The organism is Hoeflea sp. BAL378 (assembly GCF_000759435.1).
In the GTDB taxonomy this organism is placed as follows: Bacteria; Pseudomonadota; Alphaproteobacteria; order Rhizobiales; family Rhizobiaceae; genus Hoeflea.
In genome coordinates, this window is record NZ_JRJG01000003.1 from 1 (window position 1) to 113172 (window position 113172).

Sequence of the window (113172 nt, forward strand, 5' to 3'; positions counted from 1 at the left end):
GCGGGATACACAATATCACACGCGGCGGAATTCAAGTTACAAGGTGAAGAGGCGCTGCCTGGAGAGCTTCTCGATCGCGGCGAATTCCCTGCTTCTGGCCGATGCCTCGATGAGCGATCCCGAGAACGAGCCCGACATGATCGCATCATAGTTTGCCTTGAAGGCCGCGACACAGGCATCAATGGCCGAGCCGATCGCGCGAGCTCGGGCATAGGCGATGATCTCGTCGGTCGTTCGGTCGGCCAGGTCGACGTTGGGAATGCCGGCGAGCGACTGAAGATGCTTCAGGACGACGTCCTCGGTGAAGTCGCCGGACGCGTAGGCGTCCTCGAGATCGAGGATGTTGTAGCAGATGTCGTCGGCGGCCTCGACGAGGAAGACAAGCGGGTGACGGCGCCACCAGCGATCCGCGCCGATGGTTTCCACGGGCAGCCCCACCGCTTCGGCGACCTGGGCGAACAGCTCGGCATCGCTCTCAAACACGCCGAATTTCTTGAGCCCGCGATACGGTTGCGTTGCGCTGGCGCGGACTCTGGCGGTCACCGGATACTTCGCGAAGGCGCCGAGCACGCCCATCGAGAGGCGCATGCCGCCCTCGTTCCGGTACATCTCGAGCCTGCTGATGATCCTGAAGCCCTGCGCGTTCCCCTCGAAATCCTGGAATTCCAATCGAAGCGGCGCCTCGATCGCGCCGAACAGTTCGGACGGACCGCGGAAGCGCTCCGCGAACCAGCTTCCGATCGCCGCCTCCCCCGAGTGCCCAAAGGGCGGGTTCCCTATGTCGTGGGCAAGGCACGCTGCCTGGGTCATCCCGGCGACGACGTGTTTTTCGCCTGCGTCGAGTCCGTGCTCTCTTTCGAGCCAATCGCCAACGGCAATGCCTAGGGAGCGGCCCACGCTCGCCGTCTCGACGCTGTGGATAAGTCGATGATGCAGGTGATCGTTTTCGTATAAGGGATGGACTTGCGTCTTGTTGGCCAGACGACGAAAGGGAGCCGAGAACGTAATTCGATCGGCGTCCTGAATGAAGGTCGGGCGGTCGGGCTTCTCAATGTAATTTGTGTCGCACAAACGCCTGCGGTCGAGGAGGTTTTGCCAATCCACGGGATTTCTCCAACTATCTGTGCGCCACAACTATCACGTCAGTGGCAGCCAAGGACAGCGGTGTAAACCGCAGATACAGGAATTAGGCCGGGGTGTATCGAACACCCGCTGTCGGTCGCGGATATCGCCAGTGGCTCACGCGGGCTCCAGGGCGAAGGGCAGCCGGGCTGGATCTGCAGCCGCGAGGTCCCTGTCGAAATCGGCGCGGGCGTAATCCCTCGGATAGTAGCTGAAGCTCTTGAGGTCGAAATAGGAACTGGTATCCATAAATCGGCGAGAGAGCGAAAGGCTTGCCGCCTCGGCCTCGTCAGCGTCGAAGTGCTTGCTGAGGTGCATCACCGTGATGCCGGTTGCTTCGGCGCTCGCCGGATCGACCGGCCTGGCCCCGCGGGCGATCCAATCACTCAGCAACGGATCAGCCGTCTTAGGCGGCCCGTAGGCGATGACCGGGCCGACGGACACGCCTGCAATCGCCGAAGCGTGGTTGTCAAGCCATGCCGTAGTTTCGTCGAGGGTCTTCTGTGTTTCGCCGGCATAGAGCAACACATTCGCTTTGACCCGCACGCCGTGTTTGCGGCAAGCCTCAACGAGGTCAGCCGCGCGCCTGAGGTACCTGTCGGGATCACGGGACTTCCCCATGGCCAGGATTTGTGCCGGAGAGGCTGTCTCCAGCCCAAGGTCGATGACTTTTAACCCTCCCTGCGCCAAGGCAGCGACCGATTCCGGTGTCATGGAGTCCACCCGGGTCTCCGTCCGCCAGCCGATTCGGAGTCCCAAGTGCTCGATCGCTGAAGCGAATCGCTCGCTCCACTGGCGACCGGGCGCGAACATCGACGCCTGAAGGTAGGGGTGAATCTCAGCTCCGCGATACTGCTCCTGGACGAGAGCCATCGACGCCGCAAGGTCGTCGGGATCACGCAGCTTCTCGAGCGGGATATCGCGCTCCTCGCAGAAGACGCATTTCATGCCGCAACCGCGAGAGGCCTCCACGCTCGGCTGATACCGCTCGTAGCCGTCCACGAGAAGGTGGTTCAATGTGAACCCGGGTGTCGGTGCCGAGAGCCTGCGAAGGTCGGGGTTCCCGCTCAAAAGGCTTTCTACGATGGGCTCGCCAAGCCCCTCGACGAGAATGTCGGCTTCCGGCAGCTTGGTCCGCAACCACGCGACATCAGGCCCGACCACCCACCTGCCTCCGACAACGATGCGACAGTCGGGGTCCGCCCTCTTTGCGAGGGCGCAAAAGGCCTTGGCCCAGTCGAGGGCGTAGAAGCTCGGGATGGATACCATGAGTGGAAAGGTTGAAGGCAGCGCCCCCATCGCCACAAGGCGCTCCAATGCCACCTCCGGCGTGTCATGATCCCCATGAAGTAGAAAAGTTTCGTAGCCCTTGAGTTGCAACATCGTTGTCAACGACAAGGCGCCATAGTTGAGGTACAGTTGTCTGCGGGCGAGGGAATGGTCGCGCTTTTTCGGGGCGGACATACCGGCGGAAACAAAGACAACAACATTCGATCGAGCCATGAGCTGCCTTTCTGCGGGGCCGGCTAATGATATAGGAGTTCAACTTGTCGTTTGTAAGCATTGAGGGAATCGACGGCAGCGGAAAATCGGTGCAGGTGAAACGTCTTGTTGAACACCTGCGTGCGGAAGGCAGGAATGTCGTGCAAACGAAGGAGCCTGACGGCGGCCGGCTCGGAAAGGAAATCCGCGCCATCTTGACCCAAGGCGACCGGCAGCTTGAGCGTGTGGAGGAACTGCTATTGGTCAACGCAGCACGGTACGACCACGTCAGGAGCGTGATTAGCCCGGCCTTGGCCCGCGGAGACTGGGTTGTGTCGGATCGCTACTTCGATTCCACCTACGCACTGCAGGTCTTTGGCGCGGCCGCGGACCTCAGCCCTCTCCTCGACGCCGTTCTTAGCGCTGTTGTGGGGGACGCCCGCCCGCATGCAACCATCATACTCGACTTGCCACACGACAGGGCGGCGGGGCGCAGGAAAATCCGGGAAGACGGTGCCGGCGATCCCGCCGAAGACAGGCGGAATTTCGCACAAATTGCAGACGGCTTCCGTTCGGCCGCAACGAACGACCCCGCGCGCTGTCATCTAGTGAATGCTGACCGCACCGAGGAGGAGGTGGCAGCCGACATTTGGCTGAAAATTTCCACCCTGCTGTAGATCCGGAACGAAGGCCGCGTCCGTCCACTTCGACAGTGAAACCGGAGGGCGGGCTTTGAAATCCATGATAAAGCCATGGACAACCAGCTTCTCCACCTACTTATTCAAAGACTGATCGACGCGATAACGGTCATGGGACCCGGTGCGATCTTCGAACGGTTTGGCACGACCCTGTCGTTCGCTACTGCCGAGACGTCCGTTTAGCCAAGCTGTGCAGGCGTGATTACCACCGAGCCATCGGCCGCCGATGGCCAGATGAAGCGCCCGCGTTCAAGCTTCTTGGTGAACAGGCAGGCTCCCTGTCCGTCATGCCAGATGACCTTGATCAGGCCACCACCACGCCCGCGGAATACGAACAGGTGTCCGCACATCGGATCGCGCTTCAGCGTCTCCTGCACCATCAGCGACAGGCCGGGAAAGCCTTTGCGCATGTCGGTATGGCCTGTCGCAAGCCAGACCTTCACACCAACAGGAACCGGGATCATCGCCGACCCAGCACACAATCGAGAATGCGGCCCAGGGCATCCGTGTCGATGTCACTGTCCACGCGGACACGCCGGCCCCGACCCAGTTCAATCGTCACATCGCTGCGCTTTCGGCGGGAGTGTGATGGACCAGACGCTTCTGAGGAAATCGGTTGGGCTACTGACGCTGCTTCGGACACGATCACAGGCACCAGCGTGCTCGCCGCTTGTGTCCTCGGCTCCGCTATCTGGCAAAGCTCCTTGCGCCAACGGAAGAGCTGACTGACATGGATGCCGGCCGCCCGCGCAATCTCGGAAAGCACGGCTCCAGGCTCAAGGCAGGCCGCAACAAGCCGTTCCTTCTCTTCACGGGACCAGCGCCGACGGCGCTCCACAGAGGTTATGATTTCAATCGGACGCTTCGTCATAGGACTACTCCTAGTGTTTGCACTAGGACTTCCGATGTTCGCCTCAACCTCGCAAGACGGCCCTCACCGGGGGGGTACCTGTTGTCGCTTGGTAGTTATTTGTAAGAATGCGCCGAATTGGCCCAAGTTTGCCATTTAATTGTGCGAATTTCGATTGTCGGGTTCTCAAATTAAGTGCATGTGTGTCAACGGCGGAGATTGTCGAGGTGAACAACAGCATGAGGCCGGTTAGCATTGTGGCCATTATGACCAAGGGAAAAAGCACGTGTAACCCGGACTGTCGTCTCCGAAGGAAGAAAATTTTCTATTAGCGTCAAATCACCGAAGCACCTCCTGCAGCCAGTCAAACGATTGAAGCCAAACTTCTCGATGATCAGAATGTTTCGGAGCAGGCGGAGGCGCCGCTGAATCAAATTCTGCCGCGGGCCGGTACGCGTTGGGAGTCTGGTGGTGCGACAATGGAATCGGTGGGAACAGAGAACGCCTGGATTGTCGAGCGGATCCTCGATCGCGGCGCCATGTCGGGTCTATCGACTTACGGAGATTTGCGCCGCGTACCACGCGGAGACGGCTTGTATCTGTTCTTGCGTCATGTTCTCGGCGATCTCTGCCATGACGTGCGAATATTGAGTGCCCCCGCGCGTTCCTTCCTTCCAGAGATGAAGGTGCTCCGAGAGGTACCATTCCGGCTGACCGGAGAGATAGGGATAATACGGGTTTCGGGCGCGGCCGGCTGCGCTGTGGCAGCTCTGACAGGCTGGAAGCTTGCGGGAGGCGATGCCCTCCAGTGCGATGCCCCGCCCGAGCTCCAGAAGTTCATCCCGGCTGGCCGGAGGCCCCGCAGCCGCTGCCATCGGCACCGCGCTTCCCCCGGCATCGCCTTCGCCCTCGAGCACCCCCGCCTCGTCCTGCCGGCTTTGGGCGGGGATGACCAGCGTTTCGACCGCATCCGGTGGGGCGGATGCGGGCGCGTCGTCGCTGGTGTCGAAACCTGCCGGTCCGAGAGCAGCCACGCCTTCGTCTCCGGAACCAGGGGGCGCTGGTTGCGCTGCAAAGTAGCGCGCGAGTTCGGCGAGCACCTCGGTCTCGTAGCGGGTCGCGGGCGGTTCCATGTAACCGCTCTGGCGGTCGCCGCGCGCAAAGGCGAGCAGGGTGGCGTAGAGATAGGGCGCGGGTTGGCCGGCGATCACCGGAAAGGCGTGGCGGGCTTCGCCCTCTCCGCGGCCCAGCCCGTCGCGACCGTGGCAGCGGGCGCAATCGGTGAGTGCGCTGTCGATGATGCCGTCGAGTGCGGGCATCGTTTCACCGCCCGCTTCGAGTTCTTCGTCAGCCAATCCGCTGCCCAGCGCGAGGTCCGCATATTCGGCCCGGGACATGTCGGGAAGGGCCCGAAGAAAGGCCACCTGCGCCCAGACCTCGTCCTTGCGGTCCTGCGCCGGCCAGGCCGGCATCCCCGAATACTTGATGCCGTTCCTGACGATCCAGAACAGCTCCTCGTCGCTCCATTCCGCAACCTTCTCCTCGAGGCGCGGCGGCGAGGGCACCATCTCCTCGACCACCGGTGATTGCGGCACGCCGGGGGCGCCGTGGCAGGACGCGCAGCCGGTCGCGTAATGCCCGGCCGCGCGACGCACCAGCATCGGGTCGTCGAGGTCGATCACCTCGGGCTTCGAGATCAGCATCGATTGTGTTCTGACAGCATTCTCCATCGTCCAGCCAAGGAACCATTGTGTCACCGACCAATGCCCGGCCGAGGCAGCGATCGAAACCAGGCCTATCCAGCCGACCATCAGCGCGCCCGTCACGCCAAGCACGGCGAGGCCGGCGAGCCTCTTCCAGGTGATGACGACGTTCAGATGCATGGTACCCTCCCGGGCGGTCGCGCGCGCATTACCGGCAGTCCCAGAAAACGAGGACCGGCAGCGTCTCGAAGACCACCGCGGCGAACGAGAGCGCGGCGAGAAGCAGCGTCGAGAATTCCAGGAAGCGCTCGCGCGCCTCAGGCGTGTCCTGGTTGTTGCTGTAGCCGCCGCCGTCGGCGCGCCATTCGCGCCAGGCGCGGCGGGCTATCAGCAGGATCAGCAGCAGGCAGACCGCGGTGACTCCGGCGATCGCCGCGCGCGTGCCGCCGATGGTGTTGAAAATATCATCATTCGGCGCACACCGGTAAGCCGCCAGGAAATAGCTGAACAGGAAATGGAAGCCCCAGATGGTCGGCGCGGCGACCAGGGTCCAGAGGTTGTCTTGCGTCTTGCCGAATACCTGCATGTATCGCCCTCACATCAGAACGGGGAGATAGGCGAGCGTCCCCACTGTGACGATCACCGTGAGCCCGACGAAGTGCCAGTAAAGTGCGACATTGAAGATATCGATGTCGTGTGCTGGCGTCATCCGCCCCGCCAGCGAGCGGGCGAGGCAGTATCCAAGCATGAGACTTCCCGCGACGCCGTGCGCGGCGGTCCAGATGGTGATCACCCAGACCGTCGCCGGATAGACGTGTGCCGTGGGGCGGAGACCCGTGACATATGGTCCCCAGAGGAGCGCCGCACTGGCGGCGAGGGCAACGAGCGCGCCTGCCGCCATGAGCACCCGGGCGCGTCCGATGCGGCCTGCCTGGTTCGAAAGCCGTGCGCCGAAGGCCGTCGCCCAGGCGACCGCGAAAAGGCCGAAAGCGACGGTGGGCCAGAGCACGCCGGGGCCGACCGTTGACGGCGGCGGGAAATCCGCGTGGATAGTGAAGAAGTAGTAATAGCCGAAGACCAGTCCGAGGAATGCGGTTGCGTCGCCCATCATCATGATGAACATGGCCCACCAGCCGACGGAATGCGGCCCGGACTTGTAGAGCGGCAGCTTCAGGCCGAGGCCAACGTCCTTCTCCGGCTTCTCCGGGATCACGGCGGTGCCGCGCCAGAGCCAGACCATGATCGAGATCGTCGACAGCCCCATCGCGACGATCGTCGCAGCCCACCAGTGGAAGGTCGCGAAGATGAACATCGCTCCGGTGAAGACCGCGGCGATCATCGGCATGAAGCTTGGTCCCGGCACGCGCAGGCATTGCAGCGGCTTGCCGTCGAGGACCGAGGTGATGATCGTCTCGCGCTTCATCTCCGCGGCGTCGGAAAGGTAGAACCTGCCGTTGTCGACGTCATCGATGAAGTTCGGCTGCTCCCAGATCGGATAGCGCGAGGTGACGGCCGGAATGGAGCGGACGCCCCAGCTCTCGCCGGGCATCTCGACCAGCCATTCCAGCGTGCCAGCGTTCCAGGGATTGCGTTTCGCGTAGGGCTCGTTGCCGCGCGGGCGCAGCACGTCCCAGACGATGATCAGGATCCCGGCGGCAAAGACAAAGGCGCCGACGCTCGAGATCATGTTGGCGGTGCCGACGCCGAGACTTTCCGGATAGGTCCAGACGCGCCGGGGCATGCCGGCAAGGCCGGAGTAGTGCATCGGCAGGAAAGCGAGGTTGAAGCCGGCGAACATCATCCAGAAGGCGATGCGCCCGAGCCTGTCGGAAAGCTTCCGGCCGCTGACCAGTGGCCAGTAGTAATAGACGCCTGCGGCGACCGGAAACAGCATGCCGCCGATCAGGACGTAGTGCAGGTGCGCCACGACGAAATAAGTGTCGTGCGCCTGCCAGTCGAACGGCGCGAGCGCCACCATGACGCCGGTAAGCCCGCCGATCACGAAGTTGGCGAGCGCCCCGGACACGAACAGCATCGGCACCGAGTGGATCACCCGACCGGTCAGAAGCGTCGCGATGAAGACGAAGATCTGCACGCCCGTCGGGATCGCCACCGCTTCGGACGCAGCCGAGAAGAAGCCGAGCGAGATCGAGGGCAGTCCCGTGGTGTACATGTGATGCACCCACAGGCCGAACGAGATGAAGCCGGTGCCGACTGCGGCGAGCACGATCCAGGAATAGCCGAGGATCGGCCTTTGCGCAAAGGTCGGCACGATCATGGCGACAAGCGCGATCGCCGGCAGGAATACGATGTAGACCTCCGGATGGCCAAAGATCCAGAACAGGTGCTGCCACAGGACTGGATCGCCGCCGCGACTGGGGTCGAAGAACGGCCAGTCGAACAACCGTTCGAGTTCGAACAGGATGTCGCCGGCGATCAGGGGCGGAAAGGCGAACAGGATCATGCCCGCGACGACCAGCACATACCAGGCGTAAAGCGGCATCAGGTTGAGCCGCATTCCCGGCGGCCGGCATTTCAGAGTTCCGACGATCAGTTCGACCGCCGCGGCGAGGGAGGCGACCTCGATGAACGACAGGCCGAGCAGCCAGATGTCGGGTCCGTAGCCAGGTGTGAATTCCTCCTCCGTTGTCAGCGGCGGATACATGAACCAGCCCGAACTCGGCGCCTGGCCGAAGAAGATCGAGCCCATGACGAAAACGCCGCCGATTAGGAAGCACCAGAACCCGAAAGCCGAAAGCCGCGGGAATGGCAGGTCGCGTGCGCCGAGCAACTGCGGCAGCAGGATGATCGCAACCGCCTCGAAGATCGGCACTGCGAAGAGAAACATCATCGCCGTGCCATGCAGCGTGAACGCCTGGTTGTAGAAGTCGGGCGTGACGAGGTCGTTCTCCGGCACCGCCAGTTGCGCCCGTACGATGAGCGCCAGCACGCCCGCAGACAGCATGAAGATGAAGGACAGCGCGGTGTACCAGATGCCGACTTCGGTATTGTTGACGGCCGACCAGTAGCGCCAGCCTTTCGGCGCCGCCCAGACCTCGCGCAGCCGGGCCTCCTGCGCGCGACGGACCGCTTCGTCATCCTGATCGGGTCCAGTCGGTGTTCGGTCCGTGGTGTCGGTCATTCGAGCTTCCCCAGCCATTGCGCGATTGCGGTGATCTCCTCCTCGGGGAGTATTCCGAAGGCCGGCATCTCCACGCCCGGCTTGATGTGCTCGGCCGAGCGGATGAACGCCGCGAAATTTTCCACGGTTGTAGGAAGCAGGCCCGCGGCGATTGTGCGCCGGCTCGCCACATGGGTCAGGTCGGGTCCGACGTCACCGTCCGCGGCGGTGCCGCGCACGGTATGGCAGGCGGCGCAGCCGTTCTGCACGAACAGTCTGGCGCCGGAGCCGTCGGTTGTCGCGGCGGGGAGCGCCTGCGACGCGACATAGGCTTCGAACTCCGCCTCGGGCACCACGACGACGCGGAATCCCATATAGGTGTGAGCCGTTCCGCAGTACTCGGCGCAGGCGCCATTGAAGACGCCGGGTCTGGTGGGCTCCAGCACCAGACGGTTCACCCGGCCGGGTATGGCATCCATCTTCCCAGCCAGCGGCGGCACCCAGAAGGAGTGGATGACGTCGGGGCTGCTCAACAGGATCTCGGTGCGCTTGCCGAGCGGAATCCAGATCTCGTTCGCGCTCGGGACGCCGCCACGCGGCAGGTTGCGGATAACGCCGGGCTCGCCCTCGACGGCATAGGCCACCCGCCACCAGAACCGTTCTGCGGAGACGGCGATGGTGGGTCCGTCAGCTGCGCGCCGCAGTTCCGGCATCATCGTCAGACCCCACCAGAGCAGCCCCGCCAGGACCACGGCCGGAAAGACGCAGCCGCCCCAGACGATCAGCCGAATGCCGGATCTGTCCGAATAGGGCCCCGACTTCCCCCTGGCGGCATAGTAGCTGACGCCGATCACGACGATCCAGATGGCGGTGCCGCCGGCCAGCATGATCCAGAACAGGGTGAGCACGCGCTCCGCCTCGACTCCCGCCGGATCGAAGGCGGACTGCGCGCCCTGGCAGCCGGTAAGCACGGCACCCGAAAGTCCTGCCGCAATGGTCCCGGGTCGCGTCATCGGGGGAGGCCCTCACACTGCGGCATCAAGCTGGTGGCGACGCGCCTTTCCGGGGAGCGGAGCAGAACAGCTACCCGGATGACCAGGGCCAGCAGATACATCATTGACTGGACAACCATCATCAGGACGCCCGCAAGTTGCTGATCTTCCAAAAGAGTGACGCCCCAGGGGAGGCCGCGATCCAGGTAGCTTTCGTAAAAGGCACGTGAGGAGAAGGCAAGCAGTGCACCCAGGACGAGCGAGAACTTGAAGTTCACAAACAGAGCCAGGATCGCCGATCCGAACTCGTCGCTTCGCATGCGCAGAATGGCCGTCCAGAACAGAAGTCCTGCGGCGAGCATCGAGCCGTGCATCAGCCAGTGCACGAAATCATTTTCGAGCGACAGCGCGATCGCCGCCGGAATGTGCCACAAAGTGAATACGAGCAGTTGCAGAATGGTTGCGACATCAATGCGGGTCACGAATTCCCAGAACCTGCGCCACGGCTGCCAGCGGACCGCAAGCGCCAGCCCGCGTTGCCATTCTCTCGGCAGGGACCGGATCATTGTCGGCATCGGAAGACCCAGCACGAGGAGTGGTGCGGCCATCCCCATCAGCACGATGCGCTGCGCCATGTGGGCGGAAAAGAGGCTTTCGCCAATGGCGTCGAGCGGCCAGACGAGACCTGCCCAGAGTGTGGTCAGCCCGAGCGCAAAAAGCCCCGCCCGCCACGCCGCCGTGCCGCGGCCGAAACCGGCGCGGCTCCAGGCGAGGCGCAGACCACGTCCGTAGAGCAACGCCGCGATCGCGATGGGCACCACGACGCTCGGCTGCAGCGACCATGCGGTCCAGAAGTCGTGTGGCGATATCGGTGTACCCTCGGTATGGGCGCCAGCGCTGGAGGCGACCATGGCCGCAACGCAGAAGCCGACAGTGAGCCAAGCTCCCGGCACATGCCCGCGTGCACAAAGTCGCGAGGCTGCGTCTGCCCCGGACAGGAGACGGATTGCCGCACGGCCTGCGCGGTCACGCAAACCGCGGGCAGGGCAGGGGGGTGGCGATCCGGTCACACCCCGCCCGCCCATTCCGCAGCCGCGTCCAGCGCGCTTGCTTCGAACCAGCGCATCTCGGCATGGGTCAAGGCCTTAGCGAGGGTGGTTCCCCAGTGCTGCCACGCCGCCTCGCCGACAACGGCGATGCGGGAGAAATCGTTTCGATGGGCGGTGTCCATCTTGAAGTCTTCTCGCATTGCAGCGAGGCCCGTGTACCCTTGGAAATTCGTCAGATCGACCACGAGGCCGGGCTCTTCTACAGATGCAAGTCGCTCGTGCAGCAACGCGTGCATCTGCTCAAGCTCGCTTTCGCTGAGCTTGCCCTCGCAGGCGATTCCGATGACGTCGTCACGATTTATCCGGGTCTCGGTGAACATGGTCTTCCTCCTGTTCTTCGGGATTGCCGTGACCATAGAGGTCAGCATTTTCGTGCGCTCGGTTCTCATGCTTGAATTCAAGGGTGGAATGCGCGATGCCGAACCGATCGTTCAGCCTGTCCTTGATCTCATTCTTGATGGCCTCGAGCCGCGACCAATCGTCGGCAGTCACGACGACATGGCAGTCGAGTGCCGCCTCATGCTCCTGCATCTGCCAGAGATGCACATGGTGGACATCTCCGACGCCCTCGACGCCGCGCAGGGTTCTGACGACATCGCCGCCGTCGATCTCCGGCGGGCTGCCGAGCATCAGCGTCCGGATCGGAGTGCCGATCTCTGTTATGGCAAGATAGAGGATATAAAGTGCGATGCCGATGGTGATCGCCGGGTCGACCCAGCGCATGTCATAGAGGATGATGAGGGCGCCGCCGATGATGACCGCGACGGAAGCCAGCGCATCCGAGAGATTGTGCAGGAAAAGCGCGCGAATGTTCACGCTGCCCTTCTGCATCGAATAGGTGAGCATCGCTGTCAGCGTGTCGACCGCGAGTGCGACAGCGCCCAGTATGACGACAGTCCAGCCCTGGACCTGGGGTGGGTCGATCATCCGCATTCCGCCCTCATAGATCAGGTAGAAGCCGACAAGAACAAGCGTGGTGTAGTTGATCAGCGCCGCGACGATCTCGATGCGGCCATAGCCAAACGTCATGCGCTCGTCCGGGGGCCGTCGAGAAATCTTGCGTGCGGCAAAGGCAATGAGCAGCGACGCCATGTCGGAGAAGTTGTGCAGTGCGTCTGCGATCAGGGCAAGGCTGCCAGACAGAATACCTCCCGCTATCTGTGCGACGGTCAGAACTCCGTTCGCCCAGATAGCGATGGAGACCCGCCGGTCGCCCGATTGCGGGTCGATATGGCCATGGCTATGGTCATGAGGCATTTGCATATGTCCTGCTTTGCTCGATCCCTGAACTGCTCTGGCCGGTCGATCCGCCACCGCGGGCCATGACTGTCTCCAGACCGGCGGAAACCAGGGTAAAGAGAACGAAGCCGCCGACGAAGACCAGTGCCGAGAGGCGGTTGTCGGTCGCGGCCTCGTGTGCCTCCTCGAGCATGTCCTCGACTGCTGCGACCGACAGGAGCCCGGCGACGAAGCTCAGCGCGGCGTATTTCGCTGCATCCGGCGCGCTTCGCAGCAGCAACCATGCAAGTACAGCCGTCCCGAGGCAATAGAGAGGGAATGACAACGAGACCGCGATCCGCCGCTTGCGCGACACGCCGTTTTCTTTGAGGTTTGCCACGACCGAGTATCCCTCCGGAAAGTCGGCCAGTACCTGCCCCGCTGCCAACACAACGGCGAGCGAGGCACCAACCGCAGTGCCGGAGCCTATCATCAAGCCATCACCGGAGAGGTCGACAGCTACGGCAACATAAATCATCCACATACCGGTGCTGCCGCCGCTCTTCTCCGACGGCTTCATCTTCCCGATCAGCGTCTCGGCGCTGATATAGGCCGCTCCCCCTGCTGCAAACGCCAGGGCAATCCACCAGCCGGCGAGATTTTCAAGTGCCTCGGGCATCAGCTCGATGGCCACCACGCCGATGACGATGCCCGACGCCGCATGCAGCGCCAAGTTAAGAAGTCGTGGCGATGTCCGGACGAATTCGGCAACCATTGCGCCGGCGAAATTGCCGAGCCCAGGCAGAAGCGCGAGGCCAATGACCAGCCACAGGTTATTCACCACCGCTCCTTCACAATGCTGCCGTTCGCATTTGCTCCGTCCCGCACACCCGCTTCGCGCGCATCACACACTGAAGCCGTCCTTGGGAGGCAAACTTAGCGGGACATGATTTGTTCCACCGTGTTGGTAAAAGGAACATGCCCGACTGCCGGCGCAGGTGCTGCAGTGACCACATATCGAATCCCGGAACCCTTGAGTTTCGCCGAGCCACCGGAGTGCAAGACGGGTTCCGCGGTCACTGTACCGTCCGCTGAGATAACCCTGCTCCCGGCACCGGACAGTTTTGCATCAAACATCGACGTAGGATCGACATCAACCAAAAAAAGATGATGCCGCTTAGCAACGTCCGTAACATGGGGAGAGTGTAGAATGCCCGTATTCATCACAAAAAATTAATCAGCGGTCATATAGACAAACCGCGCCAATGAAGTGACAAAGGCCTGATGACTCGCGTGTTGACCTTTGTTGCAGCATTGTTGTTGGCGCTTCCAGCGCTGGCGCACCCGGCCAACGCTGTGGATGTGTTGCCTATCTGCCAAATCGCCGGTGACACGGTCGGGTGCAATTCAACCGACAGTGAAGGTGCGCTTGGTTCAGGCGAGATCCCACTGGGTGAGAAAAGCGGAAACAAAGTTTCCGCGCACTGTCAGATGCACTTTGCGATATTTGCTGTCTCGAATGTTTCGCCAATCACGCATGAGGCGCAGGAGTATGACGCCAGCTTCAAAGCCTTGCTTCTCTTCGACATAGGATACGTGGTCCCGCGACCGCCAGACGCTCACGCTTGAATATCAAACGCGCATTCTGCGCCATCGGAAAATTCAACGACGTGAGTGTGAAACATGATTTCGAGAAGAGGACTGCTGTTTGGCATTGGCGCTGGCCTTGCCACCTCCTGTGGGCTTCCCGCCTACGCCCACGACGACAAGTTCAAGCTGGACGAGAAATTCGAACCACAAAGTACCAGCTTCAGCGGTTACGAGCCCGGTACGATAATTATCGACCCGAAAAACCACTTCCTATATTTGCAACTCGAGACAGGCATGGCGCGCCGTTACGGGGTGGGCGTTGGGCGGTCCGGCCTGGCTTTCCGCGGACAAGCGGAGGTGGGACGAAAAGCCAAGTGGCCATCGTGGACTCCTACAGCAAACATGATCAGACGCAATCCGAAGAAGTACGGACGTTTCGCCAAGGGTGTGCCCGGTGGCCCGAAGAACCCGCTGGGCTCGCGAGCCCTTTACCTATATCGGGATGGGCGCGATACGCTTTACCGGATCCACGGCACGACAGAGCCATCGTCGATCGGGCGTTCAGTTTCGAATGGCTGCATCCGCATGATCAACGAACATGTCGAAGATCTCTTTGAGCGGGTGCCGGTCGGCGCCCGGGTTGTGGTGCTGTAGCATCAAAACCGTTCTTCACATTCAAGAACTTGCGAGCCGCAGATCAGCCCCGGATTTGCGGCTCGTTTTCCCCGATGTTTTTTGAACGAGTCCACGATGAAAGAAACTATGAACCGCCGTCAATTCATTTGTGCAGCAGCGGGCTCTTCAGTGCTGGCTTTGTCCGGATGCACAACCGCAACCAAGACCGGACAGCTGGATGAGAAGCCTTCGCCGGATCCAAGGTTGAGCAATGTCCGGGTAATGTACGGACCGATGCCAGACGAACGGTTCCCCCTCCCCGCTATCAACATAGACAAGGTGCCATCAAAATTCTGGAGGCGTCAGGTGAATTTCAACAGCCCGTATCCGGTAGGCACAGTGATCGTCAACACAAAGACATATTTCCTTCATCTGATCCAGGAAAATGGAAAAGCCATGCGTTATGGCGTTGGCCTTGGCCGGCAGGGTTTCGAGTGGTCGGGTGAAGGCGTGATCCAATGGAAGCAGGCATGGCCGAAATGGACCCCGCCCGAAGAAATGATCGCGCGACAACCTGACTTGGCAAAATGGAGCGCGAGCAATGGCGGCATGCCGCCCGGGCTAAACAATCCTCTCGGCGCGCGAGCCCTCTACATCTTCCAGAATGGCGTGGACACGCTCTATCGCATCCATGGATCGCCGGAATACTGGACAATAGGTAAATCGGTGTCGAGCGGGTGTGTGCGCATGATCAATCAGGATGTTGTTGATCTCTATGGCCGGGTCACCAGCGGAGCCCGGCTGATAGTGATCTGACGCCAAAGGCAAGAAACGGAAATGATGCTGAAAATGATCGGGTCCAAGCGACGAATAAAACAAGGGTTTCGACCCAGCTTGATCGGTGTCCTTTTGGCGGGCGTGATAGTGTCTGGATGTGTGACGAAGACGCTTGAGCTTGATGACCGAGGCAATATTCCTATCCCCCAAAAGACAATTGCGCAAATGCGGGAGATGGGCATGAAGCCCGCAGATCCGGTGCTGGTTCGCATCTTCAAACAGGAGAGTGAACTGGAAGTTTGGAAGCGAAACGCGACCGGCAAGTATGCGCTGATGAAGACTTATCCGATGTGCCGATGGTCGGGCGTTTTGGGCCCAAAAAAACTCGAAGGTGACCGCCAGGCACCTGAAGGTTTCTACACTGTGGGTCTAGGTGGATTGAACCCGAAGTCGCAATACTACCTTTCCTTCGATCTCGGCTATCCGAACCGGCTGGAGCGCGCAAAGGGCTACACCGGTTCGGCCCTGATGGTTCACGGAGCATGTTCTTCCTCGGGTTGTTTTGCTATTTCTGACGAGCATGTTGCGGAAGTTTACGCCCTTGTCCGGGATGCCTTGCGTGGCGGGCAACAGGCTGTCCAGGTCCAGTCGTATCCGTTTCGGATGACGCCAGAAAACCTTGCCGCGCACCGCGAAAATCCCAATTTTGAATTCTGGATGGACCTAAAGACAGGTTATGATCGCTTTGAAGTGTTGCGCCAGCCTCCCCGTTTTCAATTCTGCGAGGGACGCTACAGGTTTGGCGAGCCCGTCAACGGCAATATGCCCGCCGATCCGCTTGGACAATGTCCGGCCTTTGAACCGGAGATCCAGCAAGTGGCAGAGAGGTCGGTGGGGGATCTTGAGAGAATGAAAGACCTGCTCAGCGCTGGCCAGAATGTCGGCCTTGCTTATTCGGATGGGGGAATGAATCCGATCTTCCGAAAAATTCTGGCCAAGAAGGGCCCGCAATATTTGTCGGAAATCACTTCATCGACTTCTGTACCCGTTAGTCGGCCGAAAGCAGCGCTTGCCGATCCTTTCGGTGCCGGATCGAAGGCCCGCTAAAACAGGCGCGACAGAGGAACGATGATCGCCAGCATCACGGGTTGGTGAAGCAGATAGATCGGCAGGCTGTGGCGGCCCAGCCAGCCGAGCCGTGCGAAGAAAGCGTTTTCCGCACCAGCACTGGCCATCCGGCTCTTATTGATGTTCACGACCTTGGCGAAGCTCATGCCAAGAAGTGTAATGCCTGCCCAAGGAAACACCGGAACGAAATCATTGCTGAGAGGTGGGTTGGCTGAAAGGCCGATCCAGGCTAGCCAGCGGGGATCGAAAGCAGACAGCGATAGGTACCAGGGAAGCGCCATTATCGCCAGGCCGGTAATCAGGCTGGCCGAAGCCGGGAGCCTGACAAACATCACCCCGAGGAGGCTTGCGACCGCGATCGAATGCAGGATTCCGAAGTACACAAATGCGTCGGGGAAAGTGAACCATGTTACAATGCTTATCGCCAAGGCCGCGACAACAATGATGGCCAACCGGCGGAAAAATGTCCGAGCTCTCAACTCTGTGCCATGCGCCAGAACCAGACTCACTCCTGCAAGGAACATGAAGCTCCCGGCCAGCAAACGCCCGAATGCGAGCCACAGCGGATGGAAAGCCACGCCCGATACAAATCCCGTGAATTCCAGATCCCAGACGAAATGGAAAAGAACCACGCCGGCAATTGCCGCCCCTCGTGCTGCGTCAACGGCTAGCAATCTGTTTTTTCTCATGCTGTTCACTCTCACCTTGTTCGCCGACCGTTAAGCGACGGATATTTCTGAACTCTCTCGCGCCCGCGGTGCATACATGCCAGCCCCAAGAACATTGTTTTCAGCGCCTTTCAGAACGGAGTGTCCAGCCGTTGTCCTGCCGCTGCCAGCGGCCACAGGACCCTCTCCCCCCAGCGCCATCGAAGCCCAGCAGGCAATAAGCCGTCCATTTCAACCAGCGGTGCCGCCGTATGGATGATAAACAGTCCAAACGGATCAATGATCCTTTTCGTCCTGCAAGTGACGGTGATCGGTCGCACAAAGCGAATGATCGCTCAACACCTCAATAACTCGGCAATCTGCGATCTTGCCACCTGCGCACTGCACGACCATGCGATTGAGTTCAACTTTCAGCGAGGCGAGACGTGCGAGGCGTTTCTCTATTTCTGCCAATTGAGCTTTGGCAATCGCATCGGCTGCTGCGCACGGCTGATCAGGATGGTCAGAGAGGCTGAGCAGATCGCGGATTGCGTCAAGCGTAAAACCAAGTTCACGCGCATGTCGGACGAAGGTTAGACGGTCAAGCGCCTTACGGTTGTATAGTCTCTGGTTTCCAGCGCTACGCTCAGCCTCCGGCAACAAGCCGATTTGCTCATAATAGCGGATGGTCGGCACCTTGACCCCCGCCGCCTGCCCAAGTTTTCCAATGGTCAGCATAACTTTTCTCTTGAAGCTACAGTAGCTAGAGACATTAAAAGGGGTGACTGAAGATATCAAGCCCGAGAAACTCCTGTTGAGCGAAGGAAAAAAAATGTCGGAAGCGGAAGCAAAAAAGGGAATCAGTTGCGACTGGACTGTATCTGGCATGGACTGCGGGTCTTGTGCGACGAAGGTCAAGGACGCCGTGGCACGCCTGCCGGGCGTTACCGGCGTCGAGGTCGGCATTATGTCCGAACGCCTGCGCCTGACGCTGGACGAAGGTGAGACCGGCCGGGACAAGATTGAAAAAACTGTTCGGGCGCTCGGTTACGGTATCGAGCCACGCGTGGCGACGGCGGCGCCGGACGAAGCTGTCGATCCAGGTGCAAGCCTCGCCGGCCACTCCCAGGCCGGCGGCAAGGCAAAAGATCATTCTGGTCATGGGGGTCCCGGCCACGTACACGACGATCCCGCAGATCGAGGCAAGCGGTGGTACCAGACGCCCAAGGGCAGGCTAGTGATCTTTACCGCACTGCTTCTGATGGCGGCCTGGGGAGTGGAACTGATTGTTCCGGAGGTGGGCAACTGGGCCTTTGTCGCCGCGTGTCTGATCGGAGTTGCTCCCGTCGCCCGCCGTGCGTTTGCCGCGTTGCGCATGGGGCAGCCTTTCACCATCGAAAGCCTGATGACGGTTGCCGCTATCGGCGCACTGTTCATCAATGCGGCGGAAGAGGCGGCGCTGGTTGTTTTCCTCTTTGCAGTGGGCGAAGTCCTGGAAGGCGTGGCGGCAGGCAAGGCGCGCGACGGGATACGGGCGCTTGCCAATCTCGTCCCAAAAACGGCGCTTCTGGAGCTGGACGGCGTCACGCGCGAAGTGCCGGCAGCAAGTCTTGCTATAGGACAGATCGTGCTCGTCCGTCCCGGCGATCGTATTCCGGCAGACGGCGAGATCACAGAAGGCACCTCCGGGGTGGACGACAGTCCGGTAACTGGTGAAAGTGTGCCGGTGAACAAAGGTCCGGGCGATCCTGTATTTGCAGGATCGATCAATACCGAAGCCGCCCTGCGGATTACCGTAACCAAAGCCGCCGAAGACAATACCATCTCACGCATCATTCGCCTCGTGGAAGAGGCCGAGGAGGCTCGCGCGCCGACCGAGCGGTTTATCGACCGCTTCAGCCGCTGGTACATGCCCGCGATCGTCACTGTCGCGGCGCTGGTCGTGCTCGTGCCGCCAATGGCTTTTGGCCAGCCTTGGGGTACCTGGGTTTACCGCGGGCTGGCGCTCTTGTTGATAGGTTGCCCCTGTGCCCTCGTGATCTCGGTTCCCGCCTCCATCGCTTCGGCACTTTCCACCGGTGCGCGGCGGGGCCTTCTCTTGAAAGGCGGCGCCGTGATTGAAGCGACTGCCAAGGTGAGCCGCGTGGCCTTCGACAAGACCGGGACGTTGACTCATGGGCGACCGGTGGTGACAGATGTCGTGACCTTGGGAAAAACAACCGAGGCCGAGCTTCTCTCTGTCGCGGCGGGCGTAGAAGGCGGCTCCAGCCATCCCTTGGCTGTCGCCATTTTGCGCAAGGCCGAGGAAGAAGGCATAGTGATCCCACCGGCACGCGATGCAAAGGCGCTGATGGGCAAGGGTGTGACCGCCACGGTAGGCGGCGCTTCCGCTTGGGTGACTTCCCCCGGATATGCCAGGGAGAACGCCGGGATTGACGAGTCCGACCTCGCCCAGACCACAACGTTTGAGGAAGAGGGCAAGACCGCTGTGGTGGTCTTCCGCGAGAAGACCCCGCTCGGCATTATCGCTGTGCGTGACGAACCGCGCTCCGATGCGCCCGAAGCGGTTCGCCAGCTGAAAGCCATCGGTATTACACCCATCATCCTGACCGGAGACAATCCGCGTACGGCAGCGGCAATAGCGCAAAACCTGGGCATGGAATATCAGGCCGACATGATGCCCGAAGACAAGCTTAAAGCCATTCGCGACATGAGCGAACATGGCGGCGTGATGATGATCGGAGACGGCATCAATGACGCCCCAGCCCTCAAGCAGGCAAGCGTTGGCGTAGCCATGGGATCGGGGACCGATGTCGCGCTCGAAACGGCCGATGCGGCCATCCTGCGTGACCGGGTGACCGACATTCCGGCGACCATCCGGCTTACCCGTGCCGCAATGGCCAACATTCGCCAGAACGTTACCATTGCGCTCGGTCTGAAAGCGGTCTTCCTCGTGACATCCGTTTTGGGGCTGACCGGTCTCTGGATCGCGATTATGGCCGATACCGGAGCGACGGTGCTCGTCACGCTGAACGCGTTGCGGCTGCTGCGTTTCAATCCAGAGCAGGAGGCCTGATATCATGATTTCCAGCTTTGGTTGGTCCGTGCTGGTCCTTCTTTTTGGCTACCTTTCCCTCTTCTTCTGGGGCAGCGCGATCGCAGCACGGGCAGCGGGAAAGCCGGTATGGCTGTTTGGCCGTGCCAGGGGACGTGACCGATGGGCCGCAATGGGGTTCCGTGCGGCCTTTGTTCTGGCTTCTGTTGCGCCGCTACTTTGGTTGGTGATGCCTGTCTTGCGCGAGATGGATCCGTTCTGGAGCCGAGGCTCTACAGCAGCGCTTGGTCTGATCGGCGTGTTCGTAGCAGGGATCGGCGCGATGCTTGCCTTCGCGGCGCAAATGTCGATGGGGAGTTCGTGGCGCGTTGGTGTAACCGAGGGAGCGACCGGCAACCTAGTCTCGGACGGACTCTATCGGTTCAGCCGCAATCCCACCTTTGTCGGTCAATTCATGCTTCTGGCCGGTATCAGTCTAGCGGTTCCAGCAATCCCGACGATTCTTGCCCCGCTGATCTTTTTCTGGTCAGCCTCGATACAGGTTCGTTCCGAGGAGGCTATACTTAGCCAAGCGTTGGGGCGGGATTATGAGCAGTATGCCGCAACTGTGCCGCGTTGGGTTAGCATGCGTCGCGGTATAAGGCCATGAACGCTCGGTGGATGTGGGCATTGATCGGAGCCACAACAACCGCTGATCAACTGACCAAGGCGGCGGCCTTGTCGCTGCTCTTGCAGGGTAATTCAGTGGCAGTTTTGCCCGGATTGGATCTGACGCTCGGCTTTAATGAAGGGGTGAGCTTTGGTCTGTTCTCTGACCTCATGGCTGGTAAACCGCTGGTCATGGCCGCGCTGACCGGCACCTTGACCGTGGTCCTCGCCATCATGGCATTTCGGGCGCGTCACCCGGTCGAACAGATCGGATTTTCTCTGATAGTGGGTGGCGCGCTTGGCAATGTGGTTGATCGGTTGCGACAGGGCGCAGTCACTGATTTCATAGATCTCTCTTTTCAGGGCTGGCGCTGGCCAACTTTTAACACAGCCGATATTGCGATTACGTTTGGTGCTCTGTTTATCGTGTTCGCCACATTCGCTTCACACCGATCCAAGGACACCGTCGTTGACCAATCCTGACCCTCAATCATTGTCCGGCGAGGATATGCCCTTGCTGGCGGCGTTCGTAATCGCTCTGGCCGCAACACTTGGCGCTCTCTTCATTGGGGAAGTGCTCGAACAGATGCCCTGTACTCTTTGCTGGTACCAACGCATTGCCATGTTTCCCCTGGTGCCCATCGTCGGCCTTTCGATCTGGCGCGCCGACGGCATGGCCCGACCCTACGGCCTGCCGTTGGCAGCGGCCGGCCTGATGTTGGCGGGTTGGCATTCCGGCCTTTACTCCGGCTGGATCCAAGAGGCTGTCACGCCTTGTGCAAAAGCCGGGCCGTCCTGCACCGATCAGGCCCAGACTATCCTTGGCCTGCCCATTCCCTATCTATCCCTGATCGCCTTTGGAGCGATCCTCAGTTGCCTTGTTCTATCGAAAGGAAGACGCGCATGAACAGACGCACTCTCTTGATCGGAGCTTCGGCTCTCGGGCTAGCCGCTTTCGGAGGCGGTGCCTTCTTCCTGACCCGGCGCCAACAATTGACCGAGGCCGAGGCAGTAACCCCGGCAGTTGATGAGGCGCAGTTGATTCGAGATTATTCGCCAAGCTTCGGCCCCGATGAGGCTCCGGTCACCCTTGTTGAATTTTTTGATCCCTCCTGCGAGGCCTGCAGGGCCTTTCATCCGGCAGTTCAGGCAATACGCGAAGAGTTCCCGGAGCAGGTGCGCGTAGTCATGCGCTACACTGTGTTCCATGAAGGATCGGACGAGGCGGTACGTATCCTGGAGACCGCACGAATGCAGGACAAGTTTGAACCTGTGCTCAATGCCATCCTGAAGCAGCAACCAGCATGGGCTGTGCACGGTGCACCGCGTATGGACTTGGCCTGGCAGATCGCGGCGGCTGCCGGTCTTGATCTGGAACGGGCCAAGAGCGACAGGTTGTTTCCCGGAATTACAGCAATTCTGAACCAGGATAAGGCAGATGTCGAAGCGGTGGGTATCCGTCAGACTCCCACCTTTTTTCTAAACGGGCGCGAACTGTCGGAACCCAGTTTGGACGGCCTCATAGCCGAAGTCCGCAGCGCGGTCGAGAATTCGTGAGGGTTCATCAAGGCCGATTGGCATAGGATTCGAAAAGGGCGAGTGTCTGCTCGCTGACATGATGTTCAATCCCCTCGGCATCACGCTCCGCCGTTTCGGGGTCAAGTCCGAGACGGATCAGGAACCGCAATACGATCTCGTGGCGACGGCGGCATTCTAGGGCAAGTGCGCTGCCTTCGCTGGTCAGGAAAACCGAGCGATACTTGGCGCGGGTGATCAGGCCCTCGCGGGCAAGCCGGTCGAGTGTCTTTGTCACCGTAGGCACCCGCACGCCCAACCGTGCGGCAATATCGACCGGTCGGGCCTCGCCTTGCTCCTGGATCAGGTCCGCAATCAGTTCGACATAGTCTTCGGCCAACTCGTTACGCCGCGCCTCGCGTACGCCCTGAAAGACCTCAGCCCTGGCATCTGCGGAGCGCTCATCGGTCACGTTGGGAGCTGCTGGTGATAGGTCATGCTTCATCATTCCGGCATGTTGCACAGCGTGGCTTGACAAGTAAATGCGCCGTGTGAAAAGTTAGCACAGACTAACTATGTGCGCCGAGACTTCACGCGCGACGCTCTCACCGGAAAGCCTTGACCCATGCCCAACAATGTACCCGACCATATGCGCGCCAAGGGGACCGCGTTGGAACTGTCGCGGCCGATCTCCTCAGCTGGGGAGACCGCATTTCCGATTGACCCGTCTCGTCGCGCTTTGCTTATCGGTGGCTTTGCCACTGCCAGCGGCGCCGCCATAATGGCAAGTGGCGCAAAGTCGCAGACCGTGCCCAACCCAATGGAAGGGCACGACATGTCGGCCATGCAAGCTGATCCCTATGCTGCGCCGATGCCGGGCATGGCCCACGGCAACATGACGATGGTTGGCTTGGTTGATCACGCCAAAAACGGCTTCGACCCGACCGCAATGCTGACAGACTGGGAGACGGGGCGGACTGAATTTCTACCCGATGGCCGGACGTTGCGCACTTTCGAAGTCGACGCCATCGATAGGGAAATAGAAATCGCCCCCGGGATTTTCTTCCCCGCGTGGACCTTCAATGGCCGCGTTCCGGGTCCAGCCCTGAGGGCAAAAGAAGGCGAACGGTTGCGAATCATTTTCCGCAACTTTGGCTCACATCCCCATTCCATGCATTTTCACGGCATCCATTCGGCGCGGATGGACGGGGTTCCCGGCGCCGGATTGATCGGGCCCGGCGAGGAATTCATCTACGAGTTCGACGCCAAGCCATTCGGTTGTCACCTCTATCATTGCCACGCGTTGCCACTGAAGCGGCACATGCACAAAGGCATGTATGGCCTGTTCGTCATCGATCCTGACCCGGCCTTGCACCCCGAGCATGCGGCAGTGGCCGCCTCTCGCCTGCTCGGAAGCCCCGAGAATGCCGAATGGCAGGAGATGGCGATGGTGATGAATGCCTTCGACACCAATTTTGACGGCGGCAACGAGGTCTATGCCTGCAATACCGTGGGCCAAGCCTATATGAACACGCCGATCCGCATCGACAAGTCGCGCCCGATCCGAATCTACCTCCTGAATGTAACGGAATTCGACCCGATCAACTCCTTCCATCTGCACGCGAATTTCTTTGACTATTACGACACAGGAACCACCCTGACGCCGGCCCAGCGCACAGTCGATGTGATCATGCAGTGCCAGGCGCAGCGTGGAATCCTGGAGTTCAGTTTCGCCGAGCACGAACCCGGCATGTACATGTTTCATGCACATCAGTCCGAGTTCACCGAACTGGGCTGGATCGGCATGTTCGACGTACAGGAGCCTGCAGCATGAGCGACCAAACCCATACGGGCCGATCCGCGCTGACCCGGCTCATGCTAGTTCTGGTGCCGCTTGCGGCCATGCTCGTCGCATTTGTCTGGATTGCCTCAATCGATCCCCTACGCGGTTTCAACAACGGCGCTCCGCCGGTCGAAGCGCCAACTGTGGAGCGGACCATTCTTGACGAGACCGGAATCGGGCTGAGGGTCCGCGCCGGAGGATCAGATCCCATGGTGATTGCCCAAGTGGCGGTGGACGACGCGTTCTGGTCCTTCACGCAGGACCCGGCCGGACCGATTGAGCGAGGCGACGCCGTCTGGGTCCGGATTCCCTATCCTTGGGTTCTTGGAGAGGCCCACCTGGTGAATCTGCTGTCGAGCACGGGAACGGGATTTGAGCACGAAATAGCGGTGGCCGTGCCGACGCCAAAGGCCACGGGCACCCAGTTGCGGACACAGGCGCTGATCGGGGCGATCGTCGGTCTTCTGCCGGTTGCGCTTGGTCTGATGTTCTATCCGGCCATGCGTGGTGTCGGGTCGACCGGGATGAATTTCCTGCTCGCGCTGACCGTGGGTCTGCTGGCGTTCCTGCTCGTCGACATGACCGCCGAGGCGCTCGAGTTGGCAGCCGGGGCCGCCGCATTATTCCAGGGGTCTGCCATGGTCTGGCTGGCGGGTTTGTCGAGTTTTCTGCTGTTAATGGCGATCGGACGCTGGCGGGGCCAGCCCGAGGGTCTTGCCTTGGCGTTTTTCATCGCTCTTGGCATCGGACTGCACAATTTTGGCGAGGGGCTGGCGATCGGCGGCGCCTTTGCCGCCGGGTCGGCGGGGCTTGGCACCTTCTTGGTCCTTGGCTTTGCCCTGCACAATGTGACCGAAGGGATCGGCATCGCGGCACCGATGCTGCGATTCCGTCCTCCGCTGTGGACCTTCCCCGCCCTGACGCTTCTGGCAGGCGGTCCGGCCGTGCTGGGGATGTGGGCGGGCAGCCTCGCCTATGCACCTCAATGGTCGGCATTGGCGCTGGCCGTTGGCGCCGGCGCGATCCTCCAGGTGATGATCGAAGTCGGTTCCTACCTGATGCGCCAGAACCGTGACCGCCAGGCCGTGCTGTTTTCCCCTGCTGTGATCGGAGGCTTTCTTGGCGGAATCGCGTTCATGTATGCCACTGCGGCACTGATCAAGGTTTAGAGTATTCGTACTGGCGGGAATCATTTGTACGCCGGGATTTGGTGATCTGGCATGAAGCGTGTGGCGTTGCGCCATGCGACATGGGACCTGACCAATGCGCTCCACGCAAACTCGCTGGTGTCCACTTCGGGCGACCGCACAGTGGCGTGATGGCACTTGAAGCTCTAGGGGCTTGAGGTTCTAAAGGTAGGGGAACGGAAGCAAACGAACCAGTGCAAATGACGGGTGTGCAGAAGATTCTCTGGGGGGTGGCTGGTGCGGCTTTGTTGGTCTTCGCCGGGCTCGTGCTTATGGCAAACCGTGCGACAGCACCCCCGGCTGATACTCCCTTCCGCCCAACTTTCGCGCTGCCCGATGCTGAAGGGCGGCTTCGGACCGCGGAAGAATTTTCGGGCAAGCATCTTCTGGTATTTTTCGGCTTCACCAACTGCCCTGATGTCTGTCCCAGGACGCTGATCGAGGTTGCGCAGGTGATGGATGGTCTTGGCGGTCAGGCTGACCTTGTGCAACCGCTGTTCATCTCCATCGACCCGACACGAGACCGCGGCCTGGAACTTGCTGAATATACTGCGGCTTTTCACCCCTCAATCCTCGGTCTGGCCGGCGAGGAGGCGCAGACCCGCGCGGCAGCCGGCAGTTTCCGGATTCTCTATGAGCGCGAGAACAATTCCGGCGCGCCGGACGGTTACACTATGGCACACAGCGCATCACTCTACCTGATCGGACCTGACGGAGACTGGCTGCGTCAGTTCAGCTATGGCACGCCAGCAAGTGAAAACCTGAACGACCTCAAGCAAAGATTGTGAATACGATGAAATATCTTCTGACCGCTCTCCTTCTCAGCCTATCCGCCACCCCGGTGCTGGCGTGTGAAACCGTTCAACTTGGCTCGCTCGAAATCTCGGAAGCCTGGTCGCGAGCTTCGATCGGAATGGCCCGGCCCGGCGCCTTCTACGTCACCATCCGCAACATCGGCGCGACGGACGATGCGCTTGCCGGCATCGCGACGCCGGTGTCCGGAAAGCCCATGCTGCACGAAACGGTGGTGAAGGATGGCGTGGCTTCGATGCCGCACGCGCCGGCGATCCCCGTGCCAGCAGATTCCACCGTGCAATTGGAGCCAGGCGGCTATCACGGCATGCTGATGGGTCTTACACAGGTGCTGAAGGAAGGCGAGACGTTCCCGGTTACACTGACGTTCCGCGATGCAGGCGACGTGACCGTTCCCGTGGCGATCCGGGGAATGGGTGCGAAAGATGCAGGCTGCGTGGACAAAAAAGATTGAGACGCCGTACGCTACTTGTTATCGGGGCGTCGGGCGTTGGCGCACTGGCCTTCACGCTCGGTCTGGGGTGGTGGCAGAACCGGGACAGCCTGCAACCGGGCTCCGCTCTGTTGCCATTGCCCATCGGCAAGATGTCCTTCACCCTGACGAACCACCGTGGCGTGACGGTGACGCCATCAGAGTGGATTGGCCGCCCGACAATGGTCTTTTTCGGCTTTACCTGGTGCCCCGATGTTTGTCCGACGACGCTGAGCGATATTTCGCTCTGGCTGCAAGATCTCGGCCCTGACGCAGACCGGATGAATATCTTTCTGGTTAGTGTCGACCCGGAGCGCGACACGCCACAGGTTCTTGCCGACTACCTGTCGAACTTCGATCCAAGAATCACCGGCCTGACGGGGTCACTTGCCGAGATCAAGCGCGCCGTGGAAGTATTCCGCGCAACATTCGAGAAAGTGCCGAGGGAGGATGACTATACCATAGACCATACCGCCGGCGTGTTCCTGTTTCGGGCGGACGGGCGATTTGGCGGGATTATCGATTATCACGAGGATCGGCGTGTGGCTCTGCCGAAGATCCAGAGGTTGTTGAAAGCGGCTAGCTGACCGGCTCTGTTGGCTTGGTGTTGTGGTCGCAAAACAAGCCGCCTTCACGACGAACTTCATGCGGTGCTCTTGAAGAGTTCCGACGTTGACCCGGCTTGCGGCGACAGGTTGCCTTTCGATCCTGTTGGACCCCACAAGCTCTGATGTTCAGCCTGCCGTTGGGAAATCGGATACTTCCTCACTCGTCGCTAAACTGTTGTGGGTGGAAGCACTTTCGCGACATCTGCAACCAATCAATGCGGCTGCGTTGCATGCCCCACCCCTGAGGAGACCTAAGCCCCCAATCACCTGTACGCTGGATGCGCTGACTTCAAGGCGCGCATGGCATAGATTGCGTCACTCACATCCCGTTCTTGGGTCTGACAAAAAGATGGCGCCACCGGGATAGCCATTCCCGTAATTCCATATAGACCTTCCCCGAAGCCAAAATGACAAACGAAAGAGTTCGATTGACCCTCCTGCGTGAAACCCTGGAGAACCGTCAGATCCCCATCTATTTTGGCGCTGTCGTCCTCGGCATGATTGTGGCGGTAACTCTCAACGGAATGACGGCGCTGGAAATCGGCATCAACCCCGCGCTGGCATTCATGTTATTCGTGACGTTCCTCCAGGTCCCCCTAGCCGAGTTGCGAGTGGCCTTCTCGCGCTTTCGCTTTCTTGGCGTCCTGCTGCTGACCAATTTCGTTGTGGTTCCTGTTCTGGTGGGAGCCCTTGTTCAGTTTCTGCCGCCCGATCCGATGATAAGGCTAGGCGTGCTGTTGGTGCTTCTCGCGCCATGCATCGACTATGTCGTAACCTTCTCGCATCTCGGTCGTGCCGATGCCCGTCTCCTGCTAGCTGCGACGCCCGCGCTTCTGGTCATCCAGATGATGATGCTTCCCGTCTACCTGGGTTTTTTCCTTGGCCCTGAGGCTGGGTCTCTTGTGACAGCGGGGCCATTTGTTCACGCATTCGCCTGGTTGATTGCGGTCCCGCTTGTCTTCTCCGCTCTCGTCCAGTTTTGGGCCATCAAAAGTGCCGCGGGGGCACGTGTAGCCTCGGTTCTTGGGCTGCTCCCAGTTCCCGCGACAGCGTTTGTATTATTCGTTGTCGTGGCCGCTGTGGTGCCGCAACTCGGCCCCGCACTTGATGACACGTTACGGGTCGTCCCGATTTACGTGGCATATGCGGTTATTGCACCCTTGGCGGGATGGGGCATGAGCAGGCTGTTTTGCCTTGATGCGCCAGCCGGGCGGGCCCTCGCGTTCAGTGCCGCAACGCGTAATTCTCTCGTCGTCCTTCCGCTGGCATTCGCTGTTCCCGGCGCGGTCCCACTCCTTCCTGCGATCATTGTCACGCAGACATTGATCGAACTTATAAGCGAGTTGGCGTATGTCCGTCTGGCGCCAATGTTTGGTTCCAAAACCGCTGCATGACGGATCCATCGACGGAGGCCGTGACACGAAACAACGGCAAAAATTCCTGTATGGTGCTGATGCTGCTGACTTGAGACGGAGGGGAGCATTTTTATCTCTGCGTTCGTTACTCTACCCGAGGGCTGCGCTTTTACTGCTCAGCCGTGCCTTCAGGAACCTATCTCCGATGAGATTGACGAAATACCTTGGGGACAAAGCATGCGGACGGCAGGATGCGATACCTGCAAGCTGATCCTGACGGCATGACGGCATGAAGAATCGCGGGTTGAGAGATTAAATTCAGCAGCATCCGCGCGGCGGACCAGTGATCCATCAGGATCATCCGCAGAGGCGGAAATGCCCAAGCACGAACGATGGGGCTCGCAAATAAATCGGATAAATTTTTAGAGAAATAAGTATAAATTCGTTAAACATGCCCATTTGCGGGATATTATACTCTTCATTGTAATCCTCTCCTCAGCGAAGGGGAGAATAATCAGATGCAAATTCAATATAAATCGAAAACATGTTCCAGTGTATCTGCATCCGCACTCGTGTTGCTCTGCGCTTCATTCGCACAGGCTTATGCCTACGAAACACTCGAAACAAATCCTGAAGTTCTTATGAGCTCCAGTGCCGCTGCTCCCCTCGTGCAGAACCGGAATGTCGCCTGGGGTTCAGCGTGGCTGACCACGGCATACCTCACCACGACCCTTGACCTGACCCAAGCCGGCCTCGCTCCCCTTGATCTTGATGTCGATCCTGTCTTTGACTTTGCTTCCACCAACGACCTCGCACTACCATCGGTGCTCACAAGACTTGCCGATAAGGGCCTGGCGGAGAATCCGGCTCTCAATGAAAAGACGATCGAACAGGCCCAGATCATCACCGCCTCGATTCCTGCGATGTCGGCCCCCGCTAGGGTGTCGATCAGCCAGACAATTCGTCAGGAAGCGCCTTTGTTCGGCGCCTACAGGATCCGCTTCGGCAAGATCAAGAGTGGTGCCCGCATATCCGGCCTGATCAAGAAGGCTGTCACTTCCGGCACACCCGACGACATTTGCACCGAAAAGTGCGCAGACCTTGCCGATCAACTTGCGTTGAGCGGATCAACTGTCAGCGAGCAACTCCGCCACGTCTCAGCATCAGTCAACAGAATTGTCGCCTACAAGGCAGACGACCAGAACCATGAACGGGTGGACTACTGGTCGACGCCCGGTGAAATTCTGGATCGCAGCAGTGGCGATTGCGAAGACTACGCCATCCTGAAAATGGCTTTGCTGGCCCGCCTCGATGTTCCTATGAGCGCCATGGAAATAGTCGTGCTCAAGGATACCAGCCGTAATCTATTTCACGCCGTTCTGTCTGTTGCATTTGAGAATCGTAGCCTGATCCTCGACAACGTGACCGATGCTGTTGAAGCTGACACGGCGAAGGAAAGCTATGAGCCTCTGTTTTCGATTTCTGGCACCGCAAACTACGTATTCGGCTACAAGGGTGGCAAGTCCAACCTTACGGCCTCACTCAAGGAGCTCGGAGCAATTGCGCCAGGTGCAGGCTTCTGAGCGCATAAGCCTGGCACAATTCTCCAATCGAACTTGCATTTCCGGATGAAGTGACATGCGAAAACGGGGTGGTTGAACGATCCGGTCGACGGATTTTGGGTCAATCGGATGCTCTGCCCGATCAGGGCAGATCACCCTTTCCATCGGCAACAGTGTGCGGGCGTGGCGGAAAAATCGGTTAGCTCAGCTTATCGGCCTCGTCGTTGTTGAGACGAAACGCGCGCCTAATCTCCTGCCCGTGGGTCAGGCTCTCATAGCGTTCCATCGACATGATGACGTAGCGCGGCTTGCGGTGCTTGGTGATCGCGACCGGCGAGATAGTCGCGGCTTCAAACAGATCGCCGGTCTTGCGGGTCAGGTCAGCGACGGCAAATTCTTTCATGGCTGCACCTCAGCTACAGTTAAGCAGAATATATATTTTTTCTGCAAACTTAAAGTGGTGGGAAGGGTTTTGAGCTTCCCCGCGTCTTCGCTGCAGCTGCTTGATGCGGGGGCAATGTGACGACCCGACCGTCCCTTTGAAATGGATCAGGTCCGCGGCCTGGCCCTGGACTCCTATGGCCGGGAATGGTGATTTGCGCCGGTGTCCTGCCGAGGGCGGTAGGCTCATGCGCGACCTGCAATCGACAGGACCGCGAAAATGGAGCCCTGCGCCAGCAATAGCCCGCTTCGATCAGCTGGTGCCATAGTTCCCGCAGGTATCTACGGCGCACGCGGTCTGCGCCAGCAGCGCGTCGCTAAGCAAAAACAGATCATTCAGACGTTGATCGCTCAGGCGATAATGGACAAAACGGCCGCGTTGTTCGCCGTAGACGAGGCCGCATTCGCTGAGACATCGCAGATGGTTCGAGGCATTTGACTGCGACAGACCCGTGATCGCGACGATCTCGCCGACGGACAACGGCCGCGTGCGCAGGGCATCAAGAATTGACAAACGCGAGGCATCGGCCAATCCCCGGAACAGTTTCGTACGCAGAGCAAAGGTTGTGTCTTTGATCCGCTCCAGCTCTTCGAAATTACTAGACATATCAGTCATGGATGATATATATTCTCTCTTGAGTAGGAAAGATAGCCATGACAATAACAGCATCAGCGAACGACGAGGAGACCGCGCGCTACCGCGTCACCGGCATGGATTGCCCCTCCTGCGCGGCCAAGATCGAGAAGGCAGTGCGCTCGGTTGGAGTGGACGAGGTAAAGGTTTCGACTGCTACGCAGATCATGACGTTGCACGTAAGCGACTCCGTGTCCTGCCTCCCGGAGGTCGAACGCGCTGTCAGCGGTATCGGTTACCGGCTTGACCGTCTAGATGAGCCCCAAGCCAACTCCGAGGGCGACATTGACGATCTGCCCAAGGACCTATCGCATATTACACCGGCCTACAAACGGGCGCTGTGGATGGTGGTCCTGCTCAATGTCGGCTACGGAATCATCGAGATGTTCGGTGGCTTCATTTCTGGGTCGCAGGCGCTAAAGGCCGACGCACTCGATTTCTTGGGCGATGGCCTCATTACTTTTCTGGGCATCCTCGCCATCGGGTGGAGCCTTGTCTGGCGCGCCCGTTCCGCCTTAATCCAAGGCCTTTTCCTTGGGGCGCTCGGACTTGGGGTCCTTGTAAACACGGCCTATCGGGTGCTGGTGCAGCAGCAGCCCGAGGCCGAACTGATGGGCCTGTTCGCACTGGTCGCGCTCGTCGTCAATGTCGTTGCGGTTCTTCCATTGCTGTCCCACCGAACCGGCGACGCGAATGTGCGGGCGGTCTGGCTGTTTTCGCGCAACGACGCGATCGGAAACGCAGCCGTCGTCGTGGCGGCCGGCCTGGTGGCTTGGACCGGAACGGCTTGGCCGGACCTCGTCGTCGCCGCCGTGATCGCCGGCCTGTTCCTGCAGTCGTCCTGGTCAATCATCCGCGACGCCCGCAGCGATTTGCGGGAAGCTTCGTCGACACGGCGGAGCGCTCCGGCATGATATCGAGCCGCAAACCCGACCGCTCCTTCACGAACCGCGCCTTGTCGATCAGCTCGACCCGGACAACCTGTCACGGAGGAGCATGAGCACTTGGATATGGGTTGCCGTTTTGTTGGCGGCCGTCTTCGCGGCGGAATGGGGTTCCGATCATCTGGCGGAGCCCCTTCGTAAGCTGCGCAAGCAGTGGGCTCTCAGCCGCTGCTGGGGGCTCTCTGATCGGCATTGCCACTGCAAGTCCGGAAGTCGGCGTAAACGTTACCAGTGCCGTGCGGGGCGTCACCGATATCGGCCTCGGGGCAATGCTCGGCTCGACCGCCATCGGCATCCCCGCACTCGTCTCCGTCGGCTATCTCGCAACGCGCAGGCGCGACATCCCCGATGATCCGGGACATCAACAGCACCTGCGCGAGCATCTATTGCGTGTTGATCCGAAAGCAGCAACCGTGCAGGCCCTTCCATATCTCGGCATATTGGCGCTCGCCGCTCTCCTGATCCTTCCTGCGCCCTGGCAGGGGCTGCAGCCAATTGATGGCGGGGTCCTGTTGGCCGCCTATGTCGCCTATGCCGCCCAGGCATTTTTTCGCGGCCGCGAGAAGCCCGAGCAGGTCGAGTGGTCGCGCAGGGGGATCTGGATGGCGGTCGCCGGCGTTGGCGTTCTCGCACTCGGCGCCTATTTCACCGTCATCTCTACGCAAAATCTAGTGCAGGCGTTCGGCATCTCGCCGATCATCGGCGGCCTGTTCATTACTGCGCCTGTTGCCGCCCTGCCAGAGATCTTCGCGTCCTGGAAGGTGTCGCGGAGCGGCCAGATCACGCCGGCACTCACCAACATCATCGGCGATCACGCCATGACCATGACGGTCGGATTTCTGCCCCTGGCGCTTGTCGGGACGCAGATCGGCAACTTCCGTCTGGTCTGGGTGAGTTTCGTCTTTGTCGCGCTTATGCCTGCGCTCTACGCGGCGTTCGTCCGCTGGGGCGGGTCCGAATCAGGCTTCCGACGCTGGCAGGTTCTTAGCCTGGTTGGCGTCTACGCTACCTATGTAGCCGTCGTTGTCGTCTGGGTGCTGGAGCTGGTCTGATGGAGATTTCCAGCATCGGAGTAGCAACAGCCTTCGCCGCAGGCGTGATATCCCTTTTGTCACCCTGCGTTCTGCCGCTAGTACCGGGCTATATATCCTATGTCGCTGGGCGCACGATCAGCGCTGACGGGGTTCCGACCCATTCCGGGATGAAGGCGGGGAGCCGACCCCGCGGCCTCAGCCTCTGCTTCGTTGTCGGCTTCTCGACCGTGTTCGTCTTGCTCGGGGCCAGTGCGACCGCGTTGGGCGGACTCCTGCGCACGCATCTTTACGAAGCAAACCTGATCGGCGGTGTGATCGTCGTCATCTTCGGCTTGTTCACAACCGGCCTTGTACCGATGCCTTGGCTCGATCGTGACGTTCGGTTCCATTCCAGTCCGAACAGCGGCGGGCGCTTGGTCTGCCTATTTCGGTCTCGCTTTCGCGTTCGGCTGGACCCCATGCATCGGACCTGTGCTGGGCTCGATCCTGGCCCCATCCGCCGCCAACGCCACGGTTGCAGCGGGACGGCACTGTTATCCTGGCCGTTCTGTTCATGCGCGGATGCATGACACGGCTGTTGTCAATGCGCCGAACTGGTCGGGTGCTCAAAATCGTCGCTGGCGGGGTGAAGGTGGTCATGGTGGTCATGGCTATTGCCATGATCACCGGCCATCTCTCCAGCTTTGCAATTTGGCTCCTCCGGACGTTCCCGGCCCTCGGCCGAATCGGCTGAGCCGGAGTTTATAAGGGATTATGCGATATGCTCAGGCTCGGCCTTCCAATCGCCCTTGGCGGATTTTTCCTTGATCAGGCGACGAAATGGTTGGTCCTGAACTATGTCATGATTCCACCTCGGGTCATCCCCGTCACCGACTTCTTTAATCTCGTGCTCGGCTACAACTCCGGCGTAAGCTTCGGATTGTTCGGCGAGGCTCCGGTTTGGATCCTGATGACGTTCACGCTCGCCATAGCTGTGGGGCTCCTTGTCTGGATCAAGCAAACCGACAACCGTCTCACGGCCGCCGCCCTCGGGCTTATCGTCGGGGGCGCGATGGGCAATCTGCTCGACCGGCTGCGGCAGGGCGCCGTGACAGATTTTCTGGATTTTTACATTGGCGGTTATCATTGGCCAGCCTTCAATCTTGCCGACGTGGCGATCGTATGCGGGGTGGGGCTCTTGCTCATCGAGAGCGTCCTAGCCGGAGATGACAAGAAAGCCCCGTAGCGCCTGAACCAGTGCCTGCCCGATGAAGGACGCTTCAATGCCTCTGATGCCTTGCACTGAAACGCCGGACGCCACTTCGGCCCTTATCAAGGATACGTATCGGTTTATATCGAAGCGATGTCGGAAGTATGGGGTAGAATCGGGCATTTCCGTGCTCTGCTCCCATTTGGGATTTCGCGCTGGGCCTAGAATATTGGCCAGGCCGTCGTGCGATCAGCCAAGAGTGGAAACATGCCAATCCGTGACCCCGGCTCGCTCACGACGTCTTTCTCCGCACCGAGTTCCATCCACTCGGCATCCTGCTCGGACAAGATCCAGAGGCAAAGACGGTCTTCCACCCGATTGCGATAGCGAGTCGTACATCCGAGCTGGGAACCAGTTTCTTTTGGAAGCACGCCGCCGTCTTTCGGGTCAGCGTGCCTTCCAGCGACGAGCAGCTTCGTGTATCGATCTCGACAAATTGGCAAGATCAGGCAATGGACAAAAAATGACCGACACTTCTCTGCGACTTTCGATCGAAGAATCGTACACGTTGGCGCGACAGCGCAAGCGCCGGAACATTTATCTGTTATTGGCACTGTGCTGCTTCGCAGTAACCGTGTTTGGCGTGAGCATCACTCACCTGCAGTCGGAAACCCAGATGGATCCGTTGCCTTCACAGCCAATCACCGACAAGTGATTGGCTGTGTGCCGATGGTGCATCCATAATTTGGGGATGGATCACACCGGACTTTCGCACCTGCTGGCACGTATCGGCCTTTTTAGCGCGACGACCTTGGCGGCCTATTCGGGCTTTGCAATCCTGTTTGGCCTATTTTGTCTTGTCGGAGGCCATAACATGATGGAAGCATTGTACGGAGGGTTCGCGAGCTTTTTGCTAGCTATTGTTGTAGGCGCTGGAGCTGTTTGGATATCAACCCCCAGCGCACAATTCAACCAGACACGAGACTGACCCATGTGTTGGGGTCATGTTGCGATTGGCGCTTGAGGAAATAGAGTTCTGCTTCTTTCCAGAGCAGAACCCGAGGTTCAACGTTGTCCAGAACGAAATCCCCGCGGTCTGTGACAACGGTCAGGACGGCATGTCCGCCTCCGTTTGCGTCCCGTGCAACAGTCATGGATAGCGCACCCAGCGGAACTCCACGCTGATTTAGGCGTTTGCGCTTTTCCAGTGCGTAGTCCTCGCAATCGCCTACATTGTCGGGATACTCCCAACGCTCTTCAATCCCGAAAATCTCGCTGTCGGGCAGAGGAGCAACAGCTGTATTCACGTCGTGGTTGGTCTGGATGATGTCCTTCCAGAGTTCGCGTGTCAATTCGACGATCTGGCCATCTGCCGGGCGGTCACAGCGATCGGCGTAGCGCTGGCAATAGTCATAATAGCCGATAGGTATTGTCGTTCTGCCGAATGTCTCCATGTTTGCGGCGCTGGCGGGCTGCGTCGGGTTGAGATGGAGTGCATTGGCGCCGGCGGTGCCGCAGGACAAGGCGAGCGCAAGCGCCGCAATAATTGACTTTCCCATGTTGAACCTTTCCCCAAAGTTGATGGAAAGACACTACGAGAAACAGATAAAAACTGGGAAAAATCAAAGACTTGGATTTCTCTCAAATGCAGTTCAAATGCTGCATTAGCAACACACGAATTAGAAACAATTGGATAGCTGAACTTTAGATCAACCGAGATGAGACCACCGCGTCGTTTGTCGTGGTATCTCCGCCAAAGGATGTGAACCGAGAGACTTGATCGCCGACTTGATATCTTGCCTGCAGTCTATCGTGATGGCTTTGTTTGGTAGCTCAGTGCGAAATCACACGCCTATCCGCTTGGAAAATCGGATAGGATCGGACACCAGTTCCACAATTGATGCGTTCCTGAACCCTTACAGGCGGTGCGACAAAACGTGTATGGACAGGTCACCAAGTTTTAGCTATTCGATATGAGATGAAAAGGTATGCCCGCATTCTAACGATCCTCATGCTCGCCGTGTTCGCGGCGGGTTCGGTCGCGCATACCGCGAATGCAGCCAGCATGAATACGACGATGGCCCTTACCGCCGTCGAGAACGGCGATATGGGCAGCTGCAAAGATTGCCCTGACGGCACCGGCGACATGCAGCCGTGCGATTATATCTGCGTTTCTCCCTTGTCGGCCATCCTGCCATCGGGCGAGCCCGGCCTGCCTGAGGCGGTGACGACCACCGAAGAAGCGGTTTATCGAAGCATGGCCGGACGCACCGGACTGCCGAACCCTTACCCTCCGAGATCCTCCATCCTGAGCTGACGCTGCCCGGAATCCGTTCCGGCTAGCTGCGGCTGACTTCATGCGCGACCAATCTGATCGTTCATGGTCCTACTCAGCATCGCGGGTTCGCGCATTGCTGGATCGAGCACCCCCTCAGGATAGTTGGAACATCATGACATTGCTTTTGCCGACGCCGACGCGTCGAGCCTTTCTCACGTCCGCTGTGGCCTTCGGGGCCAGTGCAGTGCTCTTGGTTTCGATAAACCGAGTAGCGCGCGCCGTACCGGGCAAAACACCTTCCGCAATCGCTTTCGATGGCAATGCGCTCATCGTTGGAGGTGCCGGGTTCATCCGCCGCGACGACGGCGGAGTGTCCACACCGCTGCCCGGTCCGAAAGACGGCAGCATTCTTTCGCTTGCGACGCACGACGGCCGTGCCGGTCGGATTGCAGCGGGGCTGTCCAATGGGGGCGTTGCGCTATCCGAAGACGGCGGGCAGAGCTGGGAGGCGAGAAGCAAGGGTTTACCCGAGGCTCCAGTAGTTGCTGTCGCAGCGGCTGCTTCAAACCCCGAAACCCTGTATGTTTCCGTTCATGGTGACGGTCTATGGAAAAGCGAAGATGCTGGCCGGTCTTGGGTCTTCGCGATGGACCGGCCTTGGCTGGCAGATGCCGAACGCGACTTGACTGCATTGGCCTCGGTCGATCTGGCCTCGGGCATGGGCGGCATCTGGTTATACGCCGGAACCGGATTGGGTCTCACCCGCGTGCCCGATTGTTTCTGCCGTTGGCAGGACGTGCAGCCAGGCGATGCGATGGACGCTTTGGTATCCGGGGCTGCGCCTGCGCCGGAGGCACCGTTGCCCACCGGAGAACCTATCCACGCTTTGGTGAGCGCAGCGTCGGTTCCGATGAGGCTCTATGCCGCCCTACCTTCCGGTGTGTGGGCTTCTGCGGACGCGGGGGTCGTCTGGGCGCAACGCTCATCTTTCCGCACTGATGCGGTCGCCGTCCATCCCAACAATGCCGATCAAGTCGTTGCCCTTACCGCGGACGGTCTCATCCAAACTCGCGACGGCGGTCTGTCCTGGACCCCGCTCGCTAACAATTAATGGAGAACAACATGAAAAAGATCTTTGTTGCCGCAACCGTTACCGCCCTGGCTGTCATTGGTAGTGTGGCGTTTACGGCGTTGACCTCGGCTCAAGCTCCCCAAGACGCAAGTGCCAGCGTTGCTGGTGCCAAGGCGATCACAATCTGGCGCGACCCCGGCTGTGGATGTTGCGATACCTATGCCGACTATCTGGAGATGAACGGCTTTTCCGTGACGCGCGTCGATGATCGCGCTTTCGACAAGCGCTCGGTTGAAATGGGCGTTCCCGAGCGAGGTATCGGGTGTCACCTGGCCGAGATTGACGGCTATGTCGTAAGCGGGCTCGTGCCTGTCGAGATTATCGAACGGCTGGTCAGCGAGCGTCCAGATGTCACCGGCATCACGTTGCCCGGAATGCCGGGGAATGCTCCCGGCATGGCACCGGCAAAGACAGGCACGCTGAAGACCTACGCCTTCGGCAAGGACGGCGTCGCCGTTTACTCCGATGAGTGATGGCATGAACTGTATGATGGATGGCTCCATGATGGACTTTATGATGTTCGGAGGTGGTCTGTTCAGCCTTCTGATCCTGGCTGTTCTGGTCCTCGGCATTTTCGCGTTGGTGAAGTTTCTGCGGGGGCGGCAATGAGGCGGATGATGCTCCTCCTTTCCGCTGCCACCTTTTCGGGTCTGACAGCTATCGCCGCGCAGGGGCAATCGCAAAGTTCCGGTACGCAAGCCAAAGACCTGACCGTGCTGGGTTATCCTGTGACAGACGAGCAGATCACCCTCGGAAGGCAAGTTTATGCGCAAAACTGCGCCTCCTGCCATGGCGCCGAGCTCCAGGGTCAGCCGAACTGGAGGCGCAGGCTGGAGAACGGCCGCATGCCGGCGCCGCCCCATGACGAGAGCGGCCACACCTGGCATCACTCGGACCAGGACCTGTTCGACATCACCAAGTTCGGCGTCGGCGGTGTCGTTGCGGGCTATGAGAGCGACATGCCCGCCTTCGAGGACATCCTGAGCAACGAGGAGATCGCAGCGGTACTCGCATTCATCAAGAGTACCTGGCCCGAGCGCCAGCGGGAATCACAGGCTCGAGTGACGGCCAAAGCCGGTGGTGGGTTATGACTATGGACAGTGAACAGTCGTTCGCCAAAACGGGACGAAGCGTCTTGGCCTTCCTGCCGCTTACTGTCGCTGCGGTGCTTGCCATCTTTCTGGCCTGGGGCTTGACCCAAGACCCTGGCAGTCTTCCATCCGCGCTCATCGGCAAGGTGGTGCCGGAATTTGACCTGCCGCCGGTTCAGGGGCGATCGCTCGGGCTGTCGAGCGATGATCTCAAAGGAGAGGTATCGCTGGTCAATGTCTTTGCTTCCTGGTGCGTTGCCTGCCGCGAAGAGCACCCTCTGTTCATGAAGCTTGCAGCGCAAGGCACCGTGCCGCTGCACGGCCTCAACTACAAGGATCAGCCGGACGATGCGGCGAAATGGCTGGACAACCTCGGGGACCCATACACGCGCACCGGAGCCGACATCAGTGGGCACGTGGCGATCGATTGGGGCGTCTATGGCGTACCCGAAACCTTTGTGGTCGATGCGGACGGGCTCATCGCCTACAAACATATCGGACCGGTGAACGAAGAGGTGCTCGCGAAAACCATCCTGCCGCTGGTGGAATCATTGCGCCAGCGGACCGCGGACCAGAAGATGCGGGGCGCTGGTTCATGACGGCTCTATTGCATACAAAACGCACAATTTTAATCGCACTTGCGGCTGGGGGGCTCGTGGTGGTCGCGCTCGCAGTCACCGCCGCAATGATTTACATCGACGGCGATAAAGGCGCCTACCCCGTTAGCGACAAACGAGGCGCAACACTATTGCCCCAGTCCTTCGTCATGCACGAAACGCCTCGGCCGCTTCCCGTGGTCACGTTCGAGGACGGGGCAGGTCAGGCTCTCACGCTGGTCTCATTCAAAGGCACAACCGTTCTGCTCAACATCTGGGCGACCTGGTGCGTGCCCTGCCGCGAGGAAATGCCAACGCTCGACGCGCTTCAGGCAAAACTCGGCGGCCCCGGTTTCGAGGTTGTGCCTCTCTCTGTCGACCGGGCCGGGCCGGAGGTGGTCCGCAAATTCTATGCCGAGATCGGTATCCGGAATCTCGGTCTCTATATCGATGCCTCGATGCGGGCTTCGTTCGACCTTGCGGCCGTCGGCCTGCCAACGACGCTCCTCATTGATGCTGAAGGGCAGGAACTGGGACGGCTGGTCGGCCCGGCAGAATGGGACGCGCCCGAGATGATCGATTTTCTCAAAACACATCAGACCTCGAACTGAAAAGGAAGCCTTCATGGATAAGTCACGACAATACAGCACCGAGGACGGTTCGTTTGGCCGCGATGTTCTCTACGCGCTTCGCTACTACCTCGGCGGCCGTCGCGGATACCTCATACTTGCGGCGGTCCTGATTGCTGGCGGTCTCGCGTTTAATTGGAGTTGGCTAGCCGCGGCAGGCATAGCGCCGCTGCTCCTCACAGCACTGCCGTGTGTCGCCATGTGCGCGCTCGGACTCTGCATGAACAAGGTTACCGGCGGTTCCTGCAAGTCAAACCAGGCCGGAAACCCTGCTGCCGCAGACGGTGAACCTTCATTACCGGGCGGAGCCCAAAATGACCTCTTGTCGGACGAAACCGTGCAACACGCACAATCCGTCAGTGTGGCGGTTTCGTCCCGGCATTCCCTATCCCTAACCAAGCAGAAAAGGAACACGACCGATGATTAAACCTATCAAGTCTCTCACTATGGCTGCCGTTCTGATGATCAACATCGCCGCAGTCCCGACCCTTCAAGCCGCTGAGCACAAAACTCCAAGCAACCAGGGCTCCATGATGGAAGAGGGCAGCATGGGGAACAACAAAGATATGATGAATCAGGACGGAATGTCCGGCATGGGCGGAATGGACGGCATGATGGGCATGATGAAAATGATGGCCCAGATGGCGCCGATGATGGAGCAGTGCACCAAGTTGATGGCCAGCATGACAGACAACATGAAGACGTCGGCAGACCAATAGGAGGCTGAGATCCCCCCGCCCGGACATTTGGTCCGAGCGGGGGGCTGCGAGAAACAGACATGACATCAGGCAAAACAACACATCTCAGACGAATTCGCTACGGCCTGTGGTTCCTGGTGACCATTGCCGCGTTGGTGATCGGTGGTGCCTATTTCGTCCGGACGATCGGCGTCCGCGAGCCGCCGTCGGTCACCACCGGCGAGGCCGCAATTCGCTCCGAGTTTTCGTTGATCGACCACAACGGAAATCGCGTGACCGAGGCCGACTTCCTCGGGCGCTGGCAACTCGTGTTCTTCGGATTCACCTATTGCCCCGACGTCTGCCCGACCACGCTCGCCTACATGGCGAATGTGCTGGATCGGTTTGGCGGCGAGGTCGAGCGGGTCGCACCGATCTTCATCACCGTCGACCCGTCGCGCGATACGCCGGAGGTGATGGCGGAATATGTCCAGGCCTTCCACCCGAAGCTGGTTGGACTGACCGGATCCGAAGCCGCGGTTGCCGCAGCTGCCCAATCCTTCCGCGTCTACTACGAGAAGATGGAAGAGGAAACAGCGCCGGACGGATATCTGATGGCGCACTCCGGGCACATCTACCTGATGACACCCGAAGGCCGCTTTGAGGATGTCTTCCGCGAAGGCGAACAGTCCGCGGAAGAGATGGCCGTCGATGTCCTTGCAAGAATGAATAGAAAACAATGATGAAAATACTGATTGCAATAGCGGTGGCGGTCTGGGCGGGCGGCATCGCCGACACTCGCAGAGGAGAGCGTCCGCATTTCCGATGCATGGGCGCGCGCCTCCGTCCTCGCGTCCCGGCCGGTCGCCTCCTATCTCACGATCGAGAGTGCTGTGGCGGATCGGCTCCTCGGTGTGGCCACGCCTGTCGCCGGCCACGTCATGATTCACGCAGTCGAAAAGGACGGCGACATAAGCCGCATGAAACACATCGAAACGCTTGAATTGCCATCGGGTGAGCGGTTTACGCTCGCGCCCGGCGGCATGCACCTGATGCTGATGGGACTGCAAGACAAACTCAGCGAGGGAACGACATTCCCTATGACGCTCAACTTCGAGAACGCCGGAGAGATCAAGATAGAGGTCTCCGTGCTCGGAATAGCGGCCGAGGGGCCAAGGGAGGTTTCTGAATGAAGCGCTTCCTAATCCTGGCCGCCCTGCTGGTCGCACAGCCGGCATTCGCAAACCATCCCGGTGAGCGCATCGATGAGGTGATGACCGATCGCGAACTGGCCTTCGAGGTCGCGGATCGCCCTTCCACGCCCGAACTCAGCCTCGAAGAACCGGACGGTGACGTCCTGCGCCTCGGCGATCTCCATGATCAGATCATCGTGCTGAGCTTTGTTCCGCAGAACTGTGACAGTCCATGCACCAAACAGCAAGCCGTTCTCGCAGGCGTGCAGGAACAGGTGAATGCTTCGCCGATGAAGCAAATGGTCACGTTTGTAACCGTCCTTGACGCAGATGCCTCGACCCAGGCTCCGTCGGACCAGGCGAACTGGCGGCGCGTGATCCCATCGGACGACGAGACAACCGCCAGTCTGGCGGATCGATTTGCGGCGTTCAGCGGCCGCGACCAGGAGTTGCCGATGGCGCATGTCATCGACCGCAACGGACGGCATGCCGGTATTTTCCATGGATCCGATTTCAGCAAGACAAATCTGACCCTCTACATCAACCAGCTCATCAACAACGCGCATGCGCCAATGCCGCCTACCGAAAAGGGGTGGTGGGGATGGCTGACAGGTCTGTTCTGAACAGCGGGAGAAGGAAGTTGACGCAATTTTCGAAATTCACGGGGCGCCGCTTCGGCTTTCTCATGCTGCCCCTGCTGCTGATCATTGCGGCAGGCGCCTGGTATCTGCTCGATCCGGGGTTCAGGACCGGCCAGCAGCCTACTATCGGATCGGAGAACCTGCCGCAGGACGCGTTTGAGCGGCGGGTGCGCGACTATCTTGTAGCCAATCCGGAGGTCATCGTCGAGGCCATGCAGAACCTCGAACGAAAGCAACGGGAGGTGGAACAGACAGAAGCGCAGGCGGCCCTTGCCACCCATCGTGATGAACTGCTCAACAGCCCGGAAAGTCCAGTCGGTGGCAATCCGCAAGGCGATGTGACGTTGGTCGAATTCTTTGATTACAATTGTTCCTACTGCCGCCAGGTTGCGCCAACGATGATGGCGGCGGAAGCAGACGATCTGAAACTACGCATCGTCTACAAGGAGTTTCCCATCCTCGGGCCAAATTCCGTGTTCGCAGCCAAGGCAGCTCTTGCGGCCCGCCAGCAGAACCTCTACCCCGAATTCCATAAAGCAATGATGCAGGTGTCAGGAGCTGCCGACGAGGGGCGAGTGATGGAGGTTGCTGGGCAAATCGGCCTGGATGTCGAGCTGCTGCGAAACGATATGGCTGATGCTGCTGTCGACGCTGAAATCGCGCGCAACCTTGCGCTCGCCCAAGTTCTGCGGATCAACGGTACGCCGGGCTTTGTTATCGGTGACGAAATATTGCGCGGCGCCACCGACCTGCAAACCATGCAAACGCTGATCGCGCGTGCCCGGAAAAGCGGTGACCGGTGAGCTCGGAAGAAGACTTGAAAGGCCCTCCGAATGCTTGAACTCTCCAATATTGGTATCCTGAGCGCCTTCGTTGCCGGCATTGTCTCGTTCCTGTCGCCTTGCGTACTGCCGTTGGTGCCGGGGTATGTTTCCTATGTCGCCGGCCGGTCGACGTTTACATCACCCTCAGGTGAGGTTTCTATTGCGCGAAGCGCAGCGCTCGGTTTCAGCCTCTGCTTCGTGCTCGGCTTCACAACCGTCTTTGTCATCCTTGGAGCCAGCGCTACAGCGTTGGGGCAATTGCTGCTTCGCTACCGCTTCGAGATGAACATCGTCGGAGGCGGGATTGTTACGCTGTTCGGGTTGTTCATGCTCGGAACCATTCGACCCACGTGGATGATGCGCGAGGCACGGTTTCACCTGGATCTGCCCGGCGGCAAGGCCGTATCGTCCTATGTGCTCGGCCTGGCATTCGCCTTCGGCTGGACCCCCTGCATCGGTCCGATCCTCGGTGCCATTTTGACCGTTGGCGCGGCATCAGCCTCGGTCGCCGACGGCGTCGCACTATTAGCGATCTACTCGCTGGGCCTCGGTGTGCCGTTCCTGCTTGCCGCCGTTTTCACCGGCGCCTTGGCAGCAAGATTGAAGACCTTCGGTCGCCTCGGGCGTATTCTGCGGACATTCGCCGGAGCGGTTATGATCTTGATGGGAGTCGCCATGATGACAGGATATCTGTCCTCTTTCGCCTTCTGGCTTTTGGAGACGTTCCCGTTGCTGTCTACAATCGGCTAGGCCAACGGCCCGTTGAGGAAATTGTGATTTGACATTCCCGTCGCTGAAAGGCGCAGGCTTGACTTTTATAGGGAGGTAGCTGTGATCTCGAAAACCGAAATCCTGGAGCGGGATATCCTGCGCGTGTTCAGATATGCCTGCCGGCAAGGTCGGCCGGACATCGCTGAATTCATGCTCGCAGCACTGGAGAAACTGGATGGTGAGCACGCGAGGTCTACTGTGAGAAACCGTCCACTGATCGATTCCTATCGCGATCTGATCGAGCCCCGCGACTCCTGGAAGCCGTAAATTCTACGGACAGGCGCAATCGCCCACCACGGCACTCTTGTCAGTTGTTGTTTTGATGGCGACGGTCGTGTTTGATATATCCGTTGCCAGCGTCGAAGCTATCGCCACCGCTTCGGCCGATGCTGGGTAGCGGCGATAGCAAGAGGCGATGTCGGTAGAGAAGCGTAGGTTCGCGAGACCGGCATTGTCGGCTGGATTTCGCCGCGAGTTGCTGCATTTGCGCCTGCACCCGTCATTCTGCCTGGTGCTACCGGCCTGTTGTCGGCCGGATCGAGGGGGGAAGATACACACTACCCCGCAGGTATCGTGTCCGACATCTACTGCAAAGAATCCTTCTGATTGTGCCGGGCTCGGAACATATTCCGGGATTCTCCGTTGTACTCGCCTAAGAAAAGGAGTGTTGACATGCAAGTTCAGGAAATTATGACGCGCGACCCTGCCTGTTGCGGCCCAAATAGCACCATTCAGGATGCAGCAAGGATTATGGCTGACAAATCGGTAGGGTCGGTTCCCGTGCTCAACGACGCCGGGGAACCGGTGGGTATCGTGACCGATCGCGACATCTGCTGCGGCGCAGTCGCCGAAGGCAGGACGAATGAGACTCCCGTATCCGAAGTGATGTCCACCGACCTGCTGACGACGACACCGGATGAGGACGTTTCGTCATGCTGCGACAAGATGGAAGAACGGCAAGTCCGGCGGGCCGTCGTTACAGACAATACAGGCAAGTGTTGTGGGATGATTGCCCAAGCGGACATAGCGCGTGATGCCGACGGTGAAGAGACCGCCGAACTTGTACAGGAGATCTCGAAGTCGGATCGGAAATCTGGCTGCTGCTGAATTTTCGGTGAGAGACTCGCGGCGGCTGGCGTGTTCGCTCACGCTGGCAGCCGCGTAGCCCGCGTCACTACGTTCCAGCACGGGAAAGTAAGCCGGGCGGGAGCGCCGGCTCAATTCGGGACAGAAATAAAAACAAGGAGATTGGATGATGATGGATGGTGGCATGATGCTCGGTATGGGATTTATATGGCTTCTTGTCGTGGCGTTGCTGGTTCTAGCGGTTGTGGCGTTGGTGAAATACCTGCGCACATAGCTTGAAACCGGAGCGAGACCATGACGGATGAAAGCAGGCCTGTCGTCATTGTTACTGGGTCAAGCGGATTTCTTGGTTCCGCAGTGGTGCGCCGGTTGCACCGAACCTATCGCGTCGTCGGACTTGACCGGTATGCGCCGCCGCATCCCCCACATCAGGCCGAATGCGTCTGTTTCGACATCACCGATCAGGTAAGTGTCGATATCGCGCTTGAACGCGTGCGATTTGCGTATGGCGACAGGATAGCCGCCTGCGTTCACCTCGCGGGCTATTTCGATCTCAGCGGCGAGGATGATCCCGCATATGATGCCGTCACGGTGGAGGGTTCGAAACGGCTGCTGAAGGGGCTTCAGGCGTTCGAGCTGGAACAGTTCATCTTCGCGTCCACCATGCTTGCACATGCGCCGACCGAGCCAGGCGAGCCGATAGACGAGAATCATCCTCTCGATCCCAAGTTTCCTTACCGCGCGTCGAAGGTGCGCACGGAGAAGGTATTGCGCGAGGAGCGGGGCGAGGAGAAACTCGTGCTGATGCGCCCTGCGGGCATCTACGATGACAAGGGGCAGTCGACATTTCTGACCCACCAGATCGCCCGCATTCACGAACGACGGTTCAGCGGTAAGGTCTATCCCGGTGATCTGTCGCGCGGGCAGGCCTTCCTGCATCTCGATGATTTTCTCGACGCCGTGGAACGCATCGTCGACCGCCGCGCCAATCTGCCGGACGTCTTTCCGGTGCTTTTGGGCGAGGCCGACCCGATTCGGTTCGGAGAGTTGCAGCGCCTGATCGGGCGCGAGCTACATGACGAGGACTGGGTCACCTGGAATGTGCCACCACAGCTGGCCAAGCTGGGCGCATGGACGGAGAACAGGATTTTTGGCGAGGACGCCTTTATCCGGGCATGGATGGTCGATATTTCCAGCGATCACTATGAGCTCGATCTTTCGGCGGCGAAAAAGCACCTGGATTGGAAGCCTGAGCACAGTCTGCGCGACGACATGCCGGGAATTCTTCAGCGCCTGAAGGTCGATCCCTACGGGTGGTACGAAGCGAACGGATTGAACGCCGCCCGGGTTTCGGCGGCCAAGGTCGAGAACGCCGCGGCGGAAGAGGCTGCCAAGAAGGCGCCGTCCGAGGCCGAAGCGAACGAGGACAGGCGTAAGCACGACGCGCATATGCGAAAGATGCATTTCTCGATGCTTTGGGTGCATTGGCTCGTCATGGCCCTGGGCCTCTGGCTTGCCACCGCGCCATCTGTTTTCGGCACCTTCGATCAGACCGAGTTCAGCGCTGCGGTCCAGCGGGTGACGGCGGATCGCGGGCTATGGCCTGCCGCGACCCGAAGCTGGCTGACCGCGTGGAACGATGTCTTTACCGGGCTTGCCATCATGGTCTTTGCCGGCCTTTCTCTGCGCCCCGGCAATGGCTGGGCACAATGGGCGAATGCAGCATTGGGGGTCTGGTTGCTGGCGGCGCCGCTGGTGTTTTGGACGCCGGATGCGGCCGTCTATGCAAACGACACGCTGATCGGCGCACTTGTCATCGCCTTGACAATCCTGATCCCCATGATGCCTGGCATGTCGCGCGGGGGGATGATGGATGACTCCGACATTCCGCCCGGCTGGACCTATTGCCCTTCCACATATGTCCAGCGCCTGCCGATCATCGCGCTGGGTGTCGTAGGCTTTCTCCTGTCGCGTATCCTGTCTGCCTACCAGCTCGGCCACATCGATGGCGTCTGGGAACCGTTCTTTTCGTCCCCCTCGTCGCTCAATGGCACTGAATACATCATCACCTCGGATGTCTCGAAAGCTTGGCCCATTGCAGATGGCGGCCTTGGTGCCATGAGCTACATGTTCGAAATATTGATGGGCGTGATGGGCAGCCGTCGGCGGTGGCGCACGATGCCTTGGATGGTTGCACTGTTCGGGATTGTGGTCGGGCCGCTCGGCGTCGTCAGCATCTATTTCATCATCATACAGCCGATTGCGATCGGTACCTATTGCACGATCTGCCTGATGGCGGCACTGGCGATGCTGATCATGATCCCGTTCTCGCTCGATGAGATTGTCGCGATGGTGCAGTTCATGGTTTGGAACACGCGCCGGGGCAGGCCGTTCTGGCGCGCGTTCTTCAGGGGTGATTCTCTGCCCGGTGGTTCGACCGGCGGCGAAATGAGCTTCGACGCGCCACCTATGCAGATCCTGCGGCAAAGCGCAGTCGGCGTCACCGTACCATGGACACTTGGGCTGAGTGCTGCAATCGGTGCCTTCCTGATGCTGGCGTCTCGCTCGGTCTTTGGTAATGAAGCGGCAATGGCAAACAGCGACCACCTGCTGGGTGCATTGGTCCTGACCACCGCCGTCATCGCCTGGGCCGAGGTGGCACGCCCGCTGCGATTCTTGAACGTCATTTTTGGGCTATGGCTGGTAGTCGCACCGCTGCTGCTAAGCGGCAGTACGGTGGCCGGCAGCTTCTTTGGGATTGCAGCGGGGATTTCACTGGTGGCACTGAGCCTGCCCCGAGGACGCCGCAGCAAAGAGCATTATGGAAGCTGGGACAGATATATCCTCTAACGGGGCCGGCGAAGTTTCGCGGTTGTTGAGCCACCGGATCGCGAAACGGGGACCCGGCGAACTTTGATCCCCACTCTATCCACGCCTCACCGCCGATGAGGCAATGCGGAAGAAATCGTTTCGGTGGGCGGTATGGCGGCGTCGCCTTAATTTGAAAAGGCCGTCAGAGTGTTGCTGCGGCCGACATTATGTGGCGTTCAGCAGCGTGATTAGAAGCCATAGCCTCAGTGCGAGGCGTTCGGCGATCGGCGGCAGTTTGATGTTTGCGGTGAATTAGAAAGAGGTTCGAAATAGGGCCGCGGCTTGAAACGAATCGTTGGCATTGCGTGGCTGACTTGAACCGCATCATGATCCGTTCCCTCCTCCTTATCCGGAGATGGGAATTCTCGGCCCGATTGTTCAGCCCCTAATGCGAACGATGCTCAATGCCGGGCATGATATCGCTTTTGTGGCGTCGTAGGAGCAGAGTTTGTCGGTCACTATCACACGGGGCGTGACGCCCTGGCCTTTGAGCAACTTGCGCATCAATTTCAGCGCTGCCTTTTTGTTGCGACGGCTTTGCAAAAGGGCATCGAGAACATAGCCTTCAGCATCGACGGTTCGCCAGAGCCAGTACTTTCTGTCCCTTCATCGTTACCACCATTCATCGAGGTGCCATTTATCGGCAAAGCCGCGCTTTGAGCGCCGAGGGAGCGAAGTCGCAAATTCGGAGCCAAATTTGGCATCACATTCCGATACCGTCTGAAACGAAACGTCGATCCCGCGCTCTGCAAGCAAAAGGAGAAGTTTTCATGCCAAATGCTCTAACGCACAAAACTTAAGGCGACGCTGCCCCATTGCCATAGGTCCTCACCCTACTTGGATAAACATGCACTCCGTACAATCGGAAGGGAGTCAACACATGAGAAGACCGCTGCAGCAACGTGACTGAACCCCTTGCGTCGTCACCCCGCACAGCAGGAGAGCTTCGCCACATCCCTAGTAAACCCCTGGGCGGCGAGTTTCAGCCCCTCGACCGTGGTGAGGTAGGGAAAGATCGTTTCGCCGAGATCTTTCGTGGCCATCCCGAACTTAATCGCCAGCGCCATTGTCTGGATACTGTCGGCGCCTTCCGGTGCGAGGATCTGCGCACCGAGCAAGCGGCCGGTCTTTTTATCTGCCACCAGCTTGATGAGGCCACGGGTATCGCGGGCAGCCAGCGCGCGCGGCACCTGGTCGAGCGGCACAACCGATGTCTTCACGTCGAATCCCTGTTTGCGGGCCTGGCTTTCCGAAAGCCCTACGCCCGCCACCTGCGGATCGGTGAACACCACCCATGGCATGGTGGTATTGTCATAGACGAGGCTATCGCCGTTCAGCGCATTGCGCACAGCGAGTTTGGCACCATAGGCCGCCATATAGACGAACTGATCGCGCCCGGTTACATCGCCAGCGGCATAGACGCCGGATTTCGAGGTGCGCATTCTGTCATCGACAGCAATTCCACCACCCGGTGCCAGCCTTATGCCAGCTTCATCCAGGCCAAGGCCAGCCGTATTGGGTGTGCGTCCGGCGGTCATGAGGACCTGCTCGGCGGTGAGCGTTTCGGCACGACCACCCACATCAACGGACAGCCTGATTTCGCCATTTTGCTGCGCGATTCCGGAATAACTCAGTCCGGTGCGAACCGTGATGCCTTCGTTGGCCAGATAGCCGGCGAGCGCTTGCGCTATTTCGGGTTCTGCCCCGGGCAAGAGGCGCGAGCGCGTGACCAGCGTCACTCTGGTGCCGAGGCGCGCGAACATCTGTGCAAGTTCACAGCCGATGTAGCCGCCGCCAATGACCAGAAGCGAGCGTGGCTGTTCCCCAAGCTCCAGCGCGGTGGTGCTGGTGAGGTAAGGAATATGCTCTATACCGGGGATGGAAGGAATCGCCGGCGATGCACCCGTGGCGATGATGATCTTGCCGGCGCTGATCGGACTTCCATCCACCAGCACGCCCGATCCATTGAGTCGTGCAATCCCCTCCATATATGCGACGCCATTATATTCGGGCAGCAGGTCGATATATTTCTTCTGCCTGAGCGTTCCGACCAGATCGTCCTTGGCCGCAACCAGCGCGCGCCAATCGCTGACGTGGGCTTCACCGGCAAGCCCCGGAAACCGGCCTGCCCTGCCTGCGCCATGCACCGCCTCGGCGGCACGAATCATGGTCTTGGAGGGCACGCAGCCGACATTGACGCAGGTGCCGCCAATCGTACCATGGCCGATCAGCGCGACATTCGCCCCCTGTTCGGCGGCGGCGATCGCGGCGGAGAAGCCCGCCGAGCCGGCCCCGATAACGGCGATGTCGAAAGCTTGGCTTTCGGCCCCGCCGGTAGTGCAGCAGTCACCGGTGTCCACTTGCTGGTCCATTGTCGTTTTCCTTTTTTTTTGATGGGGACTGTCGTCATGGCGATGCCCGAAAATCCTGCGTCACACCATTGAGCCGATGTCCGAGGCGTAGCTCGGATACGCAAAGATCATTGCCTTGATCTGGTTGGCGGTCAGGCCCGCTCCTATCGCCATGGCAAACAGGTTGATCTGTTCCTCGGCGCCCGGACCTATCAGATGCGCGCCAAGGATTCGGCCGGTCTCCTGTTCGACAAGAACCTTGTAGCCCGTCCATTTCGCACCGACCCGCATTGAGGAATACCAGCTCTGTGTCTTCTCGAAGTGGGTGTCGAACTTCAGCCCCTTCTCCCGCGCAGCCGTCTCCGATAGTCCGACGGTCGCGACCATGGGCAGGGTGAAGACAACGCTCGGGATCGGCGGGTAGGACACGCTGCGCTCGTCTTTGCCAGCCAGCAGGTTCTCGGCGGCGATCCGGCCTTCGTAGGCTGAAACCGGGGTCAGGTTGGGGCCGCTGTCGGCGCAGTCTCCGGCGGCGAATATGTTTGGATTGGTGGTGCACATCGCGGCGTCGACCCTGATGCCACGTGGTCCATGCTCCACACCGGCGGCGGCGAGGTTCAGTCCGTCGATATCGGGCACACGTCCGGTGGCGTGGACGACGGTATCGCAGGTAACCACCTTGATGCCGCCCGGTGTCTCGAAGGAGACGGCGAGTTTACCGCCCTGTTTCTCGATCTTCAGCACTTTCGCTTCGGTGCGCAGGGCGACACCGAGTTCGGCGGTGGCCTCGACCAGTATTGCGACAAGATCTGGATCGAAATTGCCGAGCGGCCGCTCCGCCATCTCCAGAACCGTGACCTCGCTCGCACCGGCGCGTTTGGCGATATGAGCGAATTCCATAGCGATGAATCCGCCGCCAACAAAGACGACCATGTCCGGCCGCTCCGGCAGGTCGAGGAAATCGGTGCTGGTCATTAGCAGCTCTTCGCCGGGGATGTTCAGCGTCATCGGCCGCGCGCCGGTGGCGATGTGGAAATGCCTTGCGCGCAGGCTTTCCCCGTTCATCTCGATCGTGTCGGGGGCGGTGAACCGCGGGTCGCCATGCAGCGTCGCAACGCCCGCCTTTTCAAGCCCGGTCTCGATGCGCATCGGCATGGCGTCCGTGAAGCTGCGCTTGAAGGCCATCATGTCCTGCCAATCGACAGAGGTCTGAGCCTCAAGACCCTTGCCCTTCAGGTTCTGCGCCCAGTCCATGCCCTCGGTCACGGCCACCAGCATTTTCTTCGGGTCGCAACCGCGCAAGGCGCAGGTCCCGCCGTAGGGCAGGCTGTCGATGATGGCGACCTTCCAGCCTGCTGCCGCGGTCATCCGGGCAACCCCGCTGCCGCCGGTTCCGGCCCCGATCACTATCAGGTCGTAGTCAAATGCGTCACTCATGTGTGTCTCCTCCTCATCGGATTGGGCCGGCTCATCATGGTCGGCGCGGCAGTTCCGGGCTCGACAATCATGATCTCGTCAAGCGCCGCTTCCGGCGCCAGACGGCGTAGACGGCGAGGCCGATGAAAAAGCACCGGCGCGGGCAACCGGACATGGTCAAGGTAGCCGGTGATTGCGGATAGGCCAACCACGCCCGCCAACACCAAAAGCGCCGGCGTGAAACAGCACAGCGCCGCAAATGCCGCGCCGTCGATCACGACGCCGAGTAGGGGCCGGTCGTTCACCGCGTCAGCCCTATTTCGCGTGCGCGGGATACCCGGCGTTCTCCGAGGCTGTGGCGATGGAACCGATGGTTGCCTTGGACGGATCGAACACGACGGTTGCGGTCCTGGCATCGAAATCGACCGTGACCAACCGAACGCCTTCAACGCTTTCCATTGCCTTTCTCACTGTGACGGGACACAGCGCGCAGGTCATGTCCGGTACATCGAAGGTGGTCGTCTTATCGCTCGAAGCTGCCTGAGCTGCCGCGACAGGGACCGGCGACGCGACAGTGGCGATGAGAGCCAGACTGGATACGCCCAGCACAAGCAATCCGGTTGCAATGATGAATGTTGGTTTCATAACGGTCTTCTCCTTAGTAGAAAATCGGTGCCCACCAATTGATGGTCAGCGCCATCACGACCAGCATGGTCGAGAGCCACAGGGCGGTCTTGGTAATGCGGGAAGATTCTGGCCGGGCGCAGTAAGACCCTCCCTCGCAAGCAGGCCTGGCCTTGAAATAGATCTGCCTGAAACCGAGCCCAATGAAGACGAGCGCCACTCCGGCGAAGATCGGCTTGTAGGGCTCAAGCGCGGTGAGGTTGCCGATCCAGGCGCCCGAAATGCCGAGAGTCAGCAGCACAAGCGGTGCAATGCAGCAGGTCGAAGCCAGAATGGCGCCGATGACACCGCCGACGGCGAACCATCCCTTCTTTCGATCCGACACCAGTATCGGCGCGTCCAGCGCCCCGGTTCCGATTTCCATGTCACTCATGCGGTGCGCCCTCGAATTTCATTCAAAGGCACGCTACAGTCTGTAGCAACTACAGACTCAAGGGGTTTGTGATCAATGACCGATTACGTTTCCGGGAGGACATTGCAGCGCGCCGAACTGGCAAGGCGCACGAGCTGCAATCTCGAAACCATCCGCTATTACGAGAAGACCGGCATGATGCCGGACCCGCCACGCACGGCATCGGGCTACCGCATCTATGATGATAGCCACATTTCCCGCCTGCGTTTCATTCTGCGTGCCCGCGAACTCGGCTTTTCCGTTGAGCAGATCCGCGGTCTGCTCACCCTCGTTGACGATGGCACACAGACCTGCGCCGAAGTAAAGGATCGGACCGAACAGCATCTGGCCGATGTTCGCGCCAAGATCGTCGATCTCCAACGCATTGAGAAGGTTCTGGCGGAAACCGCCGCGCAATGCTCCGGCAAGGATGTGCCTGAATGCCCGGTCCTGGAAGCGCTGACGTCTGAGCTCCCCTAGCCATTCGTTTTGTAACGCCCGGATCGGCAACGGGAGAATGCGCCAGACGGCATCGTCCCCGAAAAGCAGGGTAGGTGACGGCCTCGTTCTGCAAGTTCGCTAGTCAGTTTTTCCCAGCGCGGCATGAGTTCGTCGACGCCCAGCCGATCTTGCCTGCGGGCAGACAATCAGACGCATCGGTTGATGTGGCGCAGCAGCATCCTCACATCATTTTCATTTTACAATTCCGAGAATTCCGTGTAGCCGGCAGGAAGAGGATGACGAATGCTGCATTTTAAGGCACTTGCGAGACTGGTTGTTACGATCGCACTTTTGATGGTGTGGTCCGTATCGGTGAGCGTTGCATGCCCGATGGCTGAACATGTCTCTTCAGCCAGCATTGCAAGTGGCGATGTGGCGTGCTGCGCCGGCTCCGAAGATGGCCATCCAGAGATGGATCCGGCGTGTGAAACCGTGGTGATCTGCGGTTTGCAGATACCCAATATCGAAGTCCGATATGACACGGCATCCGGCTCCAGCATCCTGTCGGCAATCGATTGGCCGGTCGCCAATGCCGAACATCTGACGCGGTTCGATTCCGCGCCTCCTGGTTATCCTCCCCGTTCCTGAAGCGCGTTTGCGCCACCGGCCTGAAAATTACCGCATGAATTGTGCGGCACCAGCCCATTTGGGCTTGCCCGGGAACGAAGGATAACTTGAAACATGTTCCGCATCCATCTCGTCGCCATGGTGGTGGCAACCCTTGCTGTCATTGCAGCCTCCTCTAGTGCCTATGCGGCCATCGCCGACTACGAGTTCCAGCTGGTTTCTCCAAGCGTCACGCAGGCAGACACCGCGATCATCGCCGTGCGGATTGTTCATCGCAAAACGCTTGAACCGGTGAACGACGCCATCGTCTTTGCCTCGCGGCTCGACATGGAGCCGGACGGCATGGAAACGATGACAGCTGCGCTCGAGGCTGCACCCGGTACAGAGGCGGGCGTTTACCGCTTCACCGCTGCACTGGCGATGGCCGGAGGGTGGAGGCTTTCACTGGCCGCCAAGATTCAGGGCGAAGAGGGCACGTTGCAAGGTCGCCTCGTCTTCCAGGCGGTGGACCAATGAACCAGATGTCATTCATCCCCGCCTCAGCCGCTGATGCCGAACCGAACAACAAGCCCCGTCCCGGCAGGTGGCTGTTCATGACGGCCGTTGCCCTGCTTCTGACAAGCGCCGGAGGCGGCGCGGGGTATTGGGTTGCGAAGAACGAGGCCGGTTTTTCATTGGACATTCCCGTCCTTTCGCAATGGCTGGGTGATCCGCAACAGTTGACGACGCCAGTCGAAGGCGAGGGGCCGGTGATCTACTATCGTCACCCTGACGGGCTACCCGCCTATTCGGCGGGTCCACAAAAGACGCAGGATGGTAGGGAATTTGTTGCCGTCCACGCCAGCCAGGACATCAATTTCGATCCGCAACCGGAAAAGGCAGCGGTATCGGATGCAAAGAAGATCTTGTTTTACCGCAACCCAATGGGCCTGCCGGATACGTCGCCGGAGCCCAAGAAGGACTGGATGGGGATGGACTACATTCCTGTCTACGAGGGCGAGGAAGAGGACGGCAACACGGTCAGGATCAGCCTTGGCAAGGTGCAGCGGTCAGGCGTGCGCACCGAACCGGCGGTGATGCGCCAACTCTCCCGGCCAATCCGAGCGCCCGGCGTCGCCAAGCCCGACGAACGCGCACTTTATTCGGTCTCGCTTCGCGCTGACGGCTTTATTGAAACCCTGTTCGCCAACGAGACCGGCAAGCTGGTGCGCAAGGGGGAACCCTTGTTCAAGGTCTACAGCCCGGAAATGGTCAAGGTACAGGTGGATTACCGCATTGCCGGGAAAGAACGCAGTGCTCAGGCCGGCGCCTTGCAGCGATTGCGGAACCTGCAAATCCCCCAACAAATCATCGAGACCCTGCAACGCACCAAGGAGCCTGTTGTATCGATTGACTGGCCCGCGCCCGCCACCGGGATCGTACTGAGAAGGAAGGCGATCGAAGGCATGATGATGCGCGCCGGAGAGGAAATGCTCATGCTTTCCGATCTCTCAAGCGTCTGGGTGATCGCCGATGTCGCCGAGCAGGATCTTTCCGGCATCCTGACGGGATCGACGGCGAAAGTCACCTTCCGCGCCTATCCCAACGAGACGTTCGCCGGCAGGGTCACGTTCATCCAGAACGAGTTGGAGATGAGCAGCCGCACCGCCAAGGTGCGTGTGGAAATCGACAATTTGGATCACCGCATCAAGTACGAGATGTTCGCCGATGTCGAATTCAATGCCGGTAGCGCCGATGCCGACCGGTTGGTCGTTCCAGATTCGGCGCTCATCGACAGCGGCAATCGGCAGGTTGTCCTGGTCGAACTTGGCGAAGGACGGTTTGATCCGAGACCGGTCAAGGTCGGCCTTCGCGGTGACGGATATGTCGAGATTGTCGAGGGTATCGCACCCGGCGAGAATGTCGTTGTCTCGGCCAATTTTCTGATCGACGCCGAGAGCAATCTGAAGGCCGCCCTTTCAAGCTTTACCTCGGGAGACGATTCCGAAGCCGGAAGCACGTCGGATGGCAAGGAAGAGGCGAAGCAATGATTGCACGCCTCATTCGCTGGTCGGCCGGCAATCTTGGGCTGGTGCTGATCCTGACCGTTATCGCCTCGGCCGTCGGCGTGTATGCGGTCACGCGCGTGCCGCTGGACGCGATCCCCGATCTCTCCGACACGCAGGTGATCATCTATACGGAATATACCGGGCAAGCCCCGCAAGTGATCGAGGATCAGGTCACTTATCCCCTGTCCACGGCGATGTTGTCGGTGCCGAAATCGAAAGTGGTGCGCGGCTTTTCGTTCTTCGGCGTCTCTTTCGTTTACGTAATTTTCGAGGAAGGAACTGACATCTATTGGGCGCGTTCGCGTGTTCTTGAGTATCTGTCCGCCGTGACGCGATCGCTGCCGCAGGGCGTCGTGCCGTCGCTCGGACCGGACGCCACCGGTGTCGGTTGGGTCTACCAATACGCGGTGATGGCCAAGCAACGCACGCTTGCCGAACTGCGCACGACGCAAGACTGGCAGATCCGATTTGCCGTCGCCAAGGCGGAAGGGGTGGCCGAAGTCGCAAGTGTCGGCGGCTTTGTCCGCCAATACTCGATCGTTGTCGATCCCCGGCGTTTGCGCACCTTCGATCTGACGCTTGCCGACATCCGCACCGCCGTTCGCCAGTCCAACATGGATGTTGGCGGGCGTGTCGTCGAACTGGCCGAAACCGAGTTCATGGTGCGCGGGCGCGGTTATCTGCGTGGAATTGACGACCTCGAGCAGATCGTCTTGCGGGCGGAAGCGGGAACGTCGGTCCTGTTGAAGGACGTCGCGCGGGTCGAACTTGCACCGGATGAAAGGCGCGGCATCGCCGAGCTCGATGGCGAGGGCGAGGTCGTATCCGGCATCGCCATTCAGCGCTATGGCCAGAACGCGCTCGATGTCATTGCCAACATCAAGGACCGGTTGGCTGACATATCCACCAGCCTTCCCTTGGGCACTGAAATCGTTCCGGTCTATGACCGCTCGCTGCTGATCGAACGGGCGATCGAAACACTCAAGGCGACACTGATTGAAGAGAGCCTTATCGTCGCGCTGGTCTGTTTCATCTTCCTGCTTCACCTGCGCAGCGCGCTGGTCGCCATCGTCACCTTGCCGCTCGGAATCCTGATCGCCTACACCTGCATGTGGGCGCTCGGCATATCCTCCAACATCATGAGCCTTGGCGGCATCGCCATTGCCATCGGCGCGATGATCGACGCGGCCATTGTCATGATCGAGAATGCGCACAAGCATCTCGAACGGGCGCCGGAAGGCAAGCCGCGCACCGAGGTGCTGATGGAGGCGGCATCCGAAGTCGGCCCGTCCTTGTTTTTCTCCTTGCTCATCATCACGGTGTCGTTCCTGCCAATTTTCGCTCTGGAGGCGCAGGAAGGCCTGATGTTCAAGCCATTGGCCTGGACCAAGACCTTCGCCATGGCGGCGGCAGCGCTTCTGTCGGTCCTGGTCGTTCCGGCTCTGATGGTGCTGTTCGTGCGCGGCCGCATCGTTCCCGAGCACCGCAATCCGGTCAATCGCCTGCTCATCTGGCTGTATCGGCCGATCATCGCAGCAGTGCTGAGGGCCAAGACCCTCACTGTCATGGTGGCAATATCCGTGCTTGCGGTCAGCGTCTGGCCTGCGACGAAGATCGGCTCCGAATTCATGCCAAGCCTCAATGAAGGCACGATCATGTACATGCCGACCACGTTGCCGGGGCTTTCCATCACCAAGTCTGCCGAATTGTTGCAGACACAAAACCGGATCATCAAGACCTTCCCGGAAGTGGAGAGTGTGTTCGGAAAGGCGGGCCGTGCGATGACTGCCACGGACCCGGCTCCGACCGAGATGTTCGAAACGGTGATCAATCTGAAACCTGAATCACAGTGGCGCCCCGGCGTCACCATTGATTCGCTGATCCAGGAAATGGATCGCGCCTTGCAGTTTCCTGGCGTTTCAAACGCATGGACCATGCCGATCAAGGCGCGCATCGACATGCTGGCGACCGGCATCCGGACGCCGGTCGGTGTGAAGGTGATTGGACAGGATCTGGTCGAGATTGAAAAGCTCGCGCGTCAGATCGAGGCGGCGATCAAGACTGTGCCCGGAACCTCCAGTGCCTTCGCCGAGCGCATCAACGGCGGGTACTATCTGGATATCGAGCCGGATCGCCGAGAGCTCGCGCGCTACGGACTGTCGATTGCCGACGTGCAGGAGGTGGTTGCTTCCGCCATCGGCGCGGAGACCGTGACCACGACTGTTGAGGGCCGCGAGCGCTACGCCGTCAGCATTCGGTATCCGCGCGACCTGCGCTCAGATCCGCAGGCGATCGCCCGCGAGGTGCTGGTGCCGCTTGCCGGAGGTGCGTCGATCCCGCTCGGCCAGATAGCCAAGGTTTCATTGGTCCGCGGGCCGGGTTCTATCCGGACCGAGAACGCACAACTCGCCGCCTACATCTTCGTCGATGCCCGCGAACGCGATCTGGGCAGCTATGTCGCCGACGCCAAGAAAGCAGTGGCGCAGAGCGTTGACTTCCCGCCCGGCTACTATGCCATCTGGAGCGGCCAGTTCGAATTCTACGAACGTGCAAAAAAACGCCTCGCCATTGTCGTGCCGTTGACGCTGCTTCTGATCTTGCTGCTGCTCTATCTCAACTTCAGGCGCATTACGGAAACCTTGATTGTCATGTTGTCCTTGCCGTTTGCGCTGGTTGGCGGCCTGTGGCTGATGTGGTGGATGGGCTTCAACCTCTCGGTTGCAGTCGCCGTCGGTTTTATTGCGCTTGCGGGTGTGGCGGCCGAGACTGGCGTCATTATGCTGATTTATCTCGACCACGCGCTCGATGCGCGCAAGGCATTGGCGCTGAAAGAGTGCCGTCAGCTGGACAAGTCCGACATTGCGGCGGCTATCATGGAAGGCGCCGTCGAACGCGTGCGCCCGAAGATGATGACTGTCGTTGCCATCATGGCAGGCCTGGTTCCAATTCTATGGAGCCATGGCACCGGATCGGAAATCATGCAGCGCATTGCCGTGCCGATGATCGGCGGAATGGTGTCATCGACCATCCTGACACTGGTTGTCATCCCGGCAATTTATGCCCTGGTGAAGGGGTTCGGGCTCGAGCGCGCCCTGTCCCTGAACGGCGCACGAAAGCCGCAATCAGGTGTTCTGTCGACTTAGTTGCTGGGTGGAAAGCGGCTGACATTGGCGACGGCGTCACGGGCCTCAGTCGCGAAGCCGACGAACGCGTCGATGAGCCGGGAGGCCGGCGCGTCCGAGAGCCGGACGAGAAGCGATCGGAATTGTATGGCCGGCTTGAAAGGCCGCGTCACGAGTCCGGCAAGGTCGAGGCCGTCAAGGGAGAACGGATTGACGAGTCCGATACCGACACGGTGCCGCACCAGGTTGCAGACCGTGAGCGAATACTGCGTCTCGCCGACGATCAGCGGCTGGACGCCGGCCTCCGCGAACAGACGATCGAACCGGGCTCGGGCGGCGTCACCACTGGCAAGTGTCACGAAACGCACGCCGTCAAGCATCTCCGGCCGGATCTCGGCGCATTTGGCCAGCTCATGGTCCCAAGGCAGGATGCAGACGGCAGGCACGGCCGAGAACGGCTCCGCCGCCACCCCGGCCAGGCTGATTTCGTCGGCGGCGAAGCCGAGATCGAAATTGCCCGTCGCAACCTCTTCCCGCACATATTCCGAACTGCGCACCTGGAGCAGGACCGAAGCCTCCGGAAACGCCTGGGCAAAACGTCCGATGACAAGTGGCAGGAATGCATGGCCCAGCGCCGGCAGGCTGACCACCCGCAGGCGTGCGCGCGTGAAACTGCGAATGTTCTCGGCGGCGAACCGCAGCCGCTCCAGTCCCGTGAAGACGCGTTGCACCTCTTCGAAAAGGGCTATTGCCTCTGCCGTCGGTTTCAGCCGGCCCTTTTCACGCTCGAACAGACAGAGGCGTGTCGCGGCCTCGAACTCGGCGATGTGGCGGCTGACGGCGGGCTGCGAGATGCGCAGCATATCGGCCGCGCGGCTTGCCGTACCTGAGAGCATCAGTGCCCGGAAGGCTTCTACCTGGCGGAAATTCATGAGACGTACCCTATCAGGTTTCTGCATAGACTATGTATAATTTTGTATTTGTATTTATGGATCGTATTTCACACCATGTGCAAGAGATATTTGAGTAGCCAATTGGGATAGCCGATGAAGACCGATACCGAACTGCTGAAGAACTGGGGCGACGACCTGCCGTTTCGCGCGCTCACGGTTCCGCCGCATCGTGGCTCGACCGTTCTTTTCGACACGGTCGCGGAGTTCTTCGATCGCCACCGGCAATTCTATGACGGCTACGCCTACGGGCTCTACAGCCACCCGGCGGCCCGGGCACTCGAGAAAGCGATAGCCGCCCTCGAGGGAGGCGCGCGAGCTGTGCTGGCCCCTTCGGGGATGGCAGCTATCACGCTGGTCAACCTGACGGTGCTGTCGGCGGGCGACGAGATACTGATCCCCGAAAGCTCTTATGGTCCGTCGCGGCAGGCGGCGCGGCATCTTCTCGGTCCGCTCGGGATAGTGGCGCGCGACTACGCGCCCGACGCCGACATGAACGACCTGCTGTCGCCACGGACGCGCCTTGTCTGGGTCGAGGCGCCGGGCAGCTTCGGAATGGAGATGCAGGATATTCCGGGCATCGTCGCAGCCGCTCACCGGGCCGGCGCGGCCGTGGCCTCGGATGGCACATGGGCTTCGCCGCTCGGTTTCCGGGCACTGTCGCACGGAGTGGATTTCGCGGTGCAGGCATTGTCGAAATACATAAGCGGCCATTCGGACGTGCTGATGGGGTCGGTCGCCGTCGCCGACGAGGCCAGGTTCCGTTCCTTGAAGGACCGTTCGCGCACTTTGGGCTATGGCGTGTCCCCCGACGACTGCGCGCTCACCCTTCGGGGTCTGGGCACGCTGGCGGTGCGGCTGGACCGGCAGGCCGCGACGGCGCTGGCGCTGGCGGAGTGGCTGAGCACGCAGACCGGGGTGACGCGCGTGCTGCATCCCGCGCTTCCGGGCGATCCGGGCCACGCCCTTTGGGCGCGCGATTTCACCGGAGCTGGCGCAATCTTTTCGATGTTGCTTGACCCGCACCACGCAGCGAACCTGCCGGCCTTCCTGGAAAACTGCGACGTCTTTCGCATCGGCGCAAGCTGGGGCGGACTTCACAGCCTGTTCGCGCCAGCGGACATGTCGGTACTGCGTGACCCGGTCCAGTGGGCCGACGCCGGCCCGCTGGTGCGTATCGGCGTCGGCCTTGAGGCGTTTGAGGATCTGCAACGGGATCTGGCGCGCGGGCTCGCACGCTACCGCGGCGCCGCGCGCGACGCGGCGGAATGACGATTGCGCCCGGGCGGTGCGCCAGGTCTGGGCTATAATGAACACGGCGCCAAAGGAGATGATCGAGATGCGATTGAACAGGACAAAGATTGCGCTGCTTGCCGCCGGATCGGCGTTATTGTTGCCGGCCGCAGCGGTGGCTGGACCGACGCTCGATGCGATCAAGGGCAGGGCCGAATTGAACTGCGGCGTCAGCACTGGCACGTCGATCGGCAAGAGCACGCTCGACGATCAGGGCAATTGGACCGGATTCGAGGCCGATTTCTGCCGTGCCGTCGCGGCGGCCATCCTTGGCGACGGCGCCAAGGTCAATTTCGTGCCGCTTGAGTTCAAGAATGCATTCACCTCGCTGCAGTCGGGCAGCGTCGACATGCTGGCGCGGTCGGCCACATGGACGATGTCGCGTGATACCGAGTTCGCATTGGAATGGGCCGGCATCTACATCTATGATGGCCAGGGCTTCCTGGTCAGCAAGGCAAGCGGCATCACGTCGGCCAAGGAACTTGCCGGAGCCTCGATCTGCGTGACCTCCGGCACCACGACCGAGCTCAATCTCGCCGACTATTTCCGGACCAATAGGATGGACTACACTCCGATCACCGTAAGCTCGCCCGACCAGAGCATCGCCAACCTGGAATCCGCCCGCTGTGACGCCTATACCAACGAGGTGGGCGGGCTCGCCTCCTACCGGTTGGGTCTCTCGGATCCAGACTCCTACACCATCCTTGCCGACGTGATATCGAAAGAGCCGCTCGGGCCGGTTGTCCGCGAAGACGACCAGCAGTTCGAGGATGTGGTCGAGTGGACGCGCCATGCCCTGATCATCGCGGAGGAATTCGGCGTCACGCAGGCGAATGTTGCCGAGATGGCGGCGACGACCGAAAAGCCCGAACTTCGACGCTTCCTGGGCGCCGAAGGCGAATTCGGCACCAAACTGGGCATTCCGAATGACTGGGCCGTGAAGACGATCCAGACAACCGGCAACTACGGCGAGTTGTTCGAGCGCACGCTGGGCTCGAACAGCAAGGCAAACATCGCCCGTGGTGTGAACACGCTGTGGTCCCAGGGCGGGCTGCTGTACGCACCTCCGGTGCGATAAGGCGATTGCGATGGCCGACGTGGTATCCAATGTGACCGATCGCGGCGTGCCCGTGTCGACGCCGTCCGCACCGCGTCGCCGTCCCCGGAGGCGATGGCCGTGGGCGGCGCTCGCGCAGCAGGCGGCGGCCATCGCGCTTGTGGCGGCCGCCTTCGCCTATCTCGGCACCAACATCACGCGCAACCTCGCTGCGAACGGGATGACGGGTGGCTTCGGCTTCCTCTGGCAGGAAGCGGGATTTGCGATGAGCTTCAGCCTCATCGAGATGAGCGAGTCCTCGACCTACGGGCGGGTGTTCCTGGCCGGCGTGCTCAACACGCTGTTCATTGCCGGTCTCAGCCTGGTCACGGCGACGGTTCTCGGGCTTGTCGTCGGCTTCGCCCGCGTCTCCGCCGCCCGGCCGCTGACCCTGGCCGCGACGGTCTATGTCGAGGCGCTGCGCAACGTACCGATGCTCCTGATCCTGATTTTCGTGCAAACCGTGGCGCTGCGGTCGCTGCCTGTGGTGCGTGAGGCCATTGCCATCGGCGATGCGGTCTATCTCAGCAACCGGGGCATCTATTTTCCATGGCCTGAACCGGGGCAGGACCTTCGGCTCGCGCTTGGCGCGCTGGTGGCCGGGTGTCTGGGCCTCGTGGCAGCCTGGGTTCTGAGGCCGCGCACGCCCGTGCTGGTGCGGCGTGATCTTGCGGCGACGATTGCGGGGATAACCGTGGGCGTGATCCTGCTGGTCGTCGCGGTTCTAAATGTCGACTGGCAGCGTCCTGTGTTTCGGGGTTTCGACTTTCGGGGCGGCGCAAAGATGATGCCTGAATTCGCAGCGCTGCTGCTGGCGTTGACGCTTTACAACGCCGCCTTTATCGCCGAGATCGTTCGCGCCGGACTCCAGAGCGTCGATCATGGCCAGATCGAAGCCGCCCGCGCTCTGGGCCTGCGCGATGGCTTCATCCAGCGCCGCATCGTATTGCCTCAGGCGCTGCGTCTCATGGTGCCGCCGCTCACCAATCAATACGTCCACCTGATCAAGGCGTCCTCGCTCGCCACCGTCGTCGGCTTTCCGGATCTGGTCGCCGTTTTTCTCGGCACTTCGCTGAACCAGACCGGGCGCGCGATCGAAATCGTGGTGATGACCGCGGCGGTCTATCTGACGCTCTGTCTCGGCCTTGGCGCGCTCTCGGCAGCCTGGAACACCCGCGTTAGCCTGAAGGGGCGCTGACCATGACCCTATCCACCATTCCGCCCCGCCTGCCACCCGAGGTCTCCCGCACCGGCATTTCGTCGGGCCTGCGCGGCATGGCGGCGGAAAGCCCGGTGAGCCTGATCCTTTGGTTTGCCCTGGCGCTGGGCGCCGCCTGGATACTCCCGGACCTCATCAGTTGGACGCTGCTCGATGCGACCTGGGTGGCCGAGGACAGAAGCGGGTGCGATCCGTCCGGCGCCTGCTGGGCCTTCATCGTCAACCGTCTGCCGCAGTTCGGTTTCGGCTTTTTCCCGCCCCAGGAGCGTTGGCGCGCCGCCGTTGCCCTGATCTGGCCGGTGGCGGCGCTGGCCATTGCGCTCGGTCCCGCCTTTCGCGGGCGCTCGGGCCTTGTCGCCGGAGCTCTGGCGGCCTATCCCGTTGGCGCGACGCTTGTTCTGTGGGGAGAGCCCCTCGGGCTGCGCGGCGTCGGCACGGCGCAATGGGGCGGCATGACCATGACGGTCTATGTCGGAACCGTCGCCTTCGTGCTGGCCTTTCCGGTCGGGCTTGTCTTGGCGCTGGGCCGCCGTTCGTCCCTGCCGGCGCTGCGCGTTCTGTCCACGGTCTTCATCGAGGTCTGGCGCGGCCTGCCGCTGATCGCCGTCCTGTTCATTTCGGTGGTCATGGTGCCGTTCCTGTTGCCGCCAGGCACCGAACTGCCGCGTCTGGCGCTCGCGCTGGTGGGCATCACGCTCTACACCTCTTCCTACCTCGCCGAGGTGTTTCGCGGCGGGCTGCAAAGCCTGGGCAAAGGCCAGGCCGAGGCTGCCGCCGCGCTTGGCTTCACCTACTGGACCGCACAGGGCTACATCCTGATCCCGCAAGCAATCCGGGCGGTGATCCCCGGCATTCTCAACACCGTCGTCGCACTGTTTAAGGACACGACTTATGTCCTCGTGGTGGGGCTCTTCGATTTTCTCAACATCGTCAACGCGGCAGTGGCCGATCCGCATTGGCTGGGACTGGCGACCGAAGGGTATATCTTCGTCGGAATCGTCTACTGGTGCTTCTGTTTCCTTCTCTCTCGCGTCAGCGCACGGATCGAATGGGACATGGCGCGCGGCGCCGCGCGGGAGGCAAGGACATGACCGCCGCTGCGATCAATGTCGTCGGACTGTCGAAATGGTTCGGCGATTTCCTGGCTCTGGACGACATCGCGCTAACGGTGCCGCGTGGATGCAGCACGGTGCTCTGCGGGCCGTCGGGTTCGGGCAAGTCGACGCTGCTGCGCTGCCTGAACGGGCTGGAAAGCTGGGAGGAAGGTGAGGTGGTTATGTCAGGTCGGCCAGTGGGACATCGTCCGCGCGACCTCGTGGCGCTGCGTCGCCGGGTCGGGATGGTGTTTCAGGACTTCAACCTCTTTCCGCATCTCGACGCTCTGTCGAACGTGGCGCTGCCGCCGCGGGTGAACCTCGGCATTACGCGTGCCGAGGCCGAGGCTGAGGCCGAGATGCTGCTTGCGCAGGTCGGGCTTGCCGATTTTGCGCGAAAATATCCGGCGCAACTGTCGGGCGGCCAGAAGCAGCGCGTCGCCATCGCCCGCGCGCTTGCGATGCAGCCCGAGGTGCTGTTGTTCGACGAGCCCACATCCGCGCTCGACCCCGAATCGATCGGCGAAGTGCTGGACGTGATGATCAGCCTGGCCGAGGCTGGAACGACGATGGTCGTCGTCACCCACGAGATGGGCTTTGCCCGTCGGGTCTGCCACGAAGTGGTCTTCATGTGCGCTGGTCGGGTGGCGGAATGCTGTCCGCCGGAGCGCTTCTTCACCGAACCCGAGACCGAGCGCGCGCGCGCCTTCCTGGCGCAGGTACAATACTGATCGGCAGGCGGAAAAAACCACGGGGAGCGCGTTTTAAACGCGCGCCCCGTGGTCAGATGTTTGCTGGGAGATCGAAATTTGCGGTCAGGTGGCGGGGTAGCCGGCTTCGGCCAGCACCGGCAGAAACGCCTCGCGCGGCATGGACGTCGTGACCTCGGCGAGACGTGCGTCCGGGTTTGCCTCGATCGTGGCGTCAGGATCGACCGACTGGATCGCCTTGGTCACGGTCCGCGCGCAGCCGCCGCAATGCATTTTTTCGATATGGAACTGCATGAGAGCCTCCTTTTTGTTCTCGAACTGTATGCTGAGGCTTTCCAGCGCTGGAAGGTCAAGCGGATTTTCGGGTGCTCGAAAAAACAATCTTCGGGCACTTGACCTTCCAGCGGTTGGAAGCCTTACAAGGGTGGTCATCCAAAGTCGCCAAGGAGCCGAACGCCGATGACCGCAACAATTAGACATACAAACGAAACCGTCACCCTGAGGGTCGAAGGCATGAGCTGCGCCTCTTGTGTGGGTCGGGTGGAGCGCGCTCTCAAGGCTGTGCCGGGCGTGGCCGCGGCCAGCGTCAACCTCGCCGCCGAGAGGGCCGATGTTCAATTGTCGGCGCCGGTCGATCGGGCGTTGCTGGTCAAGGCCGTGGAGGACACGGGCTATGACGTTCCCGCAATCACGGTGGAACTGGCGGTCGAAGGCATGAGCTGCGCCTCCTGCGTTGGCCGGGTGGAGCATGCGCTGAAGGCGGTGCCGGGCGTGAGCGAAGCAGTGGTCAATCTCGCCACCGAACGCGCGACGGTGCGCGGAACCGCCGATGAGGCCACGCTGATCCGGGCAGTCGAAAACGTCGGCTACGACGCCAAGGCGACGGATCAGGATGCTGGCTCCCGCGCCGAGACCGAGACGAAGAAGGCCGCCGAGGCGGCGACGCTCAAACGCGACGTGCTGATCGCGACCGTGCTGACGCTGCCGGTGTTCGGTCTCGAGATGGGCAGCCATGTGTTCGACTGGGTTCACATGGCGGTCATGGAAACGATCGGCATGCGCAACAGCTGGTTGATCCAGTTCGCCCTGACCGTGCTGGTGCTCGCCGGGCCCGGCCGGCGGTTCTACCTCAAGGGGGTGCCGGCACTGCTCAAGGGCGCGCCGGACATGAACAGTCTCGTCGCCGTCGGCACTGCCGCAGCCTTCGGCTATTCGGTGGTGGCGACCTTCGCCCCAGGCCTGTTGCCCCCCGAAACGATGAACGTCTACTACGAGGCGGCGGCGGTGATTGTGACGCTGATCCTGCTCGGCCGGTTCCTTGAGGCCAAGGCCAAGGGCCGAACGTCCGAGGCGATCAAGCGTCTTGTCGGTCTTCAGGCCAGGACGGCTCAGGTGCGCCGCGACGGAAAGTCGGTCGAGATGGATGTGTCGGATGTGGTTCTGGGCGACATCGTCGAGGTGCGTCCCGGCGAGCGCGTGCCGGTCGACGGCGAAGTTATCGAGGGCCAAAGCTATATCGACGAAAGCATGATCACCGGCGAACCTGTACCGGTCGGAAAGGGCGCGGGCGCGACGGTCGTCGGCGGCACGATCAACCAGACCGGCGCCTTCGCCTTCCGCGCAACGGCCGTGGGCGCTGACACGATGCTCGCCCAGATCATACGCATGGTGGAAGAGGCGCAGGGCGGTAAGCTGCCGATCCAGGCGTTGGTAGATCGGGTAACGATGTGGTTCGTGCCGGCGGTCATGGCGCTGGCGGCCGTGACCTTCGCGGTCTGGTTCCTCTTCGGCCCGGATCCGGCGCTGACCTTCGGACTTGTCAACGCGGTCGCGGTGCTGATCATCGCCTGCCCGTGCGCCATGGGTCTCGCCACGCCGACCTCGATCATGGTGGGTACCGGGCGGGGAGCCGAAATGGGGGTCTTGTTCCGCAAGGGCGAGGCGCTTCAACTTCTCAAGGAGGCGAGGGTGGTCGCGCTCGACAAGACCGGCACGCTGACCGAAGGCAAGCCGCGACTGACCGACCTTGAGGTGGTTGACGGGTTCGAGCGGTCCGACGTGCTGGCGCGGATTGCCGCTGTGGAGGACAAATCCGAACACCCCATCGCGCGCGCCATCGTCGCGGCGGCGGAAGCCGAAGGTCTGGCGCTGCCGCCAGTCTCCGGCTTCGACAGCGTGACGGGGCTTGGCGTGGCCGCCGATGCCGGCGGCGTCCGGGTGCAAATCGGGGCCGACCGTTACATGCAACGGCTCGGGTATGACACGGCTCAGTTCGCCGACACCGCCGCTCGGCTTGCCGACGAGGGCAAATCGCCGCTTTACGCTGCCATTGACGGCCGTCTCGCTGCCATCGTGGCGGTCGCCGACCCGATCAAGGCGACGACGCCCGCGGCAATCGCCGCGCTGCATGATCTCGGCCTCAAAGTGGCGATGATCACCGGCGACAACGCGCGCACCGCCGCAGCCATCGCACGACAACTCGGGATCGACGAGGTTGTTTCGGAGGTCATGCCGGACGGCAAGGTCGCAGCGGTCAAGGCGCTCAAGGCGCAATATGGGCGGCTCGCCTTTGTCGGCGACGGCATCAACGATGCGCCGGCGCTCGCCGAGGCCGATATCGGTCTGGCCATCGGCACCGGCACCGACGTGGCCATCGAGGCGGCGGACGTGGTGTTGATGTCGGGGTCGCTCACCGGAGTGCCAAACGCCATCGCGTTGTCGAAGGCCACGATCGGAAACATCCGGCAGAATCTGTTCTGGGCCTTCGCCTACAACACCGCGCTGATCCCGATCGCGGCCGGTGCCCTGTGGCCCGCCTTCGGCATCCTGCTTTCGCCGGTTCTCGCCGCCGCCGCCATGGCGATGTCTTCGGTCTTTGTGCTCGGCAATGCGCTGCGGCTGCGCCGCTTCACGCCGCCGATGCGCCATGAGGGGCGGTCGGAGCGAACAGCCGCCGAACCCCGCCTTGCGCCCGCCGAGTGACATCCGCCCAAGACCCGGACCAGGAGAGATTTTCCAATGTCGATCGATCGAACTCAAACCGCAGCACTGGCCAAGGCGCCCAACGAGGACGCCGGGATTCCGGGAGCCGCGATGGCGACGCTCGTTCCCGGGCTGCGCAAAATCGCAGTTGCCTCCGGGCAAACACTCCTTGCTGCAGCGCTTGACGCTGGCATTGACTATCCGCATGGCTGCAAGGCGGGGCGGTGCGGGAACTGCAAGTCGCGCCTTGTCTCCGGCAAGGTCGAACTGCTTGAGCATACCCGCTTCGCGCTCTCGGCCGAAGAGCGTGAAGCAGGTCTGATCCTGGCCTGTCGCGCGTTGCCGAAATCCGACGTCAGGGTCGCCTGGCTTGGCGACGAGGAGACTTTGCCCGCCCACCCGCTCGTCCGAACCGGGGCCGAGGTGGTGTCTGTCGAAGAAGCGACGCATGATATCCGTATCTTGCGGCTGCGCCCGAAGCGCGGACCGATGATGTTCTCGGCCGGTCAGTATGTAACGCTTGCCTTGCCGGGCTTGCCGCCACGAGACTACTCGATGGCCAGCCGTCCGGGCGAGGACATCCTCGAATTCCATGTTCGCCTGGTGCCGAAGGGGAGGGTATCGGCCGCCGTTCATAGCCTCGTTCCCGGCGAGCTGCTTGAGATTGAGGGGCCGCGCGGCTCGGCCCATCTGCGGCCGGGGCATACCGGGCCGATACTCGCCGTTGCCGGCGGCTCGGGACTGGCCCCGGTTCAGGCGATCCTCGCCAGCCTCGTCGATCTTGGCATGCGTCAGCTAGTGCGGGTCTATCTCGGAGTTCGGGAGGAGCGCGACCTCTATGGCCTCGAAGCGCTTCAGGCGCTTGCCCGTCGCCATGGCGACATGAGGGTGACGCCGGTCTTGTCGATGGGCCAGCCAGACAGCGGCCATCGCTCCGGCTTCGTGCACGAGGCGGTGCGCGCAGATCTTCCCGGACTGAAAGGCTGGAGCTGCTACACCGCCGGGCCGCCGGCAATGATCGACGCACTCACCGAAACTGTCCTTGCCGCTGGATTGCGCAGGTCAGACCTGCACGCCGACGTCTTCTTCACACCGGAGGGGCGGTCTGGACAAGATGGCAAGAAACTGGCCGGAGACGTCATCCCATGAACATCGGTGAATCTGCAAAGGCATCTGGTGTCTCCTTCGAGTTTGGGTTCCCGGCTCTCGGCCTTTGGCGCGGTGTTCATGTCTGTGAACGCGTTCATTGCCACCAGCAGTGCGCAACCGATGCCGCTGGATGGAAAGAAAACGTTGTCGCTTGGCCTTTTAATTGTAAGAATGCGCCGAATTGATGAAAGATTGGCATTTAATTGGGGTCTTCAATTTGTGTGGGGAGTGACCAAAACTTGTGTGAGGAGTGAACAAAACCGGTCGTAACTTGCATTTCGCATGAATTCGACGCCCTGTGTGGCAATTTATTTGCGTCCGGTAGAGCTGAATCTGTTGTTCTGGCCTTCGGTTTGGCCATCCATGGCATCGATAGTGCATCCATCGACCGCCTACCACACAATATGAGGAAGACCCTCATTAAATGCCAAGCCACACGACGAAAGCGATCTGTAGAGTGGCTACGATGCCGGCACTGGCGAGCGCAAAGCAAGCGAGGCGATCCGTGCTGCCTGAAGCCGAACGGCCGAGGTCGTCATCGATCTGAGACCAGCCCAACTGGCTAAGCCGATCCCGCATCGCATATTGCAGCGCGCTGCTTTCCCGATTGTGCAGAACCTGATGGACGGATGACTGGCGCACGTAAAGGATCGCCTTGCGCTCCAGATGATGACGTTCGATTTTTTCAGACACCATTGCTCTCCACACTGTGACGCAGATTGCCGGCTTCCTCGGCGCGCACTTCCTCGTGGTTCGTCCCGTGCTCCATCAGCAACTGTGCCATCAGTCCGGAGATCTTGTGGCGCACCGGCTGCGGCAGGTTCTGCCATTGCGGCGTTTGCCATGGATGCGTGCTTCCCGTCGAACCGAATCGGTCCAGTTGGTCTGGTTTCGTTTGAGAACGGCGCATGATCATCTCCCGGATTCTGGTCGCAAGACATCAAGTCTGCGCTCAAATCAGAATCGGTCGAAGACCAGCGGACGTTCTGAATGACGCACCCACGAACAGGCCTGCCGGTCGAACATCCACAAAGGCACCTCAAGCGGAAGGCCTGGGTCGTCGCCAATCAGCCGGCACCGCGCAAAACATACTCCCACCTTCTCGACATGAGCATTGCTCCCTGTTCATGGGTAGTGCTCGTAAAGAACCCGGCGCTCGGCGGTATTATAGGTGTTGAAGAGTTGAGTTGTACTACGAGGTACGTCCTCACAGCGATATCAGCATCAAGCTGCCGATATCGCTCAGGAATGCTTCCGGCGCATCCGGTCCGCCGTGAATGTACTCCCCTGGAAATTCCCGAGCCGGATGGTCCGAAATCGGGTCCCACGTCAGGCTGAGCATGCACTAACATTGAAACCGGATCACCCTTTGGGGGCGGTCACACCATTCCCCGCTCGCGATGACCGACGCTGCTTCGGTGTCAGGCCGACCCACGACGAAAAGTCCCTGCCTTTCTCGAAGCTCTCTTTCGGTGGCGCAAGTACCGTCGGCGCCATCGCGCAGATCGGGCCGATGCGGGAACGGCCATCAGCCGCTTCGCAGTCTCGTCACGCTGCGCCGCCGCCTTGAGCCTTGCCGTCAGACTATCGATCTGCGCGGTCACCGCACGAAGGCGATCGAAGAGTCTGGGGCACAGCTCGATCACGAGTTCAGGCAAAGCAAGGCCGGGCGCGGAAACCTTCCCGGTCTTGCTCAGGCGCACGATTTGGCGGTGGCGACGGCCCAGAGGCCGACAGCCAGCATCGGCAGCGATAGCACCATACCCATGGTCAGCCAGCCGCCGGCGAGATACCCGATCTGGATGTCAGGTTCCCTGAAGAACTCGACGAATATCCGAGACAGTGCATAGCCAGACACAAAAATGCCGGCGATGAGGCCGCGATGTTTGAGAGCCTGGCGGCGGTAGATCTGCCATGCCAGCACCGAGAGCAGCAGCAGGCCTTCGAGTGCGGCTTCATACAGCTGGGTCGGGTGACGCGGGAAAGGGCCACCGGTGGGGAACACGAATGCCCACGGCGCGTCGGTCAGTTTGCCCCAGAGTTCGGAATTGATGAAATTGGCCAGCCGGCCGAAAAACAGGCCCACAGGCACGACCGCGCAAACTACATCAAACAGGTTAAAGACCGGGATGCTTCGTTTGTGGGCAAACAGGAGCATGGCAACGAGCGTGCCGAGCAAGCCTCCGTGGAACGACATTCCGCCATTCCAGATCTCCAGAGCGCGGACAGGATTGGCCGACACGGCTGCAAAGTCATAAAACAGGATGTAGCCGATGCGCCCGCCTGCAACGATGCCGACAGTGGCCCAAAGCAGGAAGTCATCGATGTCGAGCGCTGTCATGCGCGGACCGCTGGCTGGCCAGAGCTTTTCGTTCTCGACGAGCTTGCGGGCGTACCGCCAGCCCAGCAGGATGCCGATGACATAGGCAAGACCATACCAGCGCACCTGAACCGGGCCGATGGCGAAGATGACCGGATCAATGTCCGGGAAGGCCATGAGCGACAACAGCGTTGCGGTATACTCCAATGCGCATTCCTTCCTGTCGGTCTAGCTCTGCCACGGCTCCGACTATTACAGATATGGTTTCAACCGGCATCCACAGATGGGTCTATTCGTAACGGGAAACCGATGACACTTATGGCGGGGCGTCGCAACGTCGGTTGGTGTGTTTGGCCCCATGCCGCCAAATGCTGCAGCAACTATTAAGGCCAGGCTAACATCAGGACGCAAAGAAGGTCTATCCCGGTTCTGTAAACGCCGCCCGGCGGGACCTCGGCGCTTGATCCAAGTCAAGGCGAGCAGTGCGACGAAGCTCTAGACAAGATGGGTAGAGTCTGGAAAAATTATGCGCACGCTCAGATTGCAGATCGCAAAATGCACGATTAGATTGCGTGTGGTGACTATCATCGCGGTAGTCGCGGCTTTACTTTATTCTGCTCTGGCTGTTGCCCCTGAGTTTGACCATCACAATCCGTCGACGCAGTCCACCAACGAATTGGTCACCCATGTTGCGGGTGTCAGCGATGATGCGGAGAAAGCTGTTCCCGGCGTAAATTGCCACCTCGGGCTTCACTGCCTAGCGGGAATTCTTCCGAAGAGCAGCCTGGTGCCGGTGGGCTGGGTGGGTTCATCAGAGCGCCAGTTTGATCCGCACTTCACGCTGCGTGAAGTGAGGTACCTGATCTTTCAACCACCACGACCCCTTTCACAGGTCTAACTGCCAGCATCGCATGTCGGTGCTGCACAAAGTCATGTGAAAGGAACACGAATGTTTGCTGAACAAAACAACAGTGCAACAACGATCTCGCGCCGAGTCGTTGAGGCAAAACTCGTCGAATCCCGCAACCGGTTCCTCGGCTTTCTCCGCCGGCGATTGAGCAGGCCACAGGATGCCGAGGATGTCTTTCAAGATTTCTGCGTAAAGGTACTGCGCCACCATGCCCAGATTGAGGACGATGAGAGGCTGGATGCCTGGCTCGGCGTCACCCTGAAACACACCTTGACGGATCACTACCGGCGGCAAGCGGCGCGAAATCGCGGCGCAGAGGCCTATGCGATCGAGACCAAGGTGACCCAGCAGGAGGACATCGATGTTGCGGAGCCCGCGTGTACCTGCATCGCGGCGGCGATGAAGATGCTTCAGCCCTCTCAGGCAGAATTGTTGGCTCGGATTGATCTACGAGACGAGGCGCGCACGGCTGTCGCAACTGAACTGGGGCTGAGCTCGAACTCTTTGGGAGTTCGGGTCCATCGCGCGAGAACAGCGTTGAGGAAGAAAATAGCGGAGGTCTGCCAGGTTTGCGGTGAAGGCGGCTTCATGATTTGTGACTGCGATCACTCTCGGGGCGTTCGGCCATCGTCGACACCTCGCCAGTTCGATGCCCCACCGAGTGTAATGTCCAGCCCCGTTGCGCGTCTTCTGATCAAGAGGGTTGGCTAACATGCGAGGTAGAATGACAGGCCTAAGTCGCAGATCACTGGAAACTCCGCCTGGTCATCGGAGGAGCTCAATCAGGGGTGCCGATGTGTGCAACTCTAGAAAGCGTATCAAGGAATGAGCATGTGAAACGTCAGCCTGGCTCTGATCCCACAAGTGACACTGAACTCGACGAACTGATATGTGACTGCATCGACATTCTCCTGTCCACGCTTCCGCATGAACAGGCCAATATTGTTCGGCGCGTTGATGTCGATGGAGAGCGGAAGGAGGGCGTCGCGCACAGCTTGGGGCTCAGCGAGAGTACGATAGACGTTCGACTTGGATGTGGAAGACAGGCTCTGAAGGAGAGGTTCGCAGAGATGACCCGGATCTGCCCAAAGCATGGCCTGTCAGGCTGCGATTGCACTCTGTCGAACTGGGCAGACCTCTGAGGGTGTCTGGGACTGCGTAATGCCGGCGCGGCGCAGGCGTCTATACTTGCAGGAGACAATTTTTCATGGAGAAAACCAAAATGCAAACAAAGATCATCCCGACCGGCGTAACGCCCGATCAATCACCGAAAGGCTGCTGCTGCGGGTCTACGTCCAAAACTCAAGAGGCCAATGTTGCTGTGCCAAGTATGGACCCGCCTGCAGTCGTAAAGGTTGACCATGGCACAGGCACCAAAACCGGCGGATGCTGCGGCGCGAGCTGATCCGCCACATCCCGGTGTATGTTGCAGAATTTCGTCTTATGAGGAGAAACAAAATGACACTCATTTTGGTAGGGCTTGCATCCGGCATGCTGCTGATATTCGCGGCCTCAGTGATCCGGCAGCGCTCCGAATTAGTCGCGTTGGACGCCGATGTAAGCGCAGTCCATGATTTACGGAAAACATCGGAGGGAATTTCCTCTTGATAGTATTGAATGTCGCCATATTGGCGGCGTTGATGCTTTCGACTGCAATCACGACAGCTCAGCCTGCCGTGATTGCACCGGAAAATAGCACCTTTTCGGTGCTCATGGTCATTGCCGAAGGCGGCGAAGCAGGAAAGCGGATCATCGGACTTGAGGCGATTCAGGAACCGACCAAAACCGAGAGTGTGTCCGAGATAGAGCATGCTGCTCACAATTCACTGGCCGAGGATAAACCGATCGGACCCTCGGATGCGGGCATCAGCATTCTCAGCGTTCCGGATGCGACATCTGGCGGGATTGTGTGGCGGATTGAAGTCCCCGGAGCAGTGCATCAAACCGCCATTTCCTCCGACGAGCGCTGTGCTGTCGCGATCCATCGCTCGGGCAATGGAATATCCGTAACCAACCTGATGAGTTTCACGCCGACGGTGTATGCGGAGCTTTGCCGTTGCGGTCGAGTTGCACGCGATAGATCTATCGGGTGACCGAAAATGTTATCGCGGGTAGCGGTGACGGCAAGATCGCGGCGATCAACCTTGCCGATGTTGAGATCCAGGTCTCTGAACTGTCCTTGGAACAGTACCAGTTGGCCAAAATTCGTGGCACCGGCACGCTCTTCGTTTCTACCGGTGCCGAGCCAAAGATACGGATCATTGATGAGGCGGTGATAATGGCCAAAGGAGAATTCGTGATAGAAGGTCAGGGGCACAAGACGGTGGCGCTGACTTGACCCGTTCCTCGGAGGCCGCAAGAGAACGTTTCTGCCCCCGTTTGGCACGCTGTCTTTGTGGTCCACTGCTGCTGATCCGTTGAGCATCGTTCAATCTATTGAGAAAGAGACAAAGTTTTGAAACACTCACATGGTGATGACACCCTGAACAAGGGCTCAATCAGTTTGGCCGGTGCCGTTGGGATGGGAACCGGCGTGATGATCGGCGCGGGTATTTTTGCGCTGACGGGGCAAATTGCGCAATTGGCCGGACCCTATTTTGCTCTGTCTTTCGTATTTGGTGCCATCGTGACGTCCTTCAGCGCGTACAGTTACATCAAGATGTCGAATGCTTGGCCGTCCTCTGGCGGGATCGCGATGATCTTGCAGAAAGCCTACGGGCCGGGCGCCATCGCCGCAGCGGCGGCATTGTTGATGGCGCTGTCCATGGTAATTTCGGAAAGCCTCGTGGCGCGAACATTTGCGACCTATGTATTGCGACCCTTTGATATCGCAGGTGGCCCGCTGGTGCCGGTATTGGCGGTCGGAGTCATCCTGTTTGCCTTTATCGTAAATGCTTCGGGCAACCGGTCTGTCGGTCTTTTGTCGATCATCATGGCGGTCATCAAGATCGGAGGAATTGCGCTCTTTGGCATCGTCGCGCTTTGGTCGGGCGGCTTCACGTTCGCAGCTGCAAGCAATACCAACAGCGGCTTCAATTTGACCGGGTTCATTGCGTCTGTAGCCCTGTCGATCCTGGCTTTCAAAGGCTTCACAACTATCACCAACAGTGGTGCAGAAATCACCGACCCGCATCGCAATGTAGGCCGCACCATCATGATATCGATTGCCATTTGCACGGTAGTGTATCTGCTTGTCGCTTTTGCGGTCGGGTCCAATCTGTCGATTGATCAAATTGTTGCCGCCAAGGATTACTCACTTGCCGAAGCCGCATCGCCTGCATTGGGACAGTCTGGCTTTTACTTGACAGTCGTCTTGGCAGCTGTCGCCACCGCGTCAGGCGTGTTGGCGAGTGTATTTGCGGTGTCGCGCATGCTCGCAATGCTGACGGATATGAAAATGATACCTCACAGCCATTTTGGTATGTCGGGCCCGATCCGCAGCCACACTCTGGTCTACACGGTCGTTCTTGCTTCGGCGCTTGCGGTGTTTTTTGATCTGAGCCGGATCGCATCGCTAGGGGCATTCTTTTACTTGATAATGGACATGCTGGTGCATTGGGGCGTGTTTCGGCATTTGCGCCACGAGATTGGCGCGCATGGGGCCGTACTGCTTTGTGCGATTGCCTTCGACGGATTTGTTCTGGCAGCATTCACGACAATGAAATTGGGATCCGATCCTATGATCGTTCTATATGCAGGTGCCGCGATTTCAGCGGTGTTCATCTACGAACGGATATACCTGAAGCGCTGGACGGCGCTGGAGGCAGTAGCGAAACACTGACCGCGCGCGTGAACGGCGGAGACATGTGTGAGAAAAATTGACGATTTGCAGACATAGCGACTTTGAAGATGCGCAGCACCTGTCGTGTCGGACTGAACAAGAGAAATTGGGGGTTTGGGTGGTTCGAGTTCATCGGCGAATGACTACAGCCCCGCTGGGTTTTTCCGATATGCAGGCCGCTGATATACGCTCACGAGCGCTGGCAATATGAGTGAATTGCCATGGCGACCAATGCAGGAGATCGGGCAAACTATATCTGACGGTGGAGGCGCAGTTGCGAAGCGCAATCATATGTATCGCTTTGTCATTTTGATACTCAGGCCGTTGGAGAATTTGGACCAGCACCACTCAATGATGCGTCGCCATGGTTCTTTATTGATCAAAAATTAAATAGCCGCTCACCAGGAGCCAAAAGGACAATGAATTGATGAACTCGTGAAAATTCTGACCACCGCAAAGATCATTTTCGCGATGTTTCTCTGGGCGAGTTGTTATCCGTTGATAACGATTGGCATCGCCTATGCCCCGCACCTGTCGTTTGCAACCTTGCGGGCAGTGATCGCAGGCGTTACCCTGCTGGCGATCGCGCTGGCTTTGCGCCGCCCGTTTCCGCGCAGTTGGAAGACGTGGATCACCCTTGCAGCAATCGGGTTTGGGGCCACCAGCTTGGGGTATTTTGGCATGTTTCATGCGGCCGAATTCGTGTCACCTGGGATTGCGACAGTTATCACAAACACCCAGCCCTTAATGGCTGCCGCCCTCGCGGGTGTCGTCTTGGGAGAGCGGCTGACGGTCTGGGGTAAATCGGGTCTTGTTCTGGGGTTTCTGGGAATCGTCGTCATCGCTGCACCACGATTGTTCGGAGGTGGTCAGGAGAGCTACCTAATCGGCATCACGTATATCATTCTGGCGGCTCTTGGCATCACTATCAGCAATGTGATGCTGAAACGGATTGCGGATACGGTCGATCCACTGATGGCCATCAGTGTCCAATTGTTGATCGGCAGTATCCCGCTGGCGATGATTGCCGTCGTGACTGAAGACTTCACTGTGATCGAGTGGTCTCCCGGATTTCTGTTTGCGCTGGTTGGCTTAGCGGTCTTTGGCTCCGCGCTGGTATATGTCATCTGGATGTCGGTTCTTGCAGAAGTGCCGCTGAGCAAGGCCAATGCGTTCAGCTTTCTTGTGCCGATATTCGGGCTGACAATGGGTTTGCTCTACTATGGCGAGTCCCTGGGCTGGCCGGAATTGATCGGCACGTCTCTTTCCCTTGCCGGCGTCATGATGGTCATTCGAAAGGGCATGGCACCGCCGACACTTTTTGGCGTTTCAGCGTAATGCTTGGCGTAATACTCACCGAGGTGTTGACCGAAGGTCCTGATGTTCGGCGATGGGACTCTGGCAGAGTTCAGTTTTCTGGACGTTGCTGTATGCACCACGATTGTTGCAACCGATAGGCGCACTGAAGGGCGGCGTATGATGGGCGCGAATACTCTGATGACCAGCCAACACAAGTCCTTCGCCCTTGTCCTTAGTGGTGGTGGCGCAAGAGGTCTTTCGCATGTGGGAGTTTTGAGAGCCCTGATCAGTTTGGGTTATTTCCCCAGTGCAATTGTCGGTGTGTCAATGGGCGCGGTGGTTGGCGCAACTTATTCGCTGAACCCAAACTGGTATCGAGATCTTGTTGAAATGGACACCAGCGGGTTCCCGTCAACGCCGAACTTTCGAGGCCGAAGCATTGCCGAAAGAGTGAGGGGCCTGGCGATTGCGCTGCTTGCGGCACGTGACATGTATTTTGGCTGGGGCGCCGGAGCGCGCACCGAGAGCTGGGGCCGGGGTGTCCTTGCCGCCTTGACCAAGGGCAAAAACTTGGAGGATGGATCCATCCCTGTCTTTGTCTGCACGACGGATGTGCTGTCGGGGGAACGTGTTGTCCACAACCGAGGGTCAGCTGCTAACTACGTTTATGCCAGTGCTGCGCTCGCAGGTATCCTACCACCGCTGATTGACGGATCTCACGTCCTGATGGATGGTGCCTATGCGGACATCGCGCCTATAGATGTGGCGCGAAGCACCGGTGTCGATGTAGTGATCGCTGTTGATCCAAGCCAGCCCGAAACCGGGATCGCTCCCCGCAACGGAGTACAAGCGATGCTAAGATCAATCGAGATCTGTCAGAACGAGCATGCCCGGCTGCGTTTCGGTCAGGCCGATATGGTCATCAGGCCAAAGTTTAGAAATACCATAGGAACACTGGAATTCCACTACAAGCGGCAATGCATTGCGTCGGGCACCATGGCAGTGCGCCGGTCCGGTGATCAGATCAGAACGTTGCTCAATCGAGGCACATAGGAAAGCACGATCCGTCCCAAGGTCAGGGCGCTTACAGAAACCGTGTCTTGGATATGCTGCTTTCCTGGTCCGGACAGGATTCTCCTCCAAAATCTGGTCTTATGCCTTACGCCATGTCTCCTCTGTGGTCTGTCGGGCCCATTGTTGATGGGCTTATCCTTTGACCCGTTTCAATAGTTGCGCGTTGATCGCGACCGCGACCGTGCTTGCCGACATCAGAATAGCGCCCACAGCGGGTCGTTCCAGCTCATCAAAGGCGCATACAGCTGTCCGTTCGCCCTACCGACGATCGATATGGCCTTCATGATTTGCACGCCTCCGTGGCCGTCACAGCCAACCGCCGGTGAATCCCGCCCGCCGCAGCCCTGTGACCACGTAGGGGCATGCGCGCATAAGGCGCCAAAGCAGATCCGTTCGGAAATTCTCGCACATCAGCACCACGGGACCGAGGTTGATCCCGAAGTGATAGGGCGACGTCCAGCCGGCATCGGCATCCGCCTCGTCCTGAAAGCTCAGATTGAAGCTGCACCGAAAGCAATATGCGCCTGTGACTTGCGGATACACGTCCTGAAAATGCGCAATCGTCGGCAACACGATTTCCGGTGCGAACGGCAACGATGCCACCACGGCCCACGGCGCGACCGTCCCGTCGTCAGGGCCGTACGGAACGCCGCGGGCGGCATAGTCGAAGAACGCGCGCTCGATGCCGTTGACGCGCCGCGTCGTCCAGCCTGGCCCGTCGCTCGCGGTCAGGCCCCAGAAGTTCTCTCCGTAGCCCGCAAATTCGAGCGGATTGCGGATCGCGTACTCTTGCTGGACGTAGGTGGCGCGGCGGCTGTTCTCGAAATAGTCGATGCCTTTGCCTCGCGTGAATGCATCCTGGATTCCGCGGAAGTCTATCCAGATGTGCGAGTACTGGTGGATGAAGAGCGGTCCCCCATAGATGAATTCGTAGCCGTAGATTTCCTTCCATTGGTAGGTCGAGGTCCACGCTATGTAGCCCTCTGCAGCCAGCGGATGGGTTGGTGAGCCCAATGCGAGTACATACAGAAGAGAGGCCTCATCATAGCCTTCCCAGCGGTAAGGCAGAAATCCGCCCTCAGGCGTCCACCCGTGGGTGATCGTCGCGCCGCCGTTGCAGGCCCATTGCCAGTCCGCCCGGCGGTAGAGCGCATCGGCGAGCGACCGTATCTCCTGCTCGTCTTCACTGTTCCGATCAAAATACGCAGCGGCGGCGAGCGTGCCGGCCAGCAGGAATCCGGTATCGACGGTGGACAGCTCGCAAATGCCCGCGCGCCGCCCGGTCGTCATGTCGAGAAAGTGATAGAAGAAGCCCTTGTGCCCGGTCGTGTCAGGGTCCGTGCCCTGCGGGGCGTTGCTGAAGAACCGCAATGCCGCCAGAGTCCGGTCGATTGCACTTATGCGTGAGATCCATGCGCGCTCGACACCGACGGGGTAGGCCGCCAGGGCGAAACCCACGGCTGCGATGCTCGCGGGCGCGCCCGGCTGCGATTTGTCGGCTACGAGGCCATTGGCGAGATTGGTTTCGTTCAGGAAGTAATCGAAGGCATGCCGCTGTAACGCATCCAGCCTCGTTTCTCCGGAGTGGGGCCGTTTCACATGCGATTGCCGCTGCATCATAAGGCCCGCCTGTTCTTCTTGGGATCGCTGGTCGGCGCATCGATCGTCGCGTTTCTCATACTTTCATCTCCGCAGAGCGATTTCTGGATCTTTCACGCTCCGGCCTCATTTGCCGTCTTCATTGTTGTTTTCGCTGGTCTGGCGGGGTGCCCGCGCCGCCCAGCACATGTCGCAGACCGGATCCCCGGCCGAGAGTGTTTGCCGCCGGATATAGTGTCCCCGATGTCCGTCGGCGGCGATCAGATCGGCGCCAGGCCAGTCATATTTGCACCAGCTGTTTGCGAAGCCGGCCAGTGCTTCAGGATCGCCCGTCTCGTCGGCAATGCGCCGGGCAAAGCTTTGCGGGGGACAGTGCGTGAAGTGCGTGTGGATGTCCTCGCCTTTTCGAAAGACTTCGGCGGCGTAGCCGGGGGCACCCACGGGCCGGAAGGGGAAAACGAGCAGCCCGCGGATGCTCCAGCGCAATCGCTTTCCCGGGTCGCGGGTGACGAGGCGAGCGGGCAGGGACGAGAGGGCAAGCTGCCTGCGATAGACGGACCAACCGATGTCCGCCAAGGCGTCCCGCGCGCTTTGGGGATCAAGATCTCGGTCACGCAGCGTCCGGTCGGCCGCAACGGTATAGATCGCAAGCTCGACCATGAGGCGACTGCCGAAATTTGGCAATGCGTCAAGCTGCGCCACCGGGCGCAGGAGCGCCGTCCTCGTTGAGACCTGGCTCAGGAACAAATCGATGTCGTTCTGCAACCAGCGAATTTCACCGCCCGTCTTGTTCCTCAGGCTTCTGTCGATGAGAACGCGCTCAGCTGCGTTGCAGATAAAGCGCCACAGGATCCAGCGCATGATGCGCCAGTGAAAGCCGCTTTTCTCGATTGCATCGTCGTGCTCGCTCATGGCTTGCTCATTTCCCCGGTAGGGCGGTTTGCTCATGCTTGCCTGGAAGTATTGGAATGCGCTCCATTTGCGGCCCATTGCCAGTTTCGGATTTCTGGCATGTCCTCGCCGTGCTGTCGGATGTAGGATCCGTGAGCGGAGAGTTTGGCGCCGATGAATTGAGCGAAGGCTGCCGCTGCCGGACCTAATCCCGGCACCTGGTCGATGGCGGCTTTGGCCAGATGGAACCGGTCAAGCTCGTTGAGCACGACCATGTCGAATGGTGTGGTGGTCGTTCCCTCTTCCTTGAACCCGTGAACGTGCAGATTGTGATGGTTAGCTCGACGATAGGTCAGCTTGTGAATCAGCAGGGGATACCCGTGATAGGCAAAGATGATGGGTTTGTCCCTGGTGAACAGGGCATCGAAATCCTCATCACTGAGGCCGTGCGGATGCTGGTTCTGTGACTGCAAAGTCATCAGATCGACCACGTTGACGACCCGGATCTTCAGTGCCGGGAAATGCTGCCGAAGCAACTCCACCGCGGCCAGCGTTTCCATGGTCGGGACGTCGCCGGCGCAGGCCATCACCAAGTCAGGCTCGCTGCCATCGTCATTGCTGGCCCATTCCCAGATACCCAGCCCGGCGGTGCAGTGCCTGATGGCTGCGTCCATATCGAGCCACTGCGGTGACGGTTGTTTGCCTGCGACAATGACGTTGACGTAGTTTCGGCTGCGCAGGCAATGATCGGTAACGGAGAGCAGGGTATTGGCGTCAGGCGGCAGATAGACGCGGATGACCTCCGCCTTCTTGCTCATGACATGGTCGATGAAGCCGGGATCCTGATGGCTGAAACCGTTATGGTCCTGGCGCCACACGTGTGATGAAAGCAGGTAGTTCAGGGAAGCAACCGGCCGCCGCCATGGAATGTGGTTTGCAACGTCGAGCCACTTGGCATGTTGGTTGAACATCGAATCGATGATGTGGATGAAGGCTTCGTAGCAGGAGAAAAAGCCATGTCTGCCCGTGAGCAGATATCCTTCGAGCCATCCTTCGCACTGGTGCTCGCTCAAGACCTCCATCACCCGGCCGTCCGGCGCAACATGGTCGTCGCCGGGAACTGTTTCCGCGGTCGAACAACGGTTGGTCACCTCGAATACCGCACCCCAGCGGTTCGACGCCGTTTCGTCCGGACTGAAAACGCGGAAGGTTTCGGGGTTCAGTTTGATCACGTCGCGGATCAGTTCGCCCTGGACGCGCGTAGCTTCCGCACTCACGCTACCGGGTTTCGGAATCTTCACCGCGTAGTCTCGGAAATCCGGAAGGTGCAAGTCGCGCAACAGCAGGCCGCCATTGGCATGCGGATTGGCGCCCATCCGCCGCGGGCCGCACGGGGCCAGTTCAGCGAGTTCGGGCCGGAGCCTGCCGGTCTCGTCGAACAGTTCTCGCGGGCGATAGCTCTCCAGCCACTCTTCCAGAACCTTTACGTGCCCGGGATGGCTCATGTCGCCCATGGGCACCTGGTGCGAGCGATAGGTTCCCTCCGTCGGTTTGCCGTCGACCTCCTTCGGGCCAGTCCAACCTTTCGGTGACCGCAAAATGATCATCGGCCAGAGCGGACGCTTCTTGAATCCGTTGGCGCGGGCATCTTGCTGGATGTGGCGGATGCTTTCGACCACGGTATCCAGCGTCTCAGCCATGAGCTGATGCATCTCCATCGGATCGTCGCCCTCGACGAAGTGAGGCGTGTAGCCGTAGCCGCGAAACAGCGATTCGAGCTCGTCACGGGGAATGCGGGCAAGCACGGTGGGGCCTGCTATCTTGTAGCCGTTCAGATGCAGGATCGGCAGGACCGCGCCGTCGTGCACCGGATTGAGAAATTTGTTGGAATGCCAGCTGGTGGCGAGTGGACCGGTTTCCGCCTCGCCGTCGCCCACGACGCAGGCGACCAGGAGGTCGGGATTGTCGAAGGCGGCACCGTAGGCGTGCGACAGGCAATAGCCGAGTTCACCACCTTCATTGATGGAGCCCGGGGTCTCCGCCGCCACGTGACTGGGAATGCCGCCGGGAAATGAAAACTGCGTGAACAGCTTTTTCATCCCCGCTTCGTCCTGTGAGATGTCCGGGTAGAGCTCGCTATAGCTGCCCTCGAGATAGGTATTGGCCACGAGACCCGGGCCGCCATGCCCGGGCCCGGTGACATACAGCATGTTCAGGTCTAGCTTTTTGATAACGCGGTTCAAGTGGACATAGATGAAGTTCAACCCCGGCGTAGTGCCCCAGTGGCCGAGCAGTCGTGGCTTGACGTGCTCAAGACTCAAGGGAATTTTGAGCAAGGGATTGTCATACAGATAGATCTGGCCAACCGAGAGATAGTTGGCTGCACGCCAATAGGCGTCCATCTTCTGGATGAGGTCGAGCGAAAGCGGGCTGTTCACAGGCCTATTCATCGAAGTGTCCTGCAGGGGGTGTAAACGCCGCTTCAAGCTTGGAACTCATGGTGCGATCCTGCCGCTTTGTATATGCTCCTCTGCAAAGTCGAACACGATATCCGGATCCGGTTGGGCCAGGTGTGCATCCTTGTCGGGGCAGTCGACGCGGGCCATGAGGTGGCGGATGACATTGAGCCGGGCCTGCTTCTTGTCATCGGCCCGCACGACGTGCCAGGGCAGGTCTTCGCTATGGGTCCGAGTGAGCATTTCGTTGCGCGCGTCGCTGTAATCGTCCCAGCGCCGCAGCGCGCTCTTGTCAATGGGGCTGATCTTCCATTGCTTGAGCGGATCAATCCGCCGATCTGCCAGTCTTTTCTTCTGTTCGGATTTCGATATGTCGAGATAATACTTGAAAAGCTGCGTTCCGGAGCCAGTGAGCATGCGCTCGAATGGCAAAACGGAGCGCATGAACTCCTCGTGTTCTGCATCCGTGCAGAACCCCATCACCTTTTCGACGCCGGCCCGGTTGTACCAGCTGCGGTTCATGACGACCATTTCTTGGCTGGCAGGCAGGCTGGCGACATAGCGCTTGAAGTACCAGCTGTTGTGGTCGCGGTCGGAGGGTTTGCCGAGCGCAACGACCCGGGTGTCGCGCGGGCTGAGATGCGCGGTAAGGCGCTTGATCACGCCGTCCTTTCCTGAAGCATCACGACCTTCGAGCAGGATCAGGATGCGGAGATCGTTTTTGATCAGGTGTCGCTGCAGTTTCACCAGCTCAACCTGAAGGCTGTGGAGGGTTTGCTTGTAGCCTTCGGGCTCCGGTGCGGCCTTCCTTTTCGTTTTCTTGCTCATTGCAGGCACCCAAACCCTTTCAATTCATGAGGCGCAGGTCGCGCATCTAGACCCCGAAAGACACCGCGGAGGATCGGGCTGTTCCTGACAAGACAGACGATTGCGCCGCAGGAGGCGATGCGACTGGCCGCTGACACATTCAAAGTTTTACTCGCTTCAAGAGTTGCGCGTTGATCGCCACCACGACCGTGCTCGCCGACATGAGTATTGCGCCCACGGCGGGCGTGAGGAGGATACCCCAAGGCGCAAGCACTCCTGCGGCAAGCGGAATGGCAAAGATGTTGTAGCCTGCCGCCAGCCAGAGGTTCTGTTTCATCTTGCGATATGTGACCCGGCTCAGCGTGATGATGCGGGGGATGTCGCGGGGGTCCGATCGCACCAACACGATATGCCCTGCCTCGACGGCTACGTCGGCTCCGGCGCCAATCGCAATCCCGATGTCTGCGGTGGCAAGGGCGGGTGCGTCATTCACCCCATCTCCAATCATAGCCACCTTCTTGCCTTGGGCCTGCAACTCGCGGACCTTGGACGCTTTGTCATCGGGCAGCACTTCAGCGAAAACTGTATCGATGCCAAGCTCTTTCGCAACCGCATCGGCCACCGCCTGTGCGTCGCCCGTCAACATGGCAACCTCAATGCCCCGTTCATGCAGCGCCGCGATGGCTTCACGGCTTTCCTCGCGTATCGCATCCGCCACGGCATAGACAGCCAGCGCCTTGCCCGCCTGGACGAGATAGATCGCTGCTTGGCCATTGCCGGCTGCGGCTTCGGAGGCAGCCTGAAGCGCTGGTGGAACATCGACGTTTTCCGCCTTGAGCAGCGCCGGCCCTCCCATATGGTACTCGACCCCGTCAATTGTGGCTGCAACGCCCTTGCCGGTGATCGCGCGGAATCCGTCGGCTGATGGGACCGCGATGCCTTTGTCTTCCGCAGTTTTGACGATCCCCCGGGCGATAGGATGCTGGGATTCAGCTTCAATACCAGACGCGATGCGAAGGGCCTCGTCCTCCTGCAGGCCTTCCGCGACGGAACTTGCAACGATCCGGAACTCGCCCAGCGTCAATGTTCCGGTCTTGTCGAAAATTACGGTGTCAAGATTGCGGGCCTCCTCGAGCCCACGGCGGTCCCGGACAAGAAGGCCGTTACGAGCGCCCAGAGTCGTGGAGATGGCCACCACCAACGGCACCGCCAGCCCGAGGGCATGAGGGCAGGCGATCACCAGAACCGTCACCATTCGCACCACGGCAAAATCCAGCTCAGCGCCAAGCAATTGCCACGCCACAAATGTTAGCACCGCCGCGCCAATCGCTAGGACGGTAAGCATCCGGGCTGCGCGATCGGCCAGGTGCTGAGATCTCGATTTGGAGGTCTGCGCATCGGCCACCAGCCGCATGATGCCGGACAGCTTGGTCTTATCGCCCGTTCCGGTGACCTCAATGCGCAGGGATCCTTCTCCGTTGATCGTGGCGGCAATCACTTCATCGCCTTCGCCCTTTTTCACGGGTCGCGATTCACCGGTGATCATCGCCTCGTCAATGGCGCTCATGCCCTTGCGCACGACGCCGTCCGCAGGAACGCTTTCACCAGGGCGCACCAGCAACAGGTCGCCATTGCGCAAGGCGCTGATGTCGACCGTTTCCTCACCCGTATCGGTGATCCGCGTTGCCGTGTCTGGCAAAAGCTTCGCCAGTTCCTTCAAAGCACCCTGAGCCTGATTGATGGACCGCATTTCTATCCAGTGGCCGAGCAGCATGATCGCGACCAGCGTTGCCAGCTCCCACCACAGTGGCATCGAGTCGATCAACCCAAGCTGAACCACCCAGGAGAAGATGAATGCGACCGTGATGGCGAGTGAGATGAGGGTCATCATCCCCGGCAGCCGGTCTCTGAGCTCGCGCCACGCGCCTTGTAGGAAAACCAGGCCGCCGTAGAGGAAGACGACAGTAGAGAGCACAGGCGCCATCCAATCCGATCCGGGGAACGCCGGAGCCTGGTAGCCGAGCAAATCCTGGATGGGGGCCGACCAGATGACAACCGGAACGGTGACAGCGAGCGACAGCCAGAACCGGTCCCGGAACTTCTCGGGAGAATGGCCCTGATGTTTGTCATGGCTATTGTGGCCCGCATGGTCGGATGAGGGTTCCGGCGTGTCGGTCTGACTGCCAGATGAGGACTTCGACGCATCCGGCACCGTGCCGTCGTGTTTTTTATGTCCTGCATGCGCGTCATGCGTGGCGGCAGGTGTTTCCACCGCTGATTTCTGTGTGGCAGATAAGAGGGCGGCTGCCGGTTCGCTGTCGTCTAGGTGGTCTTCATGATCCTTGGTGGCTGCTACCTCAGGAGGTGCATCCTCAGCGGGTCTGTTGGATTGCAATCCAAGCTCGTGCACGGTTGATTTGATATCGGAAACCGCAACCCGGGTTTCGTCATAGCGGACGGTGGCGTTCTTCGCGGCGAAATTCACCGTAACGCTTTCAACGCCGGGTACTTCGCCGATCCGACGCTCCACTTCATCAAGGCTCCATACCGACAACATGTCATCAACTTTGATCACGCTTGTTTTCATCATCTGTTCCTTTGGCGGTCTTCGACCTTGGGCGTTAGGCTATCTCGTCAATGGTGTTTCGGCCTCTACAGCCGACATCTAGAGCTTTGATTTTCAGTAATCGCGGACTGCAGGAGCCAAGGAATTCAACGCTGGCACCTGATGCTTGCCATTCCCTTGGTGACGTGTTGCAGGAATCTAGACGCAGGTCCGCTTCGGATATTACAGATATTGGCTCGCAGTTCCGAATACTGACCTCCCGGTGTCGTCGGATTGCTCCCGAGTGCCGTCTGTCGGTCTGCTCCGAACGCAACATTGTATTCAAGCGCAGCTTTGTGATTAAGATGTCACTTCTGCAGTTAATAGAGTTCCTTGTTGGGATGCCTAATGAAACACCATGCTGGCAACGTGGAATCCTGCGTCAACATGCATAACTTCGCCTGTCGTGCCCGTCGTGTAGTCGCTGGCCAGTAGCAGGGCTGCGCGGCCAACCTCGTCCGGTGTCACTGTTCGCCGCAAGGGAGCTTTCTTGATGGTTTCGTCGATCAGTTCGTCGAAATGTTCGATTCCAGATGACGCCCGCGTCCGTATGGCGCCAGCAGAAATAGCGTTGACCCGGATCGCTTTTGGGCCAAGTTCGTGCGCAAGATAACGCACTGATGATTCAAGGGCTGCTTTGACGGGTCCCATGACGTTGTAGTGGTCCACAACCTTTTCGGCACCTAGAAAGCTGAGCGTTATCAGACTGCCGCCTTTGGTCATAAGCGGCTCGGCCAATTTGGCCATCCGGATGAATGAATGGCACGAGACCAGCATTGATTGGGCGAACCCTGCGCTTGAACTGTCCGTCAATCGACCGTGCAGATCCTCTGCCGGTGCCCAAGCGATCGAGTGCAGGAGGAAATCAAGACGGCCCCATGTTTTCTCTATGGTTGCGAAAACCGCTTCCAATGAACCCTCCTGCGTTACATCACAGGGCATGAAAATCGGCGCGGCGACACGCTTTGCCAGTGGTTCGACATAGGCCAGGGCCTTGTTGTTGAAATAGGTCAGGGCCAGGTCAGCGCCGGCAGCGTGGAAATGCTGTGTGGCAGCCCAGGCTAGGCTATGTTCATTGGCGATGCCCACGACAAGACCCTTCTTTGCTGAAAGGTCGAGCGCTTCAGCCGGATTGATCGGTCTGACGGAAATGGTCATTGCGCGGCTACCTCGAATTGTGGCTGGGTGCCGACCGAAACTGGTTGCAGGTTTGACACGACGGGCAGGGGACAGCAGGCATCTTCCAGTTGCGGTGCGGTGGCAATGCTGCTTTCAGCGGGACCCGGTCGCGGTTCAACCTGCGGTCTGCGGTGGTACATCAGGGCAGCAATCGCCAATGCCGGGTCAGCGCGCGAGGTCAGTACCACCGGCGCTGCCAACCCGATCGCAATCCCCGCCGCAACGCCCCCGGCAAAATATTCCAGCGTCTTGGCCAGAATATTGCCCGAGACAAGATCTGGCACCAGCAAGATATCGGCAGAGCCTGCGACGTCAGACAAAACACCTTTCTCGGTTGCAGCGCGCGCCGAGATGGCATTGTCGAGCGCCAGCGGCCCATCCACCTCGGCCCCAGTGATCTGGCCGCGTCGGGACATCAGAGTGAGAGAGGCGGCATCCAGCGTCGAGGCGATGTCGACCGTCACGGTCTCTACTGCCGACAGCACTGCAACCTTTGGCCTCACCACACCCAACATACGGAACAGATCGACCGCATTCTGGCAAATCTGCGCCTTGGCGGTGAGTTCGGGCGCAATGTTGATTGCTGCGTCGGTGATACCGAGCAGTCGGTCATGACTGGGCAGCGCCACTACAAAGACATGGCTGACGCGTCGTCCCGGAAGTCGCAGTCCGAGGGTCTTGTCGAGAAGCGCGCGCATGAAGATATCGGTATGCAGGTTGCCCTTCATCACCACGTCTGCTCGGCCCTCATGCACCAGAGCGACCACACGGGCCGCCGCCTCAGCATCGTCGGCCACAGCGATAATCGCGTCCTCCGCAACCGTCCAGCCCAGATCTGCGGCGATTGTGCGGATGGCATTCGGGTCGCCGACCAAGAGCGGCGTAACCAGACCGGCACGTTCGGCATCGCGCAGCGTTTCCAGCACCACTGTCTGAGCGGCATCGGCAACCGCAACGCGGACCGGGCCTGCCTTGCACGCCGCCGTGGCCAGGGCTTCAAACGGTTCGAAGTTATCTTTCATTGCTCATGCCTCCCGCGCCATCGGTTGGCTGGCCATGAATTGGTGGACATGGCCAGCGATCATTGCTTCCTCATCAGTCTGACGAACCTCGACCGTAACACCCACTGACCCGGTCGAAATCACCGGATCGCCGCGAAGATTTGCGGATTTGTTCAGCTCAATGCCGAGATAGCCGAGGCGGTCGCAAATCCCGGCCCGAACCTGCGGCGCATTGGCACCTATGCCGCCGGTAAACACCAAACGGTCGACCCCACCCAAGGTCGCTGTCAGGCCCGCCAGATGCCGCCGGGCATGGTAGCAGAAATACGCCACAGCCTCTGCTGCAGCGTCATCAGGGCGTTGCAGCAATTCCTGCATGTTGCGGCTGATGCCGGATAGGCCAAGAAGACCGCTTTCGGCGTAGAGCATCTGAGAAACCGCCTCAGGCGTCATCTCCTTGTCGATCAGGAGGTGTAACAGCAGTCCGGGGTCTACATCGCCCGACCTCGTACCCATCGGCAACCCAGCGATCGTCGAGAACCCCATCGTCCTCTCGAGGCTCTTTCCATCGCGGATCGCACACATCGACGCACCGTTGCCAAGATGCGCCACGACGATCCGTTCGGCATCTACAGCTACACCAGCGTCGCGCAGCGCTTTGACGATGTATTCGTAGGACAACCCGTGGAAACCAAAGCGTCGAAGCCCTTCATCTTGAAGCGCACGCGGCAAGCCCGACAGGCGGGCAATGGGCGGCAAATCACGATGGAAAGACGTGTCAAAGCAGGCGATCTGAGTGAGATCGGGTCGCGCGATCCGCACCGCATCGATCCCGGCAATATTGGCGGGAAGATGCAGGGGGGCAAGCGCCGTCAGCTGTTGCAATCGCGCCCGTAGTGTGGGCGTCACTTGTTCGGGGCAGTCGCAGTCAGGTCCGCCATGCGCAATCCGGTGACCGACGGCAACCAGTTTGACTCCGCTTGCCTCATGTTCAATGGCGAGGAGCAGCCGTTTCAGAGCGGTATCATGGTCGGCGATGGTTCCGGTCTCTTCCCGAAAAACCGCGCCTCGGGCATCCGAAAGTCGAAACCGGGCGCCCGGCAGTCCGATGCGCTCAATCGCGCCCGACCAGAGCCGGCGAGGCCGTTCGACATTGGTAAAGATCGCGAACTTCAGACTGGATGAGCCGGCGTTGAGAGTCAGGACGGCGCTATCTGACATCCGGGCAAACTTTCTGATTGATCACGGGCGTCCCGAAAGCCAGAACGGTTGGGTATTTGCGCAGACGCGAGAACAGCGACATGGCCGGCAAGCGACTGCCGATGAAGACGCTCAACACAACCTCACTTCCCGACAGCATGGCGTTTTTCTTTGCCAGGTTTGGAGTTATTCGGGCTGGCCTTTGATTTGACTGCACCAGACACAGTCGGCGGCGTTTGGGCAGGTTTGGAGCCGCCACCATAGAGCAGCCGGAAGACTTGTTCGTAGGTTGCGTCACGGCGTTCGCGTGCGCCTTTAATCATCTGCCCCACATTGGACATCACCTTGCGTTCCGCGACGATCCCTGGATGATCGGCGGGCAATGGCTGGCGGGTGTCGCGCAGGGAATCCGCCATCATCCGCACACCGCGCATCCATGGATTATACGCCTCGGAAAACATGTACCGGCTTGTCCGCATTGGATGCAGTGATTTCAGCAAGTCGGCACTGGCCGGCGTGGTCATCGCCAGCACCCAGGGGCTGACGAAGGCGCTGTAGAAGCTGTCAAGCGTCGTCGAGACTTCGGCTACCTTTTCGAACGCTTCGTGCGGATAAGCCGCCTTCAGACCAGACACTTCGCGCGGCTCATAGGTCACGATCAGATCGGACTTGTGGCAGTCGGGATCGCCTGTGGGGTTTTCGATCTTCATTTCGTAAAGGCCCGGCGCCAGCGCCTCGATCTCGTCCAGACTTTCCAGGATGGCCCGATGCTCCAGCTTTGCCACGCTGGCCGAGACGAATATGCCCAGATGCCCGACATGGGGGTTGGTCAGATAGACGATTCGCTGTCCCGCCGCGATCAGGTCGGCGGTATCGACATAAACTTCGGCAACCCATCCCAGCGCTTGCGCCGGTGGAGTAATATTGTCGCCGTAAGACGCAAAGACGATGATAGGGCTGGTGATCTGCCGCAAATCCACGGTGCAGCCGTCGCAGATTTCCATCGTACCCCGCTCCAGCTTGTTGCCGATGAACAGGTTTTTGACAATCGACATCATTTCCGGGCTACTCAGCGTGTAATAGCCACCCCACCAGCGTTCGAAATCCAGAAAGCGTTCGGCTTCGGTGTCGATATTGGTCAAAAGATTGGCGTGTTTTTCCCAGATCGCTTTTTCCGGCTTCAGGCTTTCGAAATTCTGCGCCAGCCAGGCGCCATCGAACCTTCCATCGCCCAGATCGCCCATCAGGTGCGTCAGCCAGGCCCCGCCCAGCAGGCCACCGGATATGCGCATCGGGTTCACGCCATCTTCTCCTGCCCAATAGGACAGCGGCGAGCCGTTCAGAACCACCGGTCCCGCCAAGCCTTCGCAATCGGCGGCCAGCAGTGTTACCGCCCAGCCCGCCTGACAGTTGCCGTAGAGTACAGGCGGCTTTCCAGGGTGAAGCTTGGCGACTTCCTCAACGAAGCGGCGCAACGCGTGCAACACGTCCGCCAGCGTCTGGCCGGGCATCGGTTCGGGAAAGAACACCACGAAATAGACCGGATGGCCCTCGTGCATCGCCATGCCTACCTCGCTGTCGCGTTTGAACCCGCCTATGCCGGGGCCATGCCCAGCGCGCGGATCAATGATGATTACCGGCGGTTTTTCGGGGTCGAGACAATCGACAAGACAGTCGTCATCGATCTCGGTGATCTTCAGCAGGGCATAGTTCGCCGGAGTGTCAAACCGGCGCGCATCCAGCACAATCTCATACTTGAAATCCAGCAACGGTGGCATTCCGGCCCGTTCATGGTCGTGCATGTTGTCGGCGCGCTGCCGCAGAGTGTCAAAGAACAGGATCGAACGCTCCCAGAGATCCTGGTGGTAGGAAACTGGCGATCCTACGGGCGCTGTCGGTGAGACGACCGGTGGTTTGTCCATGGTCGACGCCTTCGGTCTCGCAGCGTGCATGTGGTGAACATCATTCATTTGGCAGCCCTTTGGGAAAAGTAGTTGAACAGCGGCACGAATACGATCGCGATAAACCAGCCGTAGGCGAAGGCCTCGGCCAGCCCGATGACAAAGCCCGACAGGCTGATCCAAACAAAGCCAGGAAGAAGTGGGACCCAGGCCTGATACATCGTCATCGAAGGAAAGATCAGGCCGAAGCCGACGCACAAGACGAAGGATATCGCGAGGAATATCCCCGTGCTCATCCCAACTGCATAGATCGATAGTCGCCCGGCGGTGACGCCCATTGAGCCGGTAAGTTCGTGTTCCTGCGGCATGATTTGATCCCCGCGTTCTTTAGCTGTCTCGCACGTATTTTCTATCTCTGTAGACGCGCTGTGCCGGGAAGCATTACAATCCCGGGGCAATAAATCTCGCCCAAGATTGCAAGTTATCAAGCCCACCAGAGAAATGGTTCACTGCCTTTGAGTAGGTAGGAATGCTCAGGGGCTCACATAGCGCGGAGAGATTCGTCTTTGGATTTTAGCGCCATAGCCAGAAAGCATGTGCATTCTGACACCAATGCGTGCAGCACAAGCAGCCGATTTGCCAACGATGGCTGTAATCTTTGCCCGCGGCAAGCGTCTTATCCAAACAAGGAGATGTGCGCTCTGCCCTCACTATCGAAACGTCTTGCCCGGAGCGTCTCACCCGGATGGCAATAAACGCCAAATCTTGGTTTCCCAATCAGAAGTTTTGAGCAAGAGAATGGATATGTCATGAACACGGTGGAGGTCCCGAAGCCAGATAAAGTCGCGGGTAGCGAAGGCAGGATTGTCACCATTCGCGGCGGAGTTGTCGATGCATTCTTCCCGGATCCGGTGCCGCAGATCCACGAATTGCTTTTTGCAGGCCAAGTCGCGCTCGAAGTCGCGGCGCTGGTGGGCGATGGGGTCGTACGGTCCATCGCGCTGGCTCCGGTCCGTGGCCTCGGGTTGGGAATGCCAGTCCGCGCCACCGGCACCCCGATCGAAGTGCCGGTGGGTGACACGATGCTGGGTCGGATGTTGAACGTCTTTGGCGCGCCAATCGACGGAATGCCCGCACCCGTAGCAGTCGACCGCAGGTCGATCCATCAAGCCCCGCCCGTGCTTGAAGACCGCGTGTTGCGCGCCGAGATGCTGGAAACTGGGATCAAGGCCATTGATCTATTGTCACCCATCGAGCGCGGCGGAAAGACAGGGCTGTTTGGTGGCGCGGGCGTCGGAAAGACCGTGCTGATCACCGAACTGATCAACAACACGGTGCAGCATCACAAGGGTGTCAGTCTGTTTTGCGGCATCGGCGAGCGATCCCGCGAGGCCGAAGAACTGTACCGCGAAATGGGCGATGCCGGCGTGCGCGACAAGACGGTGATGTTGTTTGGCCAGATGAACGAAGCGCCCGGCGTGCGCTTTTTGGTGGGCAACACTGCACTGACAATGGCCGAGTATTTTCGCGATGACCTGGGGCAGGACGTGCTGCTGTTGATCGACAATATCTTTCGCTTCGTTCAGGCGGGCGCGGAAGTTTCGGGTTTGTTGGGGCGGATGCCGTCGAGTGTTGGCTACCAGCCAACCCTGGCTACCGAGCTGGCCGCTTTGCAGGAGCGTATCGCCTCGACCCGTCGGGGTGCCATCACCTCGATCCAGGCGGTCTATGTTCCTGCCGACGATTTCACTGACCCTGCGGCGGCGCATATCTTCTCGCATCTTTCCGCAACGGTCGTGTTATCGCGCAAACGGGCAAGCGAAGGGCTTTACCCCGCGGTTGATCCGCTGACCTCAGCCTCGGTCATGTTGACCCCTGCGGTGGTTGGGCAGCGCCACTACGACATTGCGCGCGCCGTGCGCCGGACGCTGGCCGAATACGAAGAGCTGCGCGACATCATCGCGATGCTCGGGATGGAGGAGCTTTCGACGGCTGACCGCGCCACCGTCGCCCGCGCCAGAAGGTTGGAGCGTTTTCTGACGCAGCCGTTCTTCACGACGGCGTCGTTCTCTGGCAAGGACGGCAAGCTGGTGTCAGTCACGGACACGCTGGATGGTTGCGAAACGATATTGAATCAGACCGAGTTCAACCTCCCCGAAAGCGCCTATTACATGATTGGCGGACTTCAGGATCTGGAGGCCGTATCATGAGCATGGCCGCGGATATGCAGGTTACCTTGCGATTGCCGACGCGGACCTTGTTCGACGGGCGTGCAATAGAACTGGCCGCGGTGGCACAAGACGGGGCCTTCGGGATGTTGCCGAACCACACGGATTTCGTGACGGCGCTGGTGCCCTCTGTGCTGACGTTGACGGTACCGGGCGGAGAGGAACTGTTTTTTGGGATCGATGAGGGGCTATTGGTCAAGAAAGGGCATTCGGTTGATGTCGCGATTCGGCGCGGTGTTCAAGGTGAAAGCCTCGAGACGCTACGCGAAACCGTTGAAAACACGTTCGTCCAGATCGATGAGGATGAGCGTGTGGCGCGCACTGCACTGTCGCGGCTTGAGGCCAATATCGTACGCCGTTTTGCCGATCTACGGAGGCCGCAACCATGATTGAAAAACCCGACAAGACAGCAGAAGACATCGCGCGGCGGGCTAAGAGGATGAAAAACACGCGCGATCATCCGGCGCCCAGCCCGCTGCGTGGGCTCGGTGCGTTCGGCATGATCGGCTGGTCGGTCGCCGTTCCGACGGTCGGAGGCGCGTTTCTGGGCATTTGGCTGGACCGTGTGGCACCACAGGATTTCTCGTGGACCATCGCACTGATCCTTTGCGGAGTCGTTGTGGGCGGTCTGATCGCATGGACATGGATCGAAAAGGAGGGAGACGGCGAATGACGGGTATGGACTGGGGAGCGTTGACGACCGGGCTGGCCATCGGGGCGGCGATGGGTGCGTTCTACTTTGCCGGGCTGGCCTTTGGCATGCGGGTAGCCCTTGCTTCGGCAGGGCCAACGACGACCCTGATGCTCAGCGCGGCGATGCGGATCGCACTTTTGTTAGCCGCTGGCTGGGCGGTCGGACAGACCGGTACATGGACCCTTGTCGGCTATGCGCTGGCATTCCTCATTGTGCGCCTTTTCGTCGTGACCTTGGCCCGCCGCCTGCCTATGGAGCCTAAAGGATGGAATTGACACCCGATAGCACGATTGTCTTTGAAGCATGGGGAATTCCCGTCAATGCCACGATCGTCAACACCTGGATTATCATGGCGGTGCTAACCGGCATATCCATGTTGATCACCCGCAAGCTGCGCCCGGATGTGCCGCCGAACCGATGGCGCACCATGCTGGAAGTCATCGTGCAGGGTATCCAGAGCCAGATCGAGGAAATTTCCAGACGGCCGTCGCGCAACCTGCTTTACTTCGTAGGCACGCTTTTCCTGTTCATCGCCACATCGAACCTGATGCTCGTGATGCCAGGCTTTGATCCGCCGACCGCTTCGCTTTCGACAACGGCAGCACTTGCGTTCTCAGTCCTGATTGCGGTTCCGCTTTTTGGTATGACAAGCCGGGGCGTCGGCGGGTATCTGAAGACCTACATGCAACCTTCGGTCATCATGCTGCCCTTCAACATCATCAGCGAGTTTTCCCGTGGCATATCGCTCGCCATCCGGCTTTATGGAAATATCATGAGCGGTGCAGTCATCGCGGCAATCCTGCTCAGCGTGGCGCCGTTTTTCTTCCCCGTGGTGATGGACGTGCTGGGCCTGCTGACCGGGCTGATCCAGGCCTACATCTTTGCCATCCTCGCGACGGTCTACATTTCTTCGGCGACGGCGGACCCGAGCACATCCAAGACAGAAAAGAAAACCCAATGACCGATCTTGCCATTATTGCCGCCATTTCGATTTTCACTGCCGGACTTACTGTTGCATTCGGCGCGATCGGCCCCGCGCTGGGTGAGGGCCGTGCGGCGGCTCAGGCGCTGAGCGCAATTGCGCAGCAGCCAGACGCCGGGCCAACGCTTTCGCGGACGTTGTTTGTCAGTCTCGCGATGATCGAATCGACCGCTATCTATTGCTTTGTGGTGGCCATGATCCTGATCTTCGCCAACCCGTTCTGGAACGCGGCGCTCGAACTTGCAAAGACCGCAGGTCAATAGGCCATGTCTATTGACTGGATCACCATTGCCGCCCAGCTCATCAATTTTCTGGTGCTGGTGTGGCTGTTGAAGCGGTTTCTGTACCGCCCAATCCTGAGTGGCATCGATGCCCGTGAGACCGAGATCGCCGAACGGATGTTGGAAGCGTCCAGAGCAAGGGAAAAGGCCGAAGCCGCGGAAACCCGCTACAACGACTTGGCGGCCACTTTTCGCACCAACGAGGCCACGCTGATCGACAACCAGCGCCAAAAAGCCGAGGCGGAACGGGATACCCTTATAGCGGAGGCGCGCGCGAGGCTGGAACAAGAGAGAAAAGACTGGGAAGCGCATCTGGCCCAGGAAAAGAGCAAATATATCGCGCATCTGCATCGGTCAGGGGCGGCGTTGCTGGTGTCGCTGACCGGAAAGGCGCTGCATGATCTGGCCGATGAGACGCTGGAGGAACGCGTTGTCACCCATGTTGCGCGTCAGTTGAAGCCAATGGCGGCAGATTTGCGCAAGGCGGCTAATGCCGGCACTCCGGCTGTTGTGACGACACGCTACGTCCTGCCCGATGCTGCCCGCGTGAAGCTGGTGGCGAATATGAAGGGCTTGATTCCGGGTCAGAAGTTGCAGTTTGAAACCGACCCCGCGCAGTCAGCCGGCCTGGTCTTGCGCATGGGTGCCGTGCATGTCGCATGGACCGTGGACAGCTACATCGAGGAGTTGGACACCATGCTGGAAGAACGATTGGTCCAAGACCCCATCGTGAAGGTGGATAGCGATGGGCATTGAAAGTACCTATACCAACACAGATCACGACATCCTGCTGAAGGCGCTGCTGGACGGGCCCTCTCCGACGCCTGTGCTGACCGAAATCGGCCGGGTCAGCGAGGTGGGCGACGGGATCGCCATCGTGACCGGCCTTGCCCGTGCGCTGTCCGATGAATTGCTGGAATTCGCGTCCGGTGTGCGCGGGGTCGTCTTTGATCTCGAACCCGACCGTCTGGGGGTTGTCTTGCTTGGCGCTTCCGACCGAATAACAGTCGGCGAAGGTGTAAGGCGTACACGACACGTTGTCAGCGTGCCGGTGGGACCGGCTCTGTTGGGCCGTGTCGTCGATGCGCTTGGCCGGGCCCGTGACGGTGACGGCCTGATCACCGCCGTTGCAAGGCGCCCGATCGAGGCGGAAGCTACCGAAATCCTCAACCGTTCTGCCATTACACGCCCGCTGGCAACAGGGATAAAGGCGATTGACGCGGCGGTGCCTGTGGGCTTGGGTCAACGCGAACTGATCGTTGGTGACCGGCAAACCGGCAAGACGTCGATCGCCGTGGACGCGATCCTCAATCAGCAGAAAACCGGTGTCATCTGCATCTATTGTGCCATCGGTCAACGCGGCGATGCGGTGGCCAAGGTCATCGGGGCCATCAAGGCTGGCGACATGACGCAGAACACCATCGTTATTTCTGCTGGGGACGAGGATCCGCCGGGCCTATCGTTCATCGCGCCTTTCGCCGCCATGACCATGGCTGAGTATTTCGCCGATCAGGGCCGCGATGTTCTTGTGGTGATGGACGACCTGACCCATCACGCGCGTTCTTATCGTGAACTGTCGCTGCTGCTGCGGCGTCCGCCAGGGCGCGAAGCCTTTCCCGGCGACATTTTCTATTTGCATGCCCGGCTCCTGGAGCGTGCCGGAAATTTCACGGAACAGGCGGGCGGCGGCTCGATCACGGCGCTACCGGTGGTCGAAACCCAAGCCGAGAATCTGTCCGCTTACATCCCCACTAACCTAATCTCTATTACCGACGGCCAAATCTATCTGTCGCCGCGACTGGTGCGGAAGAACCAGTTTCCCGCGGTCGATCTGGGGGTGTCGGTGTCGCGTGTCGGCGGCAAGGCGCAATTGCGCGCGTTTCGGGACGTGGCTGGCAACCTGCGGGTCACGCTTTCACAATTTGAAGAGCTGGAGGACTTTGCCCGGTTCGGTACGCGGCTCGACGATGCGACAACGGCGCGCTTGGCACGCGGTGCCGCAGTCCGCGCAGCCCTCAGGCAGCCCGAGCGCGATCCGATTGCGGCTGCCGAACAATTGGCGGTTCTGATCGCGGCTATGGAGGGGCTGTTTGATGGTCTGCCAGAGGCCGAAGCAATTGCCGCGATGGGACGTGTGAGAGCGGCTGCAGCAGGCGCGCTTGGCGATATTGCAACGCGGATCGCTGCCAATGAACCCCTGCGTGACGAAGACCACGAGCGGATCATCGAACTTGCGCGCGGGGCGGGCGAGACGATCGGAGGCGGAGATGGCCCAGACGCTTGAGATCCTTTCACACCGCACGGACACGCTGACCAGCATTCGCGGGATCGTTCACACGATGAAGACCCTGTCCGCCATCAACGCTTTGCCTTACGAACATGCCGCCCAGGCCATCGAAGTGTATCATCGGACCATTCTGGAAGGCTTCCGGGCGTTTGTTCACCACAACAGCGCGCTATTGCTTTCCACGAAAATACCAGCGAAGCGCGCGGTTGTTGTGTTCGGTTCCGATCACGGCCTGTGCGGAGGCTACAATGAACGGCTGGCTGACGAATTGTTCAAGCAGCTCGAAAGGCATGGCCCTGATGCGATCCCTGCTCGTGTTTTGTGTGTCGGCACACGGATGAAAGATGCACTGGTCGCGCGGGGCATTTTAACAGAGCAAACATCGTTGCCACCCGCGTCGGCCGATGGCATTGGCCGGCTTGCCGGCATTCTTGCCACCCAAATTGAGGACATCACGCGCCAATCAGGGCCGGATCCAATCGCAGTCGATCTTGCCTTTACAGAGCGGACCGCGGGTTCTTCGCAAGAACCTGTATTACGAAGGCTGCTGCCCCTCGATTCGAAAATGATTGCGGACCTTGTGGATCAACCATGGGTTTCGAGGTCCCTGCCTTGCTTCACGATGCCTGCCTCGGATCTGCTTGCCGAACTGGTTATTGGGCATCTTTTCTCAAGCCTCTTCCGCGCCTCGGCCGAGGCAATGGTGACCGAGAACGCCGCCCGGCTTGCCTTGATGCAACAGGCCGAACAATCGATCGATGACAGGCTTGAGGAAATGAAAGCAGAGACCAGATCAGTTCGGCAATCCGAAATCACAACTGAACTTCTCGACATCATCGCTGGGTTCGAAGCCCTGAGCAAGCGGCGCCCAAGGCCGGCGATGGCGTCAAATTATCCAACGCAACGTTGAATACCTCTGCTTCGAAAGAAAGGGCGAGCATTGTCGCGACCGCGATTTTCGGGCATCGGCGAAATCAACGACAAGTTCTTTATGCTATCTGTGTCATTCGAATTCACAATCCACTCAACTACCATCACGACAGGATGGACACGATTCTTCATGTCACTTAGAACTTAATTGTAAGAATACGCTGATTCGGCTTGGCCTGCCTCCGAGGTGTGATCCGGATTCAATGTTATTGCATGCTCGGCCCATTACGAGCCAACGAACGGTCGGAGCCTGGCATTCGTCAGTGACGACTTCACCAATGGACGCACGTTCTGCCAATCAGCCGATAAATGTCGCGGCAAAAAGCCCCCCGCCGGGTGCTTATGACCTGCCCGAATTTGGTAATGAGTGTCACGTGTTCTCGCGCGAACGGCTCCGAAGCGCGATGATCATCGACTAGGTCTTGTGGACTCTTGGGATTCTCAAGGGTGAGCAAATCAGATTCAAGACTGTCTTTTGGAGGCAGTCATGGGTGTATTGGATCGTCTGATCCTTCGGGATGAGCAGTGGGAGCGGATTTCGCCCTATATTATTGGTGACGATCGCACACGCGGCTCGTCTGGCCGGGACAACCGCATGTTTGTGGAAGCTGTGCTCTGGATTGTCCGCACTGGCTCGCCCTGGCGTGATCTGCCCGACGTGTTCGGCGATTGGAACAGTGTCTTCCGGCGGTTCAGCCGCTGGAGCCAGAAGGGCATCTGGTGGCGCATATTCGCGGTGATGTCGGACGATCCGGATTTTGAATACCTGATAGTCGATTCCACCATCATTCGCGCCCACCAGCACGCCGCTGGTGCAAAAAAGGGGCTGGAGATCAAGCCCTTGGCCGTTCTCGCGGCGGCCTGAGCACCAAGATTCACATGGCTGTCCGTGGTCTGGGCTGTCCGGTCCACTTCACGTTGACTGCAGGCCAGTGGGGCGACGCGCCACAAGCCGAACTGCTGATCAAGGGGCTGCCAGCCGATGTCGTTATGGCCGATACCGCCTATGACAGCGACCGGCTGCGCAATCTCATTGCTGAAAAAGGAGCCATTGCGGTTATCCCGAACAACCCGTCACGTGCGAAAAAGTATCCGCTGGATAAACAGCTCTACGCCCAGCGCCACCTGGTCGAATGCTGCTTCTCAAGACTCAAGCAGTTCCGCAGGGTCGCGACACGCTTCGAGAAAACCGCAAGAAACTACCTCGCAGTCGTTACAATCGCCGCAATTGCCCTATGGATCAGATAACTGTCCACACTACCTAAAGGGTCATAGCGCCAAAGAGCGCGTATTTCCCGGATCAAAGATGCTAGGATTTCTACGAGTCGAGCGGTGCCTGAGTAAATGGTCATCTCAATTGCCACTTTTGTAGACCTGGCTATGATTGCGACACGAGTTATCTGAGGAAGATATGAGTCCCGCAAGATGAATACGCCTACACATATGATCATCGGCGGTGCACTTTGGGCAAAACAAGATAGGCCAGGATCGCTGATCGCTGCATTTGCGGGAGGCCTTGCCCCCGACCTGCCCATGATCGCCATGGTACTCTTTGCGACCAAAGTGACGGGAGTGCCGGCACAGGACGTGTACGGTATCCTTTATTTCTCTGATGGGTGGCAACGAGTCTTCGCCATCGATCACAGCTTCTTGGTTTGGGGACTTGTCTTGGCTGCCGGGTATCTGCTTCGCGTGTTTACACTGACCGCCTTTGCCGGGTCGGGACTTGCGCATGCGGCTGTGGATTTTCTGACCCACCACGACGATGCGCGACAGCAATTGTGGCCCTTCACCGACTGGAAATTTGCGAGCCCATTTTCATATTGGGATCCTGCATATTTTGGAAGTATTGTTGCGCCGCTCGAGGCGCTGCTCGTTTTCGTCTTGACAATAATGCTGGTATTTCAATTGCCACGCCTGTGGGAAAAGGCGTTGACCCTGGCAATTTCGGCTATATTCCTCGTACCGATCGTTGTGACTGGCGGATTTCATGGCCTGCACGGAATGTGATGAACTGTTCCATACAATAGCCCGTGCCGGATTTCTCCAAAGACCCAACAAAAAATCGGGGACAAGATTAGTCACGATGCTTTGGTCTCAATGCCGGAAATGTCCATACGGGTTTCCGGTAATATTTCTTTAAGAGCGGCAATAGAGTCCGCCAGCGTCAGATAGTCTATAATCGTTGCTAGACCGACTCGCGATACGTTGCCACTCATGATTGTGTTGAGGGTAGCCAGAATCATTGTCGCCGTTGCGTCAGCCTGATCGCCAGTCGTCACGCGCGCATACGCAGTTGGCATTCCATCGTCACACAAACCTTCCACAATCATACGCGTACGGATTTGCCCAATTCCTGGAAACCGTGACAATTGCCGGGATAGCCATTGAGCATTGCGGGCAATCCAAGGCCCAAGCCCGAGGCTAAGTGCCCAACTCAGCGAACGGGTAACAAGAGGTGGGTCAATAGCCACAAAATACCTCCTACCTGATAAAGCGCCCGCTGGTTTTCCCGTCAATATCTCCCGTCCGGCGAAACCGAAACCAAGGGCAAGGCGCCCACTTTCAGAAGCATCAAAGACGAAGAGCCGTTGCAAGGCTCCCGCAGGCGTCTGCACCAGGCTTCCATTGTGGAAAAGCGAATAATTCGTGCCCGCGGTTGCTAGAAACCACTCTGTCGCCGCCGCTCCATAATGCCGGCCCAATCCCATCTCGATTCCGATATCAACGGCGTTAACATGTTCGTTCCGCGCAATAAACTCAGCCATCAAGTCGATCAGGCCCGGCGCCATGCCAACGCAGGTAATCAAAACGCCGCCGACATCGCGGCCTCGAATACCGTCGCGGAGGGCGTTTACATAAGCAGGAGAGGCCGAAGTCTCGAGAAATGTACAGCCATTTGCGACCATTTCGGCCACAAGTTCCGGCGGTGTTGCCTCCGTAAGGTTAACCACCAGCGCTTTGGGAGGGATCATCCTTGCCGCACCTTTGGTTCGGATATCGACAGTACGAAAGCAAAGGCGATCCGGATTCTGACCACCGGAATTTCTATCCGAGCGGGAGATGATAGTAATTGCAGCCTTCGTACGGTCCAAAAGGAGCGAGGTCAGACGGCTGCCAACATCACCCGCTCCCCCAATTAGCCAGATTTCAGGGCCAGCCCTTCTTTGCCCCTTTGGTGCAATTTGTGGCTCATTTGGAATGGGCATCACCTTCTGCTCCCATATGTTCCATCATCTCGGCGATCTGTTTGGGAACATCGTCCTTTGAGAACAGGCGCTGCTCCTCGGAATCGTGAACGAAAGCGATGATGTTGGCCAGTTCCTCGCCGGTAAACACGATCTGCTCACCGAGCTCATTTTGCTGCGCTTCAATCATCGCTGGGGCGCCGAGCCACATTCTGGCAACAAAATCAAAGGGGTTCATCGGCAATTCCATGAATTCAGCATCCAGTGCTGCGGCGTCTTCGCCGCCCACGCCGTTGACCGAGTGGCAGACAACGCAGCCTTTGGAAGCAAACAGTTTGCGCCCGGCAATTGCGTCCATCCGGGGCAAGAGCAGTCCGCCGGACATCATCGACATGTCCCGTTCAGTTTGCTGTGCATTGGCCGGCGACATGCCTGCCAATACAGTAGCCGTGATCATCAGTAGAGTTGCAGGTTTCATTGGGTTGCCTCCATTTTGGTTCAGTTTGAGTCTGAATAAACGGGATGCATCTAACGTCTCATGTCTCATGGGCTGCAGGAAAGCGGGCACTCGATGGGCGCGACAGTCCCCAGTATCTCCGAAGCGATTACGGGTATCACGGCCGTCTAATGTCCTCAGATACATTTCATTTTGTGAATCGCTCCTTCAGATTTTTGCACTACGTAGTCTGAGCGCATTAAGCACTACCGAAATTGATGAAGCGCTCATTGCAAAGGCCGCAAACATCGGGCTGATCAAAATGCCGAAAAATGGAAACAACAGACCGGCTGCTACAGGGACCCCGGAAGCGTTGTAGACGAGCGCGAAGAAGAGGTTCTGGCGGATATTTCCCATAGTGGCGCGTGCGAGGCGGCGGGCACGCACGATACCATCGAGATTACCCTTGACCAAGGTGATGCCGGCACTCTCTATAGCGACATCAGCGCCTGTGCCCATCGCTATCCCGACATCCGCCTGTGCGAGTGCCGGCGCATCGTTCACGCCGTCGCCAGCCATGGCGACTTTACGACCCTGAGCCTGCAACTCTTTTATGATTCGCGCCTTGTCCTCGGGAAGTACATCGGCGCGTATTTCGTCAATTCCGAGCTGCGCTCCGATTGCTTTCGCGGTCCGCTCGTTGTCGCCGGTCGCCATGATGATGCGAAATCCGAGCATACACAACGCTTTGAGCGCCTCTCGGGTCGTCTCCTTGACTGGATCGGCGACGCTGACAAGTCCGGCGACTGCATCGTCCAGCACCACAAACATAACTGTTTCACCTGCGTCTCTACGGGCATTGGCCTTTACTGCAAGGTCACCGCCGTCCAACCCCATGTCGGAAATCAGGGCGAGGTTGCCCAGGGCAACAGACCTGCCGTCAACCTTTCCCTTTACACCCTTGCCCGTCACCGCCTCAAAGTCGGTCGCATCGGTCATGTTAACATTTCGTTCCACGGCACCGCGAACGATAGCCTCGGCAAGCGGATGTTCTGAACCCCGTTCGAGCGATGCCGCAAGTCTGAGCACTTCCGCTTCATCGTGGCCGACTTCCGGCAGGACTGCGACCAGCTTCGGCTTACCCTCTGTTAGCGTCCCCGTCTTGTCGACGATGAGCGTGTCCACCTTTTCAAACAGCTCCAGCGCCTCAGCATTCTTGATTAGGACACCCGCCTGAGCGCCGCGCCCCGTCGCAGTCATAATGGACATGGGCGTGGCGAGGCCTAGCGCACAGGGGCATGCAATGATCAGTACTGCCACAGCCGCGATCAGCGCGTAGGACAATGCCGGCGCGGGTCCCCAGATCGCCCAGGCGATAAATGACAGAACAGCGATGCCAATGACCACCGGGACGAAGAAGCCCGCTACTTGGTCTGCATATTTTTGTATTGGCGCGCGCGAACGTTGTGCATTTGAGACCATTTGGACGATCTGGCTGAGCATAGTATCTGAACCGACACGTTTGGCCTCCATGATCATGCTGCCAGTGCCATTAATCGTGGCTCCGGTCAGCATATCGCCGAGTGTTTTTTCCACCGGTACCGGTTCCCCGGAAATCATGCTTTCATCAACCGACGAGCGCCCATCCACAACGACACCGTCCACAGGTACTTTGTCGCCGGGCCTAACGCGCAAGCGGTCTCCAACTTGCACATCTTCAAGTGGTATCTCCTCTTCAGATCCGTCCTTGCGGATCACCCTGGCAGTCTTCGCTGCCATATCCAGAAGAGCACGGATTGCTTTGCCGGTGCCCTCACGCGCACGGAGCTCCATTATCTGACCTAGCAATACGAGTGTGACGATTACTGCCGCCGCCTCGAAATAGACTCCAACATGGCCTTCGCTGTCTCGGAACCCCTCGGGGAAAATGGAAGGGAACAGCACTGCCACGATGCTGAAAAGCCAGGCCGCGAGCACTCCCATGCTGATTAGCGAGAACATATTGAGGTTCATGTGGCGGAAGGAATTCCAACCGCGCACCAGGAAGGGCCAGCCGCACCACAGGACAACTGGCGTCCCGAGCACTAGCTCGATCCACAGTGTCATGCGCTCGCCAAAGATGTCGCGCACGCTGCCGAACCCCAGATAGGGTCCCATCGTAAAAACCAGCAACGGGATCGTCAAAACGGTACCAACCCAGAACCGACGAGTGAAATCCACCAGCTCAGGGTTAGGCCCGTCCTCGGCCATCGCCGCAGTTTCCAATTCCAGTCCCATACCGCAAATCGGGCACGAGCCGGGACGGGTTTGACGTACCTGTGCGTGCATGGGACATGTATAGACCGCGCCAGAATGGTTCGCAGGCACTGTGTCATACTTCCCGTTCATGGCGGCAGGGCGGTGTGTATGCGCGTGCTGGGAATGTTGATCACTGTGCTTATGATGATGGCCGGACGACCCCGCAACCTCCCCCTCTGGCACAAGGTGCATGCCGCATTTCGGGCAGTCGCCGGGGCCTGCCTGCCTGACTTCAGGATGCATCGGACAGACGAACCACTTCGGAGAGCCTGCAGGTGAAGAATGGGCGGCGGCAGCAGCGGTGGGATGATGATCTGGCATGGAAGCACCTACATTTTGTGTTGACGGTAAGCGATACCGTTAGCGGACTGCAGTTCCCGGACATATGTTACGATTTTCGCGACATCATCCCGACTGACTTGCGCCTGGGCGGGCATATCGCCATAGGGCCAATGATGCTGACGCACCCCGTTTTGGACCGCAAAGAAAAAAGCGTCGTCGGAATGGTGGCCTGGATTATATATGTCATGAATAAAGGGTGGCCCTTTTTCGGTACCAAGGGCGTTTTGCCCATGACAGGCGGCGCAGGTTTTGTTGAACAGGGCCTCCCCTTCCTGCGCGGCCGCTGACAACGTTGGCTCGACAAATTGACTGGCAATCGATCCAGACATAGGGGCACTTGACGGCGCGAATGTCTTGTATAACCCGACCACTGCGGCGATACCGAAAAACCCGAGAACCAGGTTTCTCGCCATATTGCTTGATTTCTTCAAGAGTTCTGCTCCGTTATAGATGTGCTAAGTATCGATTGCATCTCGTGCGCCACTAATGTTGCGACCGATACACCGTTTGACGGGTGCGGTATGGTGTCGGTAGTAACCACTTGGGCGGCACCCGCAGCAAGAATGTCTTCATATGCGCTGCCTGCAAATACCGCGTGAATGATGATGCAAACCGGTGGGCGGGTGCCTGTAGCAGCAAGCCGTTCGATGGCGCGCACCATGGTCCGGCCCGAAGAGGCAATATCGTCCAGGATAACCGGTGTACCCTGATGCAGCGTGATACTCCTCGGCACACTGACTTCAACACTCTTGTCGCCCGTTCGAGTCTTGCGCAAGACTTCGTAGGGCCGATCGGCCAGCCTCGCCACCTCAGCCACCCATTGCTGGCTTTCACTATCGGGGCCTAAAAGAACGGCGTCAGGCAGGTTCGCCCTGATCCAGTCTGCGAGCAGTGGAGCTGAGGCCACACGGATCGTTGGCATCGGAAACACTTCGTCGAGCCGAGCGATACGATGTAGATGCGGATCGACTGTCATCAGCCAATCGAAACTTTCGCCGAGAAACTTTGCGAAGAGTTGCGCACTGACTGCTTGACCAACTTGAAATCGGCGATCCTGACGCATGTAACCGAGATAGGGCGCGATTAGCCCGACACGACGTGCGCCCATTTCCCGCGCTGTTGTCGCGGCAAAGCGCAGCGGTAATGCAAACCGGTCAGGGTCGCGGAGGGTGGCGAGCAGCGCAATATCGCTTCCATCCAGATCACCTGGCAGGGTCAAGAGGCTCTCGCCATCGGGGAAACGGTGCCAGTCGAGATGACGTAACTCGCCGCCAAGTTCTGGTGCAAGCGCTTGCGCGAGCGACAACATCTCAGGGAAGGGGATCAGGATCATTTTGCCGCCTCCGAAAGCGTCAGGACATTGGAGTGGCTTTCCGCATAGCCGGCCGAATAAGCAAGTTCGCCGGGTGTCTCGGCATGGATTTCATAGAGCGGTTGCCCCTTGATGACCTGGTCGCCAGTTCGTGCAAGCAACCGAACACCAGCGCTCTTTTGGCGGGGTGCGCCGGCCAGTTTTGCGATCCGGGCAATCAGGCGGTTGTCGATAGCGATAAGTTGCCCCGATACCCCTGCGGTTATTTCGATGCGATGCGCTGCAGCGTCAGGTTCGCGGAATCCACCTTGCGCGGTACAGATAGCCAAGAACTTAGCTTCTGCGGCCCCGCTATCAAGAAGCGCTTCTGCCTCTCTGCGGCCCCGCCCGGCGCGGGCACCGGGTGCTAGATCGAGGAGTTTGCCTGCCAAATCTAGCGCGCGTCCGCGCAAATCCAGCGGCGCTTCCTGCGCGCGCCTGAGTACAGCCAACACGTCCCGTGCCTCGAGCGAAGGGCCGATGCCACGTCCAACCGGGGAGGAGCCGTCACTTTGATGCAGCGTAACATTGAGGCCGATTGCCGCTCCCACCAATTTCAGTCTTACGCCCAGCGCCGCGGCGGCCTCGGTTGAGCGGACCTTGGCTGTTGGACCCACCGGCATGTCGATAAGCACGTGCGTTGCGCCGACTGCCGCCTTTTTGGACAACACACTCGCAACCATTTGTCCGGTGCTATCGAAATCGAGTGGCCGTTCGATGCGAATGAAATGATCATCGGCAGGACTGAGGTTCAACCCGCCCCCCCATACGATGCATCCACCTTCGAGCTCTACTACCTTTCGCAAAGCGTCGGCGTCGAGCGCCACGGGCGCCATTACCTCCATCGTATCTGCGGTTCCGGCAGGTGACGTAATCGCACGGCTCGAGGTTTTTGGAATAAGCTGCCCTGCTGCGGCTATTATGGCAACGACAATGGGCGTCGTCCGATTTCCTGGCAGGCCGCCCACGCAATGCTTATCAAGAACCACTGCTCCGCCCCAGTCAAGCGTTTCGCCTGCAGTCTGCATGGCACGGGTCAAAGCTACTGTCTCGCTCTCACTCAGGCGGTCACCTGCACAAGAGGTGATGAAAGCGGCAAGGTGAAGATCCGAAAGCCGATTGTCGAGTGTGTCTTGGATGATGGCAGAAAAGCTGTTCTGATCAAGACGGCGGCCGTAAGCCTTGGCGCGTATGGACGAGGCAGAAAAAGGCACGTCGGCATGGGAAAAATGCCCGCGGGCACCCAGCTGCGCGCCCAGCGCCTCCCAGCCCGAAGTTGAGAGCGCAGCCTCGTCGACCGCCAACCACCCGCCTCGCGCCACCACATTCAACGTCGCGATTATCCAGCGGTCACTCAGATCAATACGAATACGTGCTTGGGCTGAGAAGCCCTCCGCACGGCAAATATGGCAATCCTCGTTCATGTAAACGACTGCCTGACGATACGTATCAATACCCGATGGGATGAGTGACAGGGTGTTGGTCATCGGGGTCGATCCAGATTGACGGTTTCTAGGTGTTCCGGGGCACGCACTTTCCAGCTCAGTTCGTCTTGAACGCGCGATCGCAAGGTATCCGACGCGGATGGTTCCCCGTGCGTCAGATAGGTCATTTGAGGCGGACGGTCAGCGTGGCGCATCCAGTCAAGTATTTCACCTACATCAGCGTGGCCTGAGAACGCAGTCAACTGAACCACTTCAGCTTCAATTGCGAATTCACGCCCAAACATTTTAAGCGTCTTGGCACCCTCGGCTAGCGCAGCGCCACGCGTACCGCCCGCTTGAAAGCCTGAGAGCAAGATTGCGTTGCGCCGGTCGCCGCCGAAGCTTGCGATATGATGCAAAATGCGCCCTCCAGTCAGCATTCCGCTGGCAGAAACGATGATCATTGGTCCCTGGCGGGTGTTCAGTTCCTTTGATTGCTCGACCGAGTTAACTCGCTCGGCGATATCGAACATCGCCTTGCAATCTTCCCATGTGACATGATGCTCTTCGTGGTGACGGTGGTAGATGGCAGTGGCGTTAACCGACATCGGACTATTCAGGAAGACCGGAACGTGGGGGATTTCACCGCGTTTCATCAGCCGGGCTACATGATAGAGAATTCCCTGAGCGCGTCCGACAGCGAAAGCGGGAATCAGCACCGTACCCCCGCGGGCAAAAGTGCGCTTTAGAAATGGGGCGAGTTCGGCTTCCGCGTCGATTTTCGCGTGAGCCCGGTTGCCATAAGTTGACTCGCAAACCAGTACATCTGCACCGTGAAAAGGCTCGGGGGGGGCCATCATCGGATCGGCTTGGCGACCAAGGTCGCCACTGAAGTGCACAATTCTGTCTCCAAGTTCCAACCGGATCTGTGCGGCACCAAGCAGATGGCCAGCAGGGATAAAAGTGGCAGTGATGCCGTCACCAAGATCGATCCGCCGTCCGAAAGGGTGCGGGGTCAGTCTTTTGAGTGCGGCTTTAGCATCGTTCAGCGTATAAAGAGGGGTCGGGTTTTTATGTTTGGCGTATCCTTTGCGTTTCGCGTAGCGCGCCTCTTCTTCCTGGATATGTCCGCTGTCAGGCAGGATCAGACCGCACAGGTCTTCGGTAGCCTGAGTACAATGAACCTTTCCGGAAAAGCCAGCACGAACAAGTGCTGGAAGATAGCCGGAATGATCCAGATGAGCATGAGTGAGAAGAACGGTGTCGATCGACGCGGGACGTACCGGAAACGGTTTGCGATTGCGATCTCGAAGAGACTTGAAGCCTTGAAACAACCCGCAATCGACAAGAATGCGGCGCTTCCCCGCTTCGACCAGATACCGCGAGCCAGTGACGGTCCCTGCAGCACCGAGGAAACGAAGCGATTTCTTATAGTTTGCTGACATCATCTTGGTCCTCTTCGATGCAACGCTACCCAATGATAACCGTGCCGGATGACGCCAATCGATAGGGCGGGACAACCAGGTTTTTTGGCGCTGGACCCTTTCGAATGCGTCCGGATGCATCATAATGAGACCCGTGACAGGGACAAAACCAACCACCCCACTGACCTTGCGGATCACCCTTCCGTTGCCCTAAAGGCACACACCCCAAATGCGTACAAATACCAACAACGATTAACCATTCAGCGTCTTGGACCCTTTCGCTGTCCGTTTGCGGGTCGCGCAATTCGGCTGAATCATCTGCAATGGCGGAAGCAATCTGGGAAGGTGTACGTCGGTCGATAAAAATTGGTTGGCCGCGCCATTTGACAGTCACGCGCTGTCCCACCTCGATAGACCCTAGCGATACTTCAATACTAGCTTGCCCCAGGACGTCGGCCGATGGGTTTAGGCTATCTATAAATGGCCACATCGCCGCAACTACACCAACCACACCCACAGTTCCGGTCGCCACATATAGAAAATCACGTCTGCTCGATTTTGTTTTGTCGTCCCAAATTGTGGGCATGCCCGTTTTTCTCCTTCATTGCCTGTACGCGCTGTTCAGAATGTGAAAAATCAAACAGCTTCACAAATTTCGCTAATTATTTAAGTACTCTTCAGGCCTCAAAAAGAAAGATATATATAGTATATTATTAAAATTCTCTGCTAATTATCATGCGTCGTCTTTTCATCATGTATTCATCACGGTAAATAGGGAAAATCGCCAGAAGCAAGACAATAGTATTTGAATTAATGCAAAGTCTTATCGATAAAGCCATAATGATGGTCTCTACATTTTGTATAGGTGATGGCCAAAGGTCGAGTTTAGCCGTTTATGATTTGGTTCCCGTCATCACCCATTGTTTCGTTTGAATCATCGTTCCTCAAACCTAATTGGCCTTCTGCTGAAGATCCGTTGATGTTTGCGGATGCGCACCTTGGCTGTGATCGGCCTGTGCTATTGGAATGTACGTCGCGCCAGGGGAGATGAGCTTACTATTCATCGTTTCCGATGTTTGAGTATTACGGTTTCCTCTCTCCGGGAGCGTCGGGCTGAATTCAAGTGGATTGCATATCGTGCCAATTGTTAATTGTGGCTGCCGCAACAGCAACCTGCCTTGTCTTGCTTGGCGATGTCGGAACTATCTCTGTCGGACTCTGATTTGGCTTTAGGCTTTAGGTTATGTCCGCCGGCGCAAGATCCGTCCAATTTTTCCTTGGAACGGTCTTCGGTTTGGGTTGCAGATTTCAGATCCATGATGACCTCCTTTGCTGTGGGTTTCACGCTTTAGACGTTGCTGGTGGCAAACCATTACAGATTGACCGCAATCGTTCGTTGGCCCGCTCTCAGAGCGGTAACAAGGGGAATGCTGCCGACCTCTGAAAGCGGCTAGGCCTGCGACAGGCGGTTTGCGCGGGGACGGAGCAAACCAGACGTTCGTGATGACGCAAATCAGTCAGGGGCTATTTCAAACGGTTCATTCAATGATGCAAACCCAAAGAACCGTTTCCCATACCGGCAAAAGCGCAGTATGGCGGCCAGGAATTGACTGGCAATGATTGACCCAGTCTTGGTCGGAACTGACCGCCGCAATACCGGCCTCACCAGTCTGCACAATCCCAAGAGCTTGTGCGTACGGGACGCCATCTTTCAAACGAAAGTCGAATTCCGCCGAAAGCACAAACATCGGCACTGCGGTGCCAGAGCGAACATGCCCGTGACAAAAAGGCAATATTGTTCAGACAAGCTTTCGACAAGAGACGCCTTTTCTGTCTCTTCATGCAAACAATTCAGGCAGGATCGTTCTTGTGATCCAGGTCAATTGGGCACTCCTTAGAAAAACACCGCCGACGTCTTCAGGACCGGGTTGTAGCTCCCACCCGTCTTCGATTGTAGTTGGCGCCGGCACACGGCCCGTTCTCAGATCCCATAATAAGCCCAGGTAGGTGCAAGCCCCAACTGCAGGTGCACATTTTGCACTCCCTGCACATTCTCGATGGCAACACGGATCGCGTTTTCTTCTGCCCGACTGTCTACCAAGCCACTCACGGATACTTTTCCGTTTTCAACCGAATAGTTAATGAGATTGGACCACGCGACTGGCACTTCCTTCAGCGCAGCGTCAATTCTGATACGCAATTCACGATCATCGTCTGACGGCTCAGGAAGTCCGCGTTGGTCAGCCCTGGACAGGGCGTGGAGCAGGTTTGCGCGGCTCACTATTCCGACCAGCAGGCCTCCACGCAACACCGGGACGCGCTTGATTCGATGTGTCTCAAGGAGTTTCGCAATTTCACTGACTGGCGTTTCTTCATCTACCGATAAGACTTTTCGCGTCATGACGTCCGCGACGTGTTGACTACGCAGTTTGACGAATTCCTCGACGTTTTCAGACGCTCGAGCGAAAATCTCGAGCCACCACGATCGGCGTACGTCGCCCGTATTGCGGACCCTTCGCATCAGATCCCCCTCGCTAATGAGGCCGATCACCTCTCCCTCAGCATCCAGC

At 59.3% G+C, this 113172-nt stretch carries 116 protein-coding genes and 3 pseudogenes (1 of these 119 only partly in view); 69 read left to right on the forward strand and 50 right to left on the reverse strand.

Annotated elements, in window-relative coordinates:
* Positions 1-36 precede the first annotated feature (36 nt).
* A complete protein-coding gene (dgt, locus tag LL06_RS01085; protein ID WP_081963564.1) occupies positions 37-1104 on the reverse strand; it encodes a dGTP triphosphohydrolase in 1068 nt (355 codons plus the stop codon).
* 135 nt (positions 1105-1239) lie between these two features.
* Positions 1240-2625 (reverse strand): radical SAM protein, encoded by a 1386-nt coding sequence (locus LL06_RS01090; RefSeq protein ID WP_035521209.1) that lies wholly within the window; start codon positions 2623-2625, stop codon positions 1240-1242.
* Positions 2626-2669: 44 nt separating this feature from the next.
* On the opposite strand from LL06_RS01090, the gene tmk reads away from it, so the two are divergent.
* A complete protein-coding gene (gene tmk / locus LL06_RS01095) occupies positions 2670-3281 on the forward strand; it encodes a dTMP kinase (RefSeq protein ID WP_035521212.1) in 612 nt (203 codons plus the stop codon).
* A gap of 200 nt (positions 3282-3481) precedes the next feature.
* Here the strand turns inward: tmk and tnpB are convergent, their stop codons facing one another.
* The 10 genes from tnpB to LL06_RS01140 form a co-directional block, all read right to left on the reverse strand.
* A complete protein-coding gene (gene tnpB / locus LL06_RS01100) occupies positions 3482-3766 on the reverse strand; it encodes an IS66 family insertion sequence element accessory protein TnpB (RefSeq protein ID WP_035521403.1) in 285 nt (94 codons plus the stop codon).
* Positions 3763-4173 (reverse strand): transposase, encoded by a 411-nt coding sequence (locus tag LL06_RS26670; protein WP_081963565.1) that lies wholly within the window; start codon positions 4171-4173, stop codon positions 3763-3765. The genes tnpB and LL06_RS26670 overlap by 4 nt, the downstream gene beginning before the upstream one ends.
* A 527-nt stretch (positions 4174-4700) precedes the next feature.
* Entirely contained in the window at positions 4701-6035 is a 1335-nt protein-coding gene (locus tag LL06_RS01105; RefSeq protein WP_035521214.1) for a c-type cytochrome, read from the reverse strand.
* A 28-nt stretch (positions 6036-6063) separates the two neighbouring features.
* Positions 6064-6441, reverse strand: a complete 378-nt coding sequence (locus LL06_RS01110) for a hypothetical protein (protein ID WP_035521216.1) — start codon at positions 6439-6441, stop codon at positions 6064-6066.
* Between the two features lie 9 nt (positions 6442-6450).
* Positions 6451-8997, reverse strand: a complete 2547-nt coding sequence (gene ctaD / locus LL06_RS01115; protein ID WP_035521218.1) for a cytochrome c oxidase subunit I — start codon at positions 8995-8997, stop codon at positions 6451-6453.
* Positions 8994-9947: a cytochrome c oxidase subunit II gene (gene coxB, locus LL06_RS01120; RefSeq protein WP_244446996.1), complete on the reverse strand. Its 954-nt coding sequence runs from the start codon at positions 9945-9947 to the stop codon at positions 8994-8996. Before coxB ends, ctaD begins: the two co-directional genes overlap by 4 nt.
* Positions 9948-9985: 38 nt before the next feature.
* On the reverse strand, positions 9986-10879 hold the full coding sequence (locus LL06_RS01125; protein WP_052161083.1) for a cytochrome c oxidase assembly protein: 894 nt from the start codon (positions 10877-10879) through the stop codon (positions 9986-9988).
* A gap of 155 nt (positions 10880-11034) precedes the next feature.
* Positions 11035-11397 carry an STAS/SEC14 domain-containing protein gene (locus LL06_RS01130; protein ID WP_035521222.1) on the reverse strand — a complete coding sequence of 121 codons (363 nt, stop codon included), beginning with the start codon at positions 11395-11397 and terminating at the stop codon, positions 11035-11037.
* Entirely contained in the window at positions 11369-12334 is a 966-nt protein-coding gene (locus LL06_RS01135; RefSeq protein ID WP_035521224.1) for a cation diffusion facilitator family transporter, read from the reverse strand. Before LL06_RS01135 ends, LL06_RS01130 begins: the two co-directional genes overlap by 29 nt.
* The gene (locus LL06_RS01140) at positions 12324-13136 is read right to left on the reverse strand and encodes a peptidoglycan-binding protein (protein ID WP_052161084.1); all 813 of its coding nucleotides are present in this window, start codon (positions 13134-13136) and stop codon (positions 12324-12326) included. The genes LL06_RS01135 and LL06_RS01140 overlap by 11 nt, the downstream gene beginning before the upstream one ends.
* A gap of 455 nt (positions 13137-13591) precedes the next feature.
* Here LL06_RS01140 and LL06_RS01145 point away from each other — a divergent pair, with 455 nt between their 5' ends.
* The 4 genes from LL06_RS01145 to LL06_RS01160 all read left to right on the forward strand — a co-directional run bounded on the left by LL06_RS01145 (position 13592) and on the right by LL06_RS01160 (position 16384).
* Positions 13592-13924 (forward strand): hypothetical protein, encoded by a 333-nt coding sequence (locus LL06_RS01145; RefSeq protein WP_152599443.1) that lies wholly within the window; start codon positions 13592-13594, stop codon positions 13922-13924.
* A 54-nt stretch (positions 13925-13978) separates the two neighbouring features.
* Positions 13979-14539, forward strand: a complete 561-nt coding sequence (locus LL06_RS01150) for a L,D-transpeptidase (protein ID WP_035521228.1) — start codon at positions 13979-13981, stop codon at positions 14537-14539.
* A gap of 96 nt (positions 14540-14635) precedes the next feature.
* The gene (locus LL06_RS01155) at positions 14636-15316 is read left to right on the forward strand and encodes a L,D-transpeptidase (protein ID WP_035521230.1); all 681 of its coding nucleotides are present in this window, start codon (positions 14636-14638) and stop codon (positions 15314-15316) included.
* A 24-nt stretch (positions 15317-15340) separates the two neighbouring features.
* The gene (locus tag LL06_RS01160) at positions 15341-16384 is read left to right on the forward strand and encodes a murein L,D-transpeptidase family protein (RefSeq protein WP_244447014.1); all 1044 of its coding nucleotides are present in this window, start codon (positions 15341-15343) and stop codon (positions 16382-16384) included.
* Here LL06_RS01160 and LL06_RS01165 read toward each other — a convergent pair.
* Positions 16381-17094 (reverse strand): heparan-alpha-glucosaminide N-acetyltransferase, encoded by a 714-nt coding sequence (locus tag LL06_RS01165; protein ID WP_035521232.1) that lies wholly within the window; start codon positions 17092-17094, stop codon positions 16381-16383. The two genes, LL06_RS01160 and LL06_RS01165, sit on opposite strands and share 4 nt — an antisense overlap.
* A 255-nt stretch (positions 17095-17349) precedes the next feature.
* The gene (locus tag LL06_RS26675) at positions 17350-17790 is read right to left on the reverse strand and encodes a helix-turn-helix domain-containing protein (protein ID WP_081963568.1); all 441 of its coding nucleotides are present in this window, start codon (positions 17788-17790) and stop codon (positions 17350-17352) included.
* Between the two features lie 43 nt (positions 17791-17833).
* On the opposite strand from LL06_RS26675, the gene LL06_RS01175 reads away from it, so the two are divergent.
* The 5 genes from LL06_RS01175 to LL06_RS01195 are packed head-to-tail and all read left to right on the forward strand — an operon-like array spanning position 17834 to position 22312.
* Positions 17834-20128, forward strand: a complete 2295-nt coding sequence (locus LL06_RS01175) for a heavy metal translocating P-type ATPase (RefSeq protein ID WP_345775664.1) — start codon at positions 17834-17836, stop codon at positions 20126-20128.
* 4 nt (positions 20129-20132) lie between these two features.
* Positions 20133-20756, forward strand: a complete 624-nt coding sequence (locus LL06_RS01180) for a methyltransferase (RefSeq protein ID WP_035521235.1) — start codon at positions 20133-20135, stop codon at positions 20754-20756.
* Between the two features lie 11 nt (positions 20757-20767).
* On the forward strand, positions 20768-21238 hold the full coding sequence (gene lspA / locus LL06_RS01185) for a signal peptidase II (protein WP_035521237.1): 471 nt from the start codon (positions 20768-20770) through the stop codon (positions 21236-21238).
* Positions 21225-21662 (forward strand): disulfide bond formation protein B, encoded by a 438-nt coding sequence (locus tag LL06_RS01190; RefSeq protein WP_244446997.1) that lies wholly within the window; start codon positions 21225-21227, stop codon positions 21660-21662. The genes lspA (LL06_RS01185) and LL06_RS01190 overlap by 14 nt, the downstream gene beginning before the upstream one ends.
* Positions 21659-22312 carry a thioredoxin domain-containing protein gene (locus tag LL06_RS01195; protein ID WP_035521239.1) on the forward strand — a complete coding sequence of 218 codons (654 nt, stop codon included), beginning with the start codon at positions 21659-21661 and terminating at the stop codon, positions 22310-22312. The genes LL06_RS01190 and LL06_RS01195 overlap by 4 nt, the downstream gene beginning before the upstream one ends.
* A gap of 7 nt (positions 22313-22319) precedes the next feature.
* Here the strand turns inward: LL06_RS01195 and mntR are convergent, their stop codons facing one another.
* Positions 22320-22778 carry a manganese-binding transcriptional regulator MntR gene (gene mntR / locus LL06_RS01200; RefSeq protein ID WP_035521241.1) on the reverse strand — a complete coding sequence of 153 codons (459 nt, stop codon included), beginning with the start codon at positions 22776-22778 and terminating at the stop codon, positions 22320-22322.
* Positions 22779-23051: 273 nt separating this feature from the next.
* Between mntR and LL06_RS01205 the strand changes: the two genes are divergently transcribed.
* The 7 genes from LL06_RS01205 to LL06_RS26225 all read left to right on the forward strand — a co-directional run bounded on the left by LL06_RS01205 (position 23052) and on the right by LL06_RS26225 (position 30131).
* A complete protein-coding gene (locus LL06_RS01205; protein WP_152599461.1) occupies positions 23052-24104 on the forward strand; it encodes a multicopper oxidase domain-containing protein in 1053 nt (350 codons plus the stop codon).
* Positions 24101-25282, forward strand: coding sequence for a metal transporter (locus LL06_RS01210; RefSeq protein ID WP_035521242.1), 1182 nt, complete (start codon positions 24101-24103; stop codon positions 25280-25282). The genes LL06_RS01205 and LL06_RS01210 overlap by 4 nt, the downstream gene beginning before the upstream one ends.
* A 218-nt stretch (positions 25283-25500) precedes the next feature.
* Complete coding sequence (locus LL06_RS01215; protein ID WP_052161087.1) at positions 25501-26088, forward strand: SCO family protein; 588 nt, start codon at positions 25501-25503, stop codon at positions 26086-26088.
* A 5-nt stretch (positions 26089-26093) separates the two neighbouring features.
* On the forward strand, positions 26094-26567 hold the full coding sequence (locus LL06_RS01220; RefSeq protein WP_035521245.1) for a copper chaperone PCu(A)C: 474 nt from the start codon (positions 26094-26096) through the stop codon (positions 26565-26567).
* The gene (locus tag LL06_RS01225) at positions 26564-27172 is read left to right on the forward strand and encodes an SCO family protein (RefSeq protein ID WP_035521247.1); all 609 of its coding nucleotides are present in this window, start codon (positions 26564-26566) and stop codon (positions 27170-27172) included. Before LL06_RS01220 ends, LL06_RS01225 begins: the two co-directional genes overlap by 4 nt.
* Positions 27173-27621: 449 nt before the next feature.
* A complete protein-coding gene (locus LL06_RS01230; RefSeq protein ID WP_152599444.1) occupies positions 27622-28587 on the forward strand; it encodes an arsenic resistance protein in 966 nt (321 codons plus the stop codon).
* A 479-nt stretch (positions 28588-29066) separates the two neighbouring features.
* Positions 29067-30131: a transglutaminase-like cysteine peptidase gene (locus LL06_RS26225; protein WP_081963570.1), complete on the forward strand. Its 1065-nt coding sequence runs from the start codon at positions 29067-29069 to the stop codon at positions 30129-30131.
* A 178-nt stretch (positions 30132-30309) separates the two neighbouring features.
* Here LL06_RS26225 and LL06_RS01240 read toward each other — a convergent pair whose 3' ends face one another.
* Both LL06_RS01240 and LL06_RS26680 read right to left on the reverse strand, forming a co-directional pair.
* The gene (locus LL06_RS01240; protein ID WP_052161089.1) at positions 30310-30513 is read right to left on the reverse strand and encodes a type II toxin-antitoxin system prevent-host-death family antitoxin; all 204 of its coding nucleotides are present in this window, start codon (positions 30511-30513) and stop codon (positions 30310-30312) included.
* Positions 30514-30804: 291 nt separating this feature from the next.
* Positions 30805-31158, reverse strand: a complete 354-nt coding sequence (locus LL06_RS26680) for a metalloregulator ArsR/SmtB family transcription factor (protein WP_081963571.1) — start codon at positions 31156-31158, stop codon at positions 30805-30807.
* 47 nt (positions 31159-31205) lie between these two features.
* Here LL06_RS26680 and LL06_RS01250 point away from each other — a divergent pair, with 47 nt between their 5' ends.
* The 5 genes and pseudogenes from LL06_RS01250 (at position 31206) to LL06_RS01270 (ending at position 35067) form a co-directional block, all read left to right on the forward strand.
* Entirely contained in the window at positions 31206-32099 is an 894-nt protein-coding gene (locus LL06_RS01250) for a cation transporter (RefSeq protein WP_035521253.1), read from the forward strand.
* 101 nt (positions 32100-32200) lie between these two features.
* Positions 32201-33181, forward strand: coding sequence for a sodium:calcium exchanger (locus LL06_RS01255; RefSeq protein ID WP_201772282.1), 981 nt, complete (start codon positions 32201-32203; stop codon positions 33179-33181).
* Positions 33181-33896 (forward strand): annotated as a pseudogene (locus LL06_RS01260) (cytochrome c biogenesis CcdA family protein). The gene LL06_RS01255 and the pseudogene LL06_RS01260 overlap by 1 nt, the downstream one beginning before the upstream one ends.
* Positions 33897-33923: 27 nt before the next feature.
* Positions 33924-34388: a signal peptidase II gene (gene lspA, locus LL06_RS01265; RefSeq protein ID WP_035521255.1), complete on the forward strand. Its 465-nt coding sequence runs from the start codon at positions 33924-33926 to the stop codon at positions 34386-34388.
* 487 nt (positions 34389-34875) lie between these two features.
* Complete coding sequence (locus LL06_RS01270; RefSeq protein WP_035521257.1) at positions 34876-35067, forward strand: hypothetical protein; 192 nt, start codon at positions 34876-34878, stop codon at positions 35065-35067.
* A gap of 253 nt (positions 35068-35320) precedes the next feature.
* Here LL06_RS01270 and LL06_RS01275 read toward each other — a convergent pair whose 3' ends face one another.
* Positions 35321-35911: a transglutaminase-like cysteine peptidase gene (locus tag LL06_RS01275; protein ID WP_035521259.1), complete on the reverse strand. Its 591-nt coding sequence runs from the start codon at positions 35909-35911 to the stop codon at positions 35321-35323.
* A 419-nt stretch (positions 35912-36330) separates the two neighbouring features.
* On the opposite strand from LL06_RS01275, the gene LL06_RS01280 reads away from it, so the two are divergent.
* From LL06_RS01280 to LL06_RS01350, 16 genes are all read left to right on the forward strand, one after another.
* A complete protein-coding gene (locus LL06_RS01280; RefSeq protein ID WP_035521261.1) occupies positions 36331-36669 on the forward strand; it encodes a hypothetical protein in 339 nt (112 codons plus the stop codon).
* Between the two features lie 133 nt (positions 36670-36802).
* A complete protein-coding gene (locus tag LL06_RS01285; RefSeq protein WP_201772283.1) occupies positions 36803-37741 on the forward strand; it encodes a hypothetical protein in 939 nt (312 codons plus the stop codon).
* Between the two features lie 11 nt (positions 37742-37752).
* Positions 37753-38235, forward strand: coding sequence for a DUF411 domain-containing protein (locus LL06_RS01290; RefSeq protein ID WP_152599445.1), 483 nt, complete (start codon positions 37753-37755; stop codon positions 38233-38235).
* Between the two features lie 141 nt (positions 38236-38376).
* Positions 38377-38853, forward strand: a complete 477-nt coding sequence (locus tag LL06_RS01295; protein ID WP_244446998.1) for a cytochrome c — start codon at positions 38377-38379, stop codon at positions 38851-38853.
* A gap of 2 nt (positions 38854-38855) precedes the next feature.
* Positions 38856-39452 carry a DsbE family thiol:disulfide interchange protein gene (locus tag LL06_RS01300; RefSeq protein ID WP_162835367.1) on the forward strand — a complete coding sequence of 199 codons (597 nt, stop codon included), beginning with the start codon at positions 38856-38858 and terminating at the stop codon, positions 39450-39452.
* Positions 39449-40060, forward strand: coding sequence for a TlpA disulfide reductase family protein (locus LL06_RS01305; protein WP_152599446.1), 612 nt, complete (start codon positions 39449-39451; stop codon positions 40058-40060). Before LL06_RS01300 ends, LL06_RS01305 begins: the two co-directional genes overlap by 4 nt.
* A gap of 13 nt (positions 40061-40073) precedes the next feature.
* The gene (locus LL06_RS27875; protein ID WP_152599447.1) at positions 40074-40505 is read left to right on the forward strand and encodes a hypothetical protein; all 432 of its coding nucleotides are present in this window, start codon (positions 40074-40076) and stop codon (positions 40503-40505) included.
* Positions 40498-40797 carry a hypothetical protein gene (locus LL06_RS27880; RefSeq protein ID WP_035521269.1) on the forward strand — a complete coding sequence of 100 codons (300 nt, stop codon included), beginning with the start codon at positions 40498-40500 and terminating at the stop codon, positions 40795-40797. Before LL06_RS27875 ends, LL06_RS27880 begins: the two co-directional genes overlap by 8 nt.
* 116 nt (positions 40798-40913) lie before the next feature.
* Positions 40914-41498, forward strand: coding sequence for an SCO family protein (locus LL06_RS01315; protein ID WP_201772284.1), 585 nt, complete (start codon positions 40914-40916; stop codon positions 41496-41498).
* A 75-nt stretch (positions 41499-41573) separates the two neighbouring features.
* Positions 41574-41948, forward strand: coding sequence for a copper chaperone PCu(A)C (locus LL06_RS01320; RefSeq protein WP_201772288.1), 375 nt, complete (start codon positions 41574-41576; stop codon positions 41946-41948).
* Positions 41945-42571, forward strand: coding sequence for a hypothetical protein (locus LL06_RS01325; RefSeq protein ID WP_052161090.1), 627 nt, complete (start codon positions 41945-41947; stop codon positions 42569-42571). Before LL06_RS01320 ends, LL06_RS01325 begins: the two co-directional genes overlap by 4 nt.
* 17 nt (positions 42572-42588) lie before the next feature.
* Positions 42589-43392, forward strand: coding sequence for a DsbA family protein (locus tag LL06_RS01330; protein ID WP_035521273.1), 804 nt, complete (start codon positions 42589-42591; stop codon positions 43390-43392).
* Between the two features lie 30 nt (positions 43393-43422).
* Entirely contained in the window at positions 43423-44163 is a 741-nt protein-coding gene (locus tag LL06_RS01335; RefSeq protein WP_035521275.1) for a cytochrome c biogenesis protein CcdA, read from the forward strand.
* A gap of 81 nt (positions 44164-44244) precedes the next feature.
* Positions 44245-44451: a hypothetical protein gene (locus LL06_RS01340; protein ID WP_035521277.1), complete on the forward strand. Its 207-nt coding sequence runs from the start codon at positions 44245-44247 to the stop codon at positions 44449-44451.
* Between the two features lie 405 nt (positions 44452-44856).
* On the forward strand, positions 44857-45291 hold the full coding sequence (locus LL06_RS01345) for a CBS domain-containing protein (protein ID WP_035521279.1): 435 nt from the start codon (positions 44857-44859) through the stop codon (positions 45289-45291).
* 273 nt (positions 45292-45564) lie between these two features.
* Positions 45565-48120, forward strand: coding sequence for an NAD-dependent epimerase/dehydratase family protein (locus tag LL06_RS01350; RefSeq protein WP_035521281.1), 2556 nt, complete (start codon positions 45565-45567; stop codon positions 48118-48120).
* Positions 48121-48283: 163 nt separating this feature from the next.
* On the opposite strand, the pseudogene LL06_RS26690 reads toward LL06_RS01350, so the two are convergent.
* The 6 genes and pseudogenes from LL06_RS26690 to LL06_RS01375 all read right to left on the reverse strand — a co-directional run.
* A pseudogene (locus LL06_RS26690) lies at positions 48284-48897 on the reverse strand (IS6 family transposase); the annotation flags it as partial.
* A 167-nt stretch (positions 48898-49064) separates the two neighbouring features.
* Positions 49065-50513 (reverse strand): mercury(II) reductase, encoded by a 1449-nt coding sequence (merA, locus tag LL06_RS01355; RefSeq protein WP_035521283.1) that lies wholly within the window; start codon positions 50511-50513, stop codon positions 49065-49067.
* A gap of 60 nt (positions 50514-50573) precedes the next feature.
* Positions 50574-51929, reverse strand: a complete 1356-nt coding sequence (locus LL06_RS01360) for an NAD(P)/FAD-dependent oxidoreductase (RefSeq protein ID WP_035521285.1) — start codon at positions 51927-51929, stop codon at positions 50574-50576.
* The gene (gene merF, locus LL06_RS01365; RefSeq protein WP_244446999.1) at positions 51926-52213 is read right to left on the reverse strand and encodes a mercury resistance system transport protein MerF; all 288 of its coding nucleotides are present in this window, start codon (positions 52211-52213) and stop codon (positions 51926-51928) included. The genes LL06_RS01360 and merF overlap by 4 nt, the downstream gene beginning before the upstream one ends.
* A 10-nt stretch (positions 52214-52223) precedes the next feature.
* Complete coding sequence (locus LL06_RS01370) at positions 52224-52553, reverse strand: cation transporter (RefSeq protein ID WP_035521287.1); 330 nt, start codon at positions 52551-52553, stop codon at positions 52224-52226.
* Between the two features lie 13 nt (positions 52554-52566).
* Positions 52567-52965 carry a mercuric transporter MerT family protein gene (locus tag LL06_RS01375; RefSeq protein ID WP_035521289.1) on the reverse strand — a complete coding sequence of 133 codons (399 nt, stop codon included), beginning with the start codon at positions 52963-52965 and terminating at the stop codon, positions 52567-52569.
* A 75-nt stretch (positions 52966-53040) separates the two neighbouring features.
* On the opposite strand from LL06_RS01375, the gene LL06_RS01380 reads away from it, so the two are divergent.
* The 5 genes from LL06_RS01380 (at position 53041) to LL06_RS01395 (ending at position 59242) form a co-directional block, all read left to right on the forward strand.
* Positions 53041-53463 (forward strand): helix-turn-helix domain-containing protein, encoded by a 423-nt coding sequence (locus LL06_RS01380; protein WP_035521292.1) that lies wholly within the window; start codon positions 53041-53043, stop codon positions 53461-53463.
* A 264-nt stretch (positions 53464-53727) separates the two neighbouring features.
* The gene (locus LL06_RS27150) at positions 53728-54072 is read left to right on the forward strand and encodes a hypothetical protein (protein WP_152599448.1); all 345 of its coding nucleotides are present in this window, start codon (positions 53728-53730) and stop codon (positions 54070-54072) included.
* A 93-nt stretch (positions 54073-54165) separates the two neighbouring features.
* Positions 54166-54567 carry a FixH family protein gene (locus LL06_RS01385; RefSeq protein ID WP_035521294.1) on the forward strand — a complete coding sequence of 134 codons (402 nt, stop codon included), beginning with the start codon at positions 54166-54168 and terminating at the stop codon, positions 54565-54567.
* Complete coding sequence (locus LL06_RS01390) at positions 54564-56081, forward strand: efflux RND transporter periplasmic adaptor subunit (RefSeq protein WP_244447000.1); 1518 nt, start codon at positions 54564-54566, stop codon at positions 56079-56081. Before LL06_RS01385 ends, LL06_RS01390 begins: the two co-directional genes overlap by 4 nt.
* Positions 56078-59242, forward strand: a complete 3165-nt coding sequence (locus LL06_RS01395) for a CusA/CzcA family heavy metal efflux RND transporter (RefSeq protein WP_035521296.1) — start codon at positions 56078-56080, stop codon at positions 59240-59242. The genes LL06_RS01390 and LL06_RS01395 overlap by 4 nt, the downstream gene beginning before the upstream one ends.
* On the opposite strand, the gene LL06_RS01400 is transcribed toward LL06_RS01395, so the two are convergent.
* On the reverse strand, positions 59239-60153 hold the full coding sequence (locus LL06_RS01400; protein ID WP_035521298.1) for a LysR substrate-binding domain-containing protein: 915 nt from the start codon (positions 60151-60153) through the stop codon (positions 59239-59241). The two genes, LL06_RS01395 and LL06_RS01400, sit on opposite strands and share 4 nt — an antisense overlap.
* 114 nt (positions 60154-60267) lie before the next feature.
* On the opposite strand from LL06_RS01400, the gene LL06_RS01405 reads away from it, so the two are divergent.
* The 5 genes from LL06_RS01405 to LL06_RS01425 are packed head-to-tail and all read left to right on the forward strand — an operon-like array spanning position 60268 to position 65604.
* Entirely contained in the window at positions 60268-61443 is a 1176-nt protein-coding gene (locus LL06_RS01405; RefSeq protein WP_052161092.1) for a PLP-dependent transferase, read from the forward strand.
* Between the two features lie 58 nt (positions 61444-61501).
* Positions 61502-62542, forward strand: a complete 1041-nt coding sequence (locus LL06_RS01410) for an amino acid ABC transporter substrate-binding protein (RefSeq protein ID WP_244447001.1) — start codon at positions 61502-61504, stop codon at positions 62540-62542.
* A gap of 10 nt (positions 62543-62552) precedes the next feature.
* Complete coding sequence (locus LL06_RS01415) at positions 62553-63758, forward strand: ABC transporter permease subunit (RefSeq protein WP_052161093.1); 1206 nt, start codon at positions 62553-62555, stop codon at positions 63756-63758.
* 2 nt (positions 63759-63760) lie between these two features.
* Positions 63761-64870, forward strand: coding sequence for an amino acid ABC transporter permease (locus LL06_RS01420; RefSeq protein ID WP_052161094.1), 1110 nt, complete (start codon positions 63761-63763; stop codon positions 64868-64870).
* Positions 64867-65604 (forward strand): amino acid ABC transporter ATP-binding protein, encoded by a 738-nt coding sequence (locus LL06_RS01425; RefSeq protein WP_035521437.1) that lies wholly within the window; start codon positions 64867-64869, stop codon positions 65602-65604. Before LL06_RS01420 ends, LL06_RS01425 begins: the two co-directional genes overlap by 4 nt.
* A gap of 84 nt (positions 65605-65688) precedes the next feature.
* On the opposite strand, the gene LL06_RS01430 is transcribed toward LL06_RS01425, so the two are convergent.
* Positions 65689-65877 (reverse strand): heavy-metal-associated domain-containing protein, encoded by a 189-nt coding sequence (locus LL06_RS01430; RefSeq protein ID WP_035521300.1) that lies wholly within the window; start codon positions 65875-65877, stop codon positions 65689-65691.
* Between the two features lie 165 nt (positions 65878-66042).
* On the opposite strand from LL06_RS01430, the gene LL06_RS01435 reads away from it, so the two are divergent.
* Together LL06_RS01435 and LL06_RS01440 are read left to right on the forward strand one after the other, a co-directional pair.
* Positions 66043-68565 carry a heavy metal translocating P-type ATPase gene (locus LL06_RS01435; RefSeq protein WP_052161095.1) on the forward strand — a complete coding sequence of 841 codons (2523 nt, stop codon included), beginning with the start codon at positions 66043-66045 and terminating at the stop codon, positions 68563-68565.
* A gap of 36 nt (positions 68566-68601) precedes the next feature.
* Entirely contained in the window at positions 68602-69714 is a 1113-nt protein-coding gene (locus LL06_RS01440) for a 2Fe-2S iron-sulfur cluster-binding protein (protein WP_244447002.1), read from the forward strand.
* 420 nt (positions 69715-70134) lie between these two features.
* On the opposite strand, the gene LL06_RS01445 is transcribed toward LL06_RS01440, so the two are convergent.
* The 4 genes and pseudogenes from LL06_RS01445 to lgt all read right to left on the reverse strand — a co-directional run bounded on the left by LL06_RS01445 (position 70135) and on the right by lgt (position 72241).
* Positions 70135-70407 (reverse strand): hypothetical protein, encoded by a 273-nt coding sequence (locus LL06_RS01445; RefSeq protein ID WP_244447003.1) that lies wholly within the window; start codon positions 70405-70407, stop codon positions 70135-70137.
* Entirely contained in the window at positions 70400-70624 is a 225-nt protein-coding gene (locus tag LL06_RS27155; protein ID WP_152599449.1) for a hypothetical protein, read from the reverse strand. The genes LL06_RS01445 and LL06_RS27155 overlap by 8 nt, the downstream gene beginning before the upstream one ends.
* Positions 70625-71124: 500 nt before the next feature.
* Positions 71125-71273: pseudogene (locus tag LL06_RS28140) on the reverse strand (transposase); the annotation flags it as partial.
* A 134-nt stretch (positions 71274-71407) separates the two neighbouring features.
* On the reverse strand, positions 71408-72241 hold the full coding sequence (gene lgt / locus LL06_RS01450; RefSeq protein ID WP_161784912.1) for a prolipoprotein diacylglyceryl transferase: 834 nt from the start codon (positions 72239-72241) through the stop codon (positions 71408-71410).
* A 319-nt stretch (positions 72242-72560) separates the two neighbouring features.
* Between lgt and LL06_RS27165 the strand changes: the two genes are divergently transcribed.
* The 8 genes from LL06_RS27165 (at position 72561) to LL06_RS01490 (ending at position 79077) form a co-directional block, all read left to right on the forward strand.
* A complete protein-coding gene (locus LL06_RS27165; RefSeq protein ID WP_152599451.1) occupies positions 72561-72932 on the forward strand; it encodes a hypothetical protein in 372 nt (123 codons plus the stop codon).
* Positions 72933-72983: 51 nt separating this feature from the next.
* On the forward strand, positions 72984-73655 hold the full coding sequence (locus LL06_RS01455) for a sigma-70 family RNA polymerase sigma factor (protein ID WP_052161096.1): 672 nt from the start codon (positions 72984-72986) through the stop codon (positions 73653-73655).
* A 747-nt stretch (positions 73656-74402) separates the two neighbouring features.
* Entirely contained in the window at positions 74403-74552 is a 150-nt protein-coding gene (locus tag LL06_RS27585) for a hypothetical protein (protein ID WP_161784913.1), read from the forward strand.
* The gene (locus LL06_RS01470) at positions 74549-75037 is read left to right on the forward strand and encodes a hypothetical protein (protein WP_035521306.1); all 489 of its coding nucleotides are present in this window, start codon (positions 74549-74551) and stop codon (positions 75035-75037) included. Before LL06_RS27585 ends, LL06_RS01470 begins: the two co-directional genes overlap by 4 nt.
* Positions 75034-75282: a hypothetical protein gene (locus LL06_RS01475; protein ID WP_035521308.1), complete on the forward strand. Its 249-nt coding sequence runs from the start codon at positions 75034-75036 to the stop codon at positions 75280-75282. The genes LL06_RS01470 and LL06_RS01475 overlap by 4 nt, the downstream gene beginning before the upstream one ends.
* A gap of 117 nt (positions 75283-75399) precedes the next feature.
* Positions 75400-76725 carry an APC family permease gene (locus LL06_RS01480; RefSeq protein WP_035521310.1) on the forward strand — a complete coding sequence of 442 codons (1326 nt, stop codon included), beginning with the start codon at positions 75400-75402 and terminating at the stop codon, positions 76723-76725.
* Positions 76726-77160: 435 nt separating this feature from the next.
* The gene (locus tag LL06_RS01485; protein WP_244447004.1) at positions 77161-78063 is read left to right on the forward strand and encodes a DMT family transporter; all 903 of its coding nucleotides are present in this window, start codon (positions 77161-77163) and stop codon (positions 78061-78063) included.
* 159 nt (positions 78064-78222) lie between these two features.
* The gene (locus LL06_RS01490; protein ID WP_161784914.1) at positions 78223-79077 is read left to right on the forward strand and encodes a patatin-like phospholipase family protein; all 855 of its coding nucleotides are present in this window, start codon (positions 78223-78225) and stop codon (positions 79075-79077) included.
* A 327-nt stretch (positions 79078-79404) separates the two neighbouring features.
* Here LL06_RS01490 and LL06_RS01495 read toward each other — a convergent pair whose 3' ends face one another.
* The 10 genes from LL06_RS01495 to LL06_RS01540 form a co-directional block, all read right to left on the reverse strand.
* On the reverse strand, positions 79405-80718 hold the full coding sequence (locus LL06_RS01495) for a glucoamylase family protein (protein ID WP_081963575.1): 1314 nt from the start codon (positions 80716-80718) through the stop codon (positions 79405-79407).
* A gap of 105 nt (positions 80719-80823) precedes the next feature.
* The gene (locus LL06_RS01500; RefSeq protein WP_035521314.1) at positions 80824-81609 is read right to left on the reverse strand and encodes a hypothetical protein; all 786 of its coding nucleotides are present in this window, start codon (positions 81607-81609) and stop codon (positions 80824-80826) included.
* A 32-nt stretch (positions 81610-81641) separates the two neighbouring features.
* Positions 81642-84038, reverse strand: coding sequence for a phosphoketolase family protein (locus LL06_RS01505; protein ID WP_035521316.1), 2397 nt, complete (start codon positions 84036-84038; stop codon positions 81642-81644).
* 45 nt (positions 84039-84083) lie between these two features.
* Positions 84084-84872: a polyphosphate kinase 2 gene (gene ppk2 / locus LL06_RS01510; RefSeq protein WP_035521318.1), complete on the reverse strand. Its 789-nt coding sequence runs from the start codon at positions 84870-84872 to the stop codon at positions 84084-84086.
* 139 nt (positions 84873-85011) lie between these two features.
* Positions 85012-87438: a heavy metal translocating P-type ATPase gene (locus tag LL06_RS01515; protein ID WP_161784915.1), complete on the reverse strand. Its 2427-nt coding sequence runs from the start codon at positions 87436-87438 to the stop codon at positions 85012-85014.
* Positions 87439-87801: 363 nt separating this feature from the next.
* Positions 87802-88614, reverse strand: a complete 813-nt coding sequence (fabI, locus tag LL06_RS01520) for an enoyl-ACP reductase FabI (RefSeq protein ID WP_052161098.1) — start codon at positions 88612-88614, stop codon at positions 87802-87804.
* Positions 88611-89657, reverse strand: coding sequence for a bifunctional enoyl-CoA hydratase/phosphate acetyltransferase (locus LL06_RS01525; protein WP_035521319.1), 1047 nt, complete (start codon positions 89655-89657; stop codon positions 88611-88613). Before LL06_RS01525 ends, fabI begins: the two co-directional genes overlap by 4 nt.
* A gap of 3 nt (positions 89658-89660) precedes the next feature.
* Positions 89661-90857: an acetate/propionate family kinase gene (locus tag LL06_RS01530; RefSeq protein ID WP_035521321.1), complete on the reverse strand. Its 1197-nt coding sequence runs from the start codon at positions 90855-90857 to the stop codon at positions 89661-89663.
* A 122-nt stretch (positions 90858-90979) separates the two neighbouring features.
* Complete coding sequence (locus LL06_RS01535; protein WP_244447005.1) at positions 90980-92758, reverse strand: DUF3141 domain-containing protein; 1779 nt, start codon at positions 92756-92758, stop codon at positions 90980-90982.
* A 44-nt stretch (positions 92759-92802) separates the two neighbouring features.
* Positions 92803-93105 carry a DUF5676 family membrane protein gene (locus LL06_RS01540; RefSeq protein ID WP_201772285.1) on the reverse strand — a complete coding sequence of 101 codons (303 nt, stop codon included), beginning with the start codon at positions 93103-93105 and terminating at the stop codon, positions 92803-92805.
* Positions 93106-93546: 441 nt separating this feature from the next.
* Here LL06_RS01540 and atpD point away from each other — a divergent pair, with 441 nt between their 5' ends.
* From atpD to LL06_RS01600, 11 genes are all read left to right on the forward strand, one after another.
* Positions 93547-94947 carry a F0F1 ATP synthase subunit beta gene (atpD, locus tag LL06_RS01545; protein WP_035521325.1) on the forward strand — a complete coding sequence of 467 codons (1401 nt, stop codon included), beginning with the start codon at positions 93547-93549 and terminating at the stop codon, positions 94945-94947.
* Entirely contained in the window at positions 94944-95354 is a 411-nt protein-coding gene (locus LL06_RS01550) for an ATPase (protein ID WP_052161099.1), read from the forward strand. The genes atpD and LL06_RS01550 overlap by 4 nt, the downstream gene beginning before the upstream one ends.
* Positions 95351-95638: an AtpZ/AtpI family protein gene (locus LL06_RS01555; protein WP_035521326.1), complete on the forward strand. Its 288-nt coding sequence runs from the start codon at positions 95351-95353 to the stop codon at positions 95636-95638. The genes LL06_RS01550 and LL06_RS01555 overlap by 4 nt, the downstream gene beginning before the upstream one ends.
* Positions 95635-95934: an ATP synthase subunit I gene (locus tag LL06_RS01560; RefSeq protein WP_035521328.1), complete on the forward strand. Its 300-nt coding sequence runs from the start codon at positions 95635-95637 to the stop codon at positions 95932-95934. The genes LL06_RS01555 and LL06_RS01560 overlap by 4 nt, the downstream gene beginning before the upstream one ends.
* Complete coding sequence (locus tag LL06_RS01565) at positions 95925-96620, forward strand: F0F1 ATP synthase subunit A (protein ID WP_035521330.1); 696 nt, start codon at positions 95925-95927, stop codon at positions 96618-96620. The genes LL06_RS01560 and LL06_RS01565 overlap by 10 nt, the downstream gene beginning before the upstream one ends.
* Positions 96617-96904, forward strand: coding sequence for a F0F1 ATP synthase subunit C (locus tag LL06_RS01570; protein WP_035521332.1), 288 nt, complete (start codon positions 96617-96619; stop codon positions 96902-96904). Before LL06_RS01565 ends, LL06_RS01570 begins: the two co-directional genes overlap by 4 nt.
* Before the next feature lie 3 nt (positions 96905-96907).
* Positions 96908-97678, forward strand: a complete 771-nt coding sequence (gene atpF, locus LL06_RS01575; protein ID WP_052161100.1) for a F0F1 ATP synthase subunit B — start codon at positions 96908-96910, stop codon at positions 97676-97678.
* Positions 97668-99206 carry a F0F1 ATP synthase subunit alpha gene (locus LL06_RS01580; RefSeq protein ID WP_052161101.1) on the forward strand — a complete coding sequence of 513 codons (1539 nt, stop codon included), beginning with the start codon at positions 97668-97670 and terminating at the stop codon, positions 99204-99206. The genes atpF and LL06_RS01580 overlap by 11 nt, the downstream gene beginning before the upstream one ends.
* Complete coding sequence (locus LL06_RS01585; RefSeq protein ID WP_035521334.1) at positions 99190-100119, forward strand: FoF1 ATP synthase subunit gamma; 930 nt, start codon at positions 99190-99192, stop codon at positions 100117-100119. Before LL06_RS01580 ends, LL06_RS01585 begins: the two co-directional genes overlap by 17 nt.
* Before the next feature lie 507 nt (positions 100120-100626).
* Positions 100627-101387, forward strand: a protein-coding gene (locus tag LL06_RS26695; RefSeq protein WP_152599452.1) for an IS5 family transposase whose coding sequence is annotated in 2 segments (ribosomal slippage) — positions 100627-100969 and positions 100969-101387 — 762 coding nt in all. Because the reading frame shifts where the segments join, the coding sequence is not laid out codon by codon here.
* 177 nt (positions 101388-101564) lie between these two features.
* A complete protein-coding gene (locus LL06_RS01600; protein ID WP_035521340.1) occupies positions 101565-102149 on the forward strand; it encodes a hypothetical protein in 585 nt (194 codons plus the stop codon).
* A 71-nt stretch (positions 102150-102220) separates the two neighbouring features.
* Here LL06_RS01600 and LL06_RS27170 read toward each other — a convergent pair whose 3' ends face one another.
* The 10 genes from LL06_RS27170 to LL06_RS01640 all read right to left on the reverse strand — a co-directional run.
* Positions 102221-103348: a hypothetical protein gene (locus LL06_RS27170; protein WP_152599453.1), complete on the reverse strand. Its 1128-nt coding sequence runs from the start codon at positions 103346-103348 to the stop codon at positions 102221-102223.
* Positions 103332-103805 (reverse strand): c-type cytochrome, encoded by a 474-nt coding sequence (locus tag LL06_RS01610; RefSeq protein WP_152599454.1) that lies wholly within the window; start codon positions 103803-103805, stop codon positions 103332-103334. Before LL06_RS01610 ends, LL06_RS27170 begins: the two co-directional genes overlap by 17 nt.
* A gap of 186 nt (positions 103806-103991) precedes the next feature.
* Entirely contained in the window at positions 103992-106382 is a 2391-nt protein-coding gene (locus LL06_RS01615) for a copper-translocating P-type ATPase (RefSeq protein ID WP_173426098.1), read from the reverse strand.
* An 8-nt stretch (positions 106383-106390) separates the two neighbouring features.
* The gene (locus tag LL06_RS26700; protein WP_244447006.1) at positions 106391-106834 is read right to left on the reverse strand and encodes a c-type cytochrome; all 444 of its coding nucleotides are present in this window, start codon (positions 106832-106834) and stop codon (positions 106391-106393) included.
* The gene (locus LL06_RS01625; protein ID WP_035521348.1) at positions 106831-107736 is read right to left on the reverse strand and encodes a ribose-phosphate diphosphokinase; all 906 of its coding nucleotides are present in this window, start codon (positions 107734-107736) and stop codon (positions 106831-106833) included. Before LL06_RS01625 ends, LL06_RS26700 begins: the two co-directional genes overlap by 4 nt.
* A complete protein-coding gene (locus LL06_RS01630; protein WP_035521351.1) occupies positions 107733-109241 on the reverse strand; it encodes a thymidine phosphorylase family protein in 1509 nt (502 codons plus the stop codon). The genes LL06_RS01625 and LL06_RS01630 overlap by 4 nt, the downstream gene beginning before the upstream one ends.
* Positions 109238-110626 carry an MBL fold metallo-hydrolase gene (locus LL06_RS01635; RefSeq protein WP_244447007.1) on the reverse strand — a complete coding sequence of 463 codons (1389 nt, stop codon included), beginning with the start codon at positions 110624-110626 and terminating at the stop codon, positions 109238-109240. Before LL06_RS01635 ends, LL06_RS01630 begins: the two co-directional genes overlap by 4 nt.
* Positions 110627-110648: 22 nt before the next feature.
* A complete protein-coding gene (gene petA, locus LL06_RS26705) occupies positions 110649-111188 on the reverse strand; it encodes a ubiquinol-cytochrome c reductase iron-sulfur subunit (protein WP_081963580.1) in 540 nt (179 codons plus the stop codon).
* 952 nt (positions 111189-112140) lie between these two features.
* Entirely contained in the window at positions 112141-112350 is a 210-nt protein-coding gene (locus tag LL06_RS27175; protein ID WP_152599455.1) for a hypothetical protein, read from the reverse strand.
* Positions 112351-112583: 233 nt separating this feature from the next.
* Positions 112584-113172 carry the 3' portion of a CBS domain-containing protein gene (locus tag LL06_RS01640; RefSeq protein ID WP_035521355.1) on the reverse strand. The gene runs 110 nt beyond the window's last position, so 589 of the gene's 699 nt are visible here — the last part of the coding sequence; the start codon falls outside the window, past its right edge — the gene reads right to left on this strand; the stop codon is at positions 112584-112586.

Bases quoted from the DNA above. Each gene is read 5' to 3' on its own strand.
- LL06_RS01090 (WP_035521209.1), bottom strand. From the start codon at position 2,625: ATGGCTCGATCGAATGTTGTTGTCTTTGTTTCCGCCGGTATGTCCGCC.
- tnpB (WP_035521403.1), bottom strand. From the start codon at position 3,766: ATGATCCCGGTTCCTGTTGGTGTGAAGGTCTGGCTTGCGACAGGCCAT.
- LL06_RS26670 (WP_081963565.1), bottom strand. From the start codon at position 4,173: ATGACGAAGCGTCCGATTGAAATCATAACCTCTGTGGAGCGCCGTCGG.
- LL06_RS01105 (WP_035521214.1), bottom strand. From the start codon at position 6,035: ATGCATCTGAACGTCGTCATCACCTGGAAGAGGCTCGCCGGCCTCGCC.
- LL06_RS01110 (WP_035521216.1), bottom strand. From the start codon at position 6,441: ATGCAGGTATTCGGCAAGACGCAAGACAACCTCTGGACCCTGGTCGCC.
- ctaD (WP_035521218.1), bottom strand. From the start codon at position 8,997: ATGACCGACACCACGGACCGAACACCGACTGGACCCGATCAGGATGAC.
- LL06_RS01125 (WP_052161083.1), bottom strand. From the start codon at position 10,879: ATGGTCGCCTCCAGCGCTGGCGCCCATACCGAGGGTACACCGATATCG.
- LL06_RS01130 (WP_035521222.1), bottom strand. From the start codon at position 11,397: ATGTTCACCGAGACCCGGATAAATCGTGACGACGTCATCGGAATCGCC.
- LL06_RS01135 (WP_035521224.1), bottom strand. From the start codon at position 12,334: ATGCCTCATGACCATAGCCATGGCCATATCGACCCGCAATCGGGCGAC.
- LL06_RS01150 (WP_035521228.1), top strand. From the start codon at position 13,979: ATGATTTCGAGAAGAGGACTGCTGTTTGGCATTGGCGCTGGCCTTGCC.
- LL06_RS01155 (WP_035521230.1), top strand. From the start codon at position 14,636: ATGAAAGAAACTATGAACCGCCGTCAATTCATTTGTGCAGCAGCGGGC.
- LL06_RS01160 (WP_244447014.1), top strand. From the start codon at position 15,341: ATGCTGAAAATGATCGGGTCCAAGCGACGAATAAAACAAGGGTTTCGA.
- LL06_RS01165 (WP_035521232.1), bottom strand. From the start codon at position 17,094: ATGAGAAAAAACAGATTGCTAGCCGTTGACGCAGCACGAGGGGCGGCA.
- LL06_RS26675 (WP_081963568.1), bottom strand. From the start codon at position 17,790: ATGCTGACCATTGGAAAACTTGGGCAGGCGGCGGGGGTCAAGGTGCCG.
- LL06_RS01180 (WP_035521235.1), top strand. From the start codon at position 20,133: ATGATTTCCAGCTTTGGTTGGTCCGTGCTGGTCCTTCTTTTTGGCTAC.
- lspA (WP_035521237.1), top strand. From the start codon at position 20,768: ATGTGGGCATTGATCGGAGCCACAACAACCGCTGATCAACTGACCAAG.
- LL06_RS01195 (WP_035521239.1), top strand. From the start codon at position 21,659: ATGAACAGACGCACTCTCTTGATCGGAGCTTCGGCTCTCGGGCTAGCC.
- mntR (WP_035521241.1), bottom strand. From the start codon at position 22,778: ATGATGAAGCATGACCTATCACCAGCAGCTCCCAACGTGACCGATGAG.
- LL06_RS01205 (WP_152599461.1), top strand. From the start codon at position 23,052: ATGGCAAGTGGCGCAAAGTCGCAGACCGTGCCCAACCCAATGGAAGGG.
- LL06_RS01210 (WP_035521242.1), top strand. From the start codon at position 24,101: ATGAGCGACCAAACCCATACGGGCCGATCCGCGCTGACCCGGCTCATG.
- LL06_RS01215 (WP_052161087.1), top strand. From the start codon at position 25,501: ATGACGGGTGTGCAGAAGATTCTCTGGGGGGTGGCTGGTGCGGCTTTG.
- LL06_RS01220 (WP_035521245.1), top strand. From the start codon at position 26,094: ATGAAATATCTTCTGACCGCTCTCCTTCTCAGCCTATCCGCCACCCCG.
- LL06_RS26225 (WP_081963570.1), top strand. From the start codon at position 29,067: ATGCAAATTCAATATAAATCGAAAACATGTTCCAGTGTATCTGCATCC.
- LL06_RS01240 (WP_052161089.1), bottom strand. From the start codon at position 30,513: ATGAAAGAATTTGCCGTCGCTGACCTGACCCGCAAGACCGGCGATCTG.
- LL06_RS26680 (WP_081963571.1), bottom strand. From the start codon at position 31,158: ATGTCTAGTAATTTCGAAGAGCTGGAGCGGATCAAAGACACAACCTTT.
- LL06_RS01250 (WP_035521253.1), top strand. From the start codon at position 31,206: ATGACAATAACAGCATCAGCGAACGACGAGGAGACCGCGCGCTACCGC.
- lspA (WP_035521255.1), top strand. From the start codon at position 33,924: ATGCTCAGGCTCGGCCTTCCAATCGCCCTTGGCGGATTTTTCCTTGAT.
- LL06_RS01270 (WP_035521257.1), top strand. From the start codon at position 34,876: ATGACCGACACTTCTCTGCGACTTTCGATCGAAGAATCGTACACGTTG.
- LL06_RS01275 (WP_035521259.1), bottom strand. From the start codon at position 35,911: ATGGGAAAGTCAATTATTGCGGCGCTTGCGCTCGCCTTGTCCTGCGGC.
- LL06_RS01280 (WP_035521261.1), top strand. From the start codon at position 36,331: ATGAAAAGGTATGCCCGCATTCTAACGATCCTCATGCTCGCCGTGTTC.
- LL06_RS01285 (WP_201772283.1), top strand. From the start codon at position 36,803: ATGACATTGCTTTTGCCGACGCCGACGCGTCGAGCCTTTCTCACGTCC.
- LL06_RS01290 (WP_152599445.1), top strand. From the start codon at position 37,753: ATGAAAAAGATCTTTGTTGCCGCAACCGTTACCGCCCTGGCTGTCATT.
- LL06_RS01295 (WP_244446998.1), top strand. From the start codon at position 38,377: ATGATGCTCCTCCTTTCCGCTGCCACCTTTTCGGGTCTGACAGCTATC.
- LL06_RS01300 (WP_162835367.1), top strand. From the start codon at position 38,856: ATGGACAGTGAACAGTCGTTCGCCAAAACGGGACGAAGCGTCTTGGCC.
- LL06_RS01305 (WP_152599446.1), top strand. From the start codon at position 39,449: ATGACGGCTCTATTGCATACAAAACGCACAATTTTAATCGCACTTGCG.
- LL06_RS27875 (WP_152599447.1), top strand. From the start codon at position 40,074: ATGGATAAGTCACGACAATACAGCACCGAGGACGGTTCGTTTGGCCGC.
- LL06_RS27880 (WP_035521269.1), top strand. From the start codon at position 40,498: ATGATTAAACCTATCAAGTCTCTCACTATGGCTGCCGTTCTGATGATC.
- LL06_RS01325 (WP_052161090.1), top strand. From the start codon at position 41,945: ATGAAGCGCTTCCTAATCCTGGCCGCCCTGCTGGTCGCACAGCCGGCA.
- LL06_RS01335 (WP_035521275.1), top strand. From the start codon at position 43,423: ATGCTTGAACTCTCCAATATTGGTATCCTGAGCGCCTTCGTTGCCGGC.
- LL06_RS01345 (WP_035521279.1), top strand. From the start codon at position 44,857: ATGCAAGTTCAGGAAATTATGACGCGCGACCCTGCCTGTTGCGGCCCA.
- LL06_RS01350 (WP_035521281.1), top strand. From the start codon at position 45,565: ATGACGGATGAAAGCAGGCCTGTCGTCATTGTTACTGGGTCAAGCGGA.
- merA (WP_035521283.1), bottom strand. From the start codon at position 50,513: ATGGACCAGCAAGTGGACACCGGTGACTGCTGCACTACCGGCGGGGCC.
- LL06_RS01360 (WP_035521285.1), bottom strand. From the start codon at position 51,929: ATGAGTGACGCATTTGACTACGACCTGATAGTGATCGGGGCCGGAACC.
- LL06_RS01370 (WP_035521287.1), bottom strand. From the start codon at position 52,553: ATGAAACCAACATTCATCATTGCAACCGGATTGCTTGTGCTGGGCGTA.
- LL06_RS01375 (WP_035521289.1), bottom strand. From the start codon at position 52,965: ATGAGTGACATGGAAATCGGAACCGGGGCGCTGGACGCGCCGATACTG.
- LL06_RS01380 (WP_035521292.1), top strand. From the start codon at position 53,041: ATGACCGATTACGTTTCCGGGAGGACATTGCAGCGCGCCGAACTGGCA.
- LL06_RS27150 (WP_152599448.1), top strand. From the start codon at position 53,728: ATGCTGCATTTTAAGGCACTTGCGAGACTGGTTGTTACGATCGCACTT.
- LL06_RS01385 (WP_035521294.1), top strand. From the start codon at position 54,166: ATGTTCCGCATCCATCTCGTCGCCATGGTGGTGGCAACCCTTGCTGTC.
- LL06_RS01390 (WP_244447000.1), top strand. From the start codon at position 54,564: ATGAACCAGATGTCATTCATCCCCGCCTCAGCCGCTGATGCCGAACCG.
- LL06_RS01395 (WP_035521296.1), top strand. From the start codon at position 56,078: ATGATTGCACGCCTCATTCGCTGGTCGGCCGGCAATCTTGGGCTGGTG.
- LL06_RS01400 (WP_035521298.1), bottom strand. From the start codon at position 60,153: ATGAATTTCCGCCAGGTAGAAGCCTTCCGGGCACTGATGCTCTCAGGT.
- LL06_RS01405 (WP_052161092.1), top strand. From the start codon at position 60,268: ATGAAGACCGATACCGAACTGCTGAAGAACTGGGGCGACGACCTGCCG.
- LL06_RS01410 (WP_244447001.1), top strand. From the start codon at position 61,502: ATGATCGAGATGCGATTGAACAGGACAAAGATTGCGCTGCTTGCCGCC.
- LL06_RS01415 (WP_052161093.1), top strand. From the start codon at position 62,553: ATGGCCGACGTGGTATCCAATGTGACCGATCGCGGCGTGCCCGTGTCG.
- LL06_RS01420 (WP_052161094.1), top strand. From the start codon at position 63,761: ATGACCCTATCCACCATTCCGCCCCGCCTGCCACCCGAGGTCTCCCGC.
- LL06_RS01425 (WP_035521437.1), top strand. From the start codon at position 64,867: ATGACCGCCGCTGCGATCAATGTCGTCGGACTGTCGAAATGGTTCGGC.
- LL06_RS01430 (WP_035521300.1), bottom strand. From the start codon at position 65,877: ATGCAGTTCCATATCGAAAAAATGCATTGCGGCGGCTGCGCGCGGACC.
- LL06_RS01435 (WP_052161095.1), top strand. From the start codon at position 66,043: ATGACCGCAACAATTAGACATACAAACGAAACCGTCACCCTGAGGGTC.
- LL06_RS01440 (WP_244447002.1), top strand. From the start codon at position 68,602: ATGTCGATCGATCGAACTCAAACCGCAGCACTGGCCAAGGCGCCCAAC.
- LL06_RS27155 (WP_152599449.1), bottom strand. From the start codon at position 70,624: ATGCGCCGTTCTCAAACGAAACCAGACCAACTGGACCGATTCGGTTCG.
- LL06_RS27165 (WP_152599451.1), top strand. From the start codon at position 72,561: ATGCGCACGCTCAGATTGCAGATCGCAAAATGCACGATTAGATTGCGT.
- LL06_RS01455 (WP_052161096.1), top strand. From the start codon at position 72,984: ATGTTTGCTGAACAAAACAACAGTGCAACAACGATCTCGCGCCGAGTC.
- LL06_RS27585 (WP_161784913.1), top strand. From the start codon at position 74,403: ATGACACTCATTTTGGTAGGGCTTGCATCCGGCATGCTGCTGATATTC.
- LL06_RS01490 (WP_161784914.1), top strand. From the start codon at position 78,223: ATGACCAGCCAACACAAGTCCTTCGCCCTTGTCCTTAGTGGTGGTGGC.
- LL06_RS01495 (WP_081963575.1), bottom strand. From the start codon at position 80,718: ATGATGCAGCGGCAATCGCATGTGAAACGGCCCCACTCCGGAGAAACG.
- LL06_RS01500 (WP_035521314.1), bottom strand. From the start codon at position 81,609: ATGAGCGAGCACGACGATGCAATCGAGAAAAGCGGCTTTCACTGGCGC.
- LL06_RS01505 (WP_035521316.1), bottom strand. From the start codon at position 84,038: ATGAATAGGCCTGTGAACAGCCCGCTTTCGCTCGACCTCATCCAGAAG.
- ppk2 (WP_035521318.1), bottom strand. From the start codon at position 84,872: ATGAGCAAGAAAACGAAAAGGAAGGCCGCACCGGAGCCCGAAGGCTAC.
- LL06_RS01515 (WP_161784915.1), bottom strand. From the start codon at position 87,438: ATGAAAACAAGCGTGATCAAAGTTGATGACATGTTGTCGGTATGGAGC.
- fabI (WP_052161098.1), bottom strand. From the start codon at position 88,614: ATGACCATTTCCGTCAGACCGATCAATCCGGCTGAAGCGCTCGACCTT.
- LL06_RS01525 (WP_035521319.1), bottom strand. From the start codon at position 89,657: ATGAAAGATAACTTCGAACCGTTTGAAGCCCTGGCCACGGCGGCGTGC.
- LL06_RS01530 (WP_035521321.1), bottom strand. From the start codon at position 90,857: ATGTCAGATAGCGCCGTCCTGACTCTCAACGCCGGCTCATCCAGTCTG.
- LL06_RS01535 (WP_244447005.1), bottom strand. From the start codon at position 92,758: ATGGACAAACCACCGGTCGTCTCACCGACAGCGCCCGTAGGATCGCCA.
- LL06_RS01540 (WP_201772285.1), bottom strand. From the start codon at position 93,105: ATGCCGCAGGAACACGAACTTACCGGCTCAATGGGCGTCACCGCCGGG.
- atpD (WP_035521325.1), top strand. From the start codon at position 93,547: ATGAACACGGTGGAGGTCCCGAAGCCAGATAAAGTCGCGGGTAGCGAA.
- LL06_RS01550 (WP_052161099.1), top strand. From the start codon at position 94,944: ATGAGCATGGCCGCGGATATGCAGGTTACCTTGCGATTGCCGACGCGG.
- LL06_RS01555 (WP_035521326.1), top strand. From the start codon at position 95,351: ATGATTGAAAAACCCGACAAGACAGCAGAAGACATCGCGCGGCGGGCT.
- LL06_RS01560 (WP_035521328.1), top strand. From the start codon at position 95,635: ATGACGGGTATGGACTGGGGAGCGTTGACGACCGGGCTGGCCATCGGG.
- LL06_RS01565 (WP_035521330.1), top strand. From the start codon at position 95,925: ATGGAATTGACACCCGATAGCACGATTGTCTTTGAAGCATGGGGAATT.
- LL06_RS01570 (WP_035521332.1), top strand. From the start codon at position 96,617: ATGACCGATCTTGCCATTATTGCCGCCATTTCGATTTTCACTGCCGGA.
- atpF (WP_052161100.1), top strand. From the start codon at position 96,908: ATGTCTATTGACTGGATCACCATTGCCGCCCAGCTCATCAATTTTCTG.
- LL06_RS01580 (WP_052161101.1), top strand. From the start codon at position 97,668: ATGGGCATTGAAAGTACCTATACCAACACAGATCACGACATCCTGCTG.
- LL06_RS01585 (WP_035521334.1), top strand. From the start codon at position 99,190: ATGGCCCAGACGCTTGAGATCCTTTCACACCGCACGGACACGCTGACC.
- LL06_RS01600 (WP_035521340.1), top strand. From the start codon at position 101,565: ATGAATACGCCTACACATATGATCATCGGCGGTGCACTTTGGGCAAAA.
- LL06_RS27170 (WP_152599453.1), bottom strand. From the start codon at position 103,348: ATGCCCATTCCAAATGAGCCACAAATTGCACCAAAGGGGCAAAGAAGG.
- LL06_RS01610 (WP_152599454.1), bottom strand. From the start codon at position 103,805: ATGAAACCTGCAACTCTACTGATGATCACGGCTACTGTATTGGCAGGC.
- LL06_RS01615 (WP_173426098.1), bottom strand. From the start codon at position 106,382: ATGCCAGATCATCATCCCACCGCTGCTGCCGCCGCCCATTCTTCACCT.
- LL06_RS01625 (WP_035521348.1), bottom strand. From the start codon at position 107,736: ATGATCCTGATCCCCTTCCCTGAGATGTTGTCGCTCGCGCAAGCGCTT.
- LL06_RS01630 (WP_035521351.1), bottom strand. From the start codon at position 109,241: ATGACCAACACCCTGTCACTCATCCCATCGGGTATTGATACGTATCGT.
- LL06_RS01635 (WP_244447007.1), bottom strand. From the start codon at position 110,626: ATGATGTCAGCAAACTATAAGAAATCGCTTCGTTTCCTCGGTGCTGCA.
- petA (WP_081963580.1), bottom strand. From the start codon at position 111,188: ATGCCCACAATTTGGGACGACAAAACAAAATCGAGCAGACGTGATTTT.
- LL06_RS27175 (WP_152599455.1), bottom strand. From the start codon at position 112,350: ATGTTTGTGCTTTCGGCGGAATTCGACTTTCGTTTGAAAGATGGCGTC.